Source organism: Aeromonas sp. QDB39, assembly GCF_027707585.1.
In the GTDB taxonomy this organism is placed as follows: domain Bacteria; phylum Pseudomonadota; class Gammaproteobacteria; order Enterobacterales; family Aeromonadaceae; genus Aeromonas; species Aeromonas hydrophila.
Window position 1 is genome coordinate 1 of record NZ_JAPCIV010000013.1, and the last position, 113,165, is coordinate 113,165.

The window sequence follows — 113,165 nt, forward strand, 5'->3', positions numbered from 1 at the left end:
CCGAACTCAGAAGTGAAACGCGGTAGCGCCGATGGTAGTGTGGCATTCGCCATGCGAGAGTAGGACACTGCCAGGCATCAATTAAGCAATCACAGCGATGTGGTTGGTCGCGATACAACGTCAGGTTGTGTTGGACAAAAGATTTAGATAGCGCACACAGTGCGGTCTTTACCGGTTAGTGTGCTGATATGGCTCAGTTGGTAGAGCGCATCCTTGGTAAGGATGAGGTCCCCAGTTCGACTCTGGGTATCAGCACCATTATTGAAGTAGTAAAGCTTTTGCCTGACGGCAATAGCGCCGTGGAACCACCTGATCCCATGCCGAACTCAGAAGTGAAACGCGGTAGCGCCGATGGTAGTGTGGCATTCGCCATGCGAGAGTAGGACACTGTCAGGCACCTATTTAGAAGAGGCCTCCCATTCGGGAGGCCTTTTTGCATTGGAATTTTGCCGACCTGATGGGGTTCTTTTAGTAAAAATGCTGGGATGTCAGCACGTTGCCCGTTACTCTTGGTCTGGTATTGTCGGGAGTCATCGCCAGAGGAGTATGCATGGCCACGTTGAAGGAAATTGCACTGGAGGCGGGGGTTTCCCAAGCTACCGTGTCGCGGGTGCTCAATGAAGATCCGACGCTGAGCGTCAAGGAAGAGACCAAGCAGAAGATCTTCGAGATCGCCGAGCGGCTGGAGTACAAGACCAGCGGTGCCCGCAAAGGGGTTCACAAGAGCAAACTGCACTTCCTGGCGGTCTATGCCTACCCGCAGAGCACCGAGGTCAACGACCCCTATTATCTGGCCATCCGCTATGGCATCGAGACCCAGTGCGCCCGGCTCAACATCGAGCTGACCCACTGCTACAACGGTGCCGAGGGGCGCGATCTCTCCGCCGTCGACGGTATCCTGGTCATCGGACATCTGCCTGCAGAGCGTCTCGCCGCGCTCCACTCCCTCTCTGCCCAGCTGGTGTTCGTGGATTGCCGTTCTCAGGGGGACTTTGACTCGATTGACGTGGATCTGGCGCTGATCAGCCAGCAGGTAGTGGACTTCTTCATCGCCCAGGGACATCAGCGCATCGGCTATATCGGCGGCCAGGATGATGGCCCGGATCTGCGCGAGCTGGCCTTCCTCGACTACGGTCAGCGCCTCGGTGTGGTGCAGGAGAGCGATCTCTATCGTGGGGACTTCTCCAGCGCCTCCGGTTACAAGTTGGCCAAAGAGATGCTGGCGAGAGATTGGCCCAAGGCGCTGTTCGTTGCCTCCGACTCCATCGCCATCGGTGTGCTGCGTGCCATCCATGAGAAGGGACTGGCGATTCCCCAGCAGATCGAGCTTATCAGCGTCAACGATATCCCGACCGCCAAGTTCACCTTCCCGCCGCTCTCCACGGTGCGGATCCACTCCGAGTTGATGGGCTCCCAGGGGGTCAACCTGCTGGTTGAACGGCTGCGGGACGAGCGGGATATTCCACTCCGAGTGTTGGTACCGAGCAAGTTGACCCTGCGCGGCACCACCCGCTTATTTTAGTAAAAAAATCTGCTTTTTAGTCGCACCATCTTGCGGTGGTGCGACACTTCTCCCAAGCAAACATCTTTACCATGTCATCCCATGACGCCATATCATATTGTTTTATAGTTGATTTTATTCCAGTTTAGCCAGCTGTTATCAACATCCATGCCACTCCTCTATAGTTTGCTCTCCTTTATCTCCCGCTTCTGATCTCGCTCACAAAACCATCCATGCATTGTGATCAGGTTAAAACTTTACCGATCCAAAGCTGATATTTAGTAAATGTTTATCTAAGGTTTACCCAGTTAACGTTGCCTTGTTCCGGGAGGACATGTGAATAACTGGGAAAACGTCCAATTCGTTGGTGAAAACAGGCTGGCTCCGCGCGCCTACTTCTTCTCTTATGCCGACCACGCGCTGGCTGCCACCATGCAGCGCGAGCTGAGCCGCCGTTTTCTGAGCCTTAGCGGCCAGTGGCAGTTCCACTACTTCGAGCATCCCCTGCAGGTGCCGGAGGCCTTCTATCACAGCCCCATGAGCGAATGGGGCCAGATCACCGTGCCCAACATGTGGCAGATGGAAGGGCATGGTCAGCTGCAGTACACCGACGAAGGTTTTCCCTTCCCCATCGACGTGCCCTTCGTGCCGACCAGCAACCCCACCGGCGCTTATCAGCGCAGCTTCACGCTGAGCCCGGCCTGGGATGGCGAGCAGGTGATCATCAAATTTGACGGGGTGGAAACCTACTTCGAGGTCTATGTGAACGGCCACTACGTCGGTTTCAGCAAAGGCAGTCGCCTCACCGCCGAGTTCGATATCAGTGCCTACGTTAACATTGGCGAGAACCTGCTGTCGGTGCGGGTGATGCAGTGGGCCGACTCCACCTATATCGAAGATCAGGACATGTGGTGGATGGCGGGGATCTTCCGCGACGTCTATCTGGTGGGCAAACCGGCCGCCCATGTGCAGGACTTCTTCATCCGCACTGCGCTGGCCGATGACAATCAAAGCGCCACCCTGAGCTGCGACATTCAGCTGGAAAATCTGGGGGCGGCGGCCTCTGATCACCGTCTGGTCTGGTCGCTGCTGGATCAGGGCAGCGAGATCGCCAGCGGCTCGCTCGACCATCTCGCCATCGATGGCAAGTGTGATTGCCGCTTCACGCTGGATCTGGCCAATCCCCATCTGTGGAGTGCCGAAGACCCTTACCTCTATCAGCTGCAGCTCTCCCTCTACAACGGTCAGGGCGAGCTGCTGGAAGTGATCCCGCAGCGGGTCGGGGTGCGTGAAATCAAGGTCAAAGATGGGCTCTTCTACGTCAACGGCCACTACCTCAAGCTGCACGGGGTGAACCGCCACGACAACGACCACCTCAAGAGCCGCGCGGTCGGCATGGATCGTGTTGAACGCGATATCGTGCTGATGAAGCAGCACAACCTCAACTCTGTACGTACCGCCCACTACCCGAACGACCCGCGCTTCTACGAGCTGTGCGACCAGTACGGCCTGTTCGTGATGGCGGAGACCGACGTGGAGACCCACGGCTTTGCCAACGTCGGCGATCTCAGCCGTATCACCGATGACCCCTGCTGGGAGCCGGTGTTCGTGGATCGCATCGAGCGCCACGTGCACGCCCAGAAAAACCACCCCTCCATCATCATCTGGTCGCTGGGCAACGAGTCCGGCTACGGCTGCAACATCAGAGCCATGTACCAGCGTTGCAAGGAGCTCGACCCGACCCGGCTGGTGCACTACGAAGAGGATCGCGATGCCGAGGTGGTGGATGTGGTGAGCACCATGTATTCCCGCGTCTCCCAGATGAACTGCTTCGGCGAGTTCCCGATGGAGAAGCCGCGCATCCTCTGCGAATACGCCCACGCCATGGGCAACGGCCCGGGTGGCCTCAGCGAATACCAGCAGGTGTTCGACCGTCATCCCCACATTCAGGGTCACTACATCTGGGAGTGGTGCGATCACGGCATTCTGGATCAGGACGAGCAGGGTCGCCCCGTTTACAAGTACGGCGGCGACTACGGCGACTACCCCAACAACTACAACTTCTGCATGGATGGCCTCATCTATCCGGATCAAACCCCGGGGCCTGGCCTGCGCGAATACAAGCAGGTGATCTGCCCGGTCAAGGTGCGCGCTCTGGATCTGGCGAGCGGCAAGCTGGAAGTGGAAAACCGTTACTGGTTCTCCACTCTCGACGACATCCGTCTGCTGGTCGAGGTGAAGGCAGAGGGCGAACTGCTGGCCAGCCAGCAGATCCGGCTGGAAGGGGTGGCTCCCGGTGCCACCACCGAGCTGCAACTCGAGCTGCCCTCTTTAGATGGGCGGGAAACCTTCGTCCAGCTGCGGGTCATCAAGGCCAGCGCTACCCGCTACAGCGCGGCGGAGCACGAGCTGGGCCAGTACCAGTTCCAGCTGAAGGCATCGACTCGTCAGCTGCAGCCCTTTGCCAATCCCAATGCCACGGCGTTGCAGATTGCCGACGAGCGCCTCGCGCTGACCTTGAGCGGCAGCGGCTTCGCCCTGCGTTTCTCGCGCCTCGACGGCAAGCTGGTGAGCTGGCAGCAGGATGGCAATGAGCTTATCGAGCGCTCGCCGCGCCTCACCTTCTTCAAGCCGATGATCGACAACCACAAGCAGGAGTACGAAAGCCTGTGGCACCCGAATCACCTGCAGATCATGCAGGAGCACTTCCGCACCTTAAGCTGGCGCCAACTGGGTGATGCGGTCGAGGTGACGGTGGAGAGCCTGATCGCGCCGCCGGTGTTCGACTTCGGCATGCGCTGCCGCTACGTCTACACCCTGAGCCCGAACGGCCAGCTGCACGTAGCTCTGTCCGGTCAGCCCTACGGCGGTTATGACGACATCATTCCCAAGATCGGCTTCGAGCTGGGCATTCGTCAGGATCTCGACCGGGTGCACTACTACGGCATGGGGCCGGGTGAAAACTATCAGGACAGCCGCCAGAGCAACTGGATCGACAGCTTCCAGAGCACAGTCAGCGAGATGTGGGAGCACTACCCCTTCCCGCAGGACAATGGCAACCGCCAGCAGGTGCGCTGGGCGACCCTGACCAACCGCCACGGCGCCGGTCTCTACGTGCGACCCGATGCCCCCATCAACCTGAGCGTCTGGCCCTACAGCTGGGAGCATATCCACGCGGCGCAGCACATCAACGAGCTGGAGCCCTGCGGTTATCTCACCCTCAATCTGGATCACAAGGTGCTGGGGCTAGGCTCTAACTCCTGGGGCTCCGAGGTGCTGGACTCCTGGCGGGTGCGCTTCGAGCCGTTCAGCTTCGGTCTGACCCTGCTGCCCATTGCCCGTGGCAACCTCAATCCGGTTGCGCTGGCCGGGCTCGATCTCACCATCAACGGCGGGAGGAACCTCGCATGATCACCCTGGACAACCTGACCCTGTTCAAAAACATCTACCGGGAGGGCAAGAAGTGGGGCCGCTGCGTGGAGGCCATCGACAACCTGCCGAACCTCAAGCCCGGCATCTGCCACTCCATCGGTGACTCCCTCACCTACCGCTTGCAGGAGGGGGCCAGCCCGGCCACCTCACTGTTCGAGGGGCAGCGCCGCTACTTCGACGTTCACTACTACCTGGAAGGGGCAGAGACGGTGGAGTGGGCCCCCAAGTCGGAGTTGCAGGTCGAGCAGGCCTATGACGACACCACCGACCGCGAGTGGCTGGCTGGTGAGGTGCGCGAGCGCCAGCAAGTCGGCAACGGTCAGGTGGTGATCTTCGAGAACGACGAGGCCTACCGGTTCGCAGGCGACAGCCCGGTGCGCAAGCTGATCATCAAGGTCACCGTCGAAGGCGGCTACTTCAAAAACAAATAACAAGCCGCCGGTTCTGCACTGACAAAAGCCGGAAGGGCGGGGCTCACCCTACAACTAATGCCCCGCCCTTTCGCTGCAATAACTACAGGTCTGGAGATGCACCATGTCTGATTCCAAACGCAATACGATAGGCAAGTTTGGTCTGCTGTCGCTCACCTTCGCGGCGGTATTCAGCTTCAACAACGTCATCAACAACAACATCGAAATCGGTCTGGCCTCGGCCCCGATGTTCTTTCTGGCCACCATTTTTTACTTCATTCCGTTTTGCCTCATCATTGCGGAGTTCGTATCACTGAACAAAAACTCCGAAGCGGGGGTGTATGCCTGGGTGAAGAGTTCCCTCGGCGGTCGCTGGGCCTTTATCTCCGCCTACACCTACTGGTTCGTGAACCTCTTCTTCTTCACCTCCTTGCTGCCGCGGGTCATCGCCTACGCCTCCTATGCCTTCCTCGGCTACGAGTACATTCTCACCCCGGTGGCGACCACGGCCTTGAGCATGGTGCTGTTTGCCTTTGCCACCTACGTCTCCACCAACGGTGCCAAGATGCTGGGCCCCATCACCTCGGTGACCTCGTCCCTGATGCTGCTGCTGACCCTCTCCTACATCCTGCTGGCGGGTGCGGCACTGGTGGGCGGCGTGCAACCGGCTGACCCCATCACGGTAGAGGCCATGATCCCCGATTTCAGCTGGGCGTTCCTGGGCATCACTACCTGGATCTTTATGGCAGCCGGTGGCGCCGAGTCGGTGGCGGTCTACGTCAATGATGTGAAGGGGGGCTCCAAATCCTTCGTGAAGGTGATCATCGTCGCCGGGATCTTTATCGGGGTGCTCTACTCCATCGCATCACTGTTGATCAACGTGTTCGTCCACAGCGACACCCTGAAATATACCGGCGGCTCGGTGCAGGTGTTTGAAGGGCTGGCAGCTTACTTCGGCCTGCCGGAGATCCTGATGAACCGCTTCGTCGGGCTGGTCTCCTTCACCGCCATGTTCGGTTCCCTGCTGATGTGGACCGCGACCCCGGTGAAGATCTTCTTCTCCGAGATCCCGGCCGGCATCTTCGGCAAGAAGACGGTCGAGCTGAACGAGAACGGCGTGCCCGCCCGGGCAGCCTGGATCCAGTACCTCATCGTGCTGCCGCTGATGGTGATCCCGACCCTGGGCTCCAACACCGCGCAGGATCTGATGAACACCGTCATCAACATGACCGCTGCCGCCTCCATGCTGCCGCCACTGTTCATCATGCTGGCCTACCTCAATCTGCGTCTGAAGCTCGACCACCTGCCGCGGGAGTTCAAGATGGGTTCGCGCACCACCGGCATCGCCGTGGTGTCGGTGCTGATCGCCATCTTCTCGGTGGGCTTCCTCGCCTCCACCTTCCCGACTGGCGCCGACATCATGACCATCATCTTCTACAACGTGGGCGGCATCGTGATCTTCCTGGGCTTTGCCTGGTGGAAGTACAACCGATACGAGGCCTCCCTCAGCGCCGAGGCGCGTGCGAAAGAGGCCCAGCCGGCGGCGCAGGTTGCCATGCAGACGCCATAGGCACTGCATTGAATCCGAATAAAACCGGGTGGCCGTTGGCCACCCGCAAACCGTTGAACCAGAAAAGGAAAAGAGCATGAGCGAGACGATCGAGTTTGCCGAATTCAAGCGGGTCGAGATGAAGGTGGGCAAGGTGCTGGAGGTGGTGCGCCACCCCGGGGCCGACAAACTCTATATCGTCCAGATCGACGTGGGTGGCGAGCGGTCGCTGCAGACCGTCACCAGTCTGGTGCCCCACTACAGCGAAGAGGAGCTGATGGGCAGCGAGGTAGTGGTGCTGACCAACCTCAAGCCCACCAGGATGCGCGGCGAGCGATCCGAATGCATGTTGCTGTGCGCCGAGACCCCGGACGAGAGCCAGAGCGTGCTGTTGCAGCCGCGGGTGCCGATGGCGCCGGGCACACCGATCGTCTGACTGGTATTGCGAGCCGGTGCGGTGAGATTGCACCGGTTCAGCAACGAGGCCGTCCAAGCGGCCCGATCATAACAAGAGAGTAAAGCGCGGGGCCGACAGACCCTTGCCAAACACATCACAGAGTCACAGCGTTACCCGCAGGGAACGCGAGTCCACTGGAGGACACCATGTCTGAATCCGTACGCGGCACCATAGGCAAGTTTGCCCTGTTGTCGATGACCTTTGCCGCCGTGTTCAACGTGCGCAACATCGTCAACAACAACATCGAGCTGGGGCTCAGTTCCGCCCCCATCTTCCTGCTGGCGACCCTGGTCTACTTCATCCCGTTCGTCTTCATCATCGCCGAGTTCGTCTCGGCCAACAAAAACTCCGAGTCGGGCATGTACGACTGGCTCAAGAAACCGCTCGGCACCCGGATGGCCTATCTGGGCTCGTTTCTCTACTGGTTCGTGAACCTGTTCTGGTTCGTCTCCCTGCTGCCCAACGTCATCGCCTACGCCTCCTACGCCATGCTGGGCTATGAATACAGCTTCTCGCCCATGGTCACCTCGGTCATCTCCATCGTGCTGTTTGCGGCGGCGACCCACATCTCCACCAAGGGGGCGAGCTGGCTCGGCAAGATTGCCGAGATCGTGGCCTACGGGGTGTTTGCCCTGTTCGCCATCTATGTGCTGGGCGCCCTGATGGCTTTGAGTGGTGATCATGTACCGGCCCAGCCCATCACCCTGGAGGCGATGACTCCCACCGTCAACTGGGCGACGCTGGGCATCATGTGCTGGATCTTCCAGGCGGCGGGCGGTGCCGAGACGGCGGCTGCCTACCTCAATGACGTGAAGGGCGGCCAGAAATCCTTCATCAAGGTGATCATCAGCGCCGGCATCGTCATCGGTGCCATGTATGCGGTCGGTTCCCTGCTGGTGAACGTGTTCGTGCCGCGCGAGAGCCTCACCTATGCCGGCGGCATGGTGGAGATCTTCACCGGCATGGCCCAGTACTTCCAGCTGTCGGAGGCGCTGGTGGGCCGCTTCGTCGGCGTGGTGTTGTTCATCGCCATGTTCGGCTCCATGATGATGTGGACCTCGGCCCCGGTGAAGATCCACTTCTCCGAGATCCCGCAGGGTGTCTACGGCGAGAAGACCACCCAGCTCAACGAGCACGGCGTGCCGGTACGCGCCGCCTGGTGGCAGTTCGCCTTCGTGTTCGTGATGCTGGTGGTCAACGGCTTCGGCTCGGAATCGGTGCAGCACATGATGAACACCGCCATCAATCTCACCGCCGGTACCGCCATGCTGCCGCCGATCTTCATCATGGTGGCCTACTTCGTGTTCCGCTGGAAACATGACGACACCCCGCGCGAGTTCCGCATGGGATCGCGCAAGTTCGGGATGGGGGTGGTGTCTGTGCTGATCGCCATTTTCGTGGTGAGCATGAGCGCCTCCGCCTTCCCGAGCGGGGTGGATCTGGTACGCGCCTTCTTCATCAACGTCTTCATGACCGCGGTCTTCTCGGCGCTGGCCTACTGGTGGATCTCCCGCTTCGAGAAGCGCCAGGCCCGCAAGCAGGCCACCGGCACCGCCGGCGGCAAGTTGGCCAAGCAGAGTTGAAGCACAAGGCTGGCCGGATCCGGTGGCCAGCCGGGCTTGCTTAATTTCCGGCAGATAAAGAGGGGTCGCTCAACTTTGCGCCTCCCGCTTATCGGGGTAAGCTGGGGATTCGTTTCAACAGGAGCTGTGCCACAGCTCCTGTTGTGTTTCCTGTCGTCCCCGATCACCGGCCCCGCGCGGGGACGGGATCTGCTTTCACCGGAGACCGCTCGTGCGTCTGGATCCCTTTACCTCTGTACTGATTGTGGTGGTCGCCCTGGCCTCCTTCTTCCCCTGCGAGGGGCAGGTGGCCGTCTGGTTCGGTCTGCTGACCAAGCTGGCGGTGGCGCTCTTGTTCTTCATGCATGGCGCCAAGCTGTCGCGCCAGAACCTGCTGGCGGGGCTCGGCCACTGGCGGCTGCATCTGGTGGTGATGGCCAGCACCTTCGTGCTGTTTCCGCTGCTGGGGCTCTTGCTCACGCCGCTGGTACCCCACTGGTTGAGCCCGGCCATCTACCTCGGTTTCCTCTACCTCTGTGCCCTGCCCGCCACCGTGCAGTCGGCCATCGCCTTCACCTCCATGGCCGGCGGCAATGTGTCGGCGGCGATGTGCAGCGCCTCGGCCTCCAGCATCCTCGGCATCTTCCTCTCGCCGGTGCTGGTGGGGCTGATGATCAATGTGCAGGGGGAGGGGGTCGATACCTGGCACTCCATTCAGGCCATCATGGTGCAGCTGATGCTGCCGTTTGTGGTGGGCCACCTGTCGCGCCCGCTCATCGGCCGCTGGGTCGACAGCCACCGGCCACTCATTGGCAAGCTTGACCAGAGTTCCATCCTGCTGGTGGTCTATGTGGCCTTCAGCGAGGCAGTGGTGCAGGGGATCTGGCATCAAGTAGGCTGGTACGATCTGGCCAGCATCGTGCTGCTGAGCTGCGTGCTGCTGGCGCTGGTGCTGGGCTGGAACATCTGGATCAGCCGCCGCCTCGGCTTCAACAGGGCGGACGAGATCACCATCGTCTTCTGCGGCTCGAAGAAGAGCCTGGCCAACGGGGTGCCGATGGCCAACGTCATGTTCCCGGCCACCAGCGTCGGGGTCATGGTGCTGCCGCTGATGATCTTCCACCAGATCCAGCTGATGGTGTGCGCCGTGCTGGCCCGTCGCTACCACGAGCAGGAGTCCGTGTCCCAGGTTCAGCAGGGGTAAGCGGTCCGGATAAAAAAGAGGGAGGCCATGGGCCTCCCTCTTTCGTTTGCCGCCTCGTCAGCGTTTGCGCCAGACGGTGAGCTGGGCCACCGTGTGCTGGTACTTGCGGGCGGTCTCGCGGATGACGAAGGGGACATCCCTCGGGGGCATCTGCTCCTCGAACTCCGCCGCCAGCAGCCGCTGTAGCGCCTGATAGGTGCCGAGGGCCTCGCCGTTCTCGCGCACACCGCCGAGCCAGTTGGCCTTGGGGGTGTAGTCGGTCAGCCAGGTGTAGGGGCTGGTGAGCACCAGCAGGCCGCCGCTGCGAAGGCGCGGAGCAATGTCCCGCAGGAAGCGGGCGGGTTCCCGCAGCCGATCGATCAGGTTGGAGGCGAGCACCAGGTCGTAGTCGCCGTACTTGGGCTTGAGGTTGCAGGCATCCCCCTGGCTGAAATGGATCCGCTCGCTCTGTTGGCGGCCGAGATCATGGCGGGAGAGCCGCGCCTCGCAATACTCCACCAGCTCCCCTTCCACCGGCACCGCGTAGCGGAAGCTGTCCTGGCTGGCGAGCGCCAGCGCCACGTCGATGAAGCGGGCCGAGTAGTCGACCCCGTCCACGTGGGCGAAGTGGCGCGCCAGTTCGAAGCTGGCACGGCCGGTGGCGCAGCCGATGTCGAGCGCCCGCTCATGGCGACCGCACAGCTCGCTGGCAAGGCCGGCCAGGGTCTGGGCATAGTTGGCGACCCCGAAGTGGGTCGGCCCGTACTGGAAGTCGAGATACTGAGCGACGAGCGTGTCGGTCTCGTAGGGGTTGACGACGACCGGCTCCTGATAGCGGGAGACCAGATAGCGGAAACCCGCATGCTGGAAGAAGTGACGGCGGAAGGCGTAGCGGGAGGACTTGAGCGCCTCGTTGCCGGTGCTGATCCAGCTGCCCCCCTTGATCAGAGTGTGTTTGCCGTCGAAGGTGGGTGTGGAGAAGTCGTCGTAGAGGGGATGCACCTTGAACCCCTCGAAGCCGTCGATGGCGGTGCTGGTCCATTGCCAGACGTTGCCCACCAGATCGAAGAAGCTGCCCTGCGGGCAGGCATCCACCGGACAGGACGACGCGAAGCGGGCCAGATTGATGTTGCCGGGCGCCTCGATCCAGTCCGGCTGATCGCCGGTCAGCTGTTCGCGCAGCAGCATCCACTCCGCCTCGCTCGGCAGCTGGACGGGCAGGCCGGTCTGGGCTGCCTGCCAGCGACAGAAGGCGGCGGCCTCCAGCTGGTTCACCTCCACCGGCCAGTCCCAGGGCATAGGGACCTGCTCGGTCATCAGCCGCAGTTGCAGTTGCTCGGGTTCGAGGGGATCGCCGACCCAGAAGGTGGGCATGCGGGCCCTGGCATACTGGCGCCAGCCCCAGCCTTCGTCATCCCACCAGGCGCGGTTCTCGTAGCCACCCGCCTGCACGAAGTCGAAAAATTCTGCGTTGCTCACCAGCATGCGGCTGGCCTGGAAGGGGGCCAGTTCGATGTGGCGCTCGCCGTATTCGTTGTCCCAGCCGTAGGTGGCGTCCTGTTTGCCGAGCCGCACCCGGCCGCCGGCCACCGGCAGCAGGGTGTTGGCGGGCACCTCGTCACGGCGATGGCGCGCCTCGGGGCACACCGGCCACTGGGGCTGGCTGCTCACCCAGGCCAGCGGCAGCTGGCGGATCAGCACGCTGGAGGTCTCGAGGTGGATGCGTTCGTGCTCTATCCCCATCAATATGACCCAGGCCGGGCTCTGCCAGTCGATGGGCAGGGTGAGCGGCATCCGTTCGATGAAATCACACACCAGGGCGCGCACCTGGCCGCGATAGTCGCGCAGCTCGCTGACGGCGGGCCAGTCGTAGTGGGTCTCGTCCAGATCGTCCCAGCTCATCTCGTCCACCCCGATGGCGACCATGGCCTCGATGCGGGCGTCGAGCCGACCCTCGATGAGGCGGGCCGCCAGCAGCTTGTTGATGAAGAAGGCGGCGGTGTGGCCGTAGTAGAAGATGAGCGGGTGGCGCAGGGGGATCGCCTTGTCAAACCAGGCGCGTTCGTCGGCCAGGCAGTCGAACAGTGAGTCGTAGAGATCGAAGGTCTGGCAGAAGTAGGCGAGCAGCTCGCGGCGCTTGTGTTCGGGATCGCTGCCGGTCAGCAGCGGGGTACGGGTCGGTTCCGGCAGGCCGGTGGCGGTGGAATAGAGAAGAGTGGCTTGGGTCACGCTCTGACTCCTTGTTGGCAGTGAAGACTGACAAGACAGTGGTAATGGCATTACCGCAATGGAGAGCTTTGTACGCACAAGGTACCACTATTGGCTCAACAGACCGGCTCGGCAACCAAAAACTTCCACGGCTTGTCAGCATAGCGACCCCGCGAACGGCTCGCCAATCGGTCGTCCACCTGCCCGTTCGGGGATGGTCAGATTCGCCAGATTATGGTCTGAATGACTCTCCACTTGTTGTGCTCATGTGGCGTAAAAATAGATATTTTATTTTAAATCATGCAGTTGATTAACTGGCGCAGGCTTTGCACTGGATGCTGACCAAGGGGCCACGACTGGCCAATACACAATGAGGAGAGTGGCGATGAAATGGATGATGGGCGTGGTGCTGGCGGTCGGACTCAGCGGGTGCAGCTGGCTGGATGATACCCGGGTGAGCGGGGCGGGGGCCGTGATCGAGCAGCAGCACGGGGTGGGCCGGCAGGTGACCCGGGTGCTGGCCGGGGTGCCTGCCAGCGTCCATCTGGTGGCCGGCGAGCCGCGCGGATTGCGCATCCGTGGGCAGGAGAACCTGCTGCCCTACCTGGTGCTGAGCGAGCGGGGCGACAAGCTGGAGATCGAGGTGAAGGACGGTTACCGGCTCGACCCGACCGAGCCGCTGGAGATCACCATCACCCTGCCCGCGCTCCATGAGCTGGCGCTGGCAGGGGTCGCCAACGGCGAGCTGCGCGGCTTCAAGGGGGAGGCGCTGGTGCTGTCGGTGGCCGGGGTCGGTGACATCATCGCCGACGGGCTCGAGCTGGATCGGCTGGAGGGCAACATCGCGGGCGCAGGCAGCCTGGATCTGGGGAACAGCACGGCCAGGGCCGTCGAGCTCAACATCGCTGGCTCGGGGGATGTGCTGGGGGCCGAGCTGAAGGGACGTGAGGTGGAGGTCAATATCGCCGGCAGCGGCGACGTGGAGGTCAGGGCCCAGGATCGGCTCAAGGTGGGCATCGCCGGCTCGGGCTCGGTCAGCTACTGGGGCGATCCCGTGCTGCAGAGCGAGATCGCCGGCTCCGGCGAGGTGAGCCGGCAGGGCAGCTGACTGGTTTTGTCCACCGACCAGAAAAAAACAGGCCCGTCACGGGCCTGTTTCGATCAGAGGTGGCGGGCGTGAAAGCGCAGGTGCGCCTCGATGAAGCTCGCCACGAAGTAGTAGCTGTGGTCGTACCCAGGGTGGCGGTTGAGCTCCAGCGGCCACTCCTTGCCGGCGGCCGCATCGGCCAGAGCGTCGATGTGCAGCTGTTCGGCCAGGAAGGGATCGTCCAGCCCCACGTCCACCAGGGTCGGCAGCGGCGTCACCGGGTGGTGGCGCAGCAGCTGGCAGGCGTCCCACTCCTGCCACAGCAAGGGGTTGTTGCCGAGGTAGGCGCCGAGCGCCTTCTGACCCCAGGGGCAGCGGCTCGGGTGGCTGATGGGGCTGAAGGCCGACACCGAGCGGTAGCGACCGGGTTCGCGCAGGGCGGCGATGAGCGCCCCGTGGCCGCCCATGGAGTGGCCGCTGATGGCGCGTTTCGTCGAGACCGGGAAGTGGGTCTCGATGAGCTCGGGCAGCTCGCGGGTGACGTAGTCGTACATCTGGTAGTGATCGCGCCAGGGATGCTGGGTGGCGTTGACGTAGAAGCCGGCGCCCATGCCGAGATCGTAACCGGGGTCGTCCGCGACGTCTTCACCGCGCGGGCTGGTGTCCGGCGCTACCAGGGCGATACCGAGCTCGGCGGCGATGCGCTGGGCGCCCGCCTTCTGCATGAAGTTTTCATCGGTGCAGGTGAGGCCGGAGAGCCAGTAGAGCACGGGTACCTTCTGGCCGGTGAGGGCCTGGGGCGGCAGATAGATGGCGAAGCGCATCTCGCAACCCAGCACCTCGGAGGCGTGGCTGTAGCGCTTGTGCCAGCCGCCGAAGCTCTTGTTGCTGCTGATTATGTCCAGATTCATCGGGGGAACTCCTGCACCCCGCCCACGGTGGCGGGCGGGGTGATCATGCTCAGTAGTGGATGACGCTGCGAATGCTCTTGCCTTCGTGCATCAGATCGAACGCCTCGTTGATCTGCTCAAGTCCCATGGTGTGGGTGATGAAGTCGTCCAGCTTGAACTCGCCCTGCATGTAGCGCTGCACGTAGCTCGGCAGCTCGCTACGACCGCGCACGCCGCCGAAGGCGCTGCCGCGCCAGACCCGGCCGGTGACCAGCTGGAACGGACGGGTGCTGATCTCCTGGCCGGCGCCGGCCACGCCGATGATGACCGACTCGCCCCAGCCTTTGTGGCAGCACTCCAGCGCCGCGCGCATCACCTTGACGTTGCCGATGCACTCGAACGAGAAGTCGACGCCGCCGTCGGTGAGCTCGACGATCACCTCCTGGATGGGCTTGTCGTAGTCGTTCGGGTTGATGCAGTCGGTGGCGCCCAGCTTGCGGGCCAGTTCGAACTTGCTCTCGTTGATGTCGATGGCGATGATGCGGCCGGCCTTGGCCAGACGAGCGCCGATCACTGCGGAGAGGCCGATGCCGCCCAGCCCGAAGATGGCGACGCTCTCACCCTCTTTCACCTTGGCGGTGTTCATCACGGCGCCGATGCCGGTGGTGACGCCGCAGCCGAGCAGACAGACCTCTTCCAGCGGGGCGGCCGGGTCCACCTTGGCGATGGAGATCTCGGGCAGTACCGTGTACTCGCTGAAGGTGGAGGTGCCCATGTAGTGATAGATGGGCTGGCCATCCTTGGAGAAGCGGGTGGTGCCGTCCGGCATCAGCCCCTTGCCCTGGGTGGCGCGGATCTTCTGGCACAGGTTGGTCTTGCCGGATTTGCAGAACTTGCACTCGCCGCACTCGGGGGTGTAGAGCGGGATCACGTGATCGCCAACCTTGACGCTGGTGACGCCCTCGCCGACGGATTCGACGATGCCGCCCCCCTCGTGACCCAGGATGCAGGGGAAGACCCCTTCCGGATCTTCACCGGAGAGGGTGAAGGCATCGGTGTGGCAGACGCCGGTCGCGACGATGCGCACCCGCACTTCGCCGGCTTGGGGCGGCATGACCTCGACTTCTTCGATGGAGAGGGGCTGGCCCGGGCCCCAGGCGATGGCGGCCTTACACTTGATGCTTTGAACCTGTGCCATGACGGATGTCCTTATTGTTGAGCAGGGTGAGGAGAATGGGTTCGGACATCCAGTGTAGTTTCCCGCTTATTTGGTGATAATAAGGCAAAATCTGAAATCACTTTTACAGACAGGTAATAATGTTCGGCTGGGAAGGGATCTGTGAATTTGTCAGCGTGGCGGAGCAGGGGGGATTTACCCCGGCGGCGCGCAAGCTGGGGGTGTCGGTGGCGCAAGTCAGCCGGCAGGTGGCACAGCTGGAGGATCGGCTGCAGGCCAAGCTGCTGCTGCGCACCACCCGTCAGGTGCGGCTCACCGAGCTCGGCGAGATCTATTATCGCCACTGTCGCCAGCTGCTGGACAACCTCTACGAGGCGGAGCTGGCGGTGGGGCGTCATCAGGCGGTGCCGCAGGGCACCCTGCGCATCACGGCCCCGGTCTCCTACGGCGAGAGCCGCATCGCCCCGCTGGTGAACGACTTCATGGTGCGCTTTCCCCAGCTGGAGGTGACCCTCAACCTCACCAACCAGCTGCTGGATCTGGTGCACGAGGGTTACGATCTGGCACTGCGACTCGGCCACCTCAAGGACTCCAGCCTGGTGGCGCGCAAGCTGGCGCAGCGGGTGCCCTATGTGTGCGCCTCGCCCGCCTACACCGCCCGCCACGGCATGCCCAACAGCCTCTCCGAGCTCACCCGCCACACCTGCCTGGTGGGCAACAGCGACGAGTGGCACTTCACCCTGGATGGCCGCTCCCACAGCGTGCGGGTGCACGGCCTGCTGCACTGCAACAGCGGCCACGCCCTGCTGGATGCGGCGCTCAAGGGGATCGGCATCATCCAGCTGCCGGACTACTACGTGAGCGACCACCTGGCCCAAGGCGAGCTTATCGAGCTGCTGCCCGAGCTGCGGGCGCCGGCGGAGGGGATCTGGGCCCTCTATCCCCACAACCGCCACCTCTCCCCCAAGGTGCGGCTGCTGGTGGACTATCTGACGGAGCGGCTGAGCGATCCCCATCAGCCCGCGCTGGTGCGCCCCGTTGGCTGAGTTCAGCTGAATAAAAAAGGCCCGCATGTGCGGGCCTTTTGCATGGCATGAAGGGCGGACTATTCCCGCTCTTTGACGTAGGGGGTACCGAGCGCCTTGGGTGCCACCGCCTTGCCGATGAAGCCGGCCAGCAGGAACACGGTCAGGATGTAGGGCAGCGCCTCGATGGCCTGCACCGGGATCGGGAAACCGCCGATGCTGACCCCTTGCAGCCGGATGGCGACCGCATCGAGGAAGCCGAACAGCAGGCAGGCCGCCATGGCGTTCCAGGGACGCCACTTGCCGAACACCAGCGCCGCCAGCGCCATGAAGCCCTTGCCCGCGCTCATGTTGGGGATGAACTGGGCAGTCTGGGCCACCGCCAGGTAGGTGCCGCCGATGCCGGCCAGCAGGCCGCCGATGATGAGCGCGGTGTAGCGCATGCGCACCACAGAGATACCGGCGGTATCGACCGCTGCCGGTGCCTCGCCCACCGCCCGCAGGCGCAGGCCGAAGCGGGTACGGAACAGCACCCACCAGGCCAGCGGCACGGCGGCGAACGCCACGTACTCCAGCAGGGAGTGGCCGCTCAGCAGCTCGCTGTAGAGCTGGCCAACGACAGGCACGTCATACAGCTCCTTGGCATAGGGCAGGTCGATGGGGGCGAAGCGGGCCGCGCCGGACAGTGCCGGGGTCTGACCGCCTTGATCAAACCAGTAACGACCCAGGGTGACGGTCAGGCCGGCCGCCAGGATGTTGATGGCCATGCCGCTCACCACCTGATCACCACGGTGGGTGATGGTGGCAAAGCCGTGCATCAGGGCGAACAGGATGGAGACACCCACCCCGGCACCCAGCCCAATCCAGGCAGAGCCGGAGACGGCTGCCGCCGCCGCGCTGGCGAACGCCGCCGCCAGCAGTTTGCCCTCCAGGGCGATGTTGACCACCCCGGAGCGCTCGCAGAACATGCCGGCCATGGCCGCCAGGATCAGCGGTGGCGCGGTGCGGATGGTAGCATCCAGCATCAGGATCAATATTTCAAACATGGCTTATGCTCCCTTCTGCTCGCAGAACATTCCTGTCATCCATGGCCGCCAGAATGAGTGGTGGCGCGGTACGGATGGTGGCATCCAGCATCAGGATCAGAATTTCGAACATGATCAGGCCCCCTTGACTTGCGCAGAGCGGTTGGCAAACGCCAGATAGAGCTGCTCGATGCGCGGACGCATCATGTGCTCAAGGGCGCCACAGAAGAGGATCACCAGACCCTGCAACACCACCACTATGTTGCGGTCCACCCCGAACTCGAAGCTGAGCTCGGCGCCGCCCTGATAGAGGAAGCCGAACAGCAGGCTGGCGATGATGACGCCGACCGGGTGGTTGCGCCCCATCAGCGCCACCGCAATGCCGGTGAAGCCGAAGCCTTCCACGAAGTTGAGCTTGATCTGGTGCAGTTCACCCTGCAGCACGTTGAGGGCGAAGAAGCCCGACAGCATGCCGGAGATCACCATGGCCAGGATCACCACCTTGGGATAGGAGATACCGGCATAGGCGGACGCACTCTGGCTGGCGCCGACCGAGCGGATCTCGTAGCCCCAGCGGGTATGCCAGATGAAGACCCACACCAGGGCCGCGCAGAGCAGTGCCCAGAAGAAGCTGATGTTGAGCGGGCTGTTCGACATTTCCATGCCGAATGCTCCCGCCAGTTCGCTCATCTTCGGCAGCCAGCTCGCCTCGGCAAACACCTTGCTCTCGGTGGCCATGGAGCCCGCCGGCTTGAACACCTCGACCAGCAGGTAGGCCATCAGGGAGGCGGCGATGAAGTTGAACATGATGGTGGTGATGACGATGTGGCTGCCGCGCTTGGCTTGCAGCCAGGCCGGGATGAAGGCCCAGGCCGCACCGAACAGGCCGCCGGCGATGATGGCCAGCGGTAGCAGCAGGGCGAACGGCAGGGAATCACCCAGCAGCAGACAGACCAGACCGACGCCGAGGCCGCCGATATAGGCCTGCCCCTCGCCACCGATGTTGAACAGACCGGCGTGGAAGGCCACCGCCACCGACAGACCGGTAAAGATGAAGCCGGTCGCGTAGTAGAGGGTGAAACCGACCCCTTCACCGGTGCCGAAGGCGCCGTACCACATGATCTCGGCGGCATCGACCGGGTTGATGTCGAGGTAGTAGAACAGGATGGCCGACACCAGGAAGGCCAGCAGGATGTTGACCGCGGGCAGTACGCCCACGGAAATCCAGGCAGGAATACGTGCTTGGCTCATGGGCGAGCCTCCTTGGCAATCTGGTCGGAGACGGGGGGGTTGACCATCAGCAGGCCGAATCCGTTACAAGTGGCTGTGACCTTCATGATGTGGCTCCTTGTGATTGGCTTGCCGCCACCTCGTCAGGAACTATGTTTGCCATCATCAGACCGATGGTGCGTTCATCCGCCTTGGCGGCATCCAGCTCACCGACGATGCGACCGTCGGCGATGACCAGGATGCGATCAGAGAGGCTCATGATCTCGTCCAGCTCCACCGAGACCAGCAACACGGCTTTGCCCTTGTCGCGCATGGCGATGATCTGCTGGTGGATGTACTCGATGGCGCCGATGTCGACCCCGCGGGTCGGCTGGCCGATCAGCAGCACATCCGGGTCCTGCTCCACTTCCCGGGCGATCACCAGCTTCTGCTGGTTGCCGCCGGAGAAGTTGGCGGTCTTGTGCTCGGGATGGGGCGGGCGCACGTCCCACTTGTCCATCTTGGCCTGGCAATCCTGCAGGATCGCCTCCTTGTTCTGCAGCCAGCCCTTGTTGTACTGGGGGCGGCGGTGATAGCCAAGGATAAAGGCCTCTTTCGCCTCGAAGCGGTTGATCAGCCCCATCTTGTGTCTGTCTTCCGGCACGTGGCCGAGACCGAAGTTGCGCACCCGCTCCGGGTCGGCCGGGTGGCTCACGCTCACTTCGTGGGCCTGACCGCCGCCGGTGATGGTGAAGCTGCCCTTGCTGGGTTTGAGGATGCCGCCGAGCAGGCTGAGCAGCTCGGACTGGCCGTTGCCGGAGACGCCGGCGATGCCGACCACTTCACCGGCCCGCACCTCGAAGCTGACGGATTTGACCCGCTCCACCCTGGCGTCGTCCACATAGCTGAGGCCATCGACCTTGAGCTTGGCGTCGCCCGGCTGGGTCGGCCCCTTGTCGACCTTGAGGCGCACCTTGCGGCCCACCATCAGTTCGGCCAACTGCTCCTTGTCGGTATCCTTGGTGGCGACGTGGGCCACCATTTCACCCCGGCGCATGATGGAGACCTGATCCGTGATGGCCAGGATCTCGCGCAGCTTGTGGGTGATGAGGATGATGGTGGCGCCCTGATCGCGCAGCTTCTTGAGCACCTCGAACAGATGATCCGCCTCTTGCGGGGTCAGAACCCCGGTCGGCTCGTCCAGGATCAGGATGCGGGCGCCGCGATAGAGCGCCTTGAGGATCTCGACCCGCTGTTGCAGGCCCACCGGCAGATCCTCGACCTTCTCGTGCAGCGGCACTTCGAGACCATAGTCCCGTGCCAGTTCGCCCAGCAGCTTTTCGGCCGCCGCCAGGCTCTTGCCCAGGTGCCAGCCGTTTTCCGCGCCGAGGATGACGTTTTCCAAAACCGTGAAGTTGTTCACCAGCATGAAGTGCTGGTGCACCATGCCCACGCCTGCGGCAATCGCATCTTGTGAGCCATGGGGTTTGAACGGGTTGCCGTCGATGAACATCTCGCCTTTGTCGGCGTGGTAGAAACCGTAGATGATGCTCATCAGGGTCGACTTGCCGGCGCCATTTTCGCCGACGATACCGTGAATGCTGCCTTTACGAACCTTAAGGTCGATCTGCTTGTTGGCGTACACTTCGCCAAACCGCTTATCGATACCCCTTAATTCGATGGCATAGCGATCTGTCTGGTCCATGATGCAGTCCTTGCGGGTCATGAAAAGAGACTAAAAACCGGCCCGTGCGGGCCGGTCGTTGGGTTGAGAGTAGTAGCGGTTACTCAGTATTTGCAGGTGCTGTCGCTCATGTAGTCGTGCACCTTGACCTTGCCGGAGATGATTTCAGCCTTGATGGCGTCCACCTTGGCTTTCATCTCGGGGGTGATCAGCTTCTCGTTGTCTTTGTCGAGTGCCCAATCCACACCACCCTCGGCCAGGCCCAGGTTCTTGATGCCCGGTTTCCAGGTGCCCTTGGCGGCGTCATCCCAGGTCTGGTAGGCGGCCAGGCCAACCGACTTGACCATGGAGGTCAGCATGGTGCCCGGTTGCAGGTGGTTCTGGTTGGAATCCACGCCGATGGCCAGCTTGCCTTCGTCCTTGGCGGCCTGGTAAACACCGATGCCGGTACCGCCGGCGGCGGCATAGACTACGTCGGCGCCCTTGGCGAACTGGGACTTGGCCAGTTCGGCACCCTTGGCCGGGTCAGCAAACGCCGCCGGGGTGGAGCCGGTCATGTTTTGGAACACTTCGATCTTCGGATTGACGTACTTGGCACCCTGCTCGTAGCCGCACTCGAACTTGCGGATCAGCGGGATGTCCATGCCGCCCACGAAGCCGACCTTGCCGGTCTTGGAGGCGATGGCAGCCAGGGCGCCCACCAGGAAGGAACCTTCATGCTCCTTGAAGATGACGGACTGGACGTTCGGCTTGTCGACCACCATGTCGATGATGGTGAACTGGGTTTTCGGGAACTCGGTCGCTACTTTCTCTACCGCGGAACCCATGTTGAAGCCGACGGCAACGATCGGGCCGTTGCCACGGCTGGCCAGACGACGCAGACCCTGCTCACGCTGGGCTTCGTTCTGGGGTTCGAACTCCTTGACCTTGACGCCTTTGTCTTTGTTGTAGACTTCGACGCCATTGCGGAACACGGCTTCGTTGAACGACTTGTCGAATTTGCCTGCGGTGTCGTAGATGACTGCGGGCTGGGAGGCTGCCTGGGCAGACAGGGCAGCGAGAGTGAGGGCGGCAACGGTGGCCAGCTTGAGCACTTTAGTCACGATCGTATCCTTGATTGTTATGTGAGGGTCCACAACCTGCCGGGGCAGGCCATAAAGCACGCTGGCTAACTGTAAGTGAGCCATGGTGTGGGTCAAGGAGATCATAAAGGAAAAACGTTTGCGTTAACGGTTTGAAATATAAGCACATCGCTTTATAAGTGGTTGTTTTGATGCCTGTTTTCAGATTTAAATTCTGTGAATAATTGGCTCCAAATGACATTTCTGTTTGTATTCATAAGGTTATAAGCAAGCGTTTTCTTAAAATTGTACAAAAAGTGGCTTCCAATGGTGCCGGCTGATGGATTTTTCTCGGTTGGAACGCCTCATCCTCGGTGGCACGAAACCGGCTTGCAGCGATCACCGACAAGCCGATTTGGTCTGTGGCGCCGCAGGTCGTATAATCCCCGCCTGTATAAATAAACAGGAGTGGTGATGGACGTTTCAACCCTGCTCGACGGGCTCAATGACAAGCAAAGAGACGCGGTGGCGGCCCCCCGTTGCAACCTGCTGGTGCTGGCCGGTGCCGGTTCGGGCAAGACCCGGGTGCTGGTGCACCGTATCGCCTGGCTGATGCAGGTGGAACGCTGTTCACCCTTCTCCATCATCGCGGTGACCTTTACCAACAAGGCGGCGGCCGAGATGCGCGGCCGGGTCGAAAAAGTGATCGGTGACGGCGTGCGCGGCATGTGGATCGGCACCTTCCACGGCATCGCCCACCGCTTGCTGCGGGCCCACCATCTGGATGCGGGGCTGCCGCAGGATTTCCAGATCCTCGACTCCGACGACCAGTACCGCCTCATTCGCCGGGTGCTCAAGGCGCTCAACCTCGACGAGAAGCACTGGGCCCCCCGCGCCGTGATGGGCTACATCAACGGCAAGAAAGACGAGGGGCTGCGCCCCGGCGACATCGACCTTTACGGCGACCCCGTCACCCGCACCTATCAGCAGATCTACAAGACCTATCAAGAGACCTGCGATCGCTCCGGGCTGGTGGACTTCGCAGAACTCCTGCTGCGCGCCCACGAGCTGTGGCTCAACAAGCCGCACATCCTCGAGCACTACCGCGACCGCTTCCAGAACATCCTGGTGGACGAGTTCCAGGATACCAACGGCATCCAGTACGCCTGGCTGCGGATGCTGGCCGGCGACAGCGGCAAGGTGATGATCGTCGGCGACGATGACCAGTCCATCTACGGCTGGCGCGGCGCCAAGATCGAGAACATCCAGCGCTTTCTGACCGACTACCAGGGCGCCGAGACAATTCGCCTCGAGCAGAACTACCGCTCCACCGCCAACATCCTGAAAGCCGCCAACTGCGTCATCGCCAACAACGCCGAGCGCCTTGGCAAGGAGCTGTGGACCGAAGGGGCCGAGGGCGAGCCGATTTCGCTGTACGCCGCCTTCAACGAGGTGGACGAAGCCCGCTTCGTGGTTGGCCGCCTCAAGGACTGGAAGGAAAAGGGCGGCCTCTTGGCCGACTGCGCCATCCTCTATCGCTCCAACGCCCAGTCCCGGGTGCTGGAAGAGGCGCTGATGCAGGACGCCATGCCCTACCGCATCTACGGCGGCTTGCGCTTCTTCGAGCGGCAGGAGATCAAGGATGCCATGGCCTACCTGCGGCTTATCAACAACCGTGGCGACGACGCCAGCTTCGAGCGGGTAGTCAACACTCCGACCCGCGGCATCGGCGATCGCACCCTCGAAATCCTGCGCAATAACGCTCGCGATCAGGGCCAGAACCTGTGGCAGTCCGCCAAGACGCTACTGAACGACAAGGTGCTGACCGGCCGCGCCGGCAACGCGGTGCGTGGCTTCGTGGATCTGATCGATGCGCTGGAGGAGCAGGTCTCCCTGCTGCCGCTGCACCAGCAGGCGGACATCGCCATCCAGCACTCCGGCCTCAAGGCCATGTATCTGGCGGAAAAAGGCGAGAAATCCCAGGCGCGGGTAGAGAACCTGGACGAACTGGTCACCGCCTGCCGCCAGTACCAGCGCCCGGACGAGCTGGAAGACATGAGCGATCTCTCCGCCTTCCTCGCCCACGCGGCGCTGGAATCCGGCGAGAATCAGGCGGACGAATATGCCGACGCGGTGCAGCTGATGACCTTGCACAGCGCCAAGGGGCTGGAATTCCCGCTGGTGCTGCTGGTCGGCGTCGAAGAAGGGATGTTCCCCAGCCAGCAATCCACCGAGGAGTCGGGCCGGCTGGAGGAGGAGCGGCGCCTCTGTTATGTCGGCATGACCCGCGCCATGGAGAAGCTCTACATCTGTTATGCCGAGAGCCGCCGCATCTACGGCCGCGAGATGTTCCACAAGCCGAGCCGCTTTATCCGCGAGATGCCCGCCGAGTGTCTGGAAGAGATCCGGCTGCGCACTCAGGTCAGCAGGCCCACCCAGTACGGCCGTTTCAGCCAGAACGAGGTGCAGCAGAGTTTCGACGCCAGCGGCATCAAGCTCGGCCAGCGGGTGCTCCATCCGAAATTTGGCGAAGGCATAGTGCTGAACTTCGAAGGGGTCGGCCAGCAGAGCCGGGTGCAGATCCAGTTCGACGACGTCGGCGCCAAGTGGTTGGTAACAGCGTATGCCAGATTGGAAGCGCTTTGATTTTTCCCGCTCTTGATGCAACCAACCCGGCTTAGGCCGGGTTGGTCATATCAGTCATCGCGGACATCTTATCAAATATGCAGCGTTACTCAGACCAATGACTACTCCAGAGAGTAGCGCTCTATTAAATTACCTCGATTCGGAAGTGATAATATCCTTTACAACATATTCATAAAACCTTACGCCTTTATCGTTGAGATAAGCCCCACCAAAATTACCAAACGTCGAAGCACCTGAAGGCAGAATCAACAGTCCAGACATAATTAGAGGTTGATAATCTATGTCCGCTCCACGCTGCCAAATATTTTGTTTTTCTGCCTCATTAGTTGTAGATTCCATTTCTGACCAGTAATTATAAAAATCTTTCAGCCTAGGGAATCCCTCTACCGGATGAATATTTTCAATGCTAAACATTAAAGAGTTATATTCGTGTGTTGTAAAATGATTATGCACGAACGTCTCTATAAAAAGCTTTCCCAACAGCTTGGCTTTTAATTCGTCATGATAACGTTCGATATAGACGATTGTGTTTTCAATGATATTATCTGTTATCTCATGAGAAAATTTTAAAACATCTATCGATGCTATACCATCCACTTCATCTTCATATACCTGTCCAATAAATGCAGCGTACTTCCTTATAAATAGCATGTTACCAATAGATTGTTTTAAATCCTTTGATGCAATAATCCATTTTATTATTGGGATTTCTTTTAACAATGCCTCATTATCACTCAAAAATGATAGAGATTCGTCTAAACCCAATTCCGTTATATCAACAAGAGCATCCTTAGTTTTCTCCGTTAAAAGCGGAGCTAAATTTTTATTAGCTTTCAATTTCACCACCATATAGATAAAGGTGCAACCTGATGGAATGACTTAACTAGATGGTATTCTAGAGTGATCGTATTCATCGTTGCGATTTATTATCTGTGCTAAGCCATCCATCGCCGGCATTATTTCCTGTATAATCTCATCGAATCCAGATGCTATAAATGAATTTCCCAAAGACAGACATCTTAAATATGTAGCAGATGCAAGATTATAAATGGCAAGTCGTTTGTTCTCTTGCATCATGAAATTAATAGCGCTATTTCTGGTAGAGCTTTCCCTATCAGATAAGGCTATAAGATTGACCATATCATCGGAAAAAGAGTGCACAGAGTCACACAATGGTACGTAGTAAGAGTGGTAAGGATTTTCCCATTCAATAGCTTGAAAAAGACGCTTAACTCCAGGATAAGGCGGAGCATCAGGCCATTTGTCATTGAAATGTTCAACCAACTGTTTCCCTAGCCTAATTCTTTCTTGTGCAGCAGGGTTTTCAAAACCTTTTGATTGGAGATACGAAAGCCAATTCTCGCCATTTTTTATAAGCATCTTTTTGGAGTCCCTGAGCAAGGACTGAGCATTTTTGCCATTATCAATAGCAATATAATTCTGGTTTGCGGACTGCTCTATAATCACTCTTGTTAGAACCTCAACAACAGATAGCCGATTTGATTTCAAACTATCACATGCTTGGGAACTTAGTTCATTCAATACTGTAAAGTATTGATTAATCACCAACCTCTGCTCTTTACTTTTTATATTATCAATTTTCGCCTTATGCCTTAAATATATATTATGACAAAGAAAATTAATATCAGTAATAGCTCCAATATCTTCATTCATATTGAACTTATATTCTTTAAACATTTAATAACCCGCTGTGAATTTTATGAAAATACAGCATCTAAATAGCTGTTCAGAAGAGTGGGAATATGGGTTCCCACCTTTTGGCTGCGGCGTAGCTGTTAAGGCTACGCCGTATTTGTTAGGTGAAGACATCTGGTCACTTAACCAGCTTGCTCTCCATCACCCCTTGCTTGCCCTCCTCTTCGCTGACCTGACTCAGCTTGGAGCGGGCCATCAGCAGGCCCATCTTGACCTCCTGCCATACGTAGTAGTTTTTGCCCGCCTCGGTGCTGAGGGTCAGAGTGGCATCGTTCTCCGACTTGGAGGTGATGGTGTGGCTGCCCGGCGTCACCTGCTTGAGGATATAGCTGTGGGCTACGGTATCACCGACCGCCACGCCATCCACCAGCACTGGCATTTTGACAGCCGTGCCGAAGGTCTCGTTGCGATAGATATAGAGGTTGGCCGCATCTTTGGGCGCCACAAACTGCTTGGCCTGCGCATCTGCGGTGGCATCGGCCATGGGTACGGAAGCACAACCGGAAAGCAGGGCTGTCGACAGCAGGGCAGCACTCATCAATATTTGCCTGAACATAGTGGTTTGGTTTGAGTGAGTTAACGGGGTTTAAAGGTTCGCATGAGGCTTTGTTACCGGGCAACTACTCAAACCACCGCCGGTGTGACGGGATTCAATATTCCGGCAATAAACCGGCATGGTGCGGCACTTGGACGGTGCAGCGAACCGCGGCATGCCGCTTGTCATTGATGCCTAAATGGATGCTGACGCTACGCAGGGCAGGGACTTAGGTTCGATTATACCTAGCTGATCGAACCTGCACGGGCTGACAGGGAGAATGGCCACTCACCGTCTGATATCAGACATGGCCGTCAGTTATTCGAATGCGCTTTTACGTCAGGGTGTTGCAGGCTTGCCAGCTCACTCTGGACGGTCTGGAACAAGCTGATCAGGCGCGCTCGATAGGTGTGGTGGGTCAGCACCGTCTGTTGCCCATGGGCGGCGATGGCGGCGCGCTCTTCCTCGTGGTTCAGGTAATAGCGACAGATCTCCAGCAGATTCTGTGTATCGCGGAAGATCACCAGATCCTTGCCTGGGGTGAAGAGATGATGCAGATCCTCCTTGTCGTTGGTCACCATGAATCCACCGGCGCCAAGAATATCAAACACCCGCATGGGGAGCCCCGACTCGACGAAACTGCGCACCAGATTCAGGTTGATCCTGCTGCGTTGAAACAGGCGTGGCATCGCTTGGTAATGTTCTGCGTATCCGCAATAGCTCTGCGTGTGTGTCGCCCACTCCGGGTTTCCATACACGGCGACCCGTTCAAACCGGGCCGCCAGAGCCTGGATACAGGACACCCTTTCCCGATAGGAGTGTTCGCGGCCCAGCAGATAGGCCAGTTTTTCATATTCGCTCAGGTAGGGTAGCCCGCTCAGCGGATACACCTCTTTGACAAGCCGTAGATGAGATTCCGTGAGTTGTGCGGTCAAGGGCCGCCCCTCCAGGTGCGCATCGAGGTGCCCAATCAACTGTTCCAGCGTTTGCAGCGGTCCGGGGGCCAGCCGTGGCTTGATGTGGGTCTGGTATTCCGGTGGGGTCAGGTTGGCGATGAAGGAGATATCGTGATCATAACCCGGCTCGGCTGGCAGTTGGCGCTGCTCGTTGATGGCGACCGGCAGGTAGTAGACGTTGCCCTTGCTCCGCTCCTTGAGCCTGCTTGCGACGGCAAGGTCGTAGACAAACGTGAAGGAGAGGGGGTTGGAGATGGCGTCATGATGCATGCCATAGCAAGGCGTATCGACCACCCACGCAATGTAGGGCTTGCGCAATGCTTCGGCCGCTTGAGAGAGGAGGGGGTTGAAGTTGATGCTGAAGAGGTAATCAAAATTGAGAAACGGCAGCTTGGTAAACACCTCGGCAGAATAGGCGATGCGAATCACGTTAAATCCCAGCGCCTGGAGAGTGTCCATGCAGTCTCTCGCGATGGTTACATGCTCAAAGCAGAGAACGGTTGCAGCCTGATCCTTCATGTTTTCTCCCCATTATCCCGCGTGTGTCTCGTCAAGGAGAGGGCGCCGCAAGCGCTTGAAGAGTCCTGCCCGATGACAGCCTTGAGGTCCAGTACCTTCGTGATGCCCTGATGAGTGTTTTGCGACCCATATCATGGGCGGCGCCTGTTTTTGGCCCTCGCCTCTTGGCTTGTCAGCACAGAGGGGTGGCCAAGGCGACGTTGTTTTGGTTGGTCTCAATTGTGCCTTTATAACGCAATGTTGAGTCTCGTGTGAAGCTATTTAGCCAACGGTCACCCAAGTAGGTGCCAACGAATGGCAGATCTTCAGATGTGGGCACCCACCTTGCTTCCCATAAGCTCGAGCCTGCTAACGCTCGATGACGCTGGGCTAATCGAATCAGTGCAATGGGAAGGTGGGTAAAACAGAGAGGAGAAATCAGAAACCCGGCCACTGACGGGGCGCGGTGGCCGGGTGAATTGTAAAGAGTAGGGTGACAGAGAACGCGGGGTATCAGCCTAGTCTAATCAACTCGATGGGGGCGTACTGCTCCCGGGAGTTGGCCAGCAGCACGCACTTCTCATGCTCGGCCTGATAGGGGGTCAGGTTGTCGGTGTGGGCCTCTTTTAGAAAGTCGACGGCGCCGGTGGCGGCGATCATCACGCGCTGACCCGCTGTGAGCGCATTGCGGTTTCGGTCATAGATTTTCATGGCACTCTCCTTTTGTGGGGCCCGGCGGTATGCCCGGGCTGCGCGGATCAGCCTACGCCCCTGCCAAAGAGTGATGCATGTCACAGATCAAAAAAGAGCCAAAGAGGGACTCAGTGCGTCGGCAAGGGTGAGCGGGCCTGCCGTGCGGGGTCGTCCAATCCTGTCGCTGGGAAGGCAGGTGGATTCTGCTTTTTGCGGGGGCGGGCTCGAACAAACGGGGGGATGCGCTATAGTGGATGCCGCTCGTTTAACTGCCTTCAACCAACCGAGAGCGCATTATGAATCGTGATATCGTCGCCCAGTTTATCAAGATGTTGACCAACCTCGACCAGTGCCTGGCCAAGGCCGAGGCCCACGCCGCCGCCAAGAAATTCAATGTGGAGAACTTCTACGGCGATCGGCTGATCGTTGACATGCTGCCATTCAGCAAGCAGGTGCTGATCTGCTGCGACAGCGCCCGCGCCGTGGTGGCCACCGCCAGCCTGAGCGAGCCGCCGGTACTGGGGGATGACCCCAAGACCATGGCGGATCTGCGTGCCCACGTGGCCAAGACCCTCACCTATCTGCAGAGCAAGCTGGATGCCGATTTCAGCCAGTATGCGAGCGGCCACTACTACCCCTACTGGGCCGGTGGCAAGGGGATGGACGGCTACACCTGCGTGCATGAGTACGGCATCCCCAACTTCTACTTCCACCTCACCATGACCTATGCCCTGCTGCGCAAGGCCGGGGTCGAGCTTGGCAAGGGGGATTACCTGGGCGCCATCAACCTGCAATAAGCTCATCCCGTCGTCCGGGCTTTGCCCAGGATAAAAAGAGCCTGCCACTGTGGCAGGCTCTGTCGTTTTCGGGGTCACCGCGGGCGGGTTACTGCGCCGGGATCTCCGGCTCCACCAGAGCGGCCAGCTGGGCCAGCGACTCCTGCCAGCCGAGGTAGCACATCTCCACCGGGATGACCTCGGGGATCCCCTCCTGCACGATGGCGAGCTCGGTGCCGCACACCACCCCGGTCAGGATCACGGTCACGTGCATCACTCCCGGCAGGTTGGGATCGTCGAACCGGTCGGTGTAGCGGATGCGCTTGCCCGGTTCGAGCTCCAGGTATTCGCCGCCAAAGGCGTGGCTGTTGCCGTTGCCAAAATGGGTGAACGCCATCCGGAAGTGGCCGCCGACCTGCGCCTCCAGTTGCTCCACCCGGCAGGTGAAGCCATAGGGCGGCAGCCACTTGGCCAGCGCATCGGCCTCGATAAAGGCCCGGTAGATCCGCATCGGCGGTGCCTTGAGCACCCGGTGCAGCCGCACTGTTCCTGTCCTCATCTCTCTGTTCCTCGTTGCCTTGGGTCCATCAAGGATAGCCGGTTGCGTCCGTTTGCCGACGACTGGCCGGCATTGGCGCCCTAGAAGGGGCCGTTGCGATCGCGCAGCTGGTCGGGCAGGCCGTCGTGATCCCCCAGCTCGCGCTCGGGTACCGCATCCCAGTGCCGCGCACCGATGAAGCGGTTGCGCTCGGGGTGCACGGCGTAGTGGATGTGGTTGTCCGCCCGATCGGTGTCGCCCACGCAGAGCAGTCGCACCGGCTGATTTGTGTTGTTGATGAAGGTGTGGGCCAGCCCGTCGCCTGCCTTGAAGCCGACCGAGTCGCCGGGCTGCAGCCGATGCAGCACGCCATCGAGCCAGACGTCCGGGGTGCCTTCCAGCACGTGGACGAACTCGTCCTCGGTCTCCTCGGCGTGGGGCCAGCTGGTGCGCCGGCCGGGCGGCAGCAACTCGTGGTGAATGCCGAGGCGGGCAAAGCCGTAGTGCCTGCCGAGGGCGCTGCCCAGAGAGAGCGGCTCCTCGCTGCCGGAGTAGCGGCCGGGCTCGGGCTCCTGCAGCTCGCGCCAGTGCTTGATGCTGGGGTGACGGTTCATGACGGCTCCTTGTCGAAGTGATGGGGGAAACAAGCGGCCCCGTGCTGGGCGCACGGGGCCGGAAGTGGGCGTCTTGCGCCCGAGTGGCGATGAGCCGGACTAGCGGCCCAGGTTGTCGGCCAGCTGCTTGGCGCGGCCGGCAGCCCACTGGTCGATCATCTTCTCCATCTCGCTGGCGGTGATGGGGCTGTCCTTGTGGGTGGTGTCCGGGCTCTCGCGCGCATCCATCACCCGCACCAGCAGCTTGCCGTTCTGGGAGTCGAGCAGCTGGGCCATGCTGCCCACCTTGAGCAGATAGGGCTCCTTGCCGATCACCTCGCGGGTGACATTGATGGCGATCTTGGCGGGCAGCAGATCCCGCAGCTTGGGGTCGGGCCGGGTCAGGTCGAAGTTGGTGATGGCGGCCTGCACCCGCATCACGCCGGGGCCGGGGGCGCTGGCAATCTTGACGCCGTGGCTCATCAGCTCGCGCTGGAAGGTGGCGTGGTAGTAGCGGCCAATTTCGTTCTGTTCGTTGGCGGTGAGCAGATACCACTGGCCGTTCTCCTGGCGGATGAACTGCAAGGGATCGAGCAGCACCTGATGGTACTGGCGCAGATCCACGCCGGGCTCCTTGTAGATACGCTGGTTGGGGTTGCTTTCGCTCTGCTGGAAGGCGGTCAGCGGAATCGCCTGCAGGCTGTGGGAGACCTGGTTCTTCACCGCGCAGCCACCCAGCAGAATGGCCACCATGCCCGCGATTACGGCTCTTTTCATCTTTTGCTCCTGATTGCGGCGCTTGCCCGACCCTGGCATCCGGTGCGCAGGGCATTGCAAGAGAAATAACCGATTCAAAGAGCGCCCACAAGCGAAGAGTACAGCGGCGTTCAGGCGGGATCCAGCCCGCAGGCGGCCGCCACCCGTTGGCCGGGACATGACGCTAATACGATGATTTTGCTTCGGATCGGCAATCATTTGATCAAGGTTGCGGATATTGGCGCCGTTCGCTCATATAATCGCCGCCATGAAACTGATTCGGAAGGATTCGATGACCAGCCTGATGGCGGCCCTGTGCGGGCTGCTGCTCTCCTGCCTGGCCTGGGCGGCACCCACCCCCTTCGTCACCACGCCCCCTGACAGCACCACCACGGCACCCTCCGCCAGCATGGAGCCGCTGCTCTCCTGGTTTACCGGCGAGTTTTCCAGCCGCGAGCAGGCCAGCTACGACAACCGCTTCACCAGCGCCGAGTTGCGGCTGGTGGAGATCTGGCCCGGCTACAAGGGTTTTCGCTGGGTCTATGCCGAGCAGTTCCTGACCGAGCGGGCGGTGCGCCCGTTCCGCCAGCGCATCTACCGCTTCTCGCTGGTACCCGACGGCCGCATCCTGATGGCCGAGCTGACCATGCCACGGGCCATCGACTTCGCCGGTGCCTGGCGCCAGCCCGAGCTGCTCGACTCTCTCACACCGCAGCAGCTCTCTTTGCGTCAGGGCTGCGAGATCTGGCTGACCCGCCAGCCATCGGGGGAGTACGCCGGCCACAGCAAGGTGGGCAGCTGCTCCACCAATTTTGGCGGCGCCAGCACCCTGGTGCAGTACCTCTGGATCGGCCCCCACAGCGTGAGATTGCTGGATCGGGCCTACGACACCGAGGCCCATCAGCGCTGGGGCAGCCCGGGGGAGGGCTATGTCTATCTGCGCCGGGTGAAACAGCGCGGCGAGTAGGGCTGCGCCCTACAGCTGGTGGCGCTGCTCGCTCAGGTAGTCGATGAGCAGCCGCAGGCGCAGTGGCAGGGGCTCCCTGGCCGGGTAGAGCAGGTTGACCGGGCGCGGGGCGGGCAGGGCATCCGCGAGGATCTCCTGCAGGGTGCCGCGTTCTAGCTCCTCGCTCAGCAGGGCGCGCGGCTGCAGCAGGATGCCGGCATGGTTGAGGGCGGCCACCTTGAGGGCGCTGCCGTGATTGCTGATGAAGGGGCTGTCCCACAAGTGCAGCTGTTCGAGCGGAAAGGCCTCGGCCAGGCTCGACTGGCCGAGCCAGGGGCTGAATCCCAGGCAGTGGTGGCGGGCCAGATCCGCCAGCGTGAGGGGAGTACCGTGGCGTTGCAGGTAGTGCGGGGACGCGCAGAACACCGAATCGGAGCTGGCCAGTGGCCGGGCGATGTAGCCGGCATCCTTGGGCTGACCGACCCGGAAGATGAGATCGAAGCCGTCACCGATGACATCCACCAGCCGATCCGACAGATCCAGCTCGATGCGGATCTGCGGGTAGCGCTCCATGAAGCGGCACAGCAGCGGCGTCAGCCGGTAGCTGCCGAAGGTGACGGGAGCATTGATGCGGATCCTACCCGCCGCCTGGCCGGTATTGGCCAGGGTGTTCTGCTCCAGCTCCCGGTAGTGTTGCAACAGGCTCTGGCAGCCGGCGAGGTACGCCTGACCCGCCTCGGTCAGGCTCTGGCAACGGGTGTTGCGATTGAGCAGGCGGGAGCCGACTCTGGCCTCCAGCCACTTGATGTACTTGCCGATCATGGCCGGCGTCATCGCGAAACGTTCCGCCACGGCGGCGAAACTGCCCGCGCGGGCAACCTCGACGAAGATCTCGATGGCCGTCAAGCGATCCACTCTAAACTCCTGGTTTATAAAGCCGAGCGCCACTATGTCTGGCTGGCGTCGCGGCTGTCAATATACTGGGCGGCAGCCAATCCACGCTGGAATCTTTCCCGATGACACTCGACTATTACGCCCTCTATCTGCTGCTCGCCATCGGTACCGTGCTGAGCCCGGGGCCCGCCGTGATCTACACCATAGGCAACACCCTGACCCGGGGCACCCGCCACGCCATCGCCGGCTTTTGCGGGGTGGCGGTAGGCATCCTGCTGGTGGCGAGCCTGGCCTCGCTGGCGGTGCTCTGGTTCACCCGATGGCTGGCCGCGGGCCAGCAGATCCTCACCCTGGGCGGCGCATTCTACCTGCTCTATCTGGGGCTCAACGCCTGGCGCCAGCGGGTGGTGAGCCCGGTGCCGGGGGCCGGGCCGGATCGGGATTGTCGTCGCAGCTTCATCAAGGGGGCGCTCATCAGCCTGCTCAATCCCAAGGCGATCATCTTCTTCACCAGCCTGTTTCCCCAGTTCATCGACTTTCGTCATGGGGCGCTGGGTCAGTGCATGCTGCTGGCGGTCACCTTCAGCGCCGTGGTGCTGGTGGTGCATGGTGGCTACTGCCTGGTGTTCCACTGGGTGGGGGCGCAAGGCTATGGCGAACGCTTCGCCAGGGGGATCAACCGGCTGTCGGCGGTGATGTTCACCGGCTTCGCCCTGTTGCTGCTGTTCAAGGGGTTGAGGTAGGGGAAGAACCGGCAGCGAGCATCCCGAATGGGGTGAGCAGGAAAAATAAGATTCCATTGGTGCTCTTTGTGCCGCATGCTCCCCGGTTCAGTGAGTGGGGCACGGATAATCAGGACCCCAACTGACATGGTCGAGGCGATGCCCATGGCATGGCCTTTCAACAAGGTTGGCAACATGTCCTATTACGAACACGAGGTGGTCGGTCATCCCGACGTGGAATTGGGGTTGTGTGGCGAGCGTCAGGTACGCTACCGGATCCATGGTGCCGAACAGGCCGGCAGCGGCCTGGTGGTCTATATCCCGGGATTTGGCGGTGATCTGGGTGCCTACAGCCAGGTCTTTTGCGAGAAGGTGGCCGCGCAGCACGGTATGGCTGCACTTTGTGTCGACTATTTCTGCATGCGTTCGCGCCCGGCGGTGGGGGCCGCCATCTCCTTGCTGCCAGAGGAGCGTGAGCGTGCACTCGCCCTGCTGGGTTTGCCGGCCAAAACACCCGATACCGCGCTGCTGCGTGCGCTGGATGGTGTGCAGCCAGCTGCACCGTTGCGCTTTCAGGGGGTGTTGGTGCCCCCCGATGGGGCCTACCAGAACTTCGGGGTGATGGCTGCCCTCGATATCCTCAATGCCATCGAAGATGCGATGTTCCGTTACGGCGGCAATCGCGACAATCTGATACTGGTTGGCTCCTCCTACGGCGGCTACCTGGCGCAGTTGGTCAACAAGTTTCGCCCCGGCTATGTCCGCGCCCTGTTTGACAACTCCTCCTGGGCCGAGCCCAATCTGGCCTATGTGGTGGGACGAGACATCGGCGCGGTGGAGTACCAGTGCAGCCTGCAAGGCGGAGTGGAGCTGGCGCTGTGCGTGGACTCCCCCTGGCGGATGGTGGCCGGGCACCCGCACGAGTTCGATGTGGATGCCTTCATCATCCGGGCGTTCAGTGCCTCCCAGCTCGATCAGATGGCCGCGCAGGGGGGGACGCAGACCTTCTGTTTGATGGTGCACGCCATCCATGACGCCATCGCCCCTGCCGATGCCAAACTGACCATGGCACGCGCCATGCTGGCACGGGGCTTCAATGCCGAGCTGATCTTGTTCGACGAGTCGAGTGTCGATGGTGAGTTCATTCGCAACATGGAGCACGGCATGGGGCTTTCCATGCTGCAGTTCTTCGCGCAGGGGCTGGCGCTGCTGGCCGAACGCTCGCCTGCCTTTACGGCCACTCGCGCCGCCGAGGTGACTCTGCATGCCGGTCACTCGGTCTATCAGCTGAACTTTGCCAACCCAGAGGTGCGGCTGCAACGCCAGCGGATCGAGGCCTGACGGCCTCAGCCGAGAGCCTGGAGCAGGGTGTTTGCCAATAAACAACGGGGGCTTGGCCCCCGTTGTTGTTATCGATGGCTCGCGGCTCAGAGCTTGAACAGCGGGCGCAGGCGGATGCCGATCAGGCTGCCGGCGAGGGCCATCAACATCCAGACCCAGCCGTGCAGGCTGCCGGAGGCGGTGCCGTCGAAGAAGCCGCCGAGGTTGCAGGCGCTGTACATGGCGCCCATCCCCATCAGCAGGCCGCCGAGGATGGAGGCCAGGCTGTTGCCGAGCCGCATCGGGGCGAAGGTGCCGCCACCGCTGATGCAGCGCGCCAGCATGGCCCCCAGAATGCCGAGCCAGAACATGCCGACCATGGGGTTGATGAACAGTGGCTGGGCCAGCTTGGGGTGTCCCTCGAACAGGCCGAACAGGGAGGCACCGCGCAGCGCCATGTCATAGACGGCGCCGGTGATGGTCCAGGCCGAGCCGTGCAGGGCGACGACGCTGGAGTTGAGCAAAGCTATGATGATGCCGCCGGTCAGCACGGTGAAGCGGCCATCGCGCCAGAACAGGTTGCCGCCGCTGAAGAGGGGCTTGAGCTCGCCGGTGCGTTTGAGCTCGCTCTTGCGAAACAGCAGGAACAGCGCGGCGACCAGTGCCAGGTTGAGCAGCATGCCGCTCCAGATATTGCCGGTCAGGTCTTTTGCCAGTACCACTTGGCTGGAGAAGGTAGCTTCCAGTTCGGGGCGGAACTGGTTGCTGATCAGGGTGCCGATGCCGTAGCAGAGCAGCACCAGCCAGAAGCGGGGTTGCCCCTCGCCGCAGCAGTAAAGAGTGCCGGTGGCACAGACGCCTGCCAGCTGCATGCCGATGCCGAACAGGAAGGCGCCGACGATGAAGGGAATGCCGATGGCCATCACGTTGCCCACCATGGCATCGCCGAACAGGGCATGGCTAAAGGAGAGGAAGCAGGTGAACAGCAGAATTTCGATGGCGATGGTGAGCAGGTGAACCCGCACGTAGTAGCTGTTGCGCTTGGTCAGCATCTCGCGCCAACCGAACACGATGCCGAAGCGGCTGAAGGAGAGGGTAAAGCCGAAGCCGAATCCGATCAGGGCCATCAGAGCCCATTTCATACCAAAGGTGTTGCCGAGCCAGAGTAACGCTCCCCCCGCGATTGCCACGATGGGGAGCGACCATTTTCGATTCATGCTGTTGTTTCCTGTGCGTCATGGATGGAAGCCGTGCATCCTATTCCCACATTGAGTCCGATTCCAGCCCGGATCGGGTGGATGGCCGGAAAATCCGGGCAAAACCCCATCCAGATCAATTCATGATGGCAGGGGAAGCGAAATGAGGATGAATCCGTTTTCGTGCGGGAAATAATGTAGTGGCAGCTCCTTGCTGGAATTAAATGGCAAAAGATGAATTTATATTTTGCGCCGCCAAATATTTCTGGGTAGAATCTTGGCGTGTTATCAACAGATGGAAGGATATTATGGAAAGCGACAGTTGTAGCCGATTGCACAGCGCGATGTGGGCTAATCAGAACTGAGGTTGATATCCCTTCTTCTCCCTCACTCTGATCGCTCAGAGTGTGGCATCTAGCGAGTCATCCCGACTCTTGCAACCCAGTCCCGCCGGGAACTGCGTTGCTCCCCGGATTGTTCCACTCCCTCTGCGAGCCATGCCGCCTCGCGCCCCAGCAATTGCACGCCTTGCCACGTACGCCCTTTGTCATGGGCCCGGGGCTGCCCGTTGCGCCCGCTCACCGGATCTTTGGCGAGCAGGGACAAACAGGCCAGCGTGAAATAACAGGATGGACAGCTCGTATTGAAAACAATGTGGTTTTCGATAGGCTGCGTTGCGAATTTAAATAATGAAGGTCTCTTCTTTATATATTTGGAAATATGCGCTGGCTATTTCTCAATATATTCATGGGGTGCGGTTGATTGCTCATGTGACCGGACCATGAACCCTCCTCATTATTATTCGGCCATCATGCCGTTATTGTTGCCTGTGGTTATCCTGATCTCCTTTATCGGTCCTGGTCGCCCCGTTGCGGCCCTTGCCTCCTGTCGATAACGCCGCCGCGCGGATCTGTCCGCCGGCGATGACCTGCCGTGCCCTCGATATGCCGGGGCCGGCTTGCTGCCGCTCAACTCGGAGGAACCGTCATGACCGAAGAGCCCAAACCTAGACCCTCGGGGTCCACGCCTACCCACTCCTGATCCCCTGCGGGGAGCGGGATGCGGTGTCCTGACCCCTGATCCGACCCGAGCATGCCGGTGTGGTCGCGCAGACAGCTGTCTGCGTGCCGCCCAGTGTGCGGCGGCTATTTGCCCGCTGCCGGGTCCATTGCATTTCACATCAGTACTGACGCCAGGCCCGGCCCGCGACAGGGCCTGCTTGCGCGTAGAAATCAGGATAACGAGTCATGAAACAACAACATACCGCCAGCCGGCACAAGCAGCAGGGGTTCGTTGCCCCGGCCAGTGCCAGGGAGAAACTCTCCTCCCGGGTGCTCGATGAGGCCGACAAGTCCCTCGAGTACACCCTCACCGCCGTGCGCGGCAACATCGATGGCCTCACCGCGACCGAGGCCGCCAACCGCCTGATCCAGTTTGGTCCCAACGAGGTGACCCACGACAAGCCGCCCCATGCGCTGATCCAGCTGCTGCAGGCGTTCAAGAACCCCTTCGTGATGGTGCTGATCGTGCTCGGGCTGGTCAGCTATGTGATGGACGTGCTGATGGCCGAGCCGGGCGACGAGGACTGGGTCAAGGTGATCATCCTCGGCGTCATGGTGGGCCTGAGCGGTCTGCTCCGCTTCTGGCAGGAGTACCGCTCCGCCAAGGCGGCCGAAGCGCTCAAGTCGCTGGTACGCAACACCGCCACCGTGCAGCGCCGCCCTTCGCCCGGGGTCGCCCCCCAGCGCAAGGAGGTGGCGATGACCGAGCTGGTGGCCGGTGACATAGTGCACCTGCAGGCGGGGGACATGATCCCGGCTGACATCAAGCTGATCGAATCCCGCGATCTCTTCATCAGCCAGGCGGTGCTGACCGGCGAAGCGCTGCCGGTAGAGAAGTACGACACCCTGGGTGCCGTGGCCGGCAAGTCGGCGGACGGCACAGGTGCAGGAGAGGCGGGACTGCTCGATCTGCCCAACATCTGCTTCATGGGCACCAATGTGGTGAGCGGTACCGCCCGCGCCGTGGTGGTGGCCACCGGCAGCGATACCTATTTCGGTTCGCTGGCCCGCAACGTGGTGAGCCACAAGCGCATCGAGACCAGCTTCGATCGCGGCGTGAACAGCGTCACCAAGCTGCTTATCCGCTTCATGCTGGTGATGGTGCCCATCGTCTTCATGCTGAGCGGCGTCAGCAGTGGTGACTGGATGTCGGCGCTCACCTTCGCGCTGGCGGTGGCGGTGGGGCTCACCCCCGAGATGCTGCCGATGATCGTCTCCGCCAACCTGGCGCGCGGTGCCGTGGCGATGGCCAAACGCAAGGTGGTGGTGAAGCGGCTCAACTCGGTGCAGAACTTCGGCGCCATGGACGTGCTCTGCACCGACAAGACCGGCACCCTGACCCAGGACAAGATCATCCTCGAGCACCACTACGACGTGCGTGGCAAGCGGGACGACCGGATCCTGCAGCTGGCCTGGCTCAACAGCTTTCACCAGAGCGGCATGAAGAACCTGATGGACATCGCGGTGGTCGAGCACGCTGATGCCCTGGGGGAGAGCTGCAAGCCAGCCAACTACCGCAAGGTGGACGAACTGCCGTTCGACTTCGTGCGCCGGCGCCTGTCGGTGATCGTGCAGGATGATCTGGGCCAGCAGCTGATGGTTTCCAAGGGGGCGGTGGAAGAGATGCTGGCCGTCTCCAGCCAGATCGCCGATGGCCAGGAGGTTAGGGAGCTGACCGACGCCGATCGCCGCGCCCTGCTGCGCCAGAGCGAGGAGTTCAACGCCGAGGGCTATCGGGTGCTGATCGTGGCGACCCGCGAGATCCCGGCTACCGAGTGCAAGCAGAGCTATCGCACCAGCGACGAGGTCAAGCTGGTGGTGCGCGGCTTCCTCACCTTCTTCGATCCGCCCAAGGACTCGGCCGCACCGGCCATTCGCGCCCTTAACGACTACGGGGTGGCGGTCAAGGTGCTGACCGGCGACAACCCCATCATCACCAGCAAGGTGTGTCGCGATGTGGGGCTGGAGCCCGGCGTGCCGCTGCTCGGCAAGGATATCGAGGTGATGGACGACGTGGCGCTGTGCACCGTGGTCAAGCACACCACCATCTTCGCCAAGCTTACCCCGCTGCAGAAGTCGCGGGTGGTGAAGGCGCTGCAGGTCAACGGCAACACCGTCGGTTTCCTCGGCGACGGCATCAACGATGCGCCGGCTCTGCGGGATGCGGACGTGGGGATCTCGGTGGACAGCGGTGCCGACATCGCCAAGGAGACCGCCGACATCATCCTGCTGGAGAAGAGCCTGATGGTGCTGGAGGAGGGGGTGATCAAGGGGCGCGAGACCTTTGGCAACATCTTGAAGTACCTCAACATGACCGCCAGCTCCAACTTCGGCAACGTCTTCTCGGTGCTGGTCGCCTCTGCCTGGCTGCCCTGGGCGCCCATGCTGGCGATGCAGATGCTGATCCAGAACCTGGTGTACGACGTCTCCCAGATGCTGCTGCCGTGGGACAAGATGGACCCCGAGTTCCTCAAGCGGCCGCGCAAGTGGGAGGCGAGCAACATCAAGCGCTTCATGCTGTGGCTCGGCCCGACCTCGTCGGTGTTCGACATCAGCACCTACTGCCTGATGTGGTTCGTGTTCGGCGCCGGCGCTCTCTATGCCACCGCCAACGGCAGCATGGATCCGCTGGTCAACGGTCAGGCCATCATGAACTCCGGCTGGTTCATCGAGGGGCTGGTGTCGCAGACCCTGGTGGTGCACATGTTGCGTACCCGCAAGATCCCGTTCCTGCAGAGTACCGCCACCCTGCCGGTGCTGCTCTCCACCTCGATCGCCATCGCCATCGGCTGTTACCTGCCGTTCTCACCGCTGGCTGAGCACTTCGGCTTCATCACCCTGGATGGGCCCAAGTACTTCATGTGGCTGGTGATCACCATGCTGGCCTACATGGGGCTGACTCAGACCGTCAAGAGCATCTACATCAAGCGCCACGGTCAGTGGTTCTGATGAAGGGCCAGTGAGAGGGCCGGTTACCCGGCCAGGAATAGTGAACGCAAAGAGGGATGGCCTGGGCCATCCCTCTTTTTCATAGGGGCAAGACAGGGATCAGTGCAGGACCAGGGCGTAGGCCTCGCCGGCCATGCCGGTCAGGATGGAGAGGCTGACCGCGCCAAACAGCAGGCCGGTGACCAGATTGAGCGGACGCTGCACGCGGCCGAGCAGGCGCTGGGCCCGCACGGTGGAGAGGCTCCAGGCCAGCACCCCGAACCAGACCAGGGAGAGCAGGAACAGCTCCAGCACCAGCAGGCCGCGGGTCAGGCCGTCTACCTGGGGTGTCACCATGGCGGCCAGCAGCCCCATGAAGAACAGCAGTGCCTTGGGGTTGAGCAGGTTGGTGGCAATGCCGCGCTGCACCCCCTTGCGCCAACCCTGCGCCTCGCCGCCTGCGTGCAGGGCGAGCTCGGCCGAGCTGCGCCAGGCCGCCTTGAGAGCCCCCCAGCCGAGCCAGCCCAGATAGAGAGCGCCGATCACCTTCACCGTCATGAACAGCCATGGGTGTTCGGCAATCAGCAGGCTGATGCCGGTGAGGCTGAGGGTGGCGTGCACCACAATCGCCAGGGCGATGCCGAGTGCCGCCCCGAGAGCGGTGGGCCTGTGCAGGCTGGTGCGCAGGATCAGCGCGAAGTCCGGGCCCGGGCTCGCCAGAGCGATGAGATGGATGAGACCTATGGTCAGAAACAGGCTGGTGAACATGGAAACCTCTGCGACAGTATCGAGCTCACAGCATGGCGGATCGCAGGGGGGCGGGATTGTAAAAGATTGCAGCGCGGAGTTAGTCAGTGCGCCCAATGGCGGCCAGCATCTGCTGGCGAAAATCGGCGGGGGTGAGGCCGAACGCCTGGCGAAAACCGTGGTGGAAGTGGCTCTGATCGAAGAAACCGACCGCCAGCGCCACCTCGCTCACCGGCAGGCCGCTGCCGAGCAGGCGCTTGCTCTGCTCGAGCCGCAACCGCTTGAGCCAGGCGTAGGGGGTCATGCCGGTCTTCTTCTTGAACTGGCGCAGAAAGGCGAAGCGATCCAGCCCGAACAGGGCGGCCAGATCCTCCAGACTGTGGCGCTCATCCAGCCGGGCCATCAGGTAGTCGCGCAGGAACCTGAGCTGAGGGTCGGCCAGGGCGTGGCGCTCGGGTGCCAGGTGCAGCAGCTCGCCGAGCAGGGCCAGCAGTTGGCTCTCCGCCAGCAGACCGTCGGGGCTGGGATTGTCCAGGTACATGTGCAGCCGGGCAAAACCCTGATAGAGGTCGGGGCGGCTCTGCAATCCCTTGTCGAAGAAGGGTTCCGGGCTGTCTGGCAGCCAGCGGGCCAGCTGCTCGGGGGCGATGGCGAACACCCGCACCTCGTACCCTTCCGGCCGCAGGCTGAGGCCGTCGTGCATCTCGTCCGGGTTGACGGTGGAGAGCTCGCCGCGCACCAGGTGGTGGCTGTTGCCCTTGTGGATGAATTTCTGGCCGCCCTGCTGCACCAGACCTATGTGGTAGTCCAGGTGAACATGGCGGCCATAGCTGAACTCCCTGTGGTGGGAGTGGGAGAGTTCAACCCCCGGCAGCAGCCGGGATTGCCAGTAGTGGATGCGGGATTGGGGTGCGCTCATCGACTATTGATAACCTGAAACCCGAATACGGGCTTGTAGATTATTGCAGCGTGGCTCCCCCTTGCCGTCAAGCCTGCTCCGCTGCCTGCCGGCGCTTGCCGCTGCGCAGCCCGTCCAGACTGAACAGCACCAATGCGCTCCAGATGAAGGCGAAGGTGATCATCTTGTCCAGCGCCAGCGCCTCGCCATAGAGGGTGACCGCCAGGATGAACATCAGGCTCGGCCCTATGTACTGGAAGAAGCCCAGGGTGGAGAGCTTGAGCCGGGTGGCGGCGGCGGTGAAGCAGAGCAGGGGAGCCGTGGTGACCGCACCGGCGGCGATCAGCAGCAGGTTGAGGTGCCAGTCATTCTGGGTGAGATGGCTGGTAGGGCTGTCGGCAAAGCCCCACAGATAGATGGCGGCCGGCGGCAGCATGATCAGGGTCTCGATCAAGAGGCCGGTCAGCGCATCGAGGGCCAGCTTTTTGCGGATCAGGCCATAGATGGCGAAGCTCGAGGCCAGCACCAGCGCTATCCAGGGCAGGGAGCCGAAGGCGATGATCTGGATCGCGACACCGATCGCCGCCAGCCCGACCGCCCACCACTGCAACCGGCGCAGCTTCTCGCTCAGGAACAGCATGCCGAGCAGCACGTTGAACAGCGGGTTGATGTAGTAGCCGAGGCTGGCATCCAGCATGTGGCCGTTGTTGATGGCCCAGATGAACAGCAGCCAGTTGCCGCCGACCGTGATGGAGGTAAAGGCCAGGGTGAGCAGCACTTTCGGCTGGCGCAGCACCGCCTGTACCTTGTGCCACTGGCGGCCGATCAGGGTCAGCACCATCAGCAGGGCGCACGACCAGATCATCCGGTGGGTCAGGATTTCGGCGGCCGGCACGGCGGCAATGGTCTTGAAGTAGATGGGGGCCAACCCCCAAAGGGTATAGGCGCACAAGGCGTAGATGACGCCCTGACGCTGAACGTGTTGCTGCATGCGGATAACCTTCACTGGAGAGTTGGATGCGGGAAAACATCGCAAAAAATCAGTGTAGCGATCCTTTTGCGGGGAAAGAAGTTAATAAATGATGATCAGCGGATTTTAACGGCGTACTGCCCGGCTCAGCGGCCACCGCCCCGGCGGATCTTGTCCACATCCAGCAGCAGCCACAGCATGAGAGCGATGGCGGAGATCCACGGACCCCAGGTCACGTAGGCCTCGCCGTGTCCCAGCATGTAGAACAGCAGCGGCAGTCCTATTACCAGAAACAGTACACTTCCCAGAAAAAATAACATTTTTATCTTTATATTTAAGGGCTTGTCTATTTGATGATTATATCGATTGAGGCTGGCGATGAAAGGGCAAAAATGAAAAAGGGGGATTTCTCCCCCCAATTCGCAGATAAGCGTCATTTCTGATGCTATTCGAGCTGGATCCAGGTGCTTTTCAGCTCGGTGTACTTCTCCAGCGCATGCAGTGACTTGTCGCGACCGTTGCCGGACTACTTGAAGCCGCCGAACGGCATGGTCATGTCGCCGCCATCCCAGTTGTTGACGAACACGGTGCCGGCGCGCAGGGCGCGGGAGCCTTTCACCGCCTTGTTGAGATCCGCCGTCCAGATCGCGGCGGCCAGACCGTAGTCGGTGTCGTTGCCGAGCGCAATGGCCTCTTCCAGCGTGTCGAAGCCGGTCACCGCCAGCACAGGGCCGAAGATCTCCTCGCGGAAAATGCGCATCTCTGGGGTCACCTCGTCGAAGATGGTGGGCTCGATGTAGAAGCCGCCGCTCTCGGTATTGGTGCGCTTGCCTCCCAGCAGCAGCTTGGCGCCCTCCTGCTGGCCGATGGCGATGTAGTTGAGCACTTGCTCCATCTGGATGTGGTCCACCATGGCGCCGATGCGGGTGGCAGGGTCGAGCGGGTTGGCCGAGATCCATTCGCGGGCATGGGCCAGCAGCCGGTCCATGAACTGCGGCTTGATGCTGTTTTGCACCAGCAGGCGGGAGGCGGCGGTACACACCTCGCCCTGGTTGTAAAAGATGGCGCCAGCGGCGCTTTTGGCGGCGGCGTCCAGGTCAGGCGCGTCCGCCAGTATGATATTGGGGCTCTTGCCGCCGCACTCCATAAAGGCGCGCTTGAGGTTCGACTTGCCGGAGCACTGCACCAGATGCTTGCCGATCTTGGTGGAGCCGGTGAAGGTGATGCAGTCCACATCCATGTGCATGGCCAGTGCCTCGCCCACGGTATTGCCGAAGCCGGGCAGCACGTTGAACACGCCGTCGGGGATGCCTGCCTCCTTGGCCAGACCCGCGATGCGCAGAGCGGTGAGCGGGGATTTCTCGGAGGGTTTCAGGATCACCGAGTTGCCGGTGGCCAGTGCCGGCCCCAGCTTCCAGCAGGCCATCACCAGCGGGAAGTTCCACGGCACGATGGCGGCGACCACCCCGAGCGGTTCGCGGGTCACCAGCGCCAGGGCGGACTCCTCGACCGGCGCGACCTGATCGTAAATCTTGTCGATGGCTTCGGCGTTCCAGGCGATGCAGTTGGCGGCGGCGGGGGCGTCATAGCCCATGGCGTCGCCGATGGGCTTGCCCATGTCCAGGGACTCCAGCAGCGCCAGCTCCACCTTGTTGAGCCGCATCAGTTCGGCGAAGCGCTGCAGGATCTGCTTGCGCTGCTTGGGCGGCAGACCGCTCCAGCGTTTGTCGTCGAAGGCGGCGCGGGCAGCCTGCACCGCCAGTTCGGCATCGGCGGCGTCACAGGCGGCGACCTTGGTCAGCAGCTTGCCGTTGGCCGGGTTGATGCAGTCGAAGGTGGCGCCGTTGATGGCGTCCCGATAGCTGCCGTCGATGAAGGCTTGCGAGGGCAGGGTCAGGTGGGAGGCCTTGTGTTGCCACTGGGCCAGGGTCAGGTCACTCATGTTCACTCCTTGAACCGGCAAAAAGTCAGTTTCCGCGTATCAATATGCTAAACATCCTGCCGCTTGTAAATCCATCTTGTAACAATTCGTTAAACACTTCGCCGGTTTGGCCTCATCCGGAATCCATGCCGGTGAGGGCGCTCGGCGGGGCAAACCGCACCGCAAGCGCGGGCCGTCGGCGCCTGCCGAAGTGGAGGCCGGCGCGAAGGGGCTGCTCGCTGTGCCGGGTCCGCCAAGGGGCGGGATCTCCCCTCTCATGGCTTAGAAGCTGGCGGGGGTGTTGGCCGAGATCAGCACGCATTCGTGCTCATCCACATTGCGGAAACGGTGCGGGGTGCGGCTGTCGAAGTAGTAGCCGTCCCCCGGCGTCAGCAGGTAGACCTGCTCGCCGACGGTGACCTCCACCTGACCCTGGATGACGATGCCGCACTCTTCGCCTTCGTGGCTCAGCATGTCGTCGCCGGTGTCGGCGCCTGGTGGCAGTATCTCCTGCATCATGCCGATGGCACGGTTGGCGCGGCTGTGGCCCACCAGGCGGTAGCTGATGGGGTGGGTGCCAAGATCCGGCATGTCGGCGGCGCGGAAGATCACCTCGGAGTCCATCTCCGTCTCATCGGTGAAGAAGGTGGCCAGCGACATGGGAATGCCTTCCAGCACCTTGCGCAGGGAGGCGACCGAGGGGCTCACCTGATTTTTCTCGATCTGGGAGATAAAGCCGTTGGTCACACCGGAGCGTTTCGCCAGCTCGCGCTGGGAGAGGGCCGCCTTGGTGCGAACCGCCTTGAGGCGGTGACCGATATCCATCGATAGACACTCCTTGACTGTTTACTATTATTAAATTTGTGTTAAATATCTTATACCACCCCGCTCAGAGCAGCTAGCCGGGTGATACCATATGGGGCAAGTTTGAGCCCTTTTTTAAGATTTCAGGTGTTTAATTTAATAGGCATTGGCCGATAGTTACTAAACACCTTAAGGATGAGGTGACCATGAAACCGATCAGCGACATCAATACTCCCTCCGACATGTCCGCTTTCTGGATGCCGTTCACCGCCAACCAGCAGTTCAAGGCGGCGCCGCGCATCCTGAAGTCGGCAGAGGGGATGTATTATCACTCAGAGGATGGCCGCAAGATACTGGATGGCACTGCCGGGCTCTGGTGTTGCAACGCGGGTCATGGTCGGCGCGAGATTGCCGAGGCAGTTTCCCTGCAGATTTCCCACCTCGATTTTGCCCCTACGTTCCAGATGGGACACCCCCTGCCGTTCGAGCTGGCCAACCGGCTGGTGGAGATCGCCCCCAAGGGGCTCGGCCACGTCTTCTATACCAACTCCGGTTCGGAATCGGTGGATACCGCGCTCAAGATCGCGCTGGCCTGGCAGCGGGCGCGCGGCCAGGGCACCCGTACCCGGCTGATCGGCCGTGAGCGCGGTTACCACGGGGTCGGCTTCGGCGGCATCTCGGTGGGGGGCATTCCCGGCAACCGCAAGTGGTTCGGCTCCCTGCTGAGCGGGGTGGATCACCTGCCCCACACCCTCAACATCGCCAAGAATGCCTTCACCAAGGGGCTGCCCGAGGAGGATGTGGCGCTGGCCGACGAGCTGGAGAAGATTGTCTTCCTGCACGATGCCAGCAACATAGCGGCGGTGATCGTCGAGCCCATCGCCGGCAGTACCGGCGTGCTGATGCCCCCCAAAGGCTACCTCAAGCGGCTGCGGGAGATCTGCACTAAACACGGCATCCTGCTGATCTTCGATGAGGTGATCACCGGTTTCGGCCGCCTCGGTGCCCCCTTCGCCGCCCAGGAGTTCGACGTCATCCCCGACATGATCACCTGTGCCAAGGGGCTGACCAACGGCGCCATCCCCATGGGGGCCGTGCTGGTGAGCAACGCCATCTATGACGACATGATGGCGGCCGGCAAGGGGGCCATCGAGCTGTTCCACGGCTACACCTACTCCGGTCATCCGGTGGCCGCCGCTGCGGGCCTGGCGACCCTCGAAATCTATCGCAACGAGAACCTGCTGAGCCGCGCCGCCGATCTGGCGGGCTACTGGGAGGAGGCGGCCCATTCGCTCAAGGGCTGCAAGCACGTGAAGGATGTGCGCAACTACGGGCTGGTGGCGGGCATCGAGCTCGAATCCATGCCGGATGCGCCGGGCAAGCGCGCCTATGAGGTGTTCGTGCGCTGCTTCGAGAAGGGGGCGCTGATCCGGGTCACCGGCGACATCATCGCCCTGTCGCCGCCCCTCATCATCGAGCGCAGCCAGATCGACGATCTCTTCACCCTGCTGCAGGATGCCCTGCAGGCCCAGGACTGACTTTTAACCGGTTGATGGCGCCCGTCGCGGCGCCACTTGCCCGTGCCTGCTCCCCGGGGCGGCGCGGGCAGGCACGCATAACCCATCACGGAGGATTTATGACATACAGGGTCAGCAACTTCATCGACGGCGAGACGACCGAGAGCCGCAGCGAGCGCTTCGGAACCATCTTCAACCCGGCCACCGGCCAGCAGCAGGGCCAGGTGGTGCTCAGCACCGCCGCCGAGTGCCAGGATGCCATCGCCAGCGCCGAGCGCGCCCTGGCTGACTGGGCGCAGACTCCGCCGCTGGTGCGAGCCCGGGTGCTGTTTCGCTTCAAGGAGTTGATGGAGCAGCACAGGGACGATCTGGCGCGGCTGATCAGTCGCGAGCACGGCAAGGTGTTCTCCGACGCCCAGGGCGAGCTGACCCGTGGCCTCGAGGTGGTGGAGTTTGCCTGCGGCATTCCCCACCTGCTCAAGGGGGAGCACTCCCTCAACGTGGGCCGCGGGGTCGACAGCCACTCCATGATGCAGCCGGTGGGTGTCTGCGCCGGCATCACCCCGTTCAACTTCCCGGCCATGGTGCCGCTGTGGATGTTCCCGGTGGCCATCGCCTGCGGCAACACCTTCATTCTCAAGCCCTCCGAGAAGGATCCCTCCCTCTCCCTGCGCATGGCCGAGCTGCTCAAGCAGGCCGGCCTGCCGGACGGGGTGCTCAACGTGGTGAACGGTGACAAGGAGGTGGTAGACGTGCTGCTGACCGACCCGCGGGTCGGTGCCGTGTCGTTCGTCGGCTCCACTCCCATCGCCCAGTACATCTATGCCACCGCCTCGGCCCACGGCAAGCGGGTACAGGCGCTGGGCGGCGCCAAGAACCACATGCTGGTGATGCCGGATGCGGATCTCGAGCTGGCGGTCTCCGCCCTGATGGGAGCGGCCTACGGTGCGGCCGGCGAGCGCTGCATGGCCATTTCGGTGGCCGTGGTGGTGGGGGATGAGACGGCCGATGCGCTGGTGGCCAGGCTGTCGCCGCTGGTGGCGGCGCTGCGGGTGGGCCCGGGGCTGGGCCAGAGCCCGGAGAACGAGATGGGGCCGCTCATCAGCCGCGAGCACCTGGCCAAGGTGCGCGGCTATGTGGATCAGGGGGTGGCCGAGGGGGCCGAGCTGGTGGTGGACGGCCGGGGCCTGAGCCACGGTGAGGGTTACTTCATCGGCGGCAGCCTGTTCGACCGGGTCGGCCCCGAGATGCGCATCTACCGGGAGGAGATCTTCGGCCCGGTGCTGGCCATCGTGCGGGCGCCGGACTACGAGACGGCGCTCAGGCTCATCAACGAACACGAGTACGGCAACGGCACCGCCATTTTCACCTGTGACGGCGACACCGCGCGGGACTTCACCGCCCGCGTGCAGGTCGGTATGGTAGGGGTGAACGTTCCCATCCCGGTGCCCATGGCGTTTCACAGCTTTGGTGGCTGGAAGCGGTCCATCTTCGGGCCGCTCAACATGCACGGGCCGGATGGGGTGCGCTTCTATACCCGGATGAAGACGGTGACTGCCCGCTGGCCCCAGAGCCTGCGGGCGGGCGCGGAGTTCTCCATGCCGACAATGAAGTAATCAACCATGCAGCAGCTAGCCCGGACATGGCCCGGTGGCAGGAATCCACCTTCGTTCGCCGCTATCACTGTGAAGGAGTAACAGATGCGACTGGGAATTCTCGATTGTGACCGGCTGGACCCCGACTTGGTGGGGGATTTCGGCCCCGTTTACTCCGAGATGTTTATCAAGGGCTTCCGGGCGCTGGCCCCCGGGCTGGAGTTTCGGGTCTGGTCGGCGCTCGATGGCGAGCTGCCGGCCGATCTGCACGAGTGCGATGCCTGGCTCATCACCGGCTCGCGCCACGATGCCTACAGCGACATCCCCTGGATCCGGGCGCTGCGCGACTGGATCCGGCGTGCCCACGATGCCGACGTCAAGCTGGCCGGGGTCTGCTTCGGCCACCAGGTGATCGCCCAGGCGCTGGGGGGCGAGGTGATGAAGTCCACCAAAGGCTGGGGGCTGGGGGTATCGGTCCATCCCATGCTGGCGCGGCAACCCTGGATGGAGCCTGGGCTCGAGACCATCCGGATCCTGGCCAGCCACCAGGATCAGGTGGAGCAGCTGCCACCGGGGGCCACCCGGCTGGCGGGCAATGATTTTTGTCCCAATTTCATGTTTTTGCAGGGTGACCACATAGTGGCCATCCAGGGACATCCGGAATTCTCGGTGGAGTACAACCGGGCGCTGATCGAGCGGCGGCGGGATCTGCTGCCGGACGATCGTTACCAGCGCAGCCTCTCCTCGCTGGAGGGAGAGGTGGATTCGGCCACCATGATGCAGTGGTTGTTGCAATTTTTGGGCATCCTGCCCGGCGCCGACACGGCCGCCGGCGGGATCACAGCAGGAGAGCGAGCATGATTATTGGCGTACCCAAGGAAATCAAAAACCATGAATACCGGGTCGGCATGACTCCCGCCGGAGTGCAGGAGCTGACGGCCCGGGGACACAAGGTGCTGGTGCAGCAGCAGGGAGGCGAGGCGATCGGGCTGTCCGACGCCGAGTACCAGGCAGCCGGTGCCGAACTGGTGGCCAGCGCGGCGGAGATCTTCGCCCGGGCCGAGATGATAGTGAAGGTGAAGGAGCCCCAGCCGGAGGAGTGTGAACTGCTCAGGCCGGGTCAGCTGCTGTTCACCTATCTGCACCTGGCGCCGGATCCGGTGCAGACCCAGCTGCTGGTGCACTCGGGGGCGGTGGCCATCGCCTACGAGACGGTGACCGACGAGCGCGGCGGCCTGCCGCTGCTGGCGCCCATGTCCGAGGTGGCGGGGCGGATGGCGATCCAGGCCGGCGCCCACAGTCTGGAGAAGGCGCAGGGGGGTAACGGCACCCTGCTGGGCGGGGTGCCCGCGGTGGCGCCTGCCAAGGTGGTGGTGCTGGGCGGCGGGGTGGTCGGCGTCAACTCGGCGCGCATGGCGCTGGGATTGGGGGCCGACGTCACCATCCTGGATCGCTCCCTGCCGCGACTGCGGGAGCTGGACAGCCTCTACGGCCCGGCCCTCAAGACCCTCTACTCCACCCGTACCAACATAGAGGCGTGCATTGCCCAGGCCGATCTGGTGATCGGTGCCGTGCTGATCCCGGGGGCGGCGGCGCCCAAGCTGCTGACCCGCGACATGCTCAAGCTGATGCGCAAGGGCTCGGTGCTGGTGGATGTGGCCATCGATCAGGGCGGCTGTTTCGAGACCTCCCACCCGACCACCCACGAGGAGCCTACCTACGTGGTGGACGGCATCATCCACTACTGCGTGGCCAACATGCCGGGCGGGGTGGCGCGCACCTCCACCTTCGCGCTGACCAACGCCACCCTGCCGTTCGTGCTGGCGCTGGCCGACAAGGGCTACGCCCGGGCGCTGCAGGACGATCGTCACCTGCGGGCCGGTCTGAACGTGTTCAAGGGCAAGATCACCCAGGCGGCTGTGGCGCAGGCGCTCGGCTATGAGTACGTCAGCGCCGAGTCGGTACTGGGCTGACGCAGCCGTCGCTCGCCCGCTCGGCAAACGTCGAGCGGGCTCACAAACCCCGCGATTTCAGGGAGGGCCGCCACGGCCCTTTCTCATATACTGGGCTCCCCTGTCAGTGAGGTCTCTTCATGTCCCGCATTCTGCTGCTCGCCAATCTCAACTGTGATCACGTGCTCTCTCTCTCCGAACCCCTGGTGGCCGGTGCCCGCCTGCAATACCTGGATCAGGGCCGCCGGCTCGGCGGTGGCGCTGCCAACACCGGCATCGGGCTGGTGTGGGCCGGCCATGAGGTGACCATCGCCTCGCGCATCGGGCTGGACGAAACCGGCGACTGGCTGCTGGAGCAGGCGGCGGGCTACGGTCTGGATTGCAGCCATGTGGAGCGTTTCGGCGGCGAGACCGGCGAGCTGCTGATCCTGGTGGACTCCACCGGCGAGCGCACCATCCTTCGGCGGCCACGGCGCCCGGACCTGCCGGGTGATCTGCCGAGCGAGGGGGTGGACTGCCTCTATGTGAACTACCCGGGCACCGCCATCATCGGCTACATGCGCCAGATGCTCGGCAAGAGCTTCGTGGTGGCCCAGTACCCCAAGGGCGGCCAGGCGCGTCGCCCCTGTCACGTGCTGGTGGCCTCCCGCTCCGACCTCGGCGAGGTGGACGACCCCTGGCAGCATGCCCGCCAGATCGCCGGCGAGCAGCTGGCCTGGCTGGTGCTGACCGAAGGCAAGGCGGGGGCGGTGGCCATTCACGGTGAGGAGCAGATCCGGGTGGCGGCGCGGCCGGTGTCGGTGGTGGACACCACGGGGGCGGGGGATGCCTTCGCCGGCGGTCTGATCCACGGGCTGGCGCGAGGCATGGCGATCCGGGATGCACTGCAGTGCGCGGTGGACTGGGGCGCCTTCGCGGTCGCCTCCGAGAGTTCCATCCCCTCCAGCGCCCTGAAAAACTGGCTCAGGCAGCCGCACTGAGCCGCCATGAACCGTTGCCGATGAGGTCGCCTTGTACGGGCCGAGGCGGAGGGGAAAACCGGCGAATTTAACCGCCATAACCCCCCAAAACCTTGGACTAACCCTGCAAGTTTGCGATCAATCAAAGAAAGTGTCGATTTATGTGCATCTTCATCGACACCCGCCTGAGCTGCTCTTAACCTTGTCATTCCACGACTCAGATTAAGATGCGGACCTTGCGCGGGCGCAAGCGCTTCCCCGCCTCTTAGCTTTAGGTTGTCGTCCTGATTTCTGACTTGTAGTAAGAGGCAAGTGCGACCATGCAACTGACACGATTTACCGACTATGCCCTGCGTACCCTGACTTTTCTGGCGGTCCAGCCGGGAGATCGCCTGTCGACCATCACCGAGGTGGCCGATACCTTTGCCATCTCCCGCAACCACGTGGTCAAGATAGTGCATCAGCTCGGTATCAAGGGGTACATAGAGACGGTGCGTGGCAAGCATGGCGGCATCCGCCTCGGCCGCTCCGCCGTCTCCATCAATTTGCGTGACGTGGTGATGGACATGGAGCACGTGCTCTGCCCGGTGGACTGCAAGCGCGAGAACTGCCGCCTCTCCGGTGGCTGCCGCATCCAGGGTATTCTGCGCCGCGCCATGAACGCCTTCCTCGAGGTGTTGGGGGAGTACACCCTGGCCGATGCGGTGCGCGATCCGACCCGGCTCTGCCACCTGCTCGGCATCGAACAGGATTCGATTCTGGCCATGGCATAAGCCAGGCAAGCATGACAAAGGGGCCCACGGGCCCCTTTGTCATGTCCGGGGTTTGAGTTCAGAGCTGGGGGATCAGGGTGATGGCGCCGTGCAGGCAGGCGAGACCGCAGGCGCCGCAGCCGTCGCAGGCCGCCATGTTGATGCTGACGCCGTCGGCGGTAGCCTTGATCGCCTGCTGGGGGCAGGCATCTTCACACAGCAGGCAGTAGAAGCCCTGCCGGGCCTGGCAGCTGGCCTCGATCCGCACCCGGGTCTGCACCTGACGACCCAGCTGCAGGTCGAGGGCGCCGGTCGGACAGGCTCTGGCGCAGCTGCCGCAATAGCTGCACTGGCCGCAGGCGAGATCCAGCACGGGGGTGCCGGCGATGGGGGTGTCGTCGTATTCGGGCTGGTTGGCCGGTTTGAGCAGGCCGTTGGGACAGGCCTTGAAGCATTCACCGCAGCGGGAGCAGAGAGAGAGGAACTGGGACTCTTCGATGGCCCAGGGGGGACGCGCTTCGTGACAAACCACCTCCGGTTTGCGAGAGCCCCCCAATGCTTGCGTCAGCCAGCGACAGAAAAAATGAGTCATGCTCACCCCTGATACCTATTAGGGGTTAATTTTATCCAAGTTTCCCTTCGCAAGCCAGAGAATAGCGCCGGCCAGGATCGCAAGCCGGGTTGCCCTTGTGTAAGCTAGGCGGGTCTTTTTGCAGGATTGAATGAACTCATGTGGTTATTTCTGTGGCGTGCTTCTCTGCTCTATGTCTTCCCCTTGCTGATGTGGGGCTACTGCCGCATCAAGGGGATCGAATTCGTCGAGCTCGACACCGGAGTTAACAGTCACAAGTGGGTGGTGCTGGCCGCCTATCTGCTCTACGTGCTGCTCTGGCTGCTGCTCAACCGCTATCTCGAACTCTTTCTGCGTCAGCGGAGCCGCAAATGATCGAGCCCGGGCTCTGGAGCCTGCTGCTGGCTGGCGCCGTGCTGGCGGTCGGTCTCGGCTGGCTGGTGGGCCGGCGTGGTGCGGCACAGCTGGCCCAGCAGGTGCTGCTGAGCGAGGAACGCCAGCAGGCGCTGCAGGATCGCTGTGACGAGCTGCAGGATGAAAAGCTGCAGAGCCAGCAGAAGCTGGAGCAACAGCAGACCCTGCTGATCAAGCTCACCGCCCGTCTCAAGGATGCCGAGGCCACCCTGCGCAGCGAGCGGCTGGCCGCCGCCGAGAAGCTGCAACTGCAACAGGAGGCGGAACAGCGCCTCAGCCAGCAGTTCGAGAACCTCGCCAACCGGATCTTCGAGCAAAACTCGGGCAACTTCCGCGAACTGAACCAGAACAGCCTGGATCTGCTGCTGACGCCGCTGAAAGAGCAGCTCGAGGGCTTTCGCCGCCAGGTGGGGGAGACCCACGCCCAGGAGACGGCCCAGCGCCACAGCCTCAAGTTCGAGCTGGAGCGCCTGGCCGAGCTCAACGCCCGCATGACCGAAGAGGCGGCGGCGCTGACCCGCGCCCTCAAGGGCGACAGCAAGCAGCAGGGCAACTGGGGCGAGGTGGTGCTGGCGCGGATCCTCAGCGAATGCGGCCTGCGCGAAGGCCACGAGTACCATACCCAGGTCAACATCGAGGTGGACAAGGGCAAGCGCTACCAGCCCGACGTCATCGTCCACCTGCCGCAGGACAAGGACATCATCATCGATGCCAAGGTGTCGCTGACCGCCTACGAGCGCTGGTACAACAGCGATGACGAGCTGGAGAAGGCGGTGGCGCTGAAAGAGCACGTCGCCTCGGTGCGCAACCATATCCGCGAGCTGGGCCGCAAGGATTACCAGCAGCTGCCCGGGGTGCGCACCCTCGATTACGTGCTGATGTTCGTGGCGGTGGAGCCCGCCTTCCTCACCGCGGTGGAGGCCGACCCCTCGCTGGTGCGATTCGGGCTCGACAACAACATCCTGCTGGTGAGCCCCACCAACCTGATGGTGGCGCTGCGCACCATCGAGAACCTGTGGCGCTACGAGCGGCAGAACCAGAATGCCCGCCAGATCGCCGAGCGGGCCGGCCGCCTCTACGAGAAGCTGCGGCTGTTCGTGGAGGAGATGCAGCAGCTGGGTGGCAGCCTGCACCGGGCGCAGGAGAGCTACGACAAGGCGATGGGGCGGCTGGTCAACGGGCGCGGCAACCTGATCGCCCAGGTGGAGCGCTTTCGCGAGCTGGGGGTGGAGGTGACCAAGACTCTGCCCGAGCCGCTGGTCAACCGGGCGCTGGAGCGGGAAGACCCGGCCGAGTGAGACGGAGCTTCATGCAATAAGAAGGGCAGCCAGTGGCTGCCCTTCTGCATTTCTTCGTCTTGATACCCTTCGCCATTCGATCTCGCGAGCTCGCTGGTTACTGCTTCCAGAAGGAGGGGAAGAAGAGCACCGCCACGGTCAGGATCTCGAGCCGTCCCAGCAGCATGCCGAACGACAGGATCCACTTGGCCGAGTCCGGCAGGGTGGCGAAGTTGGTGCTGGGGCCGATGATCGGCCCCATGCCCGGACCCACGTTGGCCACGGCGGTGATGGAGCCCGAGATGGCGGTCAGGGGATCCAGCCCGATGGCTGCGAGCAGAGCGGCGATCAGCAGGATGACAGCGAAGTAGGCCAGCACGAACGAGATCATCGAGCGGATGATGGCGTCGTTGACCGGGCGGCCGTTGTACTTCTGCGGGAAGACGCCGGAGGGGTGCATCAGCTGGCGCATCTGCTTCTTGAACAGGGCGAACGCCACCTGTACCCGGAAGATCTTGAGGCCGCCGGCGGTGGAGCCGGAGCAGGCGCCGAGGGCCAGCAGGATGATGAAGATGATGCTGGTGAGCGGGCCCCAGGTGCCGAAGTCACCGAGCCCGAAGCCGGTGGTGGTGAGCACAGAGACGATGTTGAAGCAGCTGATGCGCAGGGCATCCATGAAGCCGTAGATGTCCCTTAGCCACAGGTAGAAGGTGACCACCACGGTGACCCAGACCACCAGCCAGAAGAAACCCTGGACCTGGGCGTCCTTGAGCAGGCTGTTGTCGCGCCGGCTCAGGCTCTGCACATAGAGCAGGAAGGGCAGGCCGCCGAGGAACATGAAGACGGTACCGATCCAGTGCGCCGAGTTGGAGAAGTGGGACATGGATTGATCGGAGGTGGAGTAGCCGCCGGTGCTGAGGGTGGTCATCGAGTGGTTGACCGCTTCGAACAGGGTCATGCCGCTCACCCAGTAGGCCAGGAAGCAGAGCATGGAGAGCACCAGGTAGACCAGCACTATGTTGTTGGCCACTGTCTTGGCACGCGGCGCACTCTTGTCGGACCAATCCGAGCTCTCGGTCTGGAACAGCTTCATGCCGCCCACGTTGAGGTAGGGCAGCACCGCCACCGCCATCACGATGAAGCCCACCCCGCCCAGCCACTGCAGGATGGAGCGCCACAGCAATATGCTGTGGGCCATGCCGTCGAGCCCCGACAGCACGGTGGAGCCGGTGGTGGTGACCCCTGACATGGTCTCGAAGTAGGCGTCGGTGAAGTCGATGTGATTGATGAAGAAGAAGGGCAGGGCACCGAAGATGCAGGCTACCACCCAGACCGAAGTGGTGAGCAGGAACATCTCCCGCACGCCGAGGTGGAACACCGCCTTGCGGCCGTAATGCAGGCAAAGCAGAGCCGCGCCGTGAGTGATCAGCACCGACTTGAGAAACTCGACGAACCCCTCGGAGCCGGTCAGCAGGGCCAGCAGGGTGGGCAGCCACATGAACAGGGCCAGCTTGGAGAGCACCAGCCCGAGGGTGAAGATGATGGGACGCAGCTTGATCATGCAAGATAACCTGGTCGTTGATTGACAAAAGACCCGGACAATCCCTGGTAGAGGCTGTGCCGGGTCTGGGTTGTGCTGCCTGGGTGCATGGGTAGATTACAGGAAGAAGGGACTTGGCTGGAACAGACGTTCCACTTCCGGAATGTACTTCTTGTCCACCAGGAACATCACCACGTGGTCATCCTGCTGGATCTGGGTCCGGTCGTGGGCGATCAGCACCTCGTCACCGCGCACGATGGCGCCTATGGTGGTGCCGGGCGGCAGCTTGAGCTCGCCCACCGTCTTGCCGACCACCTTGGAGGTGTTCTCGTCCCCGTGGGCGATCGCCTCGATGGCCTCGGCCGCGCCGCGGCGCAGGCTGTAGACGTTGGCGATGTCGGCCCGGCGCACGTGGGTCAGCAGGGCCGAGATGGTGGCCTGCTGCGGCGAGATGGCGATGTCGATGGAACCGCCCTGCACCAGATCCACGTAGGCGCTGCGCTGGATCAGCACCATGGTCTTCTTGGCGCCCATCTTCTTGGCGAGCAGGGCCGACATGATGTTGGCCTCGTCCTCGTTGGTCACCGCGATGAAGACGTCGATCTGGTCTATGTGCTCCTCCGCCAGCAACTCCTGATCCGCCGCATCGCCGCAGAAGACGATGGTGTTTTCCAGCACCTCGGAGAGCTGCTCCGCCCGCTTCTGGTTGCGCTCGATCAGCTTCACGCTGTAGCGCTTCTCCAGCTGGCGGGCGAGGCCGGCGCCGATGTTGCCGCCGCCGACGATCATGATGCGCCGGTAGGGGCTCTCGAGCCGCTGCAGCTCCGACATCACGGCGCGGATATGACCCGCCGCCGCCACGAAGAACACCTCGTCATCGGCCTCGATGATGGTGGTGCCCTGTGGGCGGATGGAGCGGCCCTGACGGAAGATCGCCGCCACCCGGGTCTCGATGTTGGGCATGTGATCGCGCAGGGTGGAGAGGGCGTTACCCACCAGCGGGCCGCCGTAGTAGGCCTTGACGGCCACCAGACCCACCTTGCCGCCGGCGAAGTCCACCACCTGCAGGGCGCCCGGGTACTCGATCAGCCGGCGCACGTAGTCGGTCACCAGCTGCTCGGGGGCGATCAGGTGATCCACCGGCACGGATTCGGGCAGGAACAGTCGATCCCGTTCCACCAGATAGGCCGGCGAGCGGATCCGCGCCACCTTGTTGGGGGTGTTGAACAGGGAGTAGGCCACCTGGCAGGCGACCATGTTGGTCTCGTCGCTGTTGGTGACCGCGACCAGCATGTCGGCATCCTGGGCACCCGCTTCACGCAGCACCTTGGGATGGGCGCCGTGGCCGTTGACCACCCGCAGGTCGAACTTGTCCTGCAGCTCGCGCAGCCGGTCGCTGTCGGTGTCGACGATGGTGATGTCGTTGTTCTCGCCGGCCAGGTTCTCGGCCAGGGTGCCGCCGACCTGACCGGCGCCCAGAATGATGATCTTCATAGGACGGCCTCATGAGCGTCGCCGTTGCAACGGCGGCCAGGGTGCGTGGGGACGGTCATCAACAGGATGAATCTCATAGGGAAAGCGCGCTCGATGTTGGGCAGTAATGGGTGCCGCAAGCGGCACCCGTCGTAATGATGGCCCTGCTTACCGCTTGATCAGCTTGGCATAGTAGAAGCCGTCCATCTCGGCCTCGCCCGGCAGGAACTGGCGACCCGGGCACTCCGGGGTGTCCTGCGCATGCAGCGGCACCAGAGTGGCGTCCGGGGTGGCCGCAAGGAAGGCGCGGATCTGGTCGCGGTTCTCTTCCGGCAGTACGGAGCAGGTGGCATACAGCAGAGTACCGCCGCTTTTCAGTTTCGACCAGAGGGCGCCAAGGATGCGGTGTTGCAGCTCGGCCAGCTCGCGGATGTCCTGATCCCTGCGCAGCCACTTGATGTCGGGGTGACGGCGGATGACGCCGGTGGCGGAGCAGGGGGCATCCAGCAGGATGCGGTCGAACTGGCCTTCCGGCCACCACAGATCCGGTGTGCTGGCATCGCCGTGGATCACCTTGGCGGTGAGGCCGATGCGATCCAGGTTCTCCTGCACCCGCTTGAGGCGGTTGTCGTCGGCATCGACCGCCACCACGCCAGCCAGCGCGGGCTGGCGCTCCAGCAGGTGGGCAGTTTTGCCACCGGGGGCGGCGCAGGCATCCAGCACCCACTCGCCCGGCTGCGGATCGAGCAGCGCGGCGGCCTGTTGTGCTGCGCCATCCTGTACCGAACAGTCGCCGACCTCGAAGCCGGGCAGCTTGGTCACGTCGCAGGGACGTTCCAGCAGGATGCAATCCTCGCCCTCTTCACCGGCCATCGCATTGATGCCGGCCTCGGCCATGCGGGCCAGCATCTGCTCGCGGCTCTGGCGTTGGCTGTTGTTGCGGATCCACATGGGCGGGCGCTGGTTGTTGGCCTCCATGATGAATTCCCACTCATCCGGATAGGCCTGGCGCAGCCGCTTGGTGAGCCACTCCGGGTGGCCGAGACGAATGCTGGGGACTCGGTCGATGCGCAGCAGAATGACTTCGGCGCTGCGCTGGAAGTTGCGCAGCACACCGTTGATGAGGCCGCGCAAGGAAGTGCCCTTGAGCAGTTTGACGGCGTTGACGGTCTCGGCCACCGCGGCGTGAGCCGGAATGCGGGTGTAGATGAGCTGATAGAGACCGACCAGGATCAGATAGTGGAAGATGCGGCTCTTGTTCTTGAGCGGCTTGTCCATCATCTCGCCGACCGCCGCATCGAGACGGGGCAGCCAGCGCAGGGTGCCATAGCAGAGTTCTTGCAGGAGGGCGCGATCGCGGGGCGCAACCTTCTCCTGGGCAGCAGGCAGAACGGCGGAGAGGGACTGGCCCTGATCCAGCACCTGTTGGATGACGAGAGCAGCCTGTGCGCGTGTTTTCATAGTGTTACCTTAGATGCGCAAGTCGGGGCCTGGGCCCCGCCTTGTGTCAATTCAGTTCAATTCAATTGCGTGCCGGGTTCAAACCAGTCGCGGCGAGAGTTGAGCAAGTCAGTCACGGACATGGCCTTCTTGCCGGGTGGCTGCAGGGTCAGCAGGCGCAGCACGCCCTTGCCGGTGGCGATGTCAATCCCCTGTTTGTCAGCCTTGAGCAGGGTACCGGCCGCCTGGCCGTGATCCTGTGCGACGACCTCGGCCTGCCATACCTTGACGGTCTGGCCGGCGACTTCAAACCAGCTGATGGGCCAGGGGTTGAAGGCGCGGATGCAGCGTTCGATGGCGACAGCCTCCATCGACCAGTCGATGCGGGCCTCTTCCTTGGAGAGCTTCTCGGCGTAGTTGGCCAGTGCATCGTCCTGCGCTTCGGCGGCGGTGTTGCCGGCAGCCATGGCATTGACGGTGTCGACCAGCGCCTGCGGGCCCAGTCCGGCCAGCTTGTCATAGAGGCTGGCAGAGGTTTCGTCGGCGGCGATGGGGCAGCTCACCTTGCGGATCATGGCGCCGGTATCCAGCCCCACATCCATCTGCATGATGGTGACGCCGGTTTCGGCATCACCCGCCCAGATGGAGCGCTGGATCGGGGCGGCACCGCGCCAGCGCGGCAGCAGGGAGCCGTGCACGTTGATGCAGCCCAGCCGCGGAGTGTCGAGCACGGCCTTGGGCAGGATCAGGCCGTAGGCGACTACCACCATCAGGTCGGCGCCAAGGGCGGCCAGCTCGGCCTGGGCCTCTTCCTTGCGCAGGGAGGCGGGTTGATAGACCGGCAGCTCGTGGGCCAGCGCCAGCTCCTTGACCGGGCTGGCGGTGAGCTTCTGGCCGCGGCCGGCAGGCTTGTCGGGCTGGGTGTAAACGGCGACGACCTCGTGGTCGGAAGACAACAACGCCGCCAGGTGACGGGCGGCGAAGTCGGGAGTACCGGCAAAAATCAGTTTCAGCTTATTCAATGGGGCAGATCCTCAGAGGACTTTGCGATCTTCACGGGCCATCTTTTCCAGCTTCTGGCGAATGCGCTGGCGCTTGAGCGGGGACAGGTAATCCACAAACAGCTTGCCGACCAGATGGTCCATCTCATGCTGGATGCAGATGGCGAGCAGATCGTCTGCTTCCAGCTCGAATGCCTTGCCGTGGCGATCCAGGGCGCGTACTTTGACCCACTCGGCGCGGGGCACCAGGGCACGACTGCCGGGCACGGAGAGGCACCCTTCCTCGATGCCGGTGCTGCCGGCCTGTTCGATGATCTCGGGGTTGATCAATACCAGAGGATCTTCACGGTTTTCAGAGACATCGATCACTATGATGCGCTGATGAATGTCGACCTGAGTGGCGGCAAGGCCGATGCCTTCCTCCGCGTACATGGTTTCGAACATATCATCTACAATGTGTTGTAACTCGGGTGTAAAGGTCTCGACAGGGGCTGCGACGGTACGCAGACGCTCATCGGGGAAACGCAATACATCTAGAATGGCCATAGTTTTTTCTTTAGTTTCGTATAAATGCAGTCAATATTGGCGTAATTCTAGTCATTTACGCCGACAAAAAACAGCAACACTTTGCGCGCAGAAGTAACAGGGAGTGTTATGTATCTGAAGCAAACCATCCTCGCCTGTCTGTTGGCCACCCTGAGCCAGGGCGTGCTGGCCGACCAGCTGAAACTGAAAGCGGGTTATCCCGAGACCTATGTGGTGCAAAAAGGCGATACCCTCTGGGATATTTCCGGCCAGTATCTGGCAGAGCCCTGGCTATGGCCAAGGCTCTGGAACATCAACCCGCAGATCGCCAATCCCCACTGGATCTACCCGGGCGACGTGTTGCACCTGAGCTGGGTCAACGGCGAACCGCGCCTTGGCAAGGCGATGCAGGGCGGCAAGCAGGTTGTTCGTCTCTCTCCCAGGAGTCGTTACGAGAACAAGGCCAACCCCATTCCGACCCTGCCGCTCAGCGAGATCGGCCCCTTCCTGCAAACCGACCATATTCTGGCTGACAGCCAGCAGGCAAAGCAGCTGCCTTATGTGCTGGGCAATGATGAGGCACACATTGGCATGCTGGAGGGGGATACCCTCTACGTACAGGGCGCACTGATCCCGGGTCAGGACTATGGCATCTATCATCCGGGGACCATCTACAAAGACAAGAAGAGTGGCGAACAGCTGGGGCAAGAGGCGGTCTTCGTCGGTACGGCCAGGGCGGAAGCCCTGCTGCCGGACGGCCGCACCCGGGTTACCCTCAGCCACAACCAGCGTGAGGTGTATCAGGGCGACAAGCTGATGCCGTTCCCGCCGCAGGAGAGCCTCTCCGCCGTGTTCACTCCCAAGGCTGCCCCCGTCATTTCGCCCGGCTATATTGTCGACTTGCCGAGCAAGGCCCGCGGCGGTGGCAAGTTCGACGTCGTGCTCATCAACAAGGGCATACGTGATCAGGTGGCACCCGGTGATGTGCTGGAGATCCTGCGGCCCGGCGCCCGGCTGGTGAGCAAGAATGGCAAGGTCGCCTATCGGGAGTACTCCTCGGTCTATGACAAGGCGTTCTATTCGACCGGCAAGCCACCCCTGCCGTCAGAGGCCGTGGCCCGGGTCATGTTGTTCAAGGTGTACGACAAGCTGAGTTATGGCCTGATCCTGCAGAGTCAGGACATGGTCAGCACCGGTTATCAGGTCAGCAACTTCTGACGTGCCTCTTCCATCCGGGCGACTCGCGCTGTGGTTGACGCTGGATGCCGTCACCGGTATCGGTCCGGTCACCGCCGCTCGCCTGCTGGCCCATTTTGGCGGTGACATTGTCACCCTGTTCGACGCCGACGACGGCGCCCTGCGAGCTCTTGGTCTGCAGAGCGCTCAAATCCAGCAGATGAGATGGCCCCAGCCGGTTGTCGAACAGGCGCTGAGCTGGGCCGCCGAGCCCGGCAATCATATCCTGTGTCCGGATGACCCCGCCTATCCCGCTTTGCTCAAAGAGATCCCTGCCGCCCCGCTGTTGCTCTACTGCCGTGGCAACCTGGCTGCCCTGTCTGTTCCTCAGCTGGCGATGGTCGGCACGCGCCATCCGACCTATGCCGGCAAGGACAATGCTGCCCGCCTCTGCAGGGAGCTGGTTGCCTGCGGGCTGGCCATCACCTCCGGACTGGCGCTTGGCATCGACGGGGTGTGTCATCAGCAAGCGTTGGCGGCAGGGGGGACTACCCTGGCCGTGCTGGGCTCAGGGCTCGACTGCCTCTATCCGAAGCGCCATCAGGGGTTGTCCATGGAGATCCTGGCGCGAGGCGGTTTGCTTATCTCCGAGCTGGCACCCGACAAGGGACCGCTGGCCGAGCACTTTCCACGGCGCAATCGCATCATCAGTGGCTTGTCGCTGGGTACCCTGGTGGTAGAGGCGGCCGAGCAGAGTGGTTCGCTCATCACGGCCCGTTATGCATTGGAACAGGGGCGAGAGGTCTTTGCCGTACCTGGTGCCCCGCAAAACGTGCAGGCACTGGGTTGCAACAAATTAATCCAGCAGGGGGCCAAACTTGTATTGAGCGCGGCCGATATAGTGGAAGAGCTGCCCGGATTTGTCGGTCTGCTGCAGCAAGTGGCTGACTTGTCTGAGCATTCGAATAATAGCGAATTGCCTTATGCCGATTTGTTGGATAACGTAGATTATGAGACCACGAGCGTGGATACCGTTGCCGAACGGTCCCAGCTTCCTGTCGAAGTGGTATTGGGCAGGTTGGTAGAGCTGGAGCTGGCCGGTGCAGTGATGGCGGTAGCCGGTGGATACGTCAGAGCGAGGAGGGCGAATCATGTTTGATGTATTGATGTACCTTTTCGAGACCTACATCCACAGCGATGCAGATGTGATGGTCGAGCAGAATGAACTCACCGACGAACTGAGCCGGGCAGGTTTCGACAAAGACGAGATCGAGAAGGCGCTCAACTGGCTGGAGCGACTGGCCAACCTGCATGACAGCGAGCGGGAGGTCTACGTGGCCGCCAGCGCGCAAGGCTCCATGCGTATCTATGCCCCACAAGAACTGGCACGCCTCAGTACCGAGTGCCGTGGTTTCCTGCTGTTTCTGGAACAAGCCCAGGTACTCAATGCCGAAACCCGCGAAATCTGCATCGAGCGCCTGCTTGAGCTTGATAAACCGGATATCGAGCTGGACGATCTGAAGTGGGTCGTCATGATGGTGCTGTTCAACGTACCGGGCAGTGAAAATGCCTACCAGCAGATGGAAGAGCTGGTGTTTGACGAGTCAGATGGTGTCATCCACTGACAGCCCGGTGCCGCGCTGGTAGAATTCAGGTCATCTGGATTTCAAGGCGCGGCCCATGTCAAAAATCGATCATCACCTCTTTTCAGCCCACGAACATGCCTTCGAGCGCGAACCGTGCCCGCAGTGTGGGGCCGAGCTGGTGATCCGCCAGGGCAAGCATGGTCCCTTCCTCGGTTGCTCCGCCTATCCTGCCTGCGATTACATCCGCTCCCTGACTCCATCCGGTCGTGACATCGAGAAGGTGCTCGAAGGCTCGGCCTGCCCGGACTGCGGCCAGCCGCTGGCCATCAAGAAGGGGCGTTATGGCCTGTTTGTCGGCTGCACCCAGTACCCGGCCTGCCAGCACATCGAATCCCTGCAGGAGAGCGACGATACCCAGATCCTCTGCCCGGAGTGTGGCAAGGGGCACCTCATCAGCCGAACCTCCCGCTATGGCAAGCAGTTCTACTCTTGCGACGGTTACCCCCATTGCAAATATGTGGTGAATGACAAGCCGGTCCCCATGCCTTGCCCACAATGTGGCTGGGGTATCATGGTCGAGAAAAAGGTGAGGGGAGCACTGCGCTGGATCTGCCCGCAAAAGAAATGCGGCCACCAGAGCGAGCAGGTATAATCCGGCCGCCACAAGCGAATTGAAACGTTTTCGGCTAACTTCAACCCCCCACTTGGAGTAAGGAAATTCCCACCATGAATAAACCCTTTGTTGCCGTATTGATGGGCTCTGATTCTGATTTTCCGGTGATGCAGACCACCCTCGAGGTGCTCAAGTCATTCGATATCGCGGTAGAAGTGAAAGTGACCTCCGCACACCGTACACCGGCTGCGACTCATCAGTACGTGACCGACGCCGAAGCCCGTGGCTGCAAGGTCTTTATCTGTGCCGCCGGCCTCGCCGCTCACCTGGCGGGCGCAGTGGCAGGCATCACGACTCGTCCCGTGATCGGTGTGCCCATCGATGGCGGCCCGCTCAAGGGGCTGGATGCGCTGCTTTCCACCGTGCAGATGCCGGGCGGGGTGCCGGTGGCGACCGTGGCGATCGGCAAGGCCGGCGCCAAGAATGCAGGCTATCTGGCAGCGCAGATGCTGGCAGTGGCGGATGATGAACTGGCGGCCAAGGTGCAGGCCGAACGCCAGAAAAATGCCGACGAGGTACTGGCCAAGGATGCCGCCTTGCAGGCCCTGCTCAAGTAAGCTCCGAGACGGCAACCACCACCCCGTTCGCCATCAGCCTCTCGCTGGTCGATGAGGGAGGGGCGCCAGGGTCGCCGTTCCGTAGGCTCAATGTTAATCAATGATGAGGCGACAGCCCGGCTGTCGCATTTTTTATGCCCAATGAATTTGAACTTGCAGTTGCTGCCCTCCAGCGCGATGGGGTGATTGCCTATGCGACCGAGGCGGTATTTGGCCTGGGTTGTGATCCTGACTCCGAGTCGGCGGTACACCGTCTGCTGGCGATCAAGCAACGCCCGGTGGAGAAGGGACTGATCCTGATCGCTGCCGATCTGGCTCAGTTGCAGGATTACATCGATCTGGACCAGCTCACTGACGAGCAGCTGGCCCGGGTGGAAGCGAGCTGGCCTGGTCCCTTCACCTGGATCATGCCGGCGCGCAGCAATACCCCCGCCTGGCTGACCGGTCAGTTCACTACCCTGGCGGTGCGTGTGACGGCCCATCCGCAGGTACAAGGGCTGTGTCGTGCCTTTGGCAAGCCGCTGGTCTCTACCAGTGCCAACCTGACGGGTGAAGAGCCGGCCCGCCGGGTGGCGGATATCGGCGAATTGTTGGCGAGTCAGCTGGCCTATATCCTGCCCGGCGAAGTGGGGGGGCAGGCCAATCCGTCCGAGATCAAGGATGCCAGAACCGGCGCCATCATCCGCCCCTCTTGAACCGCTCGGAGAGCGGCAATGCGGATCGGCTTAGCCCATCCGGCGACATCACAATAATGGGGTCAGGCGACGATCCTGGCTGACTGGAGACAAGATGAGCAAACCGGATGTGGCCCAGGTCAAGGCCTTCCTGCTGCAGTTGCAGGACGAGATCTGCCGTGGTCTGGAACTGACCGACGGCGTCGGACACTTTGTGGAAGATGCCTGGCGCCGTGAAGGAGGTGGCGGTGGCCGCACTCGCGTGCTGCGTCACGGTGCGGTGATCGAGCAGGGAGGGGTCAACTTCTCCCACGTTCATGGCGATGCCATGCCTGCCTCGGCAACGGCCCATCGGCCGGAACTGGCGGGCCGCCGGTTTGAGGCCATGGGGGTGTCGCTGGTGATCCACCCACACAATCCGTATGTGCCGACCAGCCACGCCAATGTGCGCTTCTTCATCGCCGAGAAAGAGGGGGAGGAGCCGATCTGGTGGTTTGGTGGCGGCTTCGATCTCACCCCGTTTTATCCGTTCGAAGAGGACGTACGGCATTGGCATCAGGTCTCCTTCGATCTTTGTCAGCCGTTCGGCACCGATATTTATCCCGAGTTCAAATCCTGGTGTGATCGCTACTTCTTCCTCAAGCACCGGGACGAGACACGCGGCGTCGGCGGCCTCTTCTTCGATGATCTGAATCGCTGGTCGTTTGCCGACTGTTTCGCCTTTATGCAGGCGGTTGGCAAGGGCTATCTCGATGCCTACCTACCGATTGTCGAACGCCGCAAGGGGCTGGCTTATGGCGAACGGGAGCGGGAATTCCAGCTCTATCGTCGTGGCCGCTATGTGGAGTTCAATCTGGTGTATGACCGTGGCACCCTGTTCGGTTTGCAGACAGGCGGGCGTACCGAATCGATCCTGATGTCGATGCCGCCGCTGGCGCGCTGGGAATATGACTGGCAGCCGTCCGCGGGCAGCCCGGAAGCATTGCTCTACACTGACTACCTCAAACCGCGCGAGTGGTTGTGACCAGAGGGGCCATGATGGCCCCTTCTTATTGGCCGATATTCGGCTTGTTCCTGAGTGCGAAAACCCGTTAAATCGGGAGATTGCCCTCTGAAGGAACTCTTTGATGGATCGTTATCTGGTTTTTGGCCACCCGGTGCGCCACAGCAAATCTCCCTTTATTCATACCCTGTTTGCCAGACAAACCCAGCAGGAGCTGGAATATGGTCTGGCCGAGCCTGCCGTCGAAGAGTTCGCCACTAGTCTGAGAGACTTCTTTGCCCAAGGTGGCAAGGGATGCAATGTCACCGTCCCCTTCAAGGAGCAGGCATTCGCCCTGGTCGATCGACTGAGTCCTCGGGCCCGGCGGGCGGGGGCAGTCAACACCATCAAGCTGACCGATGATGGCGTACTGCTGGGTGACAACACAGATGGTGCCGGGTTGGTGGCCGATCTCAAGGCGCATGGTGTGGCACTTGCCGGCAGCAGGATCCTGCTGCTGGGGGCGGGAGGCGCTGCGCGCGGTGCGCTGGCTCCGCTGCTGGCCGAGCAACCCGAGGCCTTGGTTATCGCCAACCGTACTCACGCTAGGGCGGAGCAGCTGGCTGCTGAGTTTCGCGATCTGGGGGCGGTCAGTGCCCAGACCTATGAGCAGCTGGGCGACCATTTCGATCTGATCATCAACTCCACCTCCGCCAGTCTGCAGGGGGAGTTGCCGCCGCTCCCTCCGGCGCTGATCCATGCCGATATCGCCATCTACGACATGATGTATGGCGCGACCGATACCCCCTTTATCGCCTGGGCCAAGGGGCAGGGGGCTCGTCAGACCGTAGACGGCCTCGGCATGCTGGTGGAACAGGCAGCAGAAGCCTTTACCGTGTGGCGAGGAATCCGGCCAGGGACTAAACAGGTATTGAGAGAACTGAAACGAAATCTGGGGACCCTATGAACCAAGGCATCTTGTTTCCCGAGCTGGCCGACTGGCAAGCGCACGAACAGCGGATCCACTTCCCTGCCCAGCAGATGGGGGCGCTGGTGGATTGCTACATCAGTCGCCGGCGTCTGGAGAAAATGACCGGGCTCTCCCTCGCCAGAGAGGAAGACATCCTGCGAGCCTTCGAAAGCGTGCGCTTTGACATCGAGGAGATTGCTGAAAAACTCATTGAGGAACAAGAGTTTGCAGAAGATGGAGCCATCTACCTCTGATTTTTTCAAGTTTTTTCTCAAAGCAGCGGAACTTGCGCCAAGTTGTGCTGACTAACTAGATAGTTGAGGAAGTGCTAGCTAGTCACCTTTATAACTCCCCGGTATTCGTACTGGGGATTTTTTTATCTATATGAAAAATAACATAATTTATGTAATTCATTTTTCGTGAAACTTAATTACATAAATTACTTTCACTTTCTGCTGCTTTGCTATACAGTTAGCAACGTAGGGTACAGAGGTAAGATGTTCTATCTTTCAGACCTTTTATTTCACGTAATTGAATGTGGCTGAATAGCGACCCCGGTGAGTCATCATCGGGGTGTTTTTTTATGGGTTGCGTTTAGAGCAAATGCTTTAATGTTGGCGAATGTTTGTTAGAATGAAGGGGCTTCTTGAGGAAAACCAGTCGTCTTTGTTCTCAAGATTTAGCTTCTTCCCAATTTTTGAACTGATTGTTTAAGGCCGGTACTGCATTTGCAGAACCGGCCTCATTTTTATCCTTTCCATTGACTGCTTTGTAATAAAATTTCACTTTGGTACTTATTTGGTGAGGAAACGCCCCCGCCGGCATCTATTTTTGAAAACGTTGCCAATGGGATTAAAAGTTAATTGTTATATAGAATTAACTATTTATCCCATTGATAAAAATGGTGTTTCAATAACTCATCGTAGGGAGTGGGCGATGTCACTGGCGAGAGGGGGTTATGGCAAGCAGACTGAAAGCCTTTCAATCAGCGGAGGAGCTGCTCCGCTAATTGCAGGGTTTGGTTGTGGTGTATACAGGACGTAGCTTACTCCTCGAGCGGTGCTGGCTCATCGTCAGCCATTTCATCGGCGCCTGCGAGATACCAGCCAGTCAGCGTCTGTGCCAGTTTTTCGACCCCGATCTGGGTCAGGGAAGAGAAGGCTTCCACCTGGATCTGCGGACCCAGCTCGGCTACGGCCTGACGTACCTTGATGACCTGATTGTTGCGCGGACCTGGGCTCAGCTTGTCGGCCTTGGTCAGCAGCAGCATGACCGGCAGTTTGCGGTGAGAGCTCCACTCCAGCATATTCATATCGGTATCTTTGAGCGGATGGCGGATGTCCATCAGGATCACCAGACCTTTCAATGACTCACGACGCTGCAGATATTCCGCCAGCGACTTTTGCCACTTGAGCTTCATTTCCAGCGGAACCTGCGCATAACCGTAGCCAGGCAGGTCGACCAGACGCTTGCCCGGTTCCAGCTCAAACAGGTTGATCAGCTGGGTGCGTCCCGGCGTCTTACTGGTGCGAGCCAGGTTCTTGTGCTTGGTCAAGGTATTCAATGCAGATGACTTACCGGCGTTGGAACGGCCGGCAAACGCAATCTCGACACCCCCATCATTTGGCAGGTGACGGATGTCGGGTGCGCTGGTCACAAAATGCACCTTATTGAAATTCAGAGTTTGTGTATCCAACGTAAATTCCCCATAGAGATAGAGGGTTATAGAGTTACTTTTTTGTGAAATCGTGTAAAATGGCGTCGCTTAAACGCGTTTATTTTAACATGCCTTCAGCGGCATGGGATCTGGAAGCCTAATAACGAGAAGTTGGAACGCCATGAAGAACCTAGTCATTACTCTTGCTCTGATGGTTGGCGTAACGGGGATGGCACAAGCCAAGGGCGATGCCGCTGCGGGACAAACCAAGGCTGCCGTTTGCGCGGCTTGTCATGGACCGGACGGCAACAGCCTAGTCGATATGTACCCCAAGATTGCTGGTCAGCACGCATCATATATCAAAAAGCAGTTAGTTGAACTGAAGGCTGCAGCTTCTGGTCAAACTGGCCGGGTTGCTCCCATCATGGGGCCGATGGCGCTTCCCCTGTCTGAACAGGACATGGAAGACCTGGCAGCCTACTTCTCCAGTCAGAAGGTGACGCCGCTCGCGGTACCCGATGACGCCGTCGCTGCAGGCAAGGCGCTGTACATGGGAGGGGACATGAGCCGTGGTCTGGCTGCCTGTACTGCCTGCCATGGTCCGCGTGGATCGGGCGTCGAGCAGGCCAAGTATCCGAGCCTGTCCGGCCAGCATCCTGCCTACATCAAGGCCCAGCTCACGGCCTTTAGGACCGCTGCCCGTGACAACGACCCGAACAGCATGATGCGGGACGTTGCCAAGAAGCTGACCGATCAGGATATCGAAGTACTGTCCAAATATGTGGCAGGTCTGCACTGATCAAGCCGGATGATATTATCTCATTGATATTGACGAGGAGCCGCCGGCTCCTCGTTTCTTTTTGGTCTTTAACACCATTTGGCCAATTTTTTCTCGCATTGTTGTAAGAGATCTCCCATTCATCAGCCTGGCCAGGGCTTAAACATTTTTAGAAAAATGCTTAGTAATTCATTAATTTCAATATGTTAAATGACAATAAGTCGTTTATCTCCGTTTGAAAACGTTCCTGATGGATTGAGTCACTTTATTAAATTGATACAGTGGATGCATGGAATGGCCCACGCGGCGGTTCACGACCGGGATGTCGTGAAGACAGGATGTCGATGAGGCAGGATGCCAAGGGCCACGCGAGTGGCAGGCAATGGATTGAAAGACCAGGATGGTGACCGTTCAGGAAGAGCGGGGCTGCGGGAAGCAATCACCCCAGAAGATGACCGGACGTCGTCTGCATGGGTCAGGCAAGCACACGCACATTCAGGATCGACCAATTAAGGTCAGGATGACCATACACAAAGATATGATGCGCAGATGTATCACCATGGACAGGGTGATTTGCAGCCAGGGATGGGACTCGCATAAACATATCAAGGCAGCTTCGGCTGCCTTTTTTCTTTTGGGTCATTAACCCGCTTGGTCATTCTGTGTCAAAATACCAGCAACATGCCCAGAGGATGCCGATCCTGCGGTATTCGAAGGCCATTTATGGCCGGATTGGTGCGGGATCCCGCTTTGTTTCTAATCCATCGTTCCCCGTGTCAGCATCCTCTTCCGGACCTTTTCGAACCGGAAACGGGTTTCAATCCAGTTATTTGTCGGAGTCATTCATTCATGTCGGCTAAACAACCCAATCGCAAACCTGCCGGTAAGCGCAAAGAATCAGATGCCAGTGCCCAGGAAGGCCGTGAGCGCAAACGCGCCGCCAAGCGCAAGGGCTTGAAGGCAGGATCCCGCCAGCAGGTCGAGCAGGCCGGCAAGAAGAGTGGCACCAAACAGGCCAAGGATCCGCGCATCGGTTCCCGCAAGCCGGTTGCCCTGATCGTGGAAGAGAAGAGCAGCAAGCCGGTCGCGCCCAAGCAGGTCAAAGAGAAGAAGCTGGTGATGACGCCGGAGCAGGAGCTGGCCTCCATCGAGAATGATGATCGCCTGAATGACCTGCTGGATCGGCTCGATGCCGGTGAGACCCTGGAAGCAACCGAGCAGGCCTGGGTTGATCAGCGGGTTGACCGCTATCAGGAGCTGATGGACGAGCTTGGCATCATCGACACTGATGATGACGAAGACGAGGCTGATTTTGATGAGGCCAACTTTGACGAGCCGGGCCAGCCAGCCTCCGAAGAGGAGCTGTGGGATCGTTTCACCCAGGTCGACTATCAGCCAGAGCCCAAGCCTGAGCCGAAGAAAAAGTGATGAGTGGATGGATGCTGGCCGCCTTGTTGGGCGGCCTGATTTTGTTGGGGCTGGCGTGGTATGCCGGTACCTTGCTGGCACGTCTCAAGCGCCAGCACGACAGTCAGCAGCAGGCTATCGCGGCCCGCAATGAACGGATCCTCGAGAGTGTCAGGGTCATTGCCCATGCGGTACGGGATGGTCAGTGCGACTACTCCGAGGGCGCCATCCGGCTGACCAATCTGCTGGATGCGTTGCAGATCAAGGGCGGTCGCGCCTTTGCCGGCGAATTTCCGGGTTTGTACGGTCTCTACGAGAAGGTGAAGGAGATGCCGACTCATGAGGCGAGACGGGCCCTCAAACGCAATGAAGTAATGAAGATGGATCTCGAACGCAGTGGCTATGAGGCCGAGCTGGAGGCGCAGATCCTCGAGGATGTGGCCAGACTGAAGGATTTTCAGTTAAGCCGGTGAGCCGATAACAAAAAAGAGGAAGCAAGCGTGCAAGCAGAACAGATTGTGTGGGATCAGGCCCTGATCGAGAAATATAACTACAGCGGTCCGCGTTACACCTCCTATCCCACTGCGCTGGAGTTCAACGAGGGTTTCGGTTATCCGGACTTCGTCCAGGCCGCGAGCCAGTATCCGGCGCGCAACCTGTCGCTCTACGTGCATATCCCCTTCTGTCACAAGCTCTGCTACTACTGCGGCTGCAACAAGGTGATCACTCGTCACCGCCACAAGGCCGATCAATACCTCGATTTCCTCGAGCAGGAGATCAAGGCGCAGGCCCCGCTGTTCAAGCAGCGGCTGGTGACCCAGTTGCACTGGGGCGGCGGCACTCCCACCTATCTGGATGAACCCCAGACTCGCCGACTGATGGCCATGTTGCGGGAGCATTTCCACTTCGCCGAAGAGGGCGAAATCAGCATCGAGGTGGATCCGCGGGAGATTGAGCTCTCCATGCTGGACGTGCTGCGGGAAATCGGCTTCAACCGCATCAGCCTCGGCGTGCAGGATTTCAACAAGGAGGTCCAGGTCGCGGTCAACCGCGAGCAGGACAACGACTTCATCCGCGCCATGCTGGAACGGGCTCGCGAACTGGGCTTTCGTTCCACCAACCTGGATCTCATCTACGGCTTGCCGCACCAGAACCGGGAGAGCTTCCATCACACCCTGGAAGAGGTGCTCAAGACCGAGCCGGCCCGTCTCTCCATCTTCAACTATGCCCACCTGCCCAGCCGTTTTGCCGCTCAGCATAAGCTGAAAGAGGCGGACATGCCGGCGCCGCAGGAAAAACTGGCCATGCTGCAGGACACCATCGCCTTCCTGACCGGCCGTGGTTATCAGTTCATCGGCATGGATCACTTCGCCAAGCCGGACGACGAGCTGGCGGTGGCCCAGCGTGAGGGCAAGCTGCACCGCAACTTCCAGGGCTATACCACCCAGGGGGATTGTGATCTGCTGGGGCTGGGGGTCTCCTCCATCAGCATGATCGGCGATGCCTATTCCCAGAACCAGAAAGAGCTCAAGGCCTACTATGGCCAGGTGGAAACGCTGGGGCATGCCCAGTGGAAGGGGTGCTCTCTCAATCAGGACGACCTAATCCGCCGCGAGGTGATCAAGCGCCTCATCTGCGATTTTCGCCTGAACTTTGCCGCCGTCGAGCAGGCCCATGGCCTGGCGTTCAGGGAGTACTTCGCGGAGGATCTCAAGCTGCTGCAGACCTTCATCGATGATGGCCTGGTGCGCATGACCGAAGAGGGGCTGGAGGTGGTCTCCACCGGTCAGCTGTTGATCCGCAACATCTGCATGTGCTTCGATGTCTACCTGCGGAGCAAGGCGCGCCAGCAGCAGTTCTCCCGGGTGATCTAAGCCGGTCGATGTCGTTGGGAAATAAAAAAACCGCCTCTCAGCGGTTTTTTTATTGGGCTTGCCCCTGCTCAGCGCTGGGCGGCGCGGGCGCTCAACTCGGCCTTCTCGGTATCGCTCAGGAAGGCCAGGGTCAGGCCGTTCTGCTGGGCGGTGCGGATCTCGCTCACCGTCATGCCGGCAGCCGGGGCCGCCACCTCGTATTCGTGGGGCAGGTCGATGCCTTCCACCGCCGGGTCGTCGGTGTTGAGGCAAGCCAGCACGCCGGCGGCCAGGAACTGGCGGATCGGGTGCTCGGTCAGGCTCGCCACCGTGGTGGTCTGAACGTTGGAGGTGAGGCAGGACTCGATGCCGATGCGGTGCTCGGCCAGATAGGCCATCAGGGCCGGATCCTGAACGGCTTTGACGCCGTGGCCGATACGTTCGGCACCCAGCTCGCGAATGGCCTGCCACATGCTCTCGGGGCCGGCGGCTTCACCGGCGTGCACGGTGACGCGCATGCCAGCATCACGCACCCGGCGGAAGTGGTCGGTGAACAGCTCGCCCGGGAAGCCCAGCTCGTCGCCGGCCAGATCGATGGCGACCAGCCGATCACGATGGGCCAGGCAGGCATCCAGTTCTTGCTTGCACTGCTCGGTGCCGAAGGTGCGGCTCATGATGCCGATCAGGTTGGTCTTGATGCCGAAGTCGCGGCTGCCAGCCGCCACGCCGTCGATGATGGCTTCGACCACGCCCTGCGGGTGCAGCTTGTGGGCCATTGCCATGTAGGCCGGGCTGAAACGCAGTTCGGCATAGTCGATGCCGGCGCGCAGCAGGTCTTCCACATTCTCGTAGGCGACCCGGCGGCAGGCGTCGTAATCGGCCAGCACGGCCACGCCCCAGTCCAGCTTTTTGAGGAAGGCGACCAGGCTCGGTTCATTCTCGACGATCTGCACATGGGGGCGCAGCGCCTCCAGCTCGAAGGCGGGCAGTTGGATGTTGTGCTGACGGCCCAGCTCGAGGATGGTCTGCGGGCGGATGTTGCCGTCCAGATGGCGGTGCAGGTCGGTCAGGGGAAGAGATCTGTCAATCATGATGGCGCCTTCTTCGAGTCGGGTGTGAAAGCCTGCCATTCTAGGCAGGGATCTCAAAAAAGATACCCCGTTTGAAATCAAACGGGGTCTTATTGGCCGGCGATTTGCCAAGGCGTGATGGGAATCGTTTTTCCCAAGGACTCAGGAGAGGTCGAGTTCCTTCAGCTTGCGGGTGAGGGTGTTGCGCCCCCAACCGAGCAGGCGGGCCGCTTCCTGTTTGTGACCATGGGTATGGTCCAGCGCGGTTTCCAGCATGATCCGCTCGAACTGGGGCAGGGCATCGGCCAGGATGTCGGTCTCCCCCAGCGCCAGCTTGGCGGCGACCCAATCCTGCAACTGCTGCTGCCAGCCGCCGGACAGGGCCGGCTGACCCGGTTCGGCGGTGCTGGTGATGGGGGTCAGCAGCTCGGTGGGTAGATCGCTCACCAGCACCTCCTGGCCCGAGGCCATCACGGTGAGCCAGCGGCAGACGTTCTCCAGCTGGCGCACGTTGCCCGGCCAGGGCAGGCGGCTGATGTAGGCCTGGGTATCCGGATGCAGACTTTTGGCCTCCACGTTCAGCTCCTTGGCTGCCCGCAGCAGGAAGTGCTGGGCCAGCTGGGGAATGTCCTCGCGGCGCTCCTTGAGGGCGGGAATGTGGATCCGGATGACATTGAGGCGGTGGAACAGGTCTTCCCGAAATTCACCGTCGGCCACCCGCTTCTCCAGATTCTGGTGGGTGGCGGCGATGATCCGCACATCCACCTGCACCGGCTGATGGCCGCCAACCCGGTAGAACTGGCCGTCGGCCAGTACCCGCAGCAGCCGGGTCTGCACATCCAGCGGCATGTCGCCTATCTCGTCGAGAAACAGGGTGCCGCCGTCGGCCTGTTCGAAGCGGCCGTGGCGAATGTTGTTGGCGCCGGTGAAGGCTCCCTTCTCATGGCCGAACAGTTCCGATTCGATGAGATCTTTCGGGATGGCGGCCATGTTGAGGGCGATGAAGTTCTTGTGGGCGCGCGGGCTGTGCTTGTGCAGGGCGTGGGCGACCAGCTCCTTGCCGGTGCCGCTCTGGCCGTTGATCAGCACCGAGATGCTGGAGCGCGACAGCCGGCCGATGGCGCGGAACACCTCCTGCATGGCCGGCGCCTCGCCGATGATCTCCGGGCTGCTGGCCGGATCCTGCTGGCGTGCCTTGCGTTTGGTGCGCTGCTCCTTGAGGTGATTCTCGGCGCGGCGCACCAGGGTTACCGCCTCGTCGATGTCGAACGGTTTGGGCAGGTATTCGAAGGCACCGCGCTGGTAGGCGTTGACCGCGCTGTCGAGATCCGAGTGGGCGGTCATGATGATGATGGGCAGATCGGCCTGGCGGCGATGGATCTGCTCAAGCAGGCTGAGGCCGTCGATGCCGGGCATGCGGATATCGGAGAGGATCACATCTGGTGAGCGCATTTCCAGCGAGCTCAGCAGCGCCTCGCCATCGGCGAAGCTCTCGCACTCGAAGCCTTCACTGCCGAGGGTGCGCTCCAGCACCCAGCGGATAGAACTGTCGTCATCGACGATCCACACTTTTGCTGTCATGACGTTCCCTTATTTGCGAAGCGGTAGAAAGATGGTGAATTCGGTGTGGCCTGGCCAGCTGATGCAGTCGATCCGCCCCTTGTGCTGGTCGATCAGGTTCTGGGCGATGGAGAGGCCGAGCCCGGTGCCCCCTTCCTTGCCGGTGATCATCGGATAGAAGAGGGTGTCGCGGATGGCATCCGGGATGCCGGGGCCGTTGTCGATGATCTTGATCTCGGCCGCTAGGCGGTAGCGCTGGCCGTGGATGGTGATCTGGAACGCGGTGCGGGTCTTGATGCGGATGAGGCCGGTCTGCTCGCCGATGGCCTCGGCGGCGTTGCGCACCATGTTGAGAAAGGCCTGCTGCAGCTGGTCCGACTCCATCTCGAATTCCGGGATGCTGGGATCGTAATCCCGCTCAATGCGCACCGTTGGCGGCAGCTCCAGCTCTACCAGCCGACGCACCTGCTCCAGCACCGAGTGCACGTTGTGCATCTGGTGACGACCCGGGCGCTGGGGGCCGAGCAGCCGATCGACCAGCACCCGCAGCCGGTCGGCCTGTTCGATGATGATGCCGGTGTATTCGCGCAGGGCGGGGTCGGGCAGCTCCTTTTGCAGCAGTTGGGCCGCGCCGCGCAGACCGCCGAGGGGATTCTTGATCTCGTGGGCCAGGCCGCGCACCAGCTCCTTGGCCGCCTGTTGCTGGGCATGCTGCTGCAGCTCCTGGCTGATCTTCTTCTGCTGGTCGATCTTGCGCAGCTCCACCACCATCAGCCGCTGCTCATGATCGGCCAGTGGGCTGACGCTCATCTCCACCAGTCTGGGCTCCCCTTCCACCACCAGGGTGACTTCACTGTCGGTGAAGCCCTGCCCCGAGCTGAGGCACTGCTTGAGCCGCTGCAGATCGAGGGAGATATGTTCCAGCAGGTGGGGCAGTTCGATACCGATCAGCCGGCGCTGACTGAGGGAGAGCAACTGCTCGGCGGCCGGGTTGACGAACTGGATGCAGAGCCGTTCATCCATCAGGATGACGGCGGTCAGCAAGTTATCGAGCAGTATCTTGGCTTGATCCGGGCGGGTTGGCACAGGTTTCTCCCTAAAACGGTGCTATACACCAGCAATGCACCAATGTGGTGCATTTAGTCTACCCGTATCGAGGCACAGGATCACCCCTTGTTGTTGAGGGGGGTCACTTTGGGTGCAGGATTGATGCTGGCCCGGTGCAGGTAGAAGGTGACTGGCTTGGATTTAGCAAGGATCGTACCGTCTTTGGCGAGCAGCTCGAGTTGGGCCTCGTGGGCACCGCGATCGAGGTTTTCGACCCGAATGGCGAGCGAGTTTTTAACGATGGGGGCAGCCTTGCCGTCCAGGGTCAGGCGCACATCGTACTGGGTCGGCGGTTGCGGGCTGATCTGACCCTGAAACACCACGTTGCCGGTGTTGTCGCGTAGGGTGCTGCCCTGTTCCGGGGAGAGCAGTTCGATCACCAGCTTGGCCGCTTCCTTCTCTTTCTTGGCATCGACGCCGGTGAGGCTGTTGAAGTTGTCAACTTGCACCGAGCGGGGTGAACTGCCGATGAAGGGGGCGACGCGCAGATCGACCTCCTTGGCTTTCTGGCCGGGGGGAGGGGCATCCGTATAGTGAACGACCCCCTGGCTGTCGGTCCAGGAGTATACCTTGGCAGCCTGGGCGCCGGTGGCGACCAGCAGCAACAGGCTCAGCATCCATACTGGGTTGGCGTTTTTCATCCATCTCTCCTTGACGGGATTTTGCTTAATCCTATCAGAGAAAAAACCCGCCTGTCGGCGGGTTTGGTCAAGTTCTGAGCTGGCTTCCGGATTAAACGGAGTAGTACAGTTCGAACTCCAGCGGATGCGGGGTCATGCGCACGCGGTCAACGTCCTGCTGCTTCAGCTCCAGGTAGGAGTTGATGAAGTCGTCGCTGAATACGCCGCCGCGGGTCAGGAACTCGCGATCCGCATCCAGCGCAGCCAGGGCTTCGTCCAGAGAGCCGGCCACGGTCGGCACTTCGGCTGCTTCTTCCGGCGGCAGGTCATACAAGTTCTTGTCCATGGCATCGCCCGGATGGATCTTGTTGATGATGCCGTCCAGACCGGCCATCAGCTGAGCTGCGAAGGCCAGGTACGGGTTGGCAGCCGGATCCGGGAAGCGGACTTCGATGCGGCGAGCTTTCGGGCTCGGCACTACCGGGATACGGATGGAGGCAGAGCGGTTGCGGGCAGAGTAGGCCAGCATGACCGGTGCTTCATAACCCGGTACCAGACGCTTGTAGGAGTTGGTGGTCGGGTTGGCGAAGGCGTTGATGGCCTTGGCATGCTTGATGATGCCGCCGATGTAGTGCAGCGCCATCTCGGACAGACCGCCGTACAGGTCGCCGGCGAACAGGTTGACGCCGTTCTTGGCCAGGGACTGGTGGCAGTGCATGCCGGAGCCGTTGTCACCGAACATGGGTTTCGGCATGAAGGTGACGGTCTTGTTGTAGGCGTGGGCCACGTTGTGGATCACGTACTTCAGCACCTGCACTTCATCCGCTTTCAGGGTGAGGGTGTTGAAACGGGTCGCGATCTCGTTCTGACCGGCAGTCGCCACTTCGTGGTGGTGAGCTTCAACGACCTGGCCCATCTCTTCCAGCACCAGACACATGGCGGCACGGATATCCTGAGAGGAGTCAACCGGTGCAACCGGGAAGTAGCCACCCTTGACGAAAGGACGGTGACCCTTGTTGCCGTGCTCGTAATCGGTACCGGAGTTCCAGGCGGCTTCTTCGGATTCGATCTTCACGAAGCTGTGGCCCATGGTGTTCGAGAAGGTGATGTTGTCGAACATGAAGAATTCCGGCTCCGGCCCGAACAGCACGGTGTCAGCGATGCCGCTGGACTTCAGGAAGTCTTCGGCACGCTTGGCGATGGAGCGCGGATCGCGGTCGTAGCCCTGCATGGTAGCCGGTTCCAGCACGTCACAGACGATGTTCAGGGTGGTCTCTTCGGTGAACGGATCCAGTTTGGCGGAGGCCGCATCCGGCATCAGCACCATGTCTGATTCGTTGATGCCCTTCCAGCCGCCGATGGAGGAACCATCGAACATCTTGCCGTCTTCGAAGAAATCTTCGTCAACCTGATGGGAAGGGATGGATACGTGCTGCTCTTTACCCTTGGTGTCGGTAAAGCGCAGGTCGACAAACTTGACTTCGTGTTCCTGGATCAGGGCCAAAACGTTCTGGGCTGACATGCTAAGTAACCTCCGGTGTTAAAACTCTTAGGGTGAATGCGTCATCACATTCACATAAGCCAGTATCGTGCCAAGTTTGTGACAGCTTGATTTCAGGGCATTTGGGGCTATCAGCCAGCCCTGAGACCCGCCATCTCAGCGCGTTACGCCTCAAAGTAGTGCATCCATGGATCGTTTTGGTGCACTAAAATGGTGCGCGTTATACGGTCAGCCCCCATCTAAGCAGGCTTTGATCGGAAGGTCTATGATCCTGATCCCCTGTTGTGCGCGAATGTACTGCAATTCTGCTAGGCAGATCACAAAGGCGAGAGTACAATTAGCGCCCAATTTTACCCGGTGATTGAGGCGAGAATGTTAGAGAATTTACGCAATATTGCGATTATTGCGCACGTTGACCACGGCAAAACGACTCTGGTTGATAAGCTGCTGCAGCAGTCCGGCACCCTGGACCGCTCCACGGAAGGCCAGGAACGGATCATGGACTCCAATGATCTGGAACGGGAACGTGGCATCACCATTCTCGCCAAGAACACTGCGATCCGCTGGAACGACTACCGCATCAACATCGTTGATACCCCGGGTCACGCCGACTTCGGTGGTGAGGTAGAGCGCGTACTGTCCATGGTTGACTCCGTGCTGCTGCTGGTTGACGCCGTTGATGGCCCGATGCCGCAAACCCGTTTCGTGACTCAGAAGGCATTCGCCCAGGGTCTGAAGCCGATCGTGGTCATCAACAAGATCGACCGTCCGGGTGCTCGTCCTGACTGGGTAATGGATCAGGTATTCGATCTGTTCGACAACCTGGGTGCCACCGACGAACAGCTGGACTTCAAAGTTGTTTACGCCTCTGCACTGAACGGTTGGGCCACCATGGATCAGGACGTTGAGTCCGATAACATGGAACCCCTGTTCCAGGCCATCGTTGACAACGTGGAAGCGCCCAAGGCTGATGCCGACGGTGGTTTCCAGATGCAGATCTCCCAGCTGGACTACAACTCCTATGTTGGCGTCATCGGTATCGGCCGCATCACCCGTGGTCGCGTCAAGACCAACCAGCAGGTCACCATCGTCGGTGCCGACGGCAAGTCCCGTACCGGCAAGGTCGGTCAGGTGCTGGGTTATCTGGGTCTGTCCCGTACCGAAGTGGCCGATGCGCAAGCTGGCGACATCATCGCCATCACCGGTCTGGGCGAGCTGAAGATCTCCGACACCATCTGTGACAACGGCGCCGTTGAAGCGCTGCCGCCGCTCTCCGTTGACGAGCCGACCGTGAACATGACCTTCCAGGTCAACACCTCACCGTTCGCCGGCAAAGAGGGCAAGTTCGTGACCTCCCGCAACATCCTGGAGCGTCTGAACCAGGAGCTGGTCCACAACGTGGCCCTGCGCGTGGAAGAGACCGATGATCCGGACAAGTTCCGTGTCTCCGGCCGTGGTGAACTGCACCTGTCCATCCTGATCGAAAACATGCGTCGCGAAGGTTACGAGCTGGCGGTATCCCGTCCGGAAGTTATCCTGCGCACCGTAGACGGCGTTCTGCAAGAACCGTTCGAAACCGTTACCGTGGACGTGGAAGAAGCGCACCAGGGTTCCGTGATGGAGCAACTCGGCCTGCGTAAGGGCGAGATGACCAACATGACCCCGGATGGCAAAGGCCGTGTTCGCCTTGACTTCATGATCCCGAGCCGTGGCCTGATCGGCTTCCAGACCGAGTTCATGACCCTGACTTCCGGTACCGGTCTGCTGTACCACACCTTCGACCACTACGGTCCGCATAAGGGTGGCAGCATCGGCGAGCGTCAGAACGGCGTGCTGATCTCCAACGCTACCGGCAAGGCGCTGACCTATGCCCTGTTCGGTCTGCAAGACCGCGGTCGTCTGTTCATCGGTCACGCGACCGAAGTGTACGAAGGCCAGGTGATCGGTATTCACTCCCGTTCCAACGACCTGACCGTGAACTGCCTGAAGGGCAAGCAGCTGACCAACATGCGTGCCTCCGGTACCGACGAAGCCCAGGTGCTGACTCCGCCGATCCGCATGTCGCTGGAACAGGCTCTGGAGTTCATCGACAACGACGAACTGGTTGAAGTCACTCCGAAGAGCATCCGTATCCGCAAGAAACTGCTGACCGAGATGGATCGCAAGCGCGCCGGTCGTGCTTGATATCTGTTCATCGACAGACAGAGAGAGGCCTTCGGGCCTCTTTTTTATGCCTGCTCGCCGCGGGCAGGCGGCTGCAGGTGCCGGTGCGAGTCGTACCCGGCCGGCCCATGGGTGGTCAAATGACCATGCTATCTGACACAATGTCTGCACTATGAAGACGTTGGGAGCGACAATGCAGCAGAAATTCGGCGGCCGTCTTGGCCATGCCCTCTCTTTTTTACGCCACGATGGTGGCCATTTTGCCCAGTTCGTCTGGGGCCGTTTCCAGCAGGACAGGCTGACGGTCACCGCCGGCTATCTGGCCTATGTGACCCTGCTCTCCCTGGTGCCCATGATCGCCGTGGTATTCGGCATGATGTCGGCCTTTCCGGTGTTTCAGAGCCTGAAGCAGGCGATGGAGCAGTTCGTCTATCACAACTTCGTGCCTACCGCTGGCGAGATGCTCAAGGAGTACATCGATGGCTTCGTGGCCAACGCTACCAACACCACGGCAGTCGGTATCGGCGCCTTGATCGTGGTGGCGCTGATGCTGATATCGGCCATCGACAAGAACCTCAACTACATCTGGCGCTCCACCCAGAGCCGGCCACTGGCCCAGGCATTTGCCATGTACTGGATGATCCTGACGCTGGGGCCCGTGCTCATCGGGGCCAGCATCGCCATCTCCTCCTACATTTTCTCGCTGCGGCTGTTCGGGGCCGAGAGCCTGTTCGGCATCGGCTATCTGTTGCTGCGCGGCCTGCCGTTCCTGTTCTCGGTACTCACCTTCCTGCTGGTCTATACCGTGGTGCCCAACTGCAAGGTGCGGCTGATGCACGCCTTCATCGGGGCCCTAGTGGCGGCCACCCTGTTCGAGCTGGCCAAGCGCGGTTTTGCCATCTACATCACCAACTTCCCCTCCTATCAGGCCATCTATGGCGCGCTGGCGACCATCCCCATCCTGTTTGTCTGGGTTTACCTGAGCTGGCTGGTGGTCTTGCTTGGCGCGGAAACCACCGCCTGTCTTGGTGAATATGAGCGACCGGGTGCCGATGAGTTGGCCTGATCCGGTCCCTTGCTGTTAGCATCGACGACCGCCCCCGTCAGCAGATGGGGGCGGTCGTTTTGTTTTGAGAGGAGAGGGATGTGATTGCACTGATTCAGCGGGTCAGCGAGGCCAGCGTAACGGTAGAGGGCGAGGTGACCGGGGCCATCGGCCAGGGTCTACTGGTGCTGCTCGGGGTGGAGCAGGGGGATGACGAGGCCAAGGCCGACAAGCTGCTGCACAAGGTGAGCGGTTACCGCATCTTCTCCGATGAGAATGGCAAGATGAACCTCAACGTAAGCCAGGCCGGCGGCAGCCTGTTGGTGGTCTCCCAGTTCACCCTGGCGGCGGATACCAACAAGGGGATGAGACCCAGCTTCTCCGGCGGCGCCAATCCGGTCGAGGCCGAGCGGCTGTACGACTACTTCGTGGCGCAGGCCGCTGCCAGCGGCATCCCGACCGCCACCGGCCGCTTCGCTGCCGACATGAAGGTGGCGCTGGTCAACGACGGCCCGGTTACCTTCTGGCTACAGGTCTGACGCCAGCTCGTAGCGGGGGGCTGTGTGCAGCAGGACGTTGCGCAGCCCCGGCACCGGGTAGGGGGTGGTGGGGCCGACCCACTGCTCCAGCAGCATCAGCACCCGGGTCAGCTCGAGACGGGTGCGCGGCAGCAGGTTGATGATGAGCTCGCCGTTCAGGCGGGGGGCCAGCGCCTGATAAATGCGCTCCTGGAACAGCAGGGGCGGGTTGCCGTCCTGGCTGAACAGGTCGAGCAGAATGAGGTCGTACTGCGCCTCGCTCTGTTCCAGAAAGGCGAGGGCATCGGCCTGGTGCAGGGTTGGCGTGCGCTGTGGGTGTTGGTCGGGCTGAAAGAACAGCTGATAGAGGGTGATAACCTCTTCATCGAGGTCGACGCACTCGTGACGGGCATCGGGCCAGCGCTGGTGCAGATGGCGGGTGAGATCGCCGCCCCCCAGCCCCAGCTCGAGGATGCTGCCGGCCTGTTCGGGTAGTAGACAGGCGATCACCTGCTGGTGCGGCAGGCAGAGGGTGGCGGGCTCGGCCAGGGACATGGCCGACTGCACCACGCCGTCGATCTCCAACCAGCGATGATGGGCATTTTCCTGTACGGTGAGCCGACGCTGGGGCTTGGCGCTGAGGTGCAATAAGTGGTCGGCTTGGTACGCTTGCAGATTGAAGTCCATGAATTTGCACGGCAAGATGGTTTTCGACCAGTGTAACTCAAGGATGGAACTATGTACCGGGTGGTCACCCCCCAGACGGCAGCCGAACCGGATGCCCATTATCAGTTGAGCTGGGAGGCATGGGTGCGCAAGCCCTTCCGTCTGTCCGTCGGCGCTAACTCAAGGATCGCTTTATGTACCGGGTAGTCACTCCTCAAACGGCCGCCGAGCTGGACGCTTACTACCAGTTGCGCTGGGAACTACTGCGTAAACCCTTCAATCTGCCCGTCGGTTCCGAGCGGGATGAATACGATACCGTCGCCATTCACCGGCTGATGCTGGCCCCCGACGGCACGCCCATCGCGGTGGGGCGGCTGTTTGTCGGCGGTGACGAGGCCCAGATCCGCTTCATGGCGCTGCGCCCCGAATTTCGTGGTCAGGGGCTGGGTGCCCGCATGGTGGAAGATCTCGAACAACTGGCCCGCAGCGAGAAGGTGAAGCGGCTGGTGATGAATGCCCGCCAGGAGGCGGTGGAGTTCTACCGCAAGTGCGGCTTTCTCGAGGTGGGGGAAGGCCCCGTCTCCTTCGGTCGCATCCCGCACCGCCAGATGATCAAGTCCCTGAGCCCGCTGCAGACCATCCAGTACCGGCCGGAGTGGTGCCAGGATCTCACTACCCGTTGGTCGCGCGGCATTCCCATCAGCGAGAAGATGGGGGTGCACATCACCCACTACGACGGCCAGACCTTCCACCTCAAGGCCAATCTGGCGGCCAATCTCAACGTGCACGACACCATGTTCGCCGGCAGCATCTACAGCCAGTGCGTGCTGGCGGGATGGGGCCTGATCTGGCTGCAGCTCAAGGAGGCGGGGCTGGTGGGGGATACAGTGCTGGCGGAGGGCAACATCAAGTACTATCGGCCGGTCAAGGAGGAGCCGGAGGCGCGGGTGGCGCGCGAAGGCATGCCCGCCGTGCTCGAGCCGCTCAAGGCTGGCGAATCTGCCAAGTTCAGCCTCAAGATCAAGCTTTTCAGCGGCGACAAGCTGGCGGCCGAGTTCCTCGGTCACTACGTGGTGCAGCCGGTGAAGCGGCCGGGCCAGTAGCCCCGCGCTGGTTCCCATCAAGCAACAAGGCCTCATCACGAGGCCTTGTTGCTTTCTGTCGGCTAGCCGTTGGCCGCCTGTGCGGCCTGGGCTTTCGGCGCCGGTCGCCAGAGCGGGCTGCTGTTGCCCTGGGGTGGGTAGCGTACGCCGGTCTCCCAGCCACAGCCGTCCGGTTTTTGCTGGAAGCCCCAGCTGAGGGTCGGCTCGGCGAGCGGCCCGCGCCACTGGCCGAGCAGCTCGGCGCAGTGCTGGCCGTTGAGGACGCCCAGATCCAGCTGCCACTGCTCATTGACCAGATCGACGCTGCCCTGCACCCCCAGCAGGTGGGTGATGGTGGAAGCGCCGGCCTGCTCGATCTTCAGCTGGCCTTGCGCCACCTTGCCCTGCAGCTTGATGCGATAGAAGGGGGTGTCGCCCTCCTGCATCGCCTGCCAGAGCTCGCCCGGGCTGAGGGTTGGCGCCGCCACCTGCTTGAACCACTGATCCAGCAGCGGATCTATCTTCACCTTGTCCCAGAACGGCTCGGTGGCATCGAGCGCAATGTTTCCCTGCAGGGAGCTGCGCCAGGCGCCCGGAGTGCCGCCGTGCAGCGCCTGCAGATCGGCGCTCAGATCCATCTTGCCGGCGAAGGAGACGGGGGAGTGGAGGATCTTGCCCCACTGCACCAGATCCAGTTTCTCGCCCTTGAGCTGCAACCGGCTGGTCTGGCCCGGCTCGCGCCCCCACTGGCCGCTCAGGCTGAGGCTGCCTTCATCCGGCAGCGAGCTGGTGAGCTTGTTGAGCTGCCAGGAGCCGGCCGTCAGCTCGCCATCCAGCTCGCCGTTGCGGGCACTGAGGCCGTCCCACACCAGTTCGAACCAGGCGCTCTCGAGCCGGGCCCGGCCCAGCAGCGGCCCCGGCTGGTTGCCGCGCAGGCTGAGATCGGTCAGGTAGAACTGCCAGCCGGTCAGCGACAGGGGCAGGGTATCGTCGAAGGAGAGCACCTTGAGCTTGTCGAAGGCCAGCTTGCGGATGTCGATCTGCTGCGGGCGCCAGCGCTGCCAATCCTGCCACCACCCTTCCGGCAGGCTGATGTCCATGCCGCTCAGCGCCATGTCCTTGAGGGTCAGCTTCTGCTGCAGGGGATCGAGGGAGAGCTCCAGGTTGAACTCCCCTTCATAGGCCTTGCCCTGCAGCTCGGCATCCAGCTGCTGGGGCGAGAAGGCGACCTTGCCCTGAATGGCCTCCAGCTGGAACAGGCCACGGCCGAGATCGCCGAGGGTCCCCGAGAAGTAGCCGCTGGGCGTGCTGCCGGCTTGCCAGTTGAAGGCGGTCAGCTGGCCGTTGAGGTTGTTGAGGGCCAGCTCCTGCTCGATGTCGTTGAAGCTGAGATCCCGGATCTGGCCGAGATCCAGGCTGACCTGGCGCAGGGGGGATTCGGCTTTGGCAAGAGTGCCCCACTCGATGCGCATGCCCTGGGTCTTGAGGTTGTTCAGCCGCAGGCTGCGGGCGGGCCAGTCCAGCACCATGCCGGTTTCGAGCAGACCGTCGAACAGGTTGGCGGTCAGCTTGTCGGTACTCAGTACCTGCCCCTCCAGCCGGCCGGCCAGATTGAGACGGGAGAGGGCCCAGGCCGGGGTCGCCAGCTCATTGATGTTGAGAGTCAGGTTGGCCTGGGGCGGGCGCACCGGATTGAGCAGCTGCCAGTCGCTCAGGGTGGCGTTGAGGCCGCGCAGGGTCAGCCCGTCGCTCTCCAGGCTGAGCCGGTCGATGGTGCTGTCGGCGATGGTGAGAGAGTGCACCGGCAGGCTCGGCAGCTGGTTGGGCAACGGCAGCTTGATGGCCGGGCGAATGAGATCGAGATGGGCGATGCGCACGTCCCGGCTCAGCCAGTCGATGCTCTCTATCTCGAGATAGATCTTGTCGAGGGTCACGGCATTGCCGTAACTCACCTGCTCTGCCAGCAGGGTGTAGGGATGAAGCGGGTTGAACACCAGCCGGCCTATGGTGACCGGCACGCCGGTCTGCTGGCTGAGCCAGCCGGCGATGGGCCCCTTGGCCCGCTCGGCGTCGAACAGACCGAGCCCGACCCAGACAAAGAGCAACAGGAAGGCAAGGGTGTAGAGCAGGCCGCGCAGCCAGGAATTCATCAGTACTTTCCTCCTGTTTCTGTTGCTTGGTCAGGCATTGGAGTAGTGATCCCGCAGGCCGAGCCAGCGGCGAATCAGCGGCTCGACATGGCTCGGGTGGCGGTCCATCAGGCAATGTGACCATCTTCTGCATCTGCCTTGGTCAAGCATTGGAATAGTGATCCCGCAGGCCGAGCCAGCGTCGTATCAAGGGTTCGACATGGCTCGGGTGGCGGTCCATCAGGAAGCGCGCCATCTTCTGCACCTGCGGGATGAGCGGCTGATCCCGTACCAGATCGGCGATCTTGAGGTCAGCCAGACCGGTCTGGCGGGTGCCGAGCAGTTCCCCCGGGCCGCGCAGCTCCAGATCCCGCTGGGCGATGAGGAAGCCGTCGTTGGTCTCCCGCAGCACCCCGAGCCGGCTCTGGGCCGTCTTGGACAAGGGGGCATGATAGAGCAGCACGCAGTGGGAGGCCACCGAGCCACGCCCGACCCGGCCGCGCAGCTGGTGCAGCTGCGCCAGCCCCAGTCGCTCCGGGTTTTCGATGATCATCAGGCTGGCGTTGGGCACGTCCACCCCCACCTCGATGACGGTGGTGGCGACCAGCAGCTGCAGTATGCCCGCCTTGAACTCCTCCATCACCCGCTGTTTCTCGACCGGCCGCATCCGGCCGTGCACCAGCCCGATGTGCAGGCCGGGAAGCAGGTTCTGCAGCTCGGCGGCGGTGTCCTCGGCGGCCTGGCACTCCAGCACCTCCGACTCCTCGATCAGGGTGCAGACCCAGTAGGCCTGCTTGCCCTCTTCGCAGGCCAGTCTGACCCGTTCGATCACGTCCTGGCGGCGGCTGTCGGGCAGCGCCACCGTGGTGATGGGGGTACGGCCCGGCGGCAGCTCGTCGATGATGGAGGTATCGAGGTCGGCATAGGCGGTCATCGCCAGGGTGCGGGGGATGGGGGTGGCGGTCATGATCAGCTGATGGGGATGTACCCCCTCCCGCTCCCCTTTTTCCCGCAGGGCGAGCCGCTGATGCACGCCGAATCTGTGCTGTTCATCGATGATGACCAGGGCGAGGCGCTGGAATACCACCTGCTCCTGGAAGATGGCGTGGGTGCCCACCACCATCTTGACGCTGCCATCGGCGATGGCGGCCAGCGCTTCTTCTCGTGCCTTGCCTTTCTGCTTGCCCGCCAGCCAGCCGACCCCGATGCCGAGCGGTTCCAGCCACTTGGCGAAGTTGATGGCGTGCTGCTCGGCCAGCAGCTCGGTCGGCGCCATCAGCCCCACCTGACAGCCGTTGCCGATGGCCTGCAGGGCGGCCAGCGCCGCGACCAGCGTTTTACCTGAGCCCACGTCCCCCTGCACCAGCCGCATCATGGGATGGCTCTGTTGCAGATCTCGGCCGATCTCCGCCACCACCCGGTTCTGGGCGCCGGTGGGGGTGAACGGCAGGGCGTCGAGCAGCTGTTCTACCAGCGCCGGCGCCGGTTTGAGGGCGCGAGCCAGCTGGGTTTGTGCTTGGGCCCGCACCTTCAAGACCGAGAGGTTGTGGGCCAGCAGCTCTTCCAGCACCAGCCTCTGCTGGGCCGGGTGCTGGCCGCTCTCGAGCAGGGCCAGCGCCACCGAGGGGGGTGGACGGTGCAGCAGCTTCAGGGCCGCGGCCAGATCGATCTGCTGGGGATAGAGGCCGGCAGGCAGCAGCTCCTCTACCCCGTAGAGGTCGAGCTGGGCCAGCGCCTGATCGGTGAGGCTGCGCAGGGTGAGCTGGCGCAGCCCTTCGGTGGTCGGGTAGACGGGGGTGAGCGCCTCTTCGGTCTGGCCGGCCTGCTCCTCGCCGAGCAGCTTGTACTCGGGGTGGGCCATCTCCAGCCCGTATTTGCCGGGGCGCACCTCGCCGAAGCAGCGCATCAGCCGGCCCGGGCTCAGGCTGTTCTTCTGGGCAGCGGTGAAGTTGAAGAAGCGCAGGGTGAGGGTGCCGGTGCCGTCGCTGATGCGGCAGACCAGCATGCGGCGACGCCCCATCACCAGCTGAGTGTCCTGGATCTCCCCCTCGACGGCGCCGTGCAGGCCGGGCGGCAGATCACCGATGGGCCACACCTGGGTGCGGTCCTCGTAGCGCAGGGGGAGGTGGAACAGCAGATCCTGCACCGTGGCCAGCCCCAGCCGCTCGAGCTTTTCCTGCATCTTGCTGCCGACGCCCTTGAGGCTGTCGAGGGAGATTTTATCCAATTTCATCAATTAGATGCCCGAAAACACTGTAAATATGTCCAGATGATAGGGTTTATTGCTGTCTCGACGCAAGCCGCGTCGTGCGGTTGGGGCTCGGCTGGTGGGGGTTGGGCCCCCAATGACAAGGGCCTGCCGATGTGCGGCAGGCCCTTGTGAGGATACCCGAGTGCGCGAGGCGCGCCGGTCAGATGATGCGCTTGAGCAGGATGTGGGCCTTGACCCTGTGGATCCGGGCCAGCAGCTTGCGCACCTGATCCGGGTAGTCCTGGATCTGCTCGATCTGATCGAAGTGACTGATGCGCTTGGTGTTGGCCAGGATGTTCTCGCGCTCGGCATTGAACTGGGGCCGCAGCAGGTGACGGCGATCGTAGACCAGCAGGCCGTTCTCCAGATCCAGCGCCCAGGCGCGGGGATTGAGGTTGTTGCCGGTGAGCAGGGCCCACTCGTCATCCACGAAAATCCCCTTGAGGTGGTAGGAGTTGCGCTCGCAGCACCAGAGCATCAGGTTGAGACGGCCGGCATCGATGTGATGCTGGTTGCGCTCGGCGAACTTGCGCAGGTTGGTCTCGTACAGATAGGGCAGACCGCCGATGGTGGAGAATTTCTCCTCCGGCGGAATGAAGAAGTCGTTGGCGGTCTTGTCGCCCACCACGATCGTCACCTTGCAGCCGCGCTTGAGCAGGGCCTCGATATCCTTGTTCAACTCCTTGGGCGGGTTGAAGTAAGGGGTGCAGATGAAGATCTCCCGCTCGGTGGCCCGCACCAGGGTACGGATCATCTTGTTGAGCTGGTTGCCGCGCTTGCCCAGGCCACTCATCGGGGTGATGGCCACCTCCTGGCTGTTGACCGGCATGGTGTCGAAGCGGTACTGGCCGAGGCGCAGGTTGTGCTTGAAGCGGCGGATCGGCCCCTTCAGCTGCTTGGCGCTGGGGATGTCGGTGCGATCCAGTCGCTGCACCGCCTCGCTGCGCAGGAACAGGTCATCCACGTAGTTGACCATGCTGCGGGTCAGCTCCGGGCTTGTGATCTGGTGATAGCGGTCGAAACGGTAGCGATCCTGCTGGTGCAGGTAGATGTCGTTGAGGCTGGCACCGGAGTAGAGCAGGGTGTCATCGAAGATGAAGCCCTTGAGGTGCAGCACCCCGAGCAGCTCACGCCCCTTCACCGGCACGCCGTAGATGGCGATCTGGTGCTCATGGCGAGCGGCCATCTCCTGATACATCAGGTGGTTGCCGCCTTGCTTGCCCTTGCCGATCAGGCCGCGCTGGGCACGGTGGAAGTCGACGAACACCTTGACGTCGAGGGCCGGGTTGCGCTGCTTGGCGGCGTAGAGGGCGGAGAGGATCTCCCGTCCCGCCTCGTCATCCTGCAGATAGAGCGCCACCAGATAGATGCGCTGACGCGCACTGGCGATGAGCGAAAGGATCCGGCTCTTGAAGTCCTTGGCGCTGTTGAGCACTTCAAACTGGTCTGCGGCGACGGCGATCTGGGGCAGGCGCGCCAGCAGCTGTCGATAATGTGCCGATGAATGCATAGAGAAACCTGAAATCACTGCGTTAAGCGTTCCACTCGGAGCGATGGATAGGCGATTCTAGCAATCTCGCCCTGTTAGCCAAAGAAAGAATCGTCATAAAGATGAAAAAGGCCTCACATTGGAGGCCTTTTTCCGCACGGTTGCGATCAGAGGAAGCTGTAGATGATCATCGCCATCACGCCGCCGGTGGTGCCGATGATGGTCTCCATCACTGTCCAGGTCTGCAGGGTCTGCTTCTCGGTGAGACCGAGGTAGCGGTTGGCCAGCCAGAAGCCGGAGTCATTGACGTGGGAGAGCACGATGGCCCCGCCGCCGATGGCGATGGTGACCGCCGCCAGCTGGGCGCCGTTCAGGCCGAGCGGCTCCAGCATCGGCAGCACCAGGCCGCAGGCGGTCAGCATGGCGACGGTGGCGGAACCCTGAATGACCCGCACCGCGGCCGCCAGAATGAAGGCCAGCGCGACGATGGGCAGGCCGGAGTCCGCCAGCATGTTGCCAAGGGCGGCACCCACGCCGGAATCCACCAGGATCTGCTTGAACACGCCACCGGCACCGGTCACCAGGATGATGACGCCGGCCGGCTGGATGGCGCTGTTGCAGACGTTCATCACTTCGTCACGGGACATGCCGCGACGGATCCCCAGCAGGTAGAAGGCGGCCAGGCAGGCGACCATGATGGCGGTGAAGGGGTGGCCGATGAACTCCAGCCAGCCGTGCAGGGGCGTGCCGGCCTCGACGAAGCGGCCGACGATGGTCTTGAGACCGATCAGCAGCAGCGGCAGACCGATGAGGCCCATGGCCAGCCCGAAAGAGGGCAGGTTCTGGCCGTCGTCGTGGGCGCTGCTCTGGGCGTCGGCCGGCAGTGGCACGTCCACCACCTTGCTGATCAGCTCGCCAAACAGCGGGCCGGCCAGGATCAGGGCCGGAACGGCGGCGATCAGGCCGAACAGGATCATGTAGCCGAAGTCGGCGCCCAGTTGGGACGCCACCAGGATGGGGCCCGGCGCCGGGATCAGGAAGGCCTGGCAGGTGGCGATGCCCGCCAGCAGGGCGATGCCGATCTTCACCACGCTGCCGCCACCGCGGCGGACGATGGCGAAGGCAACGCCGATCAGCAGTACCACGGCCACGTCGAAGAACAGCGGCAGTGCGCAGACGAAGCCGGTCAGCGCAATGGCCCAGTTGGCGCGCTTGACGCCGAACTTGCCGAGCAGGGTGTGGGCCACCCGGTCGAGGGCGCCGGTGACTTCCATCACCTTGCCGAACATGGCGCCCAGTGCCACCACCACGGCGACGAAGCCGAGGGTGCCGCCCATCCCTTTCTGGATGGTGGCGGCGATGTCGGCCGGGTTCATGCCGGCGGCAAGACCGGCCACCATGGAGACCAGGATGAGGGAGACGACCGCGTGCAGGCGGGCCTTCATCACCAGAAAGAGCAGCAGCACGATGGAGCCGGCGGCCGTCATGATCAGGGAGAGGTCAGACATTGTTGTGCATTCCTTGTTCCAAGTTCAGTGTCGACACCCTGCCGATCCGTCGGCAGACCATATCTTTATGATTTATTTAGATTTATGGCCAGGGCTCAAACTCGATTGCCCAGGTGACTATGAGTGCGCTCAGTCTGTGGCAGACTTCACAATTCTTGTTGTTACCGGTAACATGTTACCGGTAACGTGCTAAGTTAGAACCCATCGGCAGCACGTTTTTTGAAAAATGAGATAGAGGTCAAACAATGGCGGGTAAGAGCATTATCGTGATGGGTGTATGTGGTAGCGGCAAGTCCAGCGTGGGCCTCAAGGTGGCCAGCGTGCTGGGCGCCAAGTTCATCGACGGTGATGATCTGCACCCCAGGGCCAATATCCAGAAGATGGCCGGCGGCAACCCGCTCAACGACGAGGATCGTGCCCCCTGGCTGGAGCGGATCCGCGACGCGGCCTACAGCCTGGAGCAGAAGAACGAGGTGGGCGTCATCGTCTGCTCGGCCCTCAAGAAGCAGTATCGCGACCAGATCCGTGAAGGCAACGAGTCGGTTAGCTTCCTCTTCCTTGACGGCAGCCAGCCGCTGATCCTCGAGCGGATGCGGGCCCGCAAGGGCCACTTCATGCGCGAAAGCATGGTACAAAGTCAGTTCGATACCCTGGAGCGCCCGGACGGCGAAGCCGGTGTATTCCACATCGATATCGACGGCACCTTCGAACAGGTGGTTGATCGCGCCGTCACAGCATTGGAGCAAGCCCAATGATCCATCAGGTCATTTCCAGCGTCACCGCCCGCATTCGCGAGCGCAGTGCCGCCCGTCGCCAGGCCTTCCTGGCCCGCATCCAGCGTCAGGCCGATCAGGGCAAGACCCGCGCCGCGCTGGCCTGTGGCAACCTGGCCCACGCCGTGGCCGCCTCCAGCTGTAACGAGAAGGGGCGCATCCTCGACATGACCCGCGCCAACGTCGGCATCGTCACCGCCTACAACGACATGCTGAGCGCCCATCAGCCCTATCAGGGCTATCCGGACATCATCAAGGCCGCGCTGGCCGAGCTGGGCCACAGCGCCCAGGTGGCCGGCGGCGTGCCCGCCATGTGCGATGGCGTGACCCAGGGGCAGCCGGGGATGGATATGTCCCTGTTCTCCCGCGATCTGATCGCCCAGGCGACTGCGCTGTCGCTCTCCCACAACACCTTTGACGCCACCCTGCTGCTCGGCATTTGCGACAAGATAGCGCCGGGCCAGATCATGGGGGCGCTCTCCCACGCCCACCTGCCCACTGCCTTCGTGCCGGCCGGTCCGATGGCGAGCGGCATCAGCAACGACGAGAAGGTGAAGGTGCGCCAGCAGTACGCCGCCGGCGAAGTGGGCCGTGACGCCCTGCTGCAGATGGAGTGTGGCGCCTACCACGCGGCGGGCACCTGCACCTTCTACGGCACCGCCAACACCAATCAGCTGGTGTTCGAGGCCATGGGCCTGATGCTGCCGGGCTCCGCCTTCGTTCACCCGCACAGCGAGCTGCGCCGCGCCCTCACCGAGGAGGCGGCCCGCCGCATCAGCGCCATGATCCCGGGCTCCCCGGCCTATCGCCCCCTGAGTGCGGTGATCGACGAGCGCTCGCTGGTCAACGGGCTGGTGGCCCTGCTCGCCTCCGGCGGCAGCACCAACCACAGCATCCACATGGTGGCGCTGGCCCGCGCCGCCGGTCTGCACCTGACCTGGGACGACATCAGCGATCTCTCCGACGTGGTGCCGCTGTTGGTGCGCATGTACCCGAACGGCCCGGCCGACGTCAACGCCTTCGAACAGGCGGGCGGCGTGCCCGGCCTGATGCGCCGGCTGGCGCAAGAAGGGCTGATCCACCTGGACGCCACCCCGGTGTTTGGCGAGATGCAGGATTACCTCAGCCGTCCAGCACTGGTGGATGGCCGGCTGGTGTGGCAGCCGGTGGGCGAGAGCGGCGATGCGAGCGTGCTGTCGCCTTCCGGCAGCGTATTTCAGGCTACCGGCGGCACCAAGCTGCTGGCGGGCAATCTGGGCCGCGCCGTGGTCAAGGTCTCCGCCGTGGCCCCCGAGTATCGCGTCATCGAGGCGCCGGCGCGGGTCTTCTCCTCCCAGCATGCGGTGGAGGCGGCCTACAAGGCGGGCGATCTCAATCAGGATGCTGTCATCGTGGTGCGCCACAATGGCCCGGCCGCCAACGGCATGCCGGAGCTGCACAAGCTGATGCCGGTGCTCGGCAACCTGCAAAAAGCCGGTTACAAGGTGGCGCTGGTCACCGACGGCCGTCTCTCCGGCGCCTCCGGCAAGATCCCGGCCGCCATCCACGTCACCCCGGAAGCGCTGCACGGCGGGGCCATCGGCCTGCTTGCCGATGGCGACCTGCTGCGGGTGGATGCGGTAACCGGCAGTCTCGACTGCCTGACCGATTTGAGTGGCCGTACCCAGGCCGAGATCGACCTCACTCTGGAACAAGAGGGGTGGGGCCGTGAACTGTTCAGCGTGATGCGTCGCGCGGTATCGAGCGCCGAGTGTGGCGCCACCATCTTTGACTAAGGAAGAGCTATGCAGAACTGGAAAGTGACCCCGGCCGAGGTGTTTGCCGCCTCCCCGCTGGTACCCGTGATGGTCATCAATGAGCTGGAGCAGGCCCTGCCGATGGCCAAGGCGCTGCTGGACGGCGGCATCTCGGTGTTCGAGATCACCCTGCGCACTCCGGTCGCGCTGGAGGCCATCGCCCTCATCGCCAAGGCGATGCCGGACGCCATGGTCGGTGCCGGTACCGTGCTCAACTGCGCGCAGTTTGACGCTGCCGTGGCCGCCGGTGCCCGCTTCGTCATCTCCCCGGGGATGACCCCGGCCCTGCTGGCCCACGCGGCCAACAGCACGGCGCCGCTGATCCCGGGCGTGGCCACCCCGTCCGAGGTGATGCAGGCGCTGGAAGCCGGTTACGACCACCTCAAATTCTTCCCGGCCGAAGCGAACGGCGGCACCAAGGCGCTCTCCGCCATCGCCGCGCCGCTGCCCCAGGTGAAGTTCTGTCCCACCGGCGGTATCGGCCCGAAAAACGTGGCCGACTATCTGGCGCTCAAGTGTGTGGCCACCGTCGGCGGCTCCTGGATGCTGCCGGCCGAGGCCGTCAAGAACGGTAACTGGGAAGAGGTGACCCGCCTCTCCCGCGAAGCCGTCGCCCTGGTCGCATCCTGATTTGACGCCGGCGTGAGCCGGACCTTCCGTTTGCCAAGCAAGCAGGCCACCCTCGGGTGGCCTGCTCTGTTCTGGTTGAATGGCGAGGATCTGGGCCTCAGCCCAGACTGTCCCCCTCGTACAGGGAGAAGCCCATGTCGAGCCGGGTGTCGGCCAGCTGCTGGCCGTTGAGGCGGGCCAGCAGCATGGTGGCGGCCGCACGGCCGATCTCCTTGCGGGGCGTGACGATACTGGCCAGCTTGGGGGTCATGGCGTGGCCGATGTCGAGGGCGTTGCTGCCGGCGATGGCGATCTGCTGGGGCACGGGTATCCACTTGGCCTGACACTGCAGCAGGGCGCCCACCGCCAGGTCATCGTTGGTGCAGAACAGGCCGTCCAGATCGGGATAGCGCACCAGTGCCTGCTCCAGCAGCTGGCCGCCGAGGGTGAAGCTGGAGGATTGCTCGGTCAGCAGGTGCTGGCCGCTCAGGCCGAAATCCTGCATCGCCTGGTAGTAGCCTTCCATCCGCAGCTGGGTGCGCACGTCGAGCCGCGCGCCGAGATAGACCAGCTTGCGTCGGCCCCGGCGCAGCATCTCTGTTACCATGGCCCGGGCGGCCGCCCGGTGATCCATGCCGACCACCATGTCGATGGGATTCTGCGGCAGATCCATGGTCTCCACCACCGGGATGCCGGCGGTGGCGATCATCTTGCGGGTGCGCTCGGTGTGCTGGCTGTCGGAGAGGATCAGCCCATCCACGTGATAGGAGAGCAGGGAGGCGACCTGCTCCTCTTCCCGCTCCGGGCTGTAGCCGTAGTGGGCCAGCAGGGTCTGGTAGCCGGCGGGCCGGGTCACCGACTCGATGCCGTGCACCACGGCGGAGAAGACCTGGTTGGAGAGGGAGGGGATCAGGATGCCGATCGCCTTGCTGGTGGCGTTGGAGAGAATGTCCGGCGCCCGGTTGGGAATGTAGCCGAGCTCCTCCACCGCGGCGGCGATCCGCTCGCGGGTGCCCTCGGCCACGGCCTGTGGGTCGCGCAGGTAGCGGCTGACGGTCATCTTGGTGACCCCGGTCAGGTCGGCTATGTCCTGCAGGGTGGGGCGGCGCTTGCGGGTGTCGTTCATCTCGGGATCCGGCAGAAATGTTACACGTAACATTACCGTTTTTGTTTAACAAAGTCAGCATATGACGCCATCAACAGGGGGAGTCGCGGGATGATCAAGGACAAGTGCTTCGAGGGTGTGCGCTTCGAGCAGCAAGACCTGGAGGGGGAGCAGTTCCAGGGTTGCCGTTTCATCGGCTGCAACTTCTCCTGGCTCGATCTGGCCGAATGCCGCTTCGTCGACTGCAGCTTCTATGACCGGGAGAGCGAGCAGAGCTGCTTGCTGCAGGGCTGCGATCTGCGCGAGGCGAGCTTCCTGCGCTGCGATCTCACCATGGCCGACTGCAGCCAAAGCCAATGTCTGGGGCTGGAGCTGCGCGACTGTCAGGCGCTGGGGATCAACTTCTCCCGCGCCAGCTTTGCCAACCAGATCACCGTCAAGAGCTACTTCTGCGAGGCCCATCTGACCGGCAACAACTTCAGTTACGCCAATTTCGAAGGGTGCCTGCTGGAGCAATGTGAATTGAGCGGCAATCGCTGGCAGGGGGCCAACCTGTTCGGTGCCTCGCTGGCGGGTTCCGATCTCAGTGGTTCCGAGTTTGGCCAAATAGACTGGGCCAGCGTCAACCTGCAGGGTTGTGACCTGCGCCAGTGCGATCTGCCCGGGCTGGATCTGCGGCGGGTCAATCTGGACGGGGTGCAGATCAACGAAGATCAGCAGCAGGCCTTGCTGGAGCAGATCGGGCTGATCGTCTTCCCCTGAGCCGGCAGGAAAAGAGGTAAGTTTTCGTCATCCGCCGTCATGCCCGCTGCAGGCGGCGATCAAAAAAGCCTGCATGATGCAGGCTTTTCTGGATGGCAGGTTGGCGGCCGGGTGGCGGTGATCAGCGCTTGGCCAGCCACTTGGTGGGGTTGATCGCCTCGCCCTGATAGCGGATCTCGAAGTAGAGGCCGGGTCTGTCCTGGCCACCGCTGTCGCCGACCAGCGCCACCGGTTCACCCTGTTCCACGTTCTGGCCCACCTGGCGCAGCAGCGACTGGTTGTGACCGTAGAGGCTCATGTAGCCGCGGCCGTGATCGATCACCAGCAGCATGCCGAAGCCGTCGAGCCAGTCGGCATAGACCACCTGGCCTGGTGCCACCGCCTTGACCTGGGTGCCTTCACTGGCGCCGATCAGGGTGCCTTTCCACTTCAGTTCGGCGGTGCGCGGCGAGCCGTAGGCGATGAGGATGGGGCCCTGCACTGGCCAGCGCAGGCTGCCGTTGGTCTTGAGCCCGCTGTAATAGCCGGCGCTGCTGATCCCAGAGCCTCGCTCGGGTTTGCTGCTGGCCACTTCCTCGGCCGGCTGCTGTTGCTGGGCTGCCTTGTTCTGTTGGGCAGCGAGCCGCTGTTGTTCGGCACGGCGCTGCTCTGCCAGCTTGCGCTGCCGCTCCTGCTCCGCCTTCAGCTTGGCGAGGCGTTCCCGCTCGGCCCGTTCGCGGCGCTCCTGCTCTTCCCGCTGGCGGCGCAGCTCTTCCAAGCGGGCCTTCAGGGTTTTTTCCGCCTTGACCAGCTTGCTCAGTTTCTGTTCGTCATCCTGTACCGATTGCTGCAGCTGGTTGCGCACCTTGGCGCGGCTCTGCTGGCTGGCCAGCAGGCTCTGGTGATGTTGCTGCTGTTCGCTCAGCAGGCTTTGCAGCCGGCTTTCGGTCTCTTTAGTGGCCTGCTGGTTTTTGGCCAGCTTGGTGCGGGTGGCACGCAGCGCCTCGATGGCTTCGATGCGGGCCTTGTTGAGGTAGTCGTAGTAATCGAGGGAGCGGCTCAGTTTGGCCGGATCCTGCTGATTGAGCAGCAGTTTGAGGTAATCCTGGTTGCCGGCGGTGAAGGCGCTCTCAGCCTGCTTGGCCAGCAACTGCTTCTGATGGCTGGCCTGCTGTTCCAGATCCAGCTTGTCCTGCTGCAGCCCTACCAGTTTCTGCTGGTTCTCTCTGAGCTGCTGCTTGGTCTGTTCGAGCTTGGCGGCGGCGGCCGAGATGGCCTGCTCATCAGCCTTGAGCTGGGTGTTGAGCTTGGCAAGCTCCTGCTTGCTGAGCTTGATGGTCTGCTGCTGTTCCTTGATCTGGGACTGCATGGCACCGAGCTGCTGGTTGGCAGCCCAAGCCGTGGCCGGCCCGAACGACAGACAAAAAAACAGCGCGCCGGCCAACAGGCCGACGCGACTGGTTTTGGTTGAAATCACTTCGCATCCCCGCATGGGGAAGGATTATTTCAGAATCATCAGGGGCTTGCCAGTCATTTCCGGCGGTACCGGCAGACCCATCAGGGTCAGCATGGTGGGGGCCAGATCGGACAATTTGCCGCCTTCAGCCACCTCGGCCTTGCGACCGAAATAGATGAGCGGAACCGGCAGGTTGGTGTGGGCGGTGTGCGCCTGACCAGTCTCTTCGTCCATCATCTTCTCGGCGTTGCCGTGGTCAGCGGTGATCAGGCACTCGCCACCCACTTCGGCCAGGGCGTCGGTGACGCGACCGATGCAGTGGTCAACCGCTTCACAGGCCTTGACCGCGGCGTCGAACACGCCGGTGTGGCCGACCATGTCGCCGTTCGGGTAGTTGCAGATGATGACGTCGTACTTGCCGCTCTTGATGGCGCCGACCAGCTTGTCGGTCAGCTCTTCGGAGCTCATCTCCGGCTGCAGGTCATAGGTGGCCACTTTCGGGCTGGCGACGATTTCGCGATCTTCGCCAGTGAAGCAGGCCTCTTCGCCGCCGTTGAAGAAGAAGGTGACGTGGGCGTACTTCTCGGTTTCGGAGATGCGCAGCTGGGTCTTGCCCTGCTTGGCCAGCCATTCACCCAGGGTGTTGACCAGCGCGGTCGGCGGGTAGGCACAGGCGGTTTTGATGTCGGCCGCGTACTCGGTCAGCATCACGAAGTTCAGCGCCGGGGTGGCGGTGCGGGCGAAGCCGGTGAAGTCGCTGTCGACGAAGGCGCGGGTGATCTCGCGGGCACGGTCGGCACGGAAGTTCATGAAGATCAGCGCATCGCCATCCTGCATGGGAGCGGCAGCACCGATGCGGGTGGCTTTGACGAATTCGTCGTTCTCGTCGCGAGCGTAGGCGGCGGCCAGGGCTTCGCTGGCGCTGTCGGCGGTGAACTCGCCCTTGCCCTGGGTCATCAGGTCATAGGCTTGCTGCACGCGATCCCAGCGGTTGTCGCGGTCCATGGCGTAGTAACGGCCGATCATGGAGGCGAAGCGACCCTTGCCCAGACGGGCAAACAGGGCATCGAACTGCTCGATGGAGGACTGGGCGGAGCGCGGCGGCACGTCACGGCCATCCAGGAAGGCGTGGAAGTAGATCTGCTCGGCGCCACGCTTGGCGGCCATTTCGATCATGCCCATGATGTGCTCTTCGTGGCTGTGCACGCCACCCGGGGACATCAGGCCCATGATGTGTACGGCCTTGCCCTTGGTCACGGCAGCATCGACCGCCTTGGCCAGCTCGACGTTCTGGAAGAAGTCGCCGTCCTGGATGTCTTTGGAGATGCGGGTCAGTTCCTGGTAGACGATGCGACCGGCGCCGATGTTGACGTGGCCCACTTCGGAGTTCCCCATCTGACCATCCGGCAGACCCACGTCCAGGCCGGAGCCGGAGATCAGGGTGCTGGTGTAGTCACGGGTGAGACGGTCGAGGTTGGGAGTCTTGGCGGCAGCGACGGCGTTGTGCTCTTGCTTGGTGCTGTAGCCCCAACCGTCCATGATGACCAGAACCAAAGGTTTCTTAGCTGTTGACATAAGGCTATGTCCTCTCGGATAGGAATGAATTGCGGGAAGTGAAACTAGCGTAATATTACTACATCTGCCGAAATAGTCACCTGATAGCCAAGCCCCGTCCGGCGGGGGCCGCACGCTGTTGCCGAGCTGTTTCTTCTTTGTCGCCGGCTTGTCGCACCACTCGACGAATCCTCCCCCTAGCGGGCCGAATGCCACTTTTTATGCCGTCACTTTCCCCCGTCCCCGTCTGGTGGGAGCCCGCTCCCGCTTTGCCGCCAAGATGGCTGATCTTGGCTGGGTCCCCATGTATACTCGGGCACTTGTCTTGGTCCCTGGATAGTAGAAGATGCAAGAGTATTTGGATTTTGCGGCCCGCAACCCGCTGCTGACCGCAGCCTGGTTCGGCCTGGCAGGCACCCTGGTTTACACCACGGTGCGTGCTCGTTTTTCTCCGGTGAAGTCGGTGAACAACCACACCGCAACCCTGCTGATCAACCGTGAAAACGCCACCGTGGTGGATATTCGCAGTCAGGAAGAGTTTGCCAAGGGCCATCTGGCCGGTGCCCAGCACCTGCCGCTCAGCCAGATCCAGAGCAATAATCTGGGCCCGGTTGAAAAGCATAAAGATGCCCCCATCATAGTGGTGTGCGAGTCGGGGATGACTGCTGGTGGCGCGGGTCGCCAATTGAGCAAAGCCGGCTTCAAGCAGGTGTATGTGCTCAGCGGTGGCATGGCCCAGTGGCGTGCAGAGAATCTGCCGGTGACCAAAAAACGCTGATTTAAGGGCCTGCGCCCACCTATTTTCATAAAAAGGAATCAAACAAAATGGCTGAAGAGATCAACAACCAGGAAGTACAACCGGAATTCCACATCCAGCGCGTCTACACCAAGGATGTCTCCTTCGAAGCGCCGAATACCCCGCACATCTTCCAGAAAGAGTGGCAGCCGGACGTCAAGCTGGACATGGACACCAAGACCAACATCCTGGCCGACAGCGTCTATGAAGTGGTGCTGACCCTGACCGTGACCTGCAAGCTGGAAACCGAAACTGCCTTCCTGTGTGAAGTTCAGCAAGCCGGTATCTTCACCATCGGCAACCTGCCGGAGCCGCAACTGGCTCACTGCCTGGCTGCCTTCTGCCCGAACATCCTGTTCCCGTATGCCCGCGAAGCGGTGTCCAGCCTGGTGAGCAAGGGTTCCTTCCCGCAGCTGAACCTGGCACCGGTCAACTTCGATGCCCTGTTTGCCCAGCACATGGCGCAGGCACAGGCCCAGCAGGCGACTGCGGAAGCCTGATAATGGCCGACCAGATCGCTATCTCGGTCTTGGGGGCGGGGTCTTATGGCTCCGCCCTTGCCATTTCTCTGGCGCGCAACGGTCATCCGACCCTGCTGTGGGGTCACGACCCTGCCCATGTCGCCGAGCTGGAACAAGACCGCTGCAACAAGGCTTTTCTGCCGGATGTCCCTTTTCCTGCCGATCTGCAGCTGACCGCCGATCTGCAACAGGCGGTACAAGCCGCCCCCGTGCTGCTGGTGGTGGTGCCGAGCCATGTGTTCGGCCAGGTGCTGGCCCAGGTCAAACCCTTCCTGCGCCCGGATACCCGTATCGCCTGGGCCACCAAGGGGCTGGAGCCGGACAGCGGCCGTCTGCTGCAAGACGTGGCGCGCGAGGTGCTGGGTGACGAGATGCCGCTGGCGGTGATCTCCGGCCCTACCTTCGCCAAGGAGCTGGCCGCCGGTCTGCCGACCGCCATCTCGGTGGCGTCGACCCACGACGACTTCGCCGACGATCTCTCCCTGCTGCTGCACTGTGGCCGTTCGTTCCGGGTCTATACCAATCCGGACTTCATCGGTCTGCAACTGGGCGGGGCGGTCAAGAACGTCATCGCCATCGGTGCCGGTCTCTCCGACGGGCTGGGTTTTGGCGCCAACGCCAGGACCGCGCTCATCACCCGGGGTCTGGTGGAGATGCAGCGCCTGGGCGCCGCGCTCGGGGCCGACGCCAAGACCTTCATGGGGATGGCGGGGCTCGGGGATCTGGTGCTGACCTGTACCGACAACCAGTCGCGCAACCGTCGCTTCGGGCTGGCCCTCGGGGCCGGCAAGGATGTGAGCACCGCCATGACCGAGATCGGCCAGGTGGTGGAAGGCTATCGCAACACCAAGGAGGTGCATCTGTTGGCGGCCCGCTGTGGCGTCGAGATGCCCATCTGCGAGCAGATCTTCAAGGTGCTGTACGAAGGCAAGAATCCGAAAGAGGCGGCCATCGCTTTGCTGTCGCGAGACAAGAAGGACGAGTGATCCGCCCGCTGCAGAATGCAAAAGGCCCCGCCAGCTGGCGGGGCCTTTTCTTTGCCGCATGTCTTTGCGACAAGGGCAGCAAATCAGTAGTAGGAGTGATCGCCGCGCTGGTGTTCGGTGGCATCCTTGACGCCGTTGAGCTCGCCCGGGAATTTCTCCAGCAGCTGCTTCTCGATCCCCTCTTTCAGGGTGTAGTCGACCATGGAGCAACCGTTGCAACCGCCGCCGAACTGCAGGATGGCCAGCTTGTCCTCGGTCAGCTCGACCAGGGTGACCTTGCCGCCGTGACCGGCCAGCATGGGGTTCACCTCGGACATCAACACGTACTCGATACGGTCGATCAGCGGAGCATCGTCGGCCACCTTGCGCATCTTGGCGTTCGGGGCTTTCAGGGTGAGCTGGGAGCCCATCTGATCGGTGACGAAATCGATGGTGGCATCCACCAGGAAGGGAGCGCTCAGGGGATCGACCATGCAGTCGAAGCCGCTGAAGGGCAGGTGTTGATCTTCCGGATCGACCGCGTCGGGTGGGCAATATGATACGCCGCACTCGGCATTCTGGGTTCCCGGATTGACCACAAACACCCGGATATTGGTGCCATCAGGCTGTTTTTCCAGCAGTTTACGGAAATGGGCCTGGGCGGTGTCGGAAATGCTGATCATCACTATCCTCATAAACCTGAGTGTACGACTAGGGTATTCATGATAACTCTCTTGGCAAGGCTTGGGTAGCATGCCGATGGTTACTTGAGATGCTTGAGGGTGCGACAGACGGCCCACACTTCCACCTTTGTGACTCCGCTCTCATGGAGCAAGCGGGTGAGATGGCCGGCGGTCGCGCCCGTGGTGACCACATCATCGAGCAGCGCCACGTGCTGGTAGGCGTGGGGCCTGATCTGGAAGGCGCCGCGCAGATTGCGTCGCCGCTGGCCGGCACTGAGCCTGGTTTGCTGCGGGGTTGCCCTGACCCGGCGCAGCAGGGTGTTGTTGCAAGGAATGCCGGTCAGCTCGCTGAGAGCGAGGGCTATCTCTTCCGCCTGATTGAAGCCGCGCCACCATTGGCGCCACCAGTGCAGCGGCACTGGAATGATGGCCTCTGGCGGCTCGCTGAGATCCAGATGATCGGCCAGCAGCCGGGCGAGCAGCGGGGCCAGCAGGATCTGGCCGGAATACTTCAGCCGGGGGATCAACATGGGGTAGGGGGGGCGATAGTCACCGATGACCTGCAGCCGCTCCCATGGCGGCGGCCTGCGCTAGCAACGACCGCAGATCGGCAGGCGCTCTTCATGCAATGCCGGCAAAGGAGCTGCACACAAGCGGCAGGTGTGGTCAGCCTGCTGTAGTGCCTGCCGGCACCAGCTGCACAGCAAGGGGGCAACATCGCAAGGCTGCTGGCAGAGCAGGCAGTTGCCCTGCCAATCGGCGTGGCGGCCGAGGATCGGACTTGCTTTGGCGAGCAACCGCTTTAACATGCTGACCCCAACAGAGTGAACAGGATCTGAGTCTAGATGAGCGTGTCGGTTGAGCGGTTTGGTCAGGGGCCCGATCTGGTGCTGTTGCACGGATGGGGAATGAATGGCGCGGTCTGGCATGGCATTGTGCCGGCCCTGGCGTCTCGCTATCGCGTCCATCTGGTGGATCTGCCCGGCTTTGGCAACAGTCCGCTGGCAGGTGAGGTGGAGTACAGTCTGCCCTGGCTGGCTGAAGAGGTGGCAGCCATCCTGCCGGAGCAGTGCCATTTGCTGGGGTGGTCCCTCGGTGGCCTGGTGGCATGCCAGTTGGCCTTGAGCCATCCCGAGCGACTGCACTCCCTTATCACGGTGGCCAGCTCCCCCTGTTTTATGGCCCGTGACGAATGGCCAGGGATCGCCCCCAAGGTACTTGCCGGTTTCAACCAGATGCTGGCAGGGGACTTCAAGCAGACCATAGAACGCTTCCTGGCGATCCAGGCCATGGGCAGCGAACACGCCAGGGACGACATCCGCCAGTTGCGCCACTGGCTGGCGGAGCGGCCCGTTCCACAGCTGGCCGCGCTGGAGGCCGGACTCGGTTTGCTGGCCGAGGTCGATCTGCGCGATGAGCTGACACCATTGAGCCTGCCTTGGCTGCGAGTCTACGGTCGGCTGGATTCGCTGGTGCCCAAGGCGTCCATCCCTCTGCTGGACGAGCGTTACCCAAGCAGCCGCAGTGTGGTGCTGGAAAAGGCCTCACATGCACCCTTTATTTCCCATCCACAACAGTTCATTGAAATCATTGAACATTTTGTAGGTTGAAAAATAGCCAATTTGCTTCATTAATCCTCTGGCGTGGCGGATAATTAATCCAGTGTCAGAGGAGAGTTGTCATGCGTATAGATTCAGCATTGAACAGCGGTGTGCAAGGCTTTCAGCGTGCGGAGCAGATCGCCGACAAGGCGTCCAGCCAGATCGCCAGGCTCAACACCCCGAGCGGTGACAAGGTGCAGTTGCCCGAAGAACTGGTGAACCTCAAGAGTGCCGAGGTACAGGCCGGCGCCTCTGCCAAGGTGATCCAGACCGCCAGCGACATGATGGGAACCCTGATAGACATCCGGGTGTGATATGAACATCAATGTCAGTCTGCCGACCATCATTCCCAACCAGCTGCAACCGCAGACGGAATCGGCACGCACTGACAATCGTCGCGCGGCACTCATCCCCCAGAGCCGTCAGAGCGAGGCTTTCAACGCCGAGTCCGAAGTCGGCTCCCAGAAAGAGAAGTCCAGAGCCAGCCAGGCCAATCCCAATCAGACTTCCCAGCAGGCGCGAGACGGTTCTCAGACCGGCAACCCGCAGGCGGCGATCGACAACCGCTTCGTCGAGGCCACCGGTGAGGACGGCCAGCGCAACAAACAGCAGGATCCCAAGCAGCAGGAGCAACAGCAGAAGCAGGAGCTGCAGGTCAAGGAGCTGGCCGACAGGGATCAGGAAGTGCGTACTCACGAGCAGGCGCACCAGAGCACTGGTGGTCAGTATGCCGGCAGCCCTACCTATGAATTTGCCATGGGGCCGGATGGCAAGCGTTACGCGACCGGCGGTGGCGTCTCCATCGACATCGGGACTATCCCCGGCGATCCCAGAGCCACCATCGCCAAGATGCAACAGGTGAGGGCCGCCGCACTGGCGCCTGCCGAACCCTCCTCTCAGGATCTGAGCGTAGCCAGAAGTGCTGCGGCCAAGGAGGCGCAGGCCCGCAAGGCGCTGCTTTCATCCGACCCTGATACCGCCTTGGCTGCCGATGGCAGCGCCAAGACGGGCGTGCTGAACGGCTACATGGAGCAGCGCAACCAGGTCATCGCCCAGCGTTATCAGCAGGCAGTCAAGCCTGCGGCCCAGCAGAACCTGAGCCTGAGTGTCTGAGTTTTCCACCGTATTACCGCCCGGTTTTTTCCCTCGCGAGCAGCCATTTACAACTAATCTGAGGGGTAATCCCATCCACGATCACAGGAGTCGTCATGCACTTTGATGAAGTCAAACCGGAAGATTTTGCCACCTTCTCCCGTGTTCCACCGCCGCACCTCCAGATGGAGCAGTTCTTGATGCAGCTCGGCGGGGGCGGCACCGAAGGCACCCATTTCAAGAAGAAGGTGATGCTGGCGGCAGGCTGGAGCCATACCGGCGTGGTCTCCTATGGCAAGTATCCGCAAGAGGCCTGCAAGGCATTCAACCGGTTGCGGGAAGTACTGGCAGCCCATCAAGAGGCTGACACCATTCTGGCTGCGCTGGCCCAATGAGGCCGAGCAACAGCGACAAAAAAGCCCCTCGCGGGGCTTTTTGCATTCTGGGGACTTATTTCTTCAGCTTCGACAGGGCGGCCGCGAAGGCGTTGCCCATGGCGCCATCGGCCGGGGGGCTCTGACGCGGTGCCTGCTTCGGCTTGGCGTTGCCGGTGTGGCGCGGCTCGGCCGGTTTGCGGGCAGGCTGGCCGGCTTTTTCATCCAGACGCATGGTCAGACTGATGCGTTTGCGCGGTACGTCGACTTCCAGCACCTTGACCCGGACGATGTCGCCGGCCTTGACCACCTCGCGGGGATCCTTGACGAAGCGATCGGTGAGAGAGGAGATGTGCACCAGCCCGTCCTGATGGACGCCGATGTCGACGAAGGCGCCGAAGTTGGTGACGTTGGTGACCACCCCCTCCAGCACCATCTCGGGTACCAGATCGCTGATTTTCTCCACCCCTTCCTTGAAGGTGGCAGTCTTGAACTCGGGACGGGGGTCGCGGCCAGGCTTGTCCAGCTCACCGATGATGTCGGTGACGGTAGGCACCCCGAACTGCTCGTCGGTGTAGTCGGCGGGCTTGAGAGTGCGCAGCAGGCTGCTGTTGCCGAGCAGGCTGTCCACGGTCTGCTCCAGCTTGGCGAGGATCCGCTCCACCACAGGGTAGGATTCCGGGTGCACCGCCGAGCCGTCCAGCGGGTTGCTGCCGCCCCGAATGCGCAGGAAGCCGGCGCACTGTTCGAATGCCTTGGGCCCGAGTCGGCTCACTTTCAGCAATTGCTGACGATGCTGGAAAGCGCCGTTCTCGTCGCGGTAGGCGACGATGTTCTGGGCCAGGGTCTGGGAGAGGCCGGAAACCCGGTTGAGCAGCGCGACCGAGGCGGTATTCACATCCACCCCGACCGCGTTCACGCAATCCTCGACCACCGCATCGAGCCGGCGGGCCAGCTGGCTCTGGCCGACGTCGTGCTGGTACTGGCCGACACCTATGCTCTTGGGCTCGATCTTGACCAGCTCGGCCAGCGGATCCTGCAGCCGGCGGGCGATGGAGACGGCGCCACGAATGGAGACGTCGAGATCAGGGAACTCCTGGGAGGCGAGCTCGGAGGCGGAGTAGACCGAGGCCCCCGCCTCGCTCACCACAATCTTCTGCGCCTTGGCGGCCGGGTAGCGCTCGAACAGATCGCTCACCAGGCGGTCGGTTTCCCGCGAGGCGGTGCCGTTGCCGATGCTGATGAGTTCGACCTTGTGCTTCTGGCACAGCTCGCTCAGGGTCTTGAGACTCTGGTCAACCTGGCGCTTGGGTTCGAACGGATAGATGGTCGCGTGATCGACCAGCTTGCCGGTGGCATCGACCACCGCCACCTTGACCCCGGTGCGGATGCCCGGATCCAGCCCCATGGTGCAGCGCATGCCGGCCGGCGCTGCCATCAGCAGATCCTTGAGGTTCATGGCGAATACCTTGATCGCCTCGTCTTCTGCTGACTCGCGGATGCGGCCGATCAGCTCGGTCTCCATCTGCAAGGAGAGTTTGATCTTCCAGGTCCAGCTCACTACCCCCTGCAGCCACTTGTCGGCCGGGCGGTGTTGCAGGTTGAGCCTGAGGTGATGGGCAATGATCCCTTCGCAGGGGCTGGCACCCTCATCGTCGCCGGCAACCAGCGCCAGGTTGAGGATCCCCTCGTTGCGGCCGCGCAACATGGCCAGCACCCGGTGGGAGGGGGCCTTGTGCAGCGGTTCGTCGTGCTCGAAGTAATCCTTGAACTTGGCCCCTTCCTGCTCCTTGCCGGCCACCACGCGCGCGCGCAGGGTGGCGTTGTGCCACAGGTAGTCGCGCAGCTTCTCCAGCAGGTCAGCCTGCTCGGCGAAGCGCTCCATCAGGATGTAGCGGGCACCGTCGAGGGCGGCCTTGCCGTCGGTGATCCCCTGCTCGGCATTGAGGAAGCGAACCGCCTCTTGCTCGGGATCCTTCATCGGGTCGCTCAGCAGCAGGTCGGCCAGTGGCTCCAGCCCCGCCTCGATGGCCATCTGCCCCTTGGTGCGGCGCTTGGGTTTGTAGGGGAGGTAGAGGTCTTCCAGCCGGGTCTTGCTGTCGGCGTCGTTCAGCTCGCGGGCCAGCTCGGGGGTCAGTTTGCCCTGCTCTTCGATGGAGCGCAGGATCACCTGGCGGCGATCCGCCAGTTCACGCAGGTAGCCGAGGCGGCTCTCCAGGGTACGCAGCTGGCTGTCATCCAGACCGCCGGTCACCTCTTTGCGGTAACGGGCGATGAAGGGGACGGTGGCGCCTTCGTCCAGCAGGCGAACGGCGGCCTGCACCTGCTCCGGGCGGGCATTCAGCTCACCGGCAATCTGATGTTCTATTACGTGGCTTTGCATCGAGGGTCTCTTGGTCGGGTCCTGGTCAACGGGCAGGCGCGAGGCGATGTCGCCGGGCAGGGGTCTGTCCTGGCGGTACTCAAGGTACCAGCCGGACCACTGCCGCGCGGGCCGGTTGGCGCCGCAAGGCGCCGGGTGTGAGCACTATATGGGGTCGGGCAGCGGGATGCCACCCCGGCAAAAACGACGCTTGTCATACCCGGTGGGCGGGCATGCTCGGTCTCTCCTAGCCTCGTCAGCCGATTTGGCCGTCAGGGCCGGCGCTGGCTTATTTGGGATAGCTGATCTCATTGATGTACCAGCAGGCGTCACCGACTGGCGTGCGCACTATGGCCTCGTCCCCCACCTCTTTCTTGAGCAGGGCGCGGGCCATGGGGGAGTCGATGGAGATGTAATCCTTGCGCTCGAAGATCTCGTCATAGCCGACGATGCGAAAGCGCTTGGTCTCTCCCTCCTCGTTTTCCACCTCGACCCAGGCACCGAAAAAGACCTTGCCCTCCTGGGCGGGGGAGTAGTCGACGATCCCCAGCTCCTCGAGGCACTTGCGCAGGTAACGGACCCGCCGGTCGATCTCTCGCAGCCGTTTCTTGTTGTATTGGTAGTCGGCATTCTCGCTGCGATCACCGAGGCTGGCCGCCCAGGCCACTTTGCGGGTGGTCTCGGGGCGCTCCTCGCGCCAGAGGAAATCGAGCTCCTGTTTGAGCTTGTTGTAGCCTTCACGGGTGATCAGCTTGGTCTTCATCGGTCGTTACCTGTGTCAGTGGGGCTGATGAGCCTCTTATGGCTCGGCAGATCTTATCCGCTGTCGCTCTGCTGTCGAGCAAAAACTGGGGCGTCTGAGGGGGCGCCTGAGTGATGAGGTACGGGATGCAGGGGCGCAAAATCGGCTGAATGGGCAATAACCGGTAACATATTTAGGCTTGGCCGTTACGAGCCCGAGCTCTAGTATTGGCAGCATATCGAGAGGAGAGGCAAGCAATGAGTCAGCAATACAAGGTTCTGGTCGTCGACGATGATTTGAAATTACGTTCCCTGCTGGAGCGCTACCTGACCGAACAGGGGTTCGTGGTTCGGGGCGTCGCCAATGGCGAACAGGCCGACCGCCTGCTGACCCGTGAGAACTTCAGCCTGATGGTGCTGGATTTGATGCTGCCGGGGGAAGACGGCCTCTCCATCTGCCGCCGCCTGCGCGAGGCTGGCAACCAGATCCCGGTGCTGATGCTGACCGCCAAGGGGGATGAGGTGGATCGCATCGTCGGGCTCGAGATGGGTGCCGATGATTACCTGCCCAAGCCGTTCAACCCTCGTGAGCTGCTGGCCCGGATCCGCGCCGTGCTGCGCAGGCACACCGTCGAGTTGCCGGGCGCCCCCTCTACCGCCGAGAAGGTGGTGAGCTTTGGCAGCTATCAGCTCAACCTGGCAACCCGCGAGCTGAGCCGCGATGGTGATCCGGTTGCACTGACCAGCGGTGAATTCGCCGTGCTCAAGGTGCTGGTGAGCCATCCGCGCGAGCCTCTCTCCCGCGACAAGCTGATGAACCTGGCCCGTGGTCGTGAATATACCGCCACCGAGCGCAGCATCGACGTACAGGTCTCCCGCCTGCGCCGCCTGCTGGAGCAGGATCCGGCGCAGCCCCGTTATCTGCAGACCGTCTGGGGTCTGGGCTATGTGTTCGTGCCGGACGGTGACGGCGAATGAAGAAAGTGAGCAGCATGTTCTCCCGCATGCTCTGGTTTTTGGCCGCCGTGCTGGTGGTCTATCAGTTTGTCTCCTATGCCACTTTCTACAACTATCTGCTGGCGCCGACCGTCAAGCAGATCAGCCACCTGCTGGCCAACCAGGTCAAACTCATCTTCCCGGTTGAGAGCAACCAGCTGGCGCTGAGTGAAGACGCCGAGGCGCTGGTCTATGTGGCGACCGGCAGCGACATCTATACCCAGACCGAGGCGGAGCAGCACGGGCTCAACGAGTCCAAGCCTTACACCTATCTGGAAGAGAGCATCAGCCGCGAGCTGGGGGGCAAGACCAAGGTCAGGGTCGAGATCCAGGATCACTACATCATCTGGATCCAGCCGCCCCAGGCCAACAAGGTGTGGGTGCGCATCCCGCTGACCGAGATCGAGGATGACGACATCGAGCCGCTGATCCTCTACATGAGCGTGCTGCTGGTGGTGACCCTGTTCGCGGCCTGGCGCTTTGCCCGCCAGCTGGTGCGGCCGCTGGAGGATCTGGAAGCGGGTGCCGTGGCGGTGGCGCGCGGCAATTTTCCCGATGCATTGGGGGAGCAGGGCTCGCGGGAGGTGCGTCGGCTGACTCGCACCTTCAATCACATGTCGAGCTCCATCAAGGGCCTGATCGAGGAGCGCAATCTGATGATGGCGGGCGTCTCCCACGATCTGCGTACCCCGCTGACCCGTATCCGGCTGGCGACCGAGATGATGTCCTCCGGCGATGAGTATCTCAAGGAGAGCATCAACGCTGACATTGACGAGTCCAATGGCATCATCGATCAGTTCATCGACTACATTCGACCGGACGAGGGGCTGGATACCCAGCAGATCGACCTGACCCAGCTGATCCACGACAGCTTGCTGGTGCAGACCGATCAGGGACTGGAGGTGGAGCTCGAGTTGCCGGCCGAGGCGGTACGGGTGGCCTGCAACCCCATCAGCATCCGCCGCATCCTCAACAACCTGTCGGGTAATTCGCTGCGCTACGGTGCGAGCCGGCTGCAGGCCGAGCTCAAGGATGATGGTCACTGGGTGCGGTTGCGGCTGTCGGATGATGGCCCCGGCATTCCGGAGCAGGATTACTACCGGGTGCTCAAGCCCTTCACTCAGGGCAACGAGGCCCGTACCGGCAGCGGCAGCGGCCTGGGGTTGGCCATCGTCGCCAAGATCGTGTCCCAGCATCATGGCACCATCAGGCTGGGGCGCTCCGAGCTAGGGGGCTTGCTGGTGGAGATCCGGCTGCCCAAGAACCAGCCGCTGGAGTGGATTGATTGAACGAAGGGCGTATCCGCGGATACGCCCTTTGCATGTCAGGCTTGCGGCTCGCTGGTCTTGCGGTAGCGCTTGCCGTATTTCAGCTGCTGTATCAGCAGGGCGGCGACGATGAGCGCCAGCCCGATGGGGGTGGCCGGGTGGATGGTTTCGCCGATCAACAGGTTGAGCAGCACCAGCGAAGCAAACGGCGAGATGAAGATGAGGTTGCTGATGGGGGCCGTGTTGGTGGCGTGGCGCAGCGCCATCAGCCAGAGCACGAAGCCAAAACCCATCTCGAACAACCCCACGTAGATGGCGCCTGCCCACCCCTGCCAGGCAGTCATGGCAAAGTCCGAGAGCAGCCAGGTCGCCGCGACGATGAAGGGCAGGCTGATGAGGAAGCTGAGCAGCAGGCTGACGATGGGGTCACCCTGGTTGCGGGTGTTGAGGATCCAGTAGCCGGCCCAGATCAGGGTCGACACTAGCGCCAGCGTGACGCCGAGGGGGCTGTCGAACTGCAGACCGAATACATTCCCTTTGGTGGCGATCACCAGAGCGCCGAAGTAGCCGAGCACGATGGCGACTCCGTCACGGCGGCGCAGCTTCTGACCGAGGAAGGGCACCGCCAGCAGACTGAGGGTGATGGCCCAGGTGTAGTTGAGGGTCTGAGCCTGCTGGGCGGGCAGCAGGTCATACGCCTTGAACAGCAGCAGGTAATAGAGGAAGGGGTTGAGTACTCCCAGTGCCAGATAGTAGAGGGGACGACTCTTGATGTAGCCGAGCAACAGCGGCAGTTTTCCCTGACAGGCCACGATCACCCCCAGCGTCAGGGTCGAGGTGCAGGCCGCGACCAGCAGTAGTTGCACGGGTTCAAAGTAGGTGAGGGAGATCTTGAAGGCGCTAGCGACCGTCGACCAGAGGGCGACGGCGCAGAGTCCATATTGATAGGCTTTTTTCTGATCTTTGAGCATGGGGTGTCGTTCCGATGACGAAGGCCGGCGCACAGTCTACCAGCCTGTTTGCAACATTGTCGTTACCCCTGCCAGGCAAGGGCTTGCCCAGCCGTTGGCGAGATCCATCTGTCACATAAAATTGCGCACAATCTGTTCGCCTTCTCTTGCGCAAATTGAAAAAATCCGTATAATCCCCTCCGCTTACCCATGAGGTAAGCCAGACGATATGTCTGCTTGCTGAGTTTCCCGCTTGCGGGGGCCAGCCATACAGTCCTCCCGATATGGGAGGAAACGTGAAAAATCACACCTCTGGCGGGAGTAATCTCGGTCGGGCGGTGTTGATTTATGTTCTTTTATCTATTGGAGCTCTGTCAATGCAGAACCAAAGAATCCGTATCCGCCTGAAGGCTTTTGATCATCGCCTGATCGATCAATCCACTGCGGAAATCGTTGAAACTGCAAAGCGCACCGGCGCGCAGGTTCGCGGTCCTATTCCGCTGCCGACTCGCAAAGAGCGCTTCACCGTCCTGATCTCCCCGCACGTCAACAAAGATGCGCGTGATCAGTACGAGATCCGCACTCACAAGCGTCTGGTAGACATCGTTGAGCCGACTGACAAGACCGTTGACGCCCTGATGCGTCTGGATCTGGCAGCTGGTGTAGACGTCCAGATCAGCCTGGGTTAATTACGGAAAGAGGTTGATAACAATGACAATCGGTCTTGTAGGTCGCAAAGTGGGTATGACTCGCATCTTCACTGAAGATGGCGTTTCTATCCCGGTGACTGTTATCGAAGTTGAAGCTAACCGTGTAACTCAGGTCAAATCTGTAGAAACCGACGGCTACAACGCTATTCAGGTTACCACTGGCGCCAAGAAAGCCAGCCGTGTAACCAAGCCGGAAGCTGGCCACTTCGCCAAAGCTGGTGTAGAAGCCGGTCGCGGTCTGTGGGAATTCCGCCTGAACAACGGTGAAACTTTCACTGTTGGTAGCGAGCTGAAAGTAGATCTTCTCGCTGACGTTAAGCTGGTAGACGTTACCGGCACATCCAAGGGTAAAGGTTTTGCCGGTACTGTTAAGCGCTGGAACTTCCGCACCCAGGATATGACCCACGGTAACTCTCTGTCCCACCGTGTACCTGGCTCCATCGGTCAAAACCAGACCCCG

Annotated in this window: 101 protein-coding genes, 1 tRNA gene, 1 rRNA gene and 3 pseudogenes (1 of these 106 running past the window's edge); 57 read left to right on the forward strand and 49 right to left on the reverse strand. The window is 61.8% G+C overall.

Annotation, left to right across the window (positions count from 1 at the left end; genetic code table 11):
• Positions 1-182 precede the first annotated feature (182 nt).
• The 9 genes from PG899_RS09255 (at position 183) to PG899_RS09295 (ending at position 10,115) form a co-directional block, all read left to right on the forward strand.
• A tRNA-Thr gene (locus tag PG899_RS09255) sits at positions 183-258 on the forward strand.
• A gap of 23 nt (positions 259-281) precedes the next feature.
• A 5S ribosomal RNA gene (rrf, locus tag PG899_RS09260) occupies positions 282-396 on the forward strand.
• Between the two features lie 154 nt (positions 397-550).
• Positions 551-1,522: a transcriptional regulator EbgR gene (ebgR, locus tag PG899_RS09265; RefSeq protein WP_077095872.1), complete on the forward strand. Its 972-nt coding sequence runs from the start codon at positions 551-553 to the stop codon at positions 1,520-1,522.
• A 315-nt stretch (positions 1,523-1,837) separates the two neighbouring features.
• Complete coding sequence (gene ebgA / locus PG899_RS09270; protein WP_077095871.1) at positions 1,838-4,912, forward strand: beta-galactosidase subunit alpha; 3,075 nt, start codon at positions 1,838-1,840, stop codon at positions 4,910-4,912.
• Positions 4,909-5,364, forward strand: coding sequence for a beta-galactosidase subunit beta (locus PG899_RS09275; RefSeq protein WP_043163429.1), 456 nt, complete (start codon positions 4,909-4,911; stop codon positions 5,362-5,364). Before ebgA ends, PG899_RS09275 begins: the two co-directional genes overlap by 4 nt.
• A 103-nt stretch (positions 5,365-5,467) precedes the next feature.
• The gene (locus tag PG899_RS09280) at positions 5,468-6,913 is read left to right on the forward strand and encodes an amino acid permease (RefSeq protein WP_043163427.1); all 1,446 of its coding nucleotides are present in this window, start codon (positions 5,468-5,470) and stop codon (positions 6,911-6,913) included.
• A 76-nt stretch (positions 6,914-6,989) separates the two neighbouring features.
• Positions 6,990-7,328, forward strand: a complete 339-nt coding sequence (locus tag PG899_RS09285) for a tRNA-binding protein (protein ID WP_179101376.1) — start codon at positions 6,990-6,992, stop codon at positions 7,326-7,328.
• Between the two features lie 167 nt (positions 7,329-7,495).
• Positions 7,496-8,932 (forward strand): amino acid permease, encoded by a 1,437-nt coding sequence (locus tag PG899_RS09290; RefSeq protein WP_190283816.1) that lies wholly within the window; start codon positions 7,496-7,498, stop codon positions 8,930-8,932.
• Between the two features lie 211 nt (positions 8,933-9,143).
• On the forward strand, positions 9,144-10,115 hold the full coding sequence (locus PG899_RS09295; protein WP_077095869.1) for a bile acid:sodium symporter family protein: 972 nt from the start codon (positions 9,144-9,146) through the stop codon (positions 10,113-10,115).
• A 57-nt stretch (positions 10,116-10,172) separates the two neighbouring features.
• Here the strand turns inward: PG899_RS09295 and ovoA are convergent, their stop codons facing one another.
• Positions 10,173-12,323 (reverse strand): 5-histidylcysteine sulfoxide synthase, encoded by a 2,151-nt coding sequence (ovoA, locus tag PG899_RS09300; protein WP_077095868.1) that lies wholly within the window; start codon positions 12,321-12,323, stop codon positions 10,173-10,175.
• 364 nt (positions 12,324-12,687) lie between these two features.
• Here ovoA and PG899_RS09305 point away from each other — a divergent pair, with 364 nt between their 5' ends.
• Positions 12,688-13,410, forward strand: a complete 723-nt coding sequence (locus tag PG899_RS09305) for a head GIN domain-containing protein (protein ID WP_041217237.1) — start codon at positions 12,688-12,690, stop codon at positions 13,408-13,410.
• Positions 13,411-13,463: 53 nt separating this feature from the next.
• Here the strand turns inward: PG899_RS09305 and fghA are convergent, their stop codons facing one another.
• Both fghA and PG899_RS09315 read right to left on the reverse strand, forming a co-directional pair.
• The gene (fghA, locus tag PG899_RS09310) at positions 13,464-14,300 is read right to left on the reverse strand and encodes an S-formylglutathione hydrolase (RefSeq protein ID WP_029302433.1); all 837 of its coding nucleotides are present in this window, start codon (positions 14,298-14,300) and stop codon (positions 13,464-13,466) included.
• Positions 14,301-14,349: 49 nt separating this feature from the next.
• Complete coding sequence (locus PG899_RS09315) at positions 14,350-15,477, reverse strand: S-(hydroxymethyl)glutathione dehydrogenase/class III alcohol dehydrogenase (protein ID WP_005307638.1); 1,128 nt, start codon at positions 15,475-15,477, stop codon at positions 14,350-14,352.
• Between the two features lie 119 nt (positions 15,478-15,596).
• Here PG899_RS09315 and PG899_RS09320 point away from each other — a divergent pair, with 119 nt between their 5' ends.
• Positions 15,597-16,502, forward strand: a complete 906-nt coding sequence (locus PG899_RS09320) for a LysR substrate-binding domain-containing protein (RefSeq protein WP_077095867.1) — start codon at positions 15,597-15,599, stop codon at positions 16,500-16,502.
• Between the two features lie 59 nt (positions 16,503-16,561).
• Here PG899_RS09320 and PG899_RS09325 read toward each other — a convergent pair whose 3' ends face one another.
• The 5 genes and pseudogenes from PG899_RS09325 to PG899_RS09340 all read right to left on the reverse strand — a co-directional run bounded on the left by PG899_RS09325 (position 16,562) and on the right by PG899_RS09340 (position 21,502).
• The gene (locus PG899_RS09325; protein ID WP_024943032.1) at positions 16,562-17,527 is read right to left on the reverse strand and encodes an ABC transporter permease; all 966 of its coding nucleotides are present in this window, start codon (positions 17,525-17,527) and stop codon (positions 16,562-16,564) included.
• Positions 17,528-17,536: 9 nt separating this feature from the next.
• Positions 17,537-17,639 (reverse strand): annotated as a pseudogene (locus tag PG899_RS24275) (ABC transporter permease); the annotation flags it as partial.
• 2 nt (positions 17,640-17,641) lie between these two features.
• Entirely contained in the window at positions 17,642-18,757 is a 1,116-nt protein-coding gene (locus PG899_RS09330; RefSeq protein WP_005307647.1) for an ABC transporter permease, read from the reverse strand.
• Positions 18,758-18,839: 82 nt separating this feature from the next.
• Entirely contained in the window at positions 18,840-20,420 is a 1,581-nt protein-coding gene (locus PG899_RS09335; RefSeq protein WP_029302435.1) for an ABC transporter ATP-binding protein, read from the reverse strand.
• A gap of 83 nt (positions 20,421-20,503) precedes the next feature.
• Entirely contained in the window at positions 20,504-21,502 is a 999-nt protein-coding gene (locus PG899_RS09340) for a BMP family lipoprotein (RefSeq protein ID WP_024944638.1), read from the reverse strand.
• Between the two features lie 432 nt (positions 21,503-21,934).
• Between PG899_RS09340 and uvrD the strand changes: the two genes are divergently transcribed.
• On the forward strand, positions 21,935-24,106 hold the full coding sequence (uvrD, locus tag PG899_RS09345) for a DNA helicase II (RefSeq protein ID WP_077095866.1): 2,172 nt from the start codon (positions 21,935-21,937) through the stop codon (positions 24,104-24,106).
• Between the two features lie 129 nt (positions 24,107-24,235).
• On the opposite strand, the gene PG899_RS09350 is transcribed toward uvrD, so the two are convergent.
• The 5 genes from PG899_RS09350 to ydfZ all read right to left on the reverse strand — a co-directional run bounded on the left by PG899_RS09350 (position 24,236) and on the right by ydfZ (position 28,522).
• Positions 24,236-24,943, reverse strand: coding sequence for a hypothetical protein (locus PG899_RS09350; protein ID WP_197984391.1), 708 nt, complete (start codon positions 24,941-24,943; stop codon positions 24,236-24,238).
• Positions 24,944-24,985: 42 nt separating this feature from the next.
• Positions 24,986-25,804, reverse strand: a complete 819-nt coding sequence (locus PG899_RS09355) for a DUF5677 domain-containing protein (RefSeq protein ID WP_077095864.1) — start codon at positions 25,802-25,804, stop codon at positions 24,986-24,988.
• A gap of 136 nt (positions 25,805-25,940) precedes the next feature.
• Positions 25,941-26,378, reverse strand: coding sequence for a DUF2846 domain-containing protein (locus tag PG899_RS09360; protein WP_077095863.1), 438 nt, complete (start codon positions 26,376-26,378; stop codon positions 25,941-25,943).
• A 293-nt stretch (positions 26,379-26,671) separates the two neighbouring features.
• Positions 26,672-27,832 carry a CgeB family protein gene (locus PG899_RS09365; protein ID WP_077095862.1) on the reverse strand — a complete coding sequence of 387 codons (1,161 nt, stop codon included), beginning with the start codon at positions 27,830-27,832 and terminating at the stop codon, positions 26,672-26,674.
• A 492-nt stretch (positions 27,833-28,324) separates the two neighbouring features.
• Positions 28,325-28,522: a putative selenium delivery protein YdfZ gene (gene ydfZ, locus PG899_RS09370; protein WP_041217242.1), complete on the reverse strand. Its 198-nt coding sequence runs from the start codon at positions 28,520-28,522 to the stop codon at positions 28,325-28,327.
• A 278-nt stretch (positions 28,523-28,800) separates the two neighbouring features.
• On the opposite strand from ydfZ, the gene PG899_RS09375 reads away from it, so the two are divergent.
• Entirely contained in the window at positions 28,801-29,301 is a 501-nt protein-coding gene (locus PG899_RS09375; RefSeq protein WP_077095861.1) for a DUF1993 domain-containing protein, read from the forward strand.
• Positions 29,302-29,389: 88 nt separating this feature from the next.
• Here the strand turns inward: PG899_RS09375 and PG899_RS09380 are convergent, their stop codons facing one another.
• The 3 genes from PG899_RS09380 to PG899_RS09390 form a co-directional block, all read right to left on the reverse strand.
• Entirely contained in the window at positions 29,390-29,839 is a 450-nt protein-coding gene (locus tag PG899_RS09380; protein WP_011704236.1) for an SRPBCC family protein, read from the reverse strand.
• An 80-nt stretch (positions 29,840-29,919) separates the two neighbouring features.
• A complete protein-coding gene (locus PG899_RS09385; protein ID WP_190283814.1) occupies positions 29,920-30,432 on the reverse strand; it encodes a cupin domain-containing protein in 513 nt (170 codons plus the stop codon).
• Between the two features lie 99 nt (positions 30,433-30,531).
• Positions 30,532-31,188 carry a DUF3313 domain-containing protein gene (locus tag PG899_RS09390; RefSeq protein ID WP_024944646.1) on the reverse strand — a complete coding sequence of 219 codons (657 nt, stop codon included), beginning with the start codon at positions 31,186-31,188 and terminating at the stop codon, positions 30,532-30,534.
• 271 nt (positions 31,189-31,459) lie between these two features.
• On the opposite strand from PG899_RS09390, the gene PG899_RS09395 reads away from it, so the two are divergent.
• Positions 31,460-32,134, forward strand: a complete 675-nt coding sequence (locus tag PG899_RS09395) for a chromophore lyase CpcT/CpeT (RefSeq protein WP_041213570.1) — start codon at positions 31,460-31,462, stop codon at positions 32,132-32,134.
• A gap of 9 nt (positions 32,135-32,143) precedes the next feature.
• On the opposite strand, the gene PG899_RS09400 is transcribed toward PG899_RS09395, so the two are convergent.
• A complete protein-coding gene (locus PG899_RS09400; protein ID WP_077095859.1) occupies positions 32,144-33,028 on the reverse strand; it encodes a LysR family transcriptional regulator in 885 nt (294 codons plus the stop codon).
• 101 nt (positions 33,029-33,129) lie between these two features.
• On the opposite strand from PG899_RS09400, the gene PG899_RS09405 reads away from it, so the two are divergent.
• The gene (locus PG899_RS09405) at positions 33,130-33,750 is read left to right on the forward strand and encodes a LysE family translocator (RefSeq protein WP_077095858.1); all 621 of its coding nucleotides are present in this window, start codon (positions 33,130-33,132) and stop codon (positions 33,748-33,750) included.
• Positions 33,751-33,876: 126 nt separating this feature from the next.
• Positions 33,877-35,070, forward strand: a complete 1,194-nt coding sequence (locus tag PG899_RS09410) for a DUF2920 family protein (protein WP_179101375.1) — start codon at positions 33,877-33,879, stop codon at positions 35,068-35,070.
• Between the two features lie 86 nt (positions 35,071-35,156).
• Here PG899_RS09410 and PG899_RS09415 read toward each other — a convergent pair whose 3' ends face one another.
• On the reverse strand, positions 35,157-36,266 hold the full coding sequence (locus PG899_RS09415) for a YeeE/YedE thiosulfate transporter family protein (RefSeq protein ID WP_179101374.1): 1,110 nt from the start codon (positions 36,264-36,266) through the stop codon (positions 35,157-35,159).
• 1,226 nt (positions 36,267-37,492) lie between these two features.
• Between PG899_RS09415 and mgtA the strand changes: the two genes are divergently transcribed.
• Positions 37,493-40,255, forward strand: a complete 2,763-nt coding sequence (mgtA, locus tag PG899_RS09420) for a magnesium-translocating P-type ATPase (RefSeq protein WP_077095855.1) — start codon at positions 37,493-37,495, stop codon at positions 40,253-40,255.
• Positions 40,256-40,354: 99 nt separating this feature from the next.
• Here the strand turns inward: mgtA and PG899_RS09425 are convergent, their stop codons facing one another.
• From PG899_RS09425 to PG899_RS09450, 6 genes and pseudogenes are all read right to left on the reverse strand, one after another.
• Positions 40,355-41,002 (reverse strand): LysE family translocator, encoded by a 648-nt coding sequence (locus PG899_RS09425; protein WP_179101373.1) that lies wholly within the window; start codon positions 41,000-41,002, stop codon positions 40,355-40,357.
• A 79-nt stretch (positions 41,003-41,081) separates the two neighbouring features.
• Complete coding sequence (locus PG899_RS09430) at positions 41,082-41,900, reverse strand: AraC family transcriptional regulator (RefSeq protein WP_077095853.1); 819 nt, start codon at positions 41,898-41,900, stop codon at positions 41,082-41,084.
• 67 nt (positions 41,901-41,967) lie between these two features.
• A complete protein-coding gene (gene rarD / locus PG899_RS09435; protein WP_077095852.1) occupies positions 41,968-42,870 on the reverse strand; it encodes an EamA family transporter RarD in 903 nt (300 codons plus the stop codon).
• Between the two features lie 125 nt (positions 42,871-42,995).
• A complete protein-coding gene (locus PG899_RS09440) occupies positions 42,996-43,169 on the reverse strand; it encodes a hypothetical protein (protein WP_016349064.1) in 174 nt (57 codons plus the stop codon).
• Between the two features lie 125 nt (positions 43,170-43,294).
• Positions 43,295-44,791: pseudogene (locus PG899_RS09445) on the reverse strand (aldehyde dehydrogenase).
• Between the two features lie 261 nt (positions 44,792-45,052).
• Positions 45,053-45,595 (reverse strand): cupin domain-containing protein, encoded by a 543-nt coding sequence (locus tag PG899_RS09450; protein ID WP_011704252.1) that lies wholly within the window; start codon positions 45,593-45,595, stop codon positions 45,053-45,055.
• A 185-nt stretch (positions 45,596-45,780) separates the two neighbouring features.
• Between PG899_RS09450 and PG899_RS09455 the strand changes: the two genes are divergently transcribed.
• From PG899_RS09455 to PG899_RS09480, 6 genes are all read left to right on the forward strand, one after another.
• Complete coding sequence (locus tag PG899_RS09455) at positions 45,781-47,112, forward strand: aspartate aminotransferase family protein (RefSeq protein ID WP_077095850.1); 1,332 nt, start codon at positions 45,781-45,783, stop codon at positions 47,110-47,112.
• 98 nt (positions 47,113-47,210) lie between these two features.
• Positions 47,211-48,707: a CoA-acylating methylmalonate-semialdehyde dehydrogenase gene (locus PG899_RS09460; RefSeq protein ID WP_077095849.1), complete on the forward strand. Its 1,497-nt coding sequence runs from the start codon at positions 47,211-47,213 to the stop codon at positions 48,705-48,707.
• An 84-nt stretch (positions 48,708-48,791) separates the two neighbouring features.
• Positions 48,792-49,547, forward strand: coding sequence for a glutamine amidotransferase-related protein (locus PG899_RS09465; RefSeq protein WP_011704255.1), 756 nt, complete (start codon positions 48,792-48,794; stop codon positions 49,545-49,547).
• A complete protein-coding gene (gene ald / locus PG899_RS09470; RefSeq protein WP_017410574.1) occupies positions 49,544-50,659 on the forward strand; it encodes an alanine dehydrogenase in 1,116 nt (371 codons plus the stop codon). Before PG899_RS09465 ends, ald begins: the two co-directional genes overlap by 4 nt.
• A gap of 119 nt (positions 50,660-50,778) precedes the next feature.
• Positions 50,779-51,618, forward strand: coding sequence for a PfkB family carbohydrate kinase (locus PG899_RS09475; protein WP_011704257.1), 840 nt, complete (start codon positions 50,779-50,781; stop codon positions 51,616-51,618).
• A gap of 299 nt (positions 51,619-51,917) precedes the next feature.
• Positions 51,918-52,370 carry an Rrf2 family transcriptional regulator gene (locus tag PG899_RS09480; protein WP_011704258.1) on the forward strand — a complete coding sequence of 151 codons (453 nt, stop codon included), beginning with the start codon at positions 51,918-51,920 and terminating at the stop codon, positions 52,368-52,370.
• Positions 52,371-52,428: 58 nt separating this feature from the next.
• Here PG899_RS09480 and PG899_RS09485 read toward each other — a convergent pair whose 3' ends face one another.
• Positions 52,429-52,941 carry a ferredoxin-type protein NapF gene (locus PG899_RS09485; protein WP_011704259.1) on the reverse strand — a complete coding sequence of 171 codons (513 nt, stop codon included), beginning with the start codon at positions 52,939-52,941 and terminating at the stop codon, positions 52,429-52,431.
• 138 nt (positions 52,942-53,079) lie between these two features.
• Between PG899_RS09485 and PG899_RS09490 the strand changes: the two genes are divergently transcribed.
• Both PG899_RS09490 and rmuC read left to right on the forward strand, forming a co-directional pair.
• On the forward strand, positions 53,080-53,295 hold the full coding sequence (locus PG899_RS09490; protein ID WP_016349071.1) for a hypothetical protein: 216 nt from the start codon (positions 53,080-53,082) through the stop codon (positions 53,293-53,295).
• Positions 53,292-54,632 (forward strand): DNA recombination protein RmuC, encoded by a 1,341-nt coding sequence (rmuC, locus tag PG899_RS09495; RefSeq protein ID WP_077095848.1) that lies wholly within the window; start codon positions 53,292-53,294, stop codon positions 54,630-54,632. Before PG899_RS09490 ends, rmuC begins: the two co-directional genes overlap by 4 nt.
• Before the next feature lie 97 nt (positions 54,633-54,729).
• Here the strand turns inward: rmuC and PG899_RS09500 are convergent, their stop codons facing one another.
• The 5 genes from PG899_RS09500 to def form a co-directional block, all read right to left on the reverse strand.
• A complete protein-coding gene (locus PG899_RS09500) occupies positions 54,730-56,172 on the reverse strand; it encodes a TrkH family potassium uptake protein (RefSeq protein WP_011704262.1) in 1,443 nt (480 codons plus the stop codon).
• A gap of 96 nt (positions 56,173-56,268) precedes the next feature.
• Entirely contained in the window at positions 56,269-57,645 is a 1,377-nt protein-coding gene (gene trkA, locus PG899_RS09505; RefSeq protein ID WP_011704263.1) for a Trk system potassium transporter TrkA, read from the reverse strand.
• A gap of 147 nt (positions 57,646-57,792) precedes the next feature.
• A complete protein-coding gene (gene rsmB / locus PG899_RS09510) occupies positions 57,793-59,085 on the reverse strand; it encodes a 16S rRNA (cytosine(967)-C(5))-methyltransferase RsmB (protein WP_017410576.1) in 1,293 nt (430 codons plus the stop codon).
• Positions 59,086-59,141: 56 nt separating this feature from the next.
• A complete protein-coding gene (fmt, locus tag PG899_RS09515) occupies positions 59,142-60,086 on the reverse strand; it encodes a methionyl-tRNA formyltransferase (RefSeq protein ID WP_077095847.1) in 945 nt (314 codons plus the stop codon).
• Positions 60,087-60,098: 12 nt separating this feature from the next.
• The gene (gene def / locus PG899_RS09520; protein WP_011704266.1) at positions 60,099-60,611 is read right to left on the reverse strand and encodes a peptide deformylase; all 513 of its coding nucleotides are present in this window, start codon (positions 60,609-60,611) and stop codon (positions 60,099-60,101) included.
• Between the two features lie 108 nt (positions 60,612-60,719).
• Here def and PG899_RS09525 point away from each other — a divergent pair, with 108 nt between their 5' ends.
• The 9 genes from PG899_RS09525 (at position 60,720) to PG899_RS09565 (ending at position 67,462) form a co-directional block, all read left to right on the forward strand.
• Positions 60,720-61,808 (forward strand): LysM peptidoglycan-binding domain-containing protein, encoded by a 1,089-nt coding sequence (locus PG899_RS09525; protein ID WP_190283813.1) that lies wholly within the window; start codon positions 60,720-60,722, stop codon positions 61,806-61,808.
• A gap of 1 nt (position 61,809) precedes the next feature.
• A complete protein-coding gene (dprA, locus tag PG899_RS09530) occupies positions 61,810-62,925 on the forward strand; it encodes a DNA-processing protein DprA (protein ID WP_077095845.1) in 1,116 nt (371 codons plus the stop codon).
• Positions 62,918-63,391: a DUF494 family protein gene (locus PG899_RS09535; RefSeq protein ID WP_011704269.1), complete on the forward strand. Its 474-nt coding sequence runs from the start codon at positions 62,918-62,920 to the stop codon at positions 63,389-63,391. The genes dprA and PG899_RS09535 overlap by 8 nt, the downstream gene beginning before the upstream one ends.
• Positions 63,392-63,446: 55 nt before the next feature.
• Positions 63,447-64,004: a DNA topoisomerase family protein gene (locus tag PG899_RS09540; protein WP_017410581.1), complete on the forward strand. Its 558-nt coding sequence runs from the start codon at positions 63,447-63,449 to the stop codon at positions 64,002-64,004.
• A 74-nt stretch (positions 64,005-64,078) separates the two neighbouring features.
• A complete protein-coding gene (purE, locus tag PG899_RS09545; RefSeq protein WP_011704271.1) occupies positions 64,079-64,582 on the forward strand; it encodes a 5-(carboxyamino)imidazole ribonucleotide mutase in 504 nt (167 codons plus the stop codon).
• 134 nt (positions 64,583-64,716) lie between these two features.
• The gene (locus PG899_RS09550; RefSeq protein WP_077095844.1) at positions 64,717-65,277 is read left to right on the forward strand and encodes a Sua5/YciO/YrdC/YwlC family protein; all 561 of its coding nucleotides are present in this window, start codon (positions 64,717-64,719) and stop codon (positions 65,275-65,277) included.
• A gap of 94 nt (positions 65,278-65,371) precedes the next feature.
• Positions 65,372-66,280, forward strand: a complete 909-nt coding sequence (gene hemF / locus PG899_RS09555) for an oxygen-dependent coproporphyrinogen oxidase (RefSeq protein ID WP_077095843.1) — start codon at positions 65,372-65,374, stop codon at positions 66,278-66,280.
• A gap of 103 nt (positions 66,281-66,383) precedes the next feature.
• Positions 66,384-67,205, forward strand: coding sequence for a shikimate dehydrogenase (aroE, locus tag PG899_RS09560; protein WP_077095842.1), 822 nt, complete (start codon positions 66,384-66,386; stop codon positions 67,203-67,205).
• Positions 67,202-67,462 carry a DUF1488 domain-containing protein gene (locus tag PG899_RS09565; protein WP_016349082.1) on the forward strand — a complete coding sequence of 87 codons (261 nt, stop codon included), beginning with the start codon at positions 67,202-67,204 and terminating at the stop codon, positions 67,460-67,462. The genes aroE and PG899_RS09565 overlap by 4 nt, the downstream gene beginning before the upstream one ends.
• 791 nt (positions 67,463-68,253) lie before the next feature.
• Here PG899_RS09565 and yihA read toward each other — a convergent pair.
• Complete coding sequence (gene yihA / locus PG899_RS09570; protein ID WP_077095841.1) at positions 68,254-68,904, reverse strand: ribosome biogenesis GTP-binding protein YihA/YsxC; 651 nt, start codon at positions 68,902-68,904, stop codon at positions 68,254-68,256.
• 142 nt (positions 68,905-69,046) lie between these two features.
• On the opposite strand from yihA, the gene PG899_RS09575 reads away from it, so the two are divergent.
• The 4 genes from PG899_RS09575 (at position 69,047) to hemN (ending at position 72,924) form a co-directional block, all read left to right on the forward strand.
• Positions 69,047-69,664: a c-type cytochrome gene (locus PG899_RS09575; protein WP_179101372.1), complete on the forward strand. Its 618-nt coding sequence runs from the start codon at positions 69,047-69,049 to the stop codon at positions 69,662-69,664.
• An 828-nt stretch (positions 69,665-70,492) separates the two neighbouring features.
• Positions 70,493-71,071, forward strand: coding sequence for a Der GTPase-activating protein YihI (gene yihI, locus PG899_RS09580; protein ID WP_179101371.1), 579 nt, complete (start codon positions 70,493-70,495; stop codon positions 71,069-71,071).
• An 11-nt stretch (positions 71,072-71,082) separates the two neighbouring features.
• Complete coding sequence (locus tag PG899_RS09585) at positions 71,083-71,523, forward strand: DUF2489 domain-containing protein (protein ID WP_016349087.1); 441 nt, start codon at positions 71,083-71,085, stop codon at positions 71,521-71,523.
• A gap of 27 nt (positions 71,524-71,550) precedes the next feature.
• A complete protein-coding gene (gene hemN / locus PG899_RS09590; RefSeq protein ID WP_077095838.1) occupies positions 71,551-72,924 on the forward strand; it encodes an oxygen-independent coproporphyrinogen III oxidase in 1,374 nt (457 codons plus the stop codon).
• Positions 72,925-72,992: 68 nt separating this feature from the next.
• Here hemN and add read toward each other — a convergent pair whose 3' ends face one another.
• From add to glnA, 5 genes are all read right to left on the reverse strand, one after another.
• Complete coding sequence (gene add / locus PG899_RS09595) at positions 72,993-73,994, reverse strand: adenosine deaminase (RefSeq protein ID WP_077095873.1); 1,002 nt, start codon at positions 73,992-73,994, stop codon at positions 72,993-72,995.
• A 141-nt stretch (positions 73,995-74,135) separates the two neighbouring features.
• A complete protein-coding gene (gene glnG / locus PG899_RS09600; RefSeq protein WP_010635441.1) occupies positions 74,136-75,554 on the reverse strand; it encodes a nitrogen regulation protein NR(I) in 1,419 nt (472 codons plus the stop codon).
• 9 nt (positions 75,555-75,563) lie between these two features.
• Positions 75,564-76,619: a nitrogen regulation protein NR(II) gene (glnL, locus tag PG899_RS09605; RefSeq protein WP_077095837.1), complete on the reverse strand. Its 1,056-nt coding sequence runs from the start codon at positions 76,617-76,619 to the stop codon at positions 75,564-75,566.
• An 80-nt stretch (positions 76,620-76,699) separates the two neighbouring features.
• Complete coding sequence (locus PG899_RS09610; protein WP_011704283.1) at positions 76,700-77,281, reverse strand: DUF4124 domain-containing protein; 582 nt, start codon at positions 77,279-77,281, stop codon at positions 76,700-76,702.
• Positions 77,282-77,372: 91 nt separating this feature from the next.
• A complete protein-coding gene (gene glnA, locus PG899_RS09615; protein WP_011704284.1) occupies positions 77,373-78,782 on the reverse strand; it encodes a glutamate--ammonia ligase in 1,410 nt (469 codons plus the stop codon).
• A gap of 351 nt (positions 78,783-79,133) precedes the next feature.
• Between glnA and typA the strand changes: the two genes are divergently transcribed.
• The 3 genes from typA to dtd all read left to right on the forward strand — a co-directional run bounded on the left by typA (position 79,134) and on the right by dtd (position 82,508).
• Positions 79,134-80,945, forward strand: coding sequence for a translational GTPase TypA (typA, locus tag PG899_RS09620; protein WP_011704285.1), 1,812 nt, complete (start codon positions 79,134-79,136; stop codon positions 80,943-80,945).
• A 172-nt stretch (positions 80,946-81,117) separates the two neighbouring features.
• Complete coding sequence (locus tag PG899_RS09625) at positions 81,118-81,990, forward strand: virulence factor BrkB family protein (RefSeq protein WP_011704286.1); 873 nt, start codon at positions 81,118-81,120, stop codon at positions 81,988-81,990.
• Between the two features lie 80 nt (positions 81,991-82,070).
• Entirely contained in the window at positions 82,071-82,508 is a 438-nt protein-coding gene (gene dtd, locus PG899_RS09630) for a D-aminoacyl-tRNA deacylase (protein ID WP_049046762.1), read from the forward strand.
• Here dtd and PG899_RS09635 read toward each other — a convergent pair.
• Positions 82,497-83,174 (reverse strand): spermidine synthase, encoded by a 678-nt coding sequence (locus tag PG899_RS09635; protein ID WP_026080434.1) that lies wholly within the window; start codon positions 83,172-83,174, stop codon positions 82,497-82,499. The genes dtd and PG899_RS09635 overlap by 12 nt on opposite strands.
• 173 nt (positions 83,175-83,347) lie before the next feature.
• Here PG899_RS09635 and PG899_RS09640 point away from each other — a divergent pair, with 173 nt between their 5' ends.
• Entirely contained in the window at positions 83,348-84,256 is a 909-nt protein-coding gene (locus tag PG899_RS09640) for a bifunctional GNAT family N-acetyltransferase/hotdog fold thioesterase (RefSeq protein WP_011704289.1), read from the forward strand.
• Positions 84,257-84,318: 62 nt separating this feature from the next.
• Here the strand turns inward: PG899_RS09640 and PG899_RS09645 are convergent, their stop codons facing one another.
• The 4 genes from PG899_RS09645 to gntU all read right to left on the reverse strand — a co-directional run bounded on the left by PG899_RS09645 (position 84,319) and on the right by gntU (position 91,612).
• The gene (locus tag PG899_RS09645) at positions 84,319-86,385 is read right to left on the reverse strand and encodes an AsmA-like C-terminal region-containing protein (protein WP_077095835.1); all 2,067 of its coding nucleotides are present in this window, start codon (positions 86,383-86,385) and stop codon (positions 84,319-84,321) included.
• A gap of 142 nt (positions 86,386-86,527) precedes the next feature.
• The gene (gene recG, locus PG899_RS09650; RefSeq protein ID WP_179101370.1) at positions 86,528-88,597 is read right to left on the reverse strand and encodes an ATP-dependent DNA helicase RecG; all 2,070 of its coding nucleotides are present in this window, start codon (positions 88,595-88,597) and stop codon (positions 86,528-86,530) included.
• 178 nt (positions 88,598-88,775) lie between these two features.
• The gene (pssA, locus tag PG899_RS09655; RefSeq protein WP_016349097.1) at positions 88,776-90,125 is read right to left on the reverse strand and encodes a CDP-diacylglycerol--serine O-phosphatidyltransferase; all 1,350 of its coding nucleotides are present in this window, start codon (positions 90,123-90,125) and stop codon (positions 88,776-88,778) included.
• Positions 90,126-90,271: 146 nt separating this feature from the next.
• The gene (gntU, locus tag PG899_RS09660; protein WP_077095833.1) at positions 90,272-91,612 is read right to left on the reverse strand and encodes a gluconate transporter; all 1,341 of its coding nucleotides are present in this window, start codon (positions 91,610-91,612) and stop codon (positions 90,272-90,274) included.
• A gap of 245 nt (positions 91,613-91,857) precedes the next feature.
• Between gntU and PG899_RS09665 the strand changes: the two genes are divergently transcribed.
• Genes PG899_RS09665 through PG899_RS09675 form a run of 3 tightly spaced genes read left to right on the forward strand, consistent with a single transcriptional unit; the run spans position 91,858 to position 94,811 of the window.
• Positions 91,858-92,367, forward strand: coding sequence for a gluconokinase (locus PG899_RS09665; RefSeq protein WP_005307862.1), 510 nt, complete (start codon positions 91,858-91,860; stop codon positions 92,365-92,367).
• On the forward strand, positions 92,364-94,160 hold the full coding sequence (edd, locus tag PG899_RS09670; protein ID WP_077095832.1) for a phosphogluconate dehydratase: 1,797 nt from the start codon (positions 92,364-92,366) through the stop codon (positions 94,158-94,160). Before PG899_RS09665 ends, edd begins: the two co-directional genes overlap by 4 nt.
• A gap of 9 nt (positions 94,161-94,169) precedes the next feature.
• A complete protein-coding gene (locus tag PG899_RS09675) occupies positions 94,170-94,811 on the forward strand; it encodes a bifunctional 4-hydroxy-2-oxoglutarate aldolase/2-dehydro-3-deoxy-phosphogluconate aldolase (protein ID WP_043162453.1) in 642 nt (213 codons plus the stop codon).
• A gap of 97 nt (positions 94,812-94,908) precedes the next feature.
• Here PG899_RS09675 and PG899_RS09680 read toward each other — a convergent pair whose 3' ends face one another.
• A complete protein-coding gene (locus PG899_RS09680; protein WP_077095831.1) occupies positions 94,909-95,916 on the reverse strand; it encodes a substrate-binding domain-containing protein in 1,008 nt (335 codons plus the stop codon).
• A 90-nt stretch (positions 95,917-96,006) separates the two neighbouring features.
• Between PG899_RS09680 and PG899_RS09685 the strand changes: the two genes are divergently transcribed.
• Positions 96,007-96,657, forward strand: a complete 651-nt coding sequence (locus PG899_RS09685; RefSeq protein WP_077095830.1) for a Qnr family pentapeptide repeat protein — start codon at positions 96,007-96,009, stop codon at positions 96,655-96,657.
• Positions 96,658-96,778: 121 nt separating this feature from the next.
• Here PG899_RS09685 and PG899_RS09690 read toward each other — a convergent pair whose 3' ends face one another.
• Positions 96,779-98,128, reverse strand: a complete 1,350-nt coding sequence (locus PG899_RS09690) for a peptidoglycan DD-metalloendopeptidase family protein (RefSeq protein WP_270697343.1) — start codon at positions 98,126-98,128, stop codon at positions 96,779-96,781.
• Between the two features lie 9 nt (positions 98,129-98,137).
• Entirely contained in the window at positions 98,138-99,667 is a 1,530-nt protein-coding gene (gene gpmM / locus PG899_RS09695; RefSeq protein ID WP_143238965.1) for a 2,3-bisphosphoglycerate-independent phosphoglycerate mutase, read from the reverse strand.
• Between the two features lie 325 nt (positions 99,668-99,992).
• Here gpmM and PG899_RS09700 point away from each other — a divergent pair, with 325 nt between their 5' ends.
• From PG899_RS09700 to gpsA, 3 genes are read left to right on the forward strand one after another with little or no spacing between them, the layout of a single operon-like run.
• Complete coding sequence (locus PG899_RS09700; protein WP_005307875.1) at positions 99,993-100,424, forward strand: rhodanese-like domain-containing protein; 432 nt, start codon at positions 99,993-99,995, stop codon at positions 100,422-100,424.
• A gap of 47 nt (positions 100,425-100,471) precedes the next feature.
• Complete coding sequence (gene secB, locus PG899_RS09705) at positions 100,472-100,942, forward strand: protein-export chaperone SecB (RefSeq protein WP_077095827.1); 471 nt, start codon at positions 100,472-100,474, stop codon at positions 100,940-100,942.
• A gap of 2 nt (positions 100,943-100,944) precedes the next feature.
• Positions 100,945-101,949 (forward strand): NAD(P)H-dependent glycerol-3-phosphate dehydrogenase, encoded by a 1,005-nt coding sequence (gene gpsA, locus PG899_RS09710; RefSeq protein WP_077095826.1) that lies wholly within the window; start codon positions 100,945-100,947, stop codon positions 101,947-101,949.
• 83 nt (positions 101,950-102,032) lie between these two features.
• Here gpsA and nfuA read toward each other — a convergent pair whose 3' ends face one another.
• Positions 102,033-102,611 carry a Fe-S biogenesis protein NfuA gene (gene nfuA, locus PG899_RS09715; protein WP_005307891.1) on the reverse strand — a complete coding sequence of 193 codons (579 nt, stop codon included), beginning with the start codon at positions 102,609-102,611 and terminating at the stop codon, positions 102,033-102,035.
• Between the two features lie 80 nt (positions 102,612-102,691).
• Positions 102,692-103,420 (reverse strand): annotated as a pseudogene (locus tag PG899_RS24250) (ComF family protein).
• A gap of 36 nt (positions 103,421-103,456) precedes the next feature.
• On the opposite strand from PG899_RS24250, the gene bioH reads away from it, so the two are divergent.
• The 4 genes from bioH to PG899_RS09745 all read left to right on the forward strand — a co-directional run bounded on the left by bioH (position 103,457) and on the right by PG899_RS09745 (position 105,699).
• Entirely contained in the window at positions 103,457-104,221 is a 765-nt protein-coding gene (gene bioH, locus PG899_RS09730) for a pimeloyl-ACP methyl ester esterase BioH (RefSeq protein WP_077095825.1), read from the forward strand.
• A gap of 71 nt (positions 104,222-104,292) precedes the next feature.
• A complete protein-coding gene (locus PG899_RS09735) occupies positions 104,293-104,526 on the forward strand; it encodes a flagellar basal body rod C-terminal domain-containing protein (RefSeq protein ID WP_011704305.1) in 234 nt (77 codons plus the stop codon).
• Between the two features lies 1 nt (position 104,527).
• Positions 104,528-105,325 (forward strand): putative metalloprotease CJM1_0395 family protein, encoded by a 798-nt coding sequence (locus PG899_RS09740; protein ID WP_077095824.1) that lies wholly within the window; start codon positions 104,528-104,530, stop codon positions 105,323-105,325.
• Positions 105,326-105,420: 95 nt separating this feature from the next.
• Positions 105,421-105,699: a hypothetical protein gene (locus PG899_RS09745; protein WP_077095823.1), complete on the forward strand. Its 279-nt coding sequence runs from the start codon at positions 105,421-105,423 to the stop codon at positions 105,697-105,699.
• A gap of 55 nt (positions 105,700-105,754) precedes the next feature.
• On the opposite strand, the gene PG899_RS09750 is transcribed toward PG899_RS09745, so the two are convergent.
• Both PG899_RS09750 and greB read right to left on the reverse strand, forming a co-directional pair.
• On the reverse strand, positions 105,755-108,061 hold the full coding sequence (locus tag PG899_RS09750; protein WP_077095822.1) for a Tex family protein: 2,307 nt from the start codon (positions 108,059-108,061) through the stop codon (positions 105,755-105,757).
• Positions 108,062-108,329: 268 nt separating this feature from the next.
• Positions 108,330-108,803: a transcription elongation factor GreB gene (gene greB, locus PG899_RS09755; protein ID WP_011704309.1), complete on the reverse strand. Its 474-nt coding sequence runs from the start codon at positions 108,801-108,803 to the stop codon at positions 108,330-108,332.
• A gap of 236 nt (positions 108,804-109,039) precedes the next feature.
• Between greB and ompR the strand changes: the two genes are divergently transcribed.
• Both ompR and envZ read left to right on the forward strand, forming a co-directional pair.
• A complete protein-coding gene (gene ompR / locus PG899_RS09760) occupies positions 109,040-109,759 on the forward strand; it encodes an osmolarity response regulator transcription factor OmpR (protein WP_005307934.1) in 720 nt (239 codons plus the stop codon).
• Positions 109,756-111,066: a two-component system sensor histidine kinase EnvZ gene (gene envZ / locus PG899_RS09765; protein WP_017410611.1), complete on the forward strand. Its 1,311-nt coding sequence runs from the start codon at positions 109,756-109,758 to the stop codon at positions 111,064-111,066. The genes ompR and envZ overlap by 4 nt, the downstream gene beginning before the upstream one ends.
• Before the next feature lie 35 nt (positions 111,067-111,101).
• Here the strand turns inward: envZ and PG899_RS09770 are convergent, their stop codons facing one another.
• Entirely contained in the window at positions 111,102-112,016 is a 915-nt protein-coding gene (locus PG899_RS09770) for a DMT family transporter (protein WP_077095821.1), read from the reverse strand.
• 356 nt (positions 112,017-112,372) lie between these two features.
• Between PG899_RS09770 and rpsJ the strand changes: the two genes are divergently transcribed.
• Entirely contained in the window at positions 112,373-112,684 is a 312-nt protein-coding gene (rpsJ, locus tag PG899_RS09775) for a 30S ribosomal protein S10 (RefSeq protein ID WP_005307944.1), read from the forward strand.
• Between the two features lie 22 nt (positions 112,685-112,706).
• Positions 112,707-113,165 carry the 5' portion of a 50S ribosomal protein L3 gene (gene rplC / locus PG899_RS09780; protein WP_010672559.1) on the forward strand. The gene runs 174 nt beyond the window's last position, so the window shows 459 of its 633 coding nt (coding positions 1-459); it begins with the start codon at positions 112,707-112,709; its stop codon lies off the right edge, out of view.

What these genes read in the sequence shown, in the direction of transcription:
- PG899_RS09575 (WP_179101372.1), top strand. Translation starts at nt 69,047, where the DNA reads ATGAAGAACCTAGTCATTACTCTTGCTCTGATGGTTGGCGTAACGGGG.
- PG899_RS09365 (WP_077095862.1), bottom strand. Translation starts at nt 27,832, where the DNA reads ATGAAGGATCAGGCTGCAACCGTTCTCTGCTTTGAGCATGTAACCATC.
- bioH (WP_077095825.1), top strand. Translation starts at nt 103,457, where the DNA reads ATGAGCGTGTCGGTTGAGCGGTTTGGTCAGGGGCCCGATCTGGTGCTG.
- PG899_RS09565 (WP_016349082.1), top strand. Translation starts at nt 67,202, where the DNA reads ATGAACCAAGGCATCTTGTTTCCCGAGCTGGCCGACTGGCAAGCGCAC.
- PG899_RS09690 (WP_270697343.1), bottom strand. Translation starts at nt 98,128, where the DNA reads ATGCGGGGATGCGAAGTGATTTCAACCAAAACCAGTCGCGTCGGCCTG.
- mgtA (WP_077095855.1), top strand. Translation starts at nt 37,493, where the DNA reads ATGAAACAACAACATACCGCCAGCCGGCACAAGCAGCAGGGGTTCGTT.
- PG899_RS09355 (WP_077095864.1), bottom strand. Translation starts at nt 25,804, where the DNA reads ATGTTTAAAGAATATAAGTTCAATATGAATGAAGATATTGGAGCTATT.
- PG899_RS09285 (WP_179101376.1), top strand. Translation starts at nt 6,990, where the DNA reads ATGAGCGAGACGATCGAGTTTGCCGAATTCAAGCGGGTCGAGATGAAG.
- PG899_RS09465 (WP_011704255.1), top strand. Translation starts at nt 48,792, where the DNA reads ATGCGACTGGGAATTCTCGATTGTGACCGGCTGGACCCCGACTTGGTG.
- glnG (WP_010635441.1), bottom strand. Translation starts at nt 75,554, where the DNA reads ATGACAGCAAAAGTGTGGATCGTCGATGACGACAGTTCTATCCGCTGG.
- PG899_RS09635 (WP_026080434.1), bottom strand. Translation starts at nt 83,174, where the DNA reads ATGGACTTCAATCTGCAAGCGTACCAAGCCGACCACTTATTGCACCTC.
- PG899_RS09680 (WP_077095831.1), bottom strand. Translation starts at nt 95,916, where the DNA reads ATGAACGACACCCGCAAGCGCCGCCCCACCCTGCAGGACATAGCCGAC.
- yihI (WP_179101371.1), top strand. Translation starts at nt 70,493, where the DNA reads ATGTCGGCTAAACAACCCAATCGCAAACCTGCCGGTAAGCGCAAAGAA.
- ebgR (WP_077095872.1), top strand. Translation starts at nt 551, where the DNA reads ATGGCCACGTTGAAGGAAATTGCACTGGAGGCGGGGGTTTCCCAAGCT.
- purE (WP_011704271.1), top strand. Translation starts at nt 64,079, where the DNA reads ATGAATAAACCCTTTGTTGCCGTATTGATGGGCTCTGATTCTGATTTT.
- PG899_RS09315 (WP_005307638.1), bottom strand. Translation starts at nt 15,477, where the DNA reads ATGGCACAGGTTCAAAGCATCAAGTGTAAGGCCGCCATCGCCTGGGGC.
- ompR (WP_005307934.1), top strand. Translation starts at nt 109,040, where the DNA reads ATGAGTCAGCAATACAAGGTTCTGGTCGTCGACGATGATTTGAAATTA.
- PG899_RS09440 (WP_016349064.1), bottom strand. Translation starts at nt 43,169, where the DNA reads ATGTTATTTTTTCTGGGAAGTGTACTGTTTCTGGTAATAGGACTGCCG.
- PG899_RS09525 (WP_190283813.1), top strand. Translation starts at nt 60,720, where the DNA reads ATGTATCTGAAGCAAACCATCCTCGCCTGTCTGTTGGCCACCCTGAGC.
- gpmM (WP_143238965.1), bottom strand. Translation starts at nt 99,667, where the DNA reads ATGTCAACAGCTAAGAAACCTTTGGTTCTGGTCATCATGGACGGTTGG.
- typA (WP_011704285.1), top strand. Translation starts at nt 79,134, where the DNA reads ATGTTAGAGAATTTACGCAATATTGCGATTATTGCGCACGTTGACCAC.
- PG899_RS09375 (WP_077095861.1), top strand. Translation starts at nt 28,801, where the DNA reads ATGAATCGTGATATCGTCGCCCAGTTTATCAAGATGTTGACCAACCTC.
- rarD (WP_077095852.1), bottom strand. Translation starts at nt 42,870, where the DNA reads ATGCAGCAACACGTTCAGCGTCAGGGCGTCATCTACGCCTTGTGCGCC.
- PG899_RS09745 (WP_077095823.1), top strand. Translation starts at nt 105,421, where the DNA reads ATGCACTTTGATGAAGTCAAACCGGAAGATTTTGCCACCTTCTCCCGT.
- PG899_RS09320 (WP_077095867.1), top strand. Translation starts at nt 15,597, where the DNA reads ATGTTCGGCTGGGAAGGGATCTGTGAATTTGTCAGCGTGGCGGAGCAG.
- PG899_RS09645 (WP_077095835.1), bottom strand. Translation starts at nt 86,385, where the DNA reads ATGAATTCCTGGCTGCGCGGCCTGCTCTACACCCTTGCCTTCCTGTTG.
- PG899_RS09610 (WP_011704283.1), bottom strand. Translation starts at nt 77,281, where the DNA reads ATGAAAAACGCCAACCCAGTATGGATGCTGAGCCTGTTGCTGCTGGTC.
- PG899_RS09460 (WP_077095849.1), top strand. Translation starts at nt 47,211, where the DNA reads ATGACATACAGGGTCAGCAACTTCATCGACGGCGAGACGACCGAGAGC.
- PG899_RS09700 (WP_005307875.1), top strand. Translation starts at nt 99,993, where the DNA reads ATGCAAGAGTATTTGGATTTTGCGGCCCGCAACCCGCTGCTGACCGCA.
- secB (WP_077095827.1), top strand. Translation starts at nt 100,472, where the DNA reads ATGGCTGAAGAGATCAACAACCAGGAAGTACAACCGGAATTCCACATC.
- PG899_RS09480 (WP_011704258.1), top strand. Translation starts at nt 51,918, where the DNA reads ATGCAACTGACACGATTTACCGACTATGCCCTGCGTACCCTGACTTTT.
- PG899_RS09450 (WP_011704252.1), bottom strand. Translation starts at nt 45,595, where the DNA reads ATGGATATCGGTCACCGCCTCAAGGCGGTTCGCACCAAGGCGGCCCTC.
- nfuA (WP_005307891.1), bottom strand. Translation starts at nt 102,611, where the DNA reads ATGATCAGCATTTCCGACACCGCCCAGGCCCATTTCCGTAAACTGCTG.
- greB (WP_011704309.1), bottom strand. Translation starts at nt 108,803, where the DNA reads ATGAAGACCAAGCTGATCACCCGTGAAGGCTACAACAAGCTCAAACAG.
- add (WP_077095873.1), bottom strand. Translation starts at nt 73,994, where the DNA reads ATGATTGACAGATCTCTTCCCCTGACCGACCTGCACCGCCATCTGGAC.
- PG899_RS09625 (WP_011704286.1), top strand. Translation starts at nt 81,118, where the DNA reads ATGCAGCAGAAATTCGGCGGCCGTCTTGGCCATGCCCTCTCTTTTTTA.
- PG899_RS09490 (WP_016349071.1), top strand. Translation starts at nt 53,080, where the DNA reads ATGTGGTTATTTCTGTGGCGTGCTTCTCTGCTCTATGTCTTCCCCTTG.
- ald (WP_017410574.1), top strand. Translation starts at nt 49,544, where the DNA reads ATGATTATTGGCGTACCCAAGGAAATCAAAAACCATGAATACCGGGTC.
- PG899_RS09485 (WP_011704259.1), bottom strand. Translation starts at nt 52,941, where the DNA reads ATGACTCATTTTTTCTGTCGCTGGCTGACGCAAGCATTGGGGGGCTCT.
- PG899_RS09330 (WP_005307647.1), bottom strand. Translation starts at nt 18,757, where the DNA reads ATGAGCCAAGCACGTATTCCTGCCTGGATTTCCGTGGGCGTACTGCCC.
- PG899_RS09275 (WP_043163429.1), top strand. Translation starts at nt 4,909, where the DNA reads ATGATCACCCTGGACAACCTGACCCTGTTCAAAAACATCTACCGGGAG.
- PG899_RS09735 (WP_011704305.1), top strand. Translation starts at nt 104,293, where the DNA reads ATGCGTATAGATTCAGCATTGAACAGCGGTGTGCAAGGCTTTCAGCGT.
- PG899_RS09390 (WP_024944646.1), bottom strand. Translation starts at nt 31,188, where the DNA reads ATGAAAAGAGCCGTAATCGCGGGCATGGTGGCCATTCTGCTGGGTGGC.
- PG899_RS09405 (WP_077095858.1), top strand. Translation starts at nt 33,130, where the DNA reads ATGACACTCGACTATTACGCCCTCTATCTGCTGCTCGCCATCGGTACC.
- envZ (WP_017410611.1), top strand. Translation starts at nt 109,756, where the DNA reads ATGAAGAAAGTGAGCAGCATGTTCTCCCGCATGCTCTGGTTTTTGGCC.
- ydfZ (WP_041217242.1), bottom strand. Translation starts at nt 28,522, where the DNA reads ATGAAAATCTATGACCGAAACCGCAATGCGCTCACAGCGGGTCAGCGC.
- PG899_RS09325 (WP_024943032.1), bottom strand. Translation starts at nt 17,527, where the DNA reads ATGTTTGAAATATTGATCCTGATGCTGGATGCTACCATCCGCACCGCG.
- fghA (WP_029302433.1), bottom strand. Translation starts at nt 14,300, where the DNA reads ATGAATCTGGACATAATCAGCAGCAACAAGAGCTTCGGCGGCTGGCAC.
- PG899_RS09415 (WP_179101374.1), bottom strand. Translation starts at nt 36,266, where the DNA reads ATGAATCGAAAATGGTCGCTCCCCATCGTGGCAATCGCGGGGGGAGCG.
- rmuC (WP_077095848.1), top strand. Translation starts at nt 53,292, where the DNA reads ATGATCGAGCCCGGGCTCTGGAGCCTGCTGCTGGCTGGCGCCGTGCTG.
- PG899_RS09500 (WP_011704262.1), bottom strand. Translation starts at nt 56,172, where the DNA reads ATGATCAAGCTGCGTCCCATCATCTTCACCCTCGGGCTGGTGCTCTCC.
- gpsA (WP_077095826.1), top strand. Translation starts at nt 100,945, where the DNA reads ATGGCCGACCAGATCGCTATCTCGGTCTTGGGGGCGGGGTCTTATGGC.
- PG899_RS09540 (WP_017410581.1), top strand. Translation starts at nt 63,447, where the DNA reads ATGTCAAAAATCGATCATCACCTCTTTTCAGCCCACGAACATGCCTTC.
- PG899_RS09380 (WP_011704236.1), bottom strand. Translation starts at nt 29,839, where the DNA reads ATGAGGACAGGAACAGTGCGGCTGCACCGGGTGCTCAAGGCACCGCCG.
- pssA (WP_016349097.1), bottom strand. Translation starts at nt 90,125, where the DNA reads ATGCATTCATCGGCACATTATCGACAGCTGCTGGCGCGCCTGCCCCAG.
- recG (WP_179101370.1), bottom strand. Translation starts at nt 88,597, where the DNA reads ATGAAATTGGATAAAATCTCCCTCGACAGCCTCAAGGGCGTCGGCAGC.
- PG899_RS09770 (WP_077095821.1), bottom strand. Translation starts at nt 112,016, where the DNA reads ATGCTCAAAGATCAGAAAAAAGCCTATCAATATGGACTCTGCGCCGTC.
- PG899_RS09395 (WP_041213570.1), top strand. Translation starts at nt 31,460, where the DNA reads ATGACCAGCCTGATGGCGGCCCTGTGCGGGCTGCTGCTCTCCTGCCTG.
- rsmB (WP_017410576.1), bottom strand. Translation starts at nt 59,085, where the DNA reads ATGAAAACACGCGCACAGGCTGCTCTCGTCATCCAACAGGTGCTGGAT.
- PG899_RS09475 (WP_011704257.1), top strand. Translation starts at nt 50,779, where the DNA reads ATGTCCCGCATTCTGCTGCTCGCCAATCTCAACTGTGATCACGTGCTC.
- PG899_RS09385 (WP_190283814.1), bottom strand. Translation starts at nt 30,432, where the DNA reads ATGAACCGTCACCCCAGCATCAAGCACTGGCGCGAGCTGCAGGAGCCC.
- def (WP_011704266.1), bottom strand. Translation starts at nt 60,611, where the DNA reads ATGGCCATTCTAGATGTATTGCGTTTCCCCGATGAGCGTCTGCGTACC.
- rpsJ (WP_005307944.1), top strand. Translation starts at nt 112,373, where the DNA reads ATGCAGAACCAAAGAATCCGTATCCGCCTGAAGGCTTTTGATCATCGC.
- PG899_RS09410 (WP_179101375.1), top strand. Translation starts at nt 33,877, where the DNA reads ATGGTCGAGGCGATGCCCATGGCATGGCCTTTCAACAAGGTTGGCAAC.
- PG899_RS09335 (WP_029302435.1), bottom strand. Translation starts at nt 20,420, where the DNA reads ATGGACCAGACAGATCGCTATGCCATCGAATTAAGGGGTATCGATAAG.
- PG899_RS09535 (WP_011704269.1), top strand. Translation starts at nt 62,918, where the DNA reads ATGTTTGATGTATTGATGTACCTTTTCGAGACCTACATCCACAGCGAT.
- PG899_RS09280 (WP_043163427.1), top strand. Translation starts at nt 5,468, where the DNA reads ATGTCTGATTCCAAACGCAATACGATAGGCAAGTTTGGTCTGCTGTCG.
- aroE (WP_077095842.1), top strand. Translation starts at nt 66,384, where the DNA reads ATGGATCGTTATCTGGTTTTTGGCCACCCGGTGCGCCACAGCAAATCT.
- PG899_RS09675 (WP_043162453.1), top strand. Translation starts at nt 94,170, where the DNA reads ATGCAGAACTGGAAAGTGACCCCGGCCGAGGTGTTTGCCGCCTCCCCG.
- PG899_RS09585 (WP_016349087.1), top strand. Translation starts at nt 71,083, where the DNA reads ATGCTGGCCGCCTTGTTGGGCGGCCTGATTTTGTTGGGGCTGGCGTGG.
- PG899_RS09455 (WP_077095850.1), top strand. Translation starts at nt 45,781, where the DNA reads ATGAAACCGATCAGCGACATCAATACTCCCTCCGACATGTCCGCTTTC.
- hemF (WP_077095843.1), top strand. Translation starts at nt 65,372, where the DNA reads ATGAGCAAACCGGATGTGGCCCAGGTCAAGGCCTTCCTGCTGCAGTTG.
- PG899_RS09550 (WP_077095844.1), top strand. Translation starts at nt 64,717, where the DNA reads ATGCCCAATGAATTTGAACTTGCAGTTGCTGCCCTCCAGCGCGATGGG.
- PG899_RS09685 (WP_077095830.1), top strand. Translation starts at nt 96,007, where the DNA reads ATGATCAAGGACAAGTGCTTCGAGGGTGTGCGCTTCGAGCAGCAAGAC.
- PG899_RS09740 (WP_077095824.1), top strand. Translation starts at nt 104,528, where the DNA reads ATGAACATCAATGTCAGTCTGCCGACCATCATTCCCAACCAGCTGCAA.
- PG899_RS09430 (WP_077095853.1), bottom strand. Translation starts at nt 41,900, where the DNA reads ATGAGCGCACCCCAATCCCGCATCCACTACTGGCAATCCCGGCTGCTG.
- uvrD (WP_077095866.1), top strand. Translation starts at nt 21,935, where the DNA reads ATGGACGTTTCAACCCTGCTCGACGGGCTCAATGACAAGCAAAGAGAC.
- PG899_RS09290 (WP_190283816.1), top strand. Translation starts at nt 7,496, where the DNA reads ATGTCTGAATCCGTACGCGGCACCATAGGCAAGTTTGCCCTGTTGTCG.
- PG899_RS09640 (WP_011704289.1), top strand. Translation starts at nt 83,348, where the DNA reads ATGTACCGGGTAGTCACTCCTCAAACGGCCGCCGAGCTGGACGCTTAC.
- trkA (WP_011704263.1), bottom strand. Translation starts at nt 57,645, where the DNA reads ATGAAGATCATCATTCTGGGCGCCGGTCAGGTCGGCGGCACCCTGGCC.
- PG899_RS09360 (WP_077095863.1), bottom strand. Translation starts at nt 26,378, where the DNA reads ATGTTCAGGCAAATATTGATGAGTGCTGCCCTGCTGTCGACAGCCCTG.
- PG899_RS09305 (WP_041217237.1), top strand. Translation starts at nt 12,688, where the DNA reads ATGAAATGGATGATGGGCGTGGTGCTGGCGGTCGGACTCAGCGGGTGC.
- edd (WP_077095832.1), top strand. Translation starts at nt 92,364, where the DNA reads ATGATCCATCAGGTCATTTCCAGCGTCACCGCCCGCATTCGCGAGCGC.
- PG899_RS09665 (WP_005307862.1), top strand. Translation starts at nt 91,858, where the DNA reads ATGGCGGGTAAGAGCATTATCGTGATGGGTGTATGTGGTAGCGGCAAG.
- gntU (WP_077095833.1), bottom strand. Translation starts at nt 91,612, where the DNA reads ATGTCTGACCTCTCCCTGATCATGACGGCCGCCGGCTCCATCGTGCTG.
- PG899_RS09425 (WP_179101373.1), bottom strand. Translation starts at nt 41,002, where the DNA reads ATGTTCACCAGCCTGTTTCTGACCATAGGTCTCATCCATCTCATCGCT.
- glnA (WP_011704284.1), bottom strand. Translation starts at nt 78,782, where the DNA reads ATGTCAGCCCAGAACGTTTTGGCCCTGATCCAGGAACACGAAGTCAAG.
- PG899_RS09750 (WP_077095822.1), bottom strand. Translation starts at nt 108,061, where the DNA reads ATGCAAAGCCACGTAATAGAACATCAGATTGCCGGTGAGCTGAATGCC.